104 protein-coding genes and 9 pseudogenes (2 of these 113 running past the window's edge) are annotated in these 115,343 nt (G+C 60.2%); 55 read left to right on the top strand and 58 right to left on the bottom strand.

The features are described 5' to 3' along the window. Nucleotides 1-623 carry the 5' portion of a metallophosphoesterase family protein gene (locus V1277_RS28225; RefSeq protein WP_334419116.1) on the bottom strand. It extends 508 nt beyond the left edge of the window, so the window shows 623 of its 1,131 coding nt (coding positions 1-623); its start codon is at nt 621-623; its stop codon lies off the left edge, out of view. Nucleotides 624-753: 130 nt separating this feature from the next. Continuing rightward, entirely contained in the window at nt 754-1,509 is a 756-nt protein-coding gene (locus V1277_RS28220) for a carboxypeptidase regulatory-like domain-containing protein (protein WP_442894525.1), read from the bottom strand. 206 nt (nt 1,510-1,715) lie between these two features. On the opposite strand from V1277_RS28220, the gene V1277_RS28215 reads away from it, so the two are divergent. After that, nucleotides 1,716-2,354 (top strand): SCO family protein, encoded by a 639-nt coding sequence (locus tag V1277_RS28215; protein ID WP_334419115.1) that lies wholly within the window; start codon nt 1,716-1,718, stop codon nt 2,352-2,354. A gap of 64 nt (nt 2,355-2,418) precedes the next feature. After that, nucleotides 2,419-3,654 carry a 5-aminolevulinate synthase gene (gene hemA / locus V1277_RS28210; RefSeq protein WP_334419114.1) on the top strand — a complete coding sequence of 412 codons (1,236 nt, stop codon included), beginning with the start codon at nt 2,419-2,421 and terminating at the stop codon, nt 3,652-3,654. A gap of 1,777 nt (nt 3,655-5,431) precedes the next feature. Here the strand turns inward: hemA and V1277_RS28205 are convergent. Beyond that, on the bottom strand, nt 5,432-5,839 hold the full coding sequence (locus tag V1277_RS28205) for a response regulator (RefSeq protein ID WP_334419113.1): 408 nt from the start codon (nt 5,837-5,839) through the stop codon (nt 5,432-5,434). Between the two features lies 1 nt (nt 5,840). After that, on the bottom strand, nt 5,841-6,239 hold the full coding sequence (locus V1277_RS28200; protein ID WP_334419112.1) for a response regulator: 399 nt from the start codon (nt 6,237-6,239) through the stop codon (nt 5,841-5,843). Nucleotides 6,240-6,323: 84 nt separating this feature from the next. On the opposite strand from V1277_RS28200, the gene V1277_RS28195 reads away from it, so the two are divergent. The 6 genes and pseudogenes from V1277_RS28195 to V1277_RS28170 all read left to right on the top strand — a co-directional run bounded on the left by V1277_RS28195 (nt 6,324) and on the right by V1277_RS28170 (nt 10,190). After that, entirely contained in the window at nt 6,324-6,776 is a 453-nt protein-coding gene (locus tag V1277_RS28195; RefSeq protein WP_334419111.1) for a DUF7947 five-stranded beta-barrel domain-containing protein, read from the top strand. 352 nt (nt 6,777-7,128) lie between these two features. After that, nucleotides 7,129-7,626, top strand: coding sequence for a hypothetical protein (locus tag V1277_RS28190; protein ID WP_334419110.1), 498 nt, complete (start codon nt 7,129-7,131; stop codon nt 7,624-7,626). Nucleotides 7,627-7,908: 282 nt separating this feature from the next. After that, entirely contained in the window at nt 7,909-8,115 is a 207-nt protein-coding gene (locus V1277_RS28185; protein ID WP_057849544.1) for a hypothetical protein, read from the top strand. Between the two features lie 360 nt (nt 8,116-8,475). Continuing rightward, nucleotides 8,476-9,403, top strand: a pseudogene (ligD, locus tag V1277_RS28180) (non-homologous end-joining DNA ligase). Next, nucleotides 9,396-9,521 (top strand): hypothetical protein, encoded by a 126-nt coding sequence (locus tag V1277_RS28175; RefSeq protein ID WP_334419109.1) that lies wholly within the window; start codon nt 9,396-9,398, stop codon nt 9,519-9,521. Before ligD ends, V1277_RS28175 begins: the two are co-directional and overlap by 8 nt. Before the next feature lie 288 nt (nt 9,522-9,809). Beyond that, the gene (locus V1277_RS28170) at nt 9,810-10,190 is read left to right on the top strand and encodes a hypothetical protein (protein ID WP_108522363.1); all 381 of its coding nucleotides are present in this window, start codon (nt 9,810-9,812) and stop codon (nt 10,188-10,190) included. A gap of 941 nt (nt 10,191-11,131) precedes the next feature. Here V1277_RS28170 and V1277_RS28165 read toward each other — a convergent pair. Together V1277_RS28165 and V1277_RS28160 are read right to left on the bottom strand one after the other, a co-directional pair. Further along, entirely contained in the window at nt 11,132-11,914 is a 783-nt protein-coding gene (locus V1277_RS28165) for a transglutaminase-like domain-containing protein (RefSeq protein ID WP_334419108.1), read from the bottom strand. A 777-nt stretch (nt 11,915-12,691) separates the two neighbouring features. After that, nucleotides 12,692-15,094, bottom strand: a complete 2,403-nt coding sequence (locus tag V1277_RS28160; protein ID WP_334419107.1) for an AI-2E family transporter — start codon at nt 15,092-15,094, stop codon at nt 12,692-12,694. A 906-nt stretch (nt 15,095-16,000) separates the two neighbouring features. Here V1277_RS28160 and V1277_RS28155 point away from each other — a divergent pair. Next, on the top strand, nt 16,001-16,507 hold the full coding sequence (locus V1277_RS28155; protein WP_108522332.1) for a YciE/YciF ferroxidase family protein: 507 nt from the start codon (nt 16,001-16,003) through the stop codon (nt 16,505-16,507). Nucleotides 16,508-16,621: 114 nt separating this feature from the next. Here V1277_RS28155 and V1277_RS28150 read toward each other — a convergent pair whose 3' ends face one another. The 5 genes from V1277_RS28150 to V1277_RS28130 all read right to left on the bottom strand — a co-directional run bounded on the left by V1277_RS28150 (nt 16,622) and on the right by V1277_RS28130 (nt 20,286). Next, a complete protein-coding gene (locus tag V1277_RS28150) occupies nt 16,622-17,359 on the bottom strand; it encodes a hypothetical protein (protein WP_334419106.1) in 738 nt (245 codons plus the stop codon). Beyond that, nucleotides 17,356-17,751, bottom strand: coding sequence for a phage holin family protein (locus V1277_RS28145; RefSeq protein WP_334374819.1), 396 nt, complete (start codon nt 17,749-17,751; stop codon nt 17,356-17,358). Before V1277_RS28145 ends, V1277_RS28150 begins: the two co-directional genes overlap by 4 nt. Beyond that, nucleotides 17,748-18,353: a hypothetical protein gene (locus V1277_RS28140; protein ID WP_244608609.1), complete on the bottom strand. Its 606-nt coding sequence runs from the start codon at nt 18,351-18,353 to the stop codon at nt 17,748-17,750. Before V1277_RS28140 ends, V1277_RS28145 begins: the two co-directional genes overlap by 4 nt. Nucleotides 18,354-18,361: 8 nt before the next feature. Next, nucleotides 18,362-19,390 carry a DUF3618 domain-containing protein gene (locus V1277_RS28135; protein ID WP_334419105.1) on the bottom strand — a complete coding sequence of 343 codons (1,029 nt, stop codon included), beginning with the start codon at nt 19,388-19,390 and terminating at the stop codon, nt 18,362-18,364. A 62-nt stretch (nt 19,391-19,452) separates the two neighbouring features. Further along, on the bottom strand, nt 19,453-20,286 hold the full coding sequence (locus V1277_RS28130; protein ID WP_334419104.1) for a YihY/virulence factor BrkB family protein: 834 nt from the start codon (nt 20,284-20,286) through the stop codon (nt 19,453-19,455). A gap of 748 nt (nt 20,287-21,034) precedes the next feature. Here V1277_RS28130 and V1277_RS28125 point away from each other — a divergent pair. Further along, the gene (locus V1277_RS28125; protein ID WP_108522338.1) at nt 21,035-21,238 is read left to right on the top strand and encodes a CsbD family protein; all 204 of its coding nucleotides are present in this window, start codon (nt 21,035-21,037) and stop codon (nt 21,236-21,238) included. A 1,035-nt stretch (nt 21,239-22,273) separates the two neighbouring features. Here V1277_RS28125 and V1277_RS28115 read toward each other — a convergent pair. Further along, on the bottom strand, nt 22,274-23,005 hold the full coding sequence (locus tag V1277_RS28115) for a Crp/Fnr family transcriptional regulator (protein ID WP_334374816.1): 732 nt from the start codon (nt 23,003-23,005) through the stop codon (nt 22,274-22,276). A 124-nt stretch (nt 23,006-23,129) separates the two neighbouring features. Here V1277_RS28115 and V1277_RS28110 point away from each other — a divergent pair, with 124 nt between their 5' ends. Continuing rightward, nucleotides 23,130-23,333, top strand: a complete 204-nt coding sequence (locus V1277_RS28110; RefSeq protein ID WP_108522340.1) for a hypothetical protein — start codon at nt 23,130-23,132, stop codon at nt 23,331-23,333. A gap of 106 nt (nt 23,334-23,439) precedes the next feature. Here V1277_RS28110 and V1277_RS28105 read toward each other — a convergent pair whose 3' ends face one another. Together V1277_RS28105 and V1277_RS28100 are read right to left on the bottom strand one after the other, a co-directional pair. Continuing rightward, the gene (locus V1277_RS28105) at nt 23,440-23,607 is read right to left on the bottom strand and encodes a hypothetical protein (RefSeq protein WP_334374814.1); all 168 of its coding nucleotides are present in this window, start codon (nt 23,605-23,607) and stop codon (nt 23,440-23,442) included. Between the two features lie 361 nt (nt 23,608-23,968). Then, nucleotides 23,969-24,490, bottom strand: coding sequence for a DUF4142 domain-containing protein (locus V1277_RS28100; protein WP_442894524.1), 522 nt, complete (start codon nt 24,488-24,490; stop codon nt 23,969-23,971). Between the two features lie 171 nt (nt 24,491-24,661). On the opposite strand from V1277_RS28100, the gene V1277_RS28095 reads away from it, so the two are divergent. Beyond that, a complete protein-coding gene (locus tag V1277_RS28095; RefSeq protein WP_334374812.1) occupies nt 24,662-25,519 on the top strand; it encodes an SDR family oxidoreductase in 858 nt (285 codons plus the stop codon). Nucleotides 25,520-25,592: 73 nt separating this feature from the next. Here the strand turns inward: V1277_RS28095 and V1277_RS28090 are convergent, their stop codons facing one another. Then, a complete protein-coding gene (locus tag V1277_RS28090) occupies nt 25,593-26,108 on the bottom strand; it encodes a YciE/YciF ferroxidase family protein (RefSeq protein WP_334374811.1) in 516 nt (171 codons plus the stop codon). Nucleotides 26,109-26,317: 209 nt separating this feature from the next. Between V1277_RS28090 and V1277_RS28085 the strand changes: the two are divergent. The 3 genes and pseudogenes from V1277_RS28085 to V1277_RS28075 all read left to right on the top strand — a co-directional run bounded on the left by V1277_RS28085 (nt 26,318) and on the right by V1277_RS28075 (nt 29,241). Then, a pseudogene (locus V1277_RS28085) lies at nt 26,318-27,026 on the top strand (DUF72 domain-containing protein). Between the two features lie 104 nt (nt 27,027-27,130). Then, nucleotides 27,131-27,748: an NAD(P)/FAD-dependent oxidoreductase gene (locus V1277_RS28080; protein WP_334419102.1), complete on the top strand. Its 618-nt coding sequence runs from the start codon at nt 27,131-27,133 to the stop codon at nt 27,746-27,748. A gap of 32 nt (nt 27,749-27,780) precedes the next feature. After that, nucleotides 27,781-29,241 (top strand): PAS domain S-box protein, encoded by a 1,461-nt coding sequence (locus tag V1277_RS28075; protein ID WP_334419101.1) that lies wholly within the window; start codon nt 27,781-27,783, stop codon nt 29,239-29,241. 281 nt (nt 29,242-29,522) lie between these two features. On the opposite strand, the gene V1277_RS28070 is transcribed toward V1277_RS28075, so the two are convergent. Continuing rightward, nucleotides 29,523-29,759 carry a hypothetical protein gene (locus tag V1277_RS28070; RefSeq protein WP_334374808.1) on the bottom strand — a complete coding sequence of 79 codons (237 nt, stop codon included), beginning with the start codon at nt 29,757-29,759 and terminating at the stop codon, nt 29,523-29,525. Between V1277_RS28070 and V1277_RS28065 the strand changes: the two genes are divergently transcribed. Continuing rightward, entirely contained in the window at nt 29,758-30,039 is a 282-nt protein-coding gene (locus V1277_RS28065; protein ID WP_334419100.1) for a hypothetical protein, read from the top strand. The two genes, V1277_RS28070 and V1277_RS28065, sit on opposite strands and share 2 nt — an antisense overlap. An 88-nt stretch (nt 30,040-30,127) precedes the next feature. Continuing rightward, a complete protein-coding gene (locus tag V1277_RS28060; RefSeq protein ID WP_247834207.1) occupies nt 30,128-30,325 on the top strand; it encodes a hypothetical protein in 198 nt (65 codons plus the stop codon). 194 nt (nt 30,326-30,519) lie between these two features. On the opposite strand, the pseudogene V1277_RS28055 reads toward V1277_RS28060, so the two are convergent. The 5 genes and pseudogenes from V1277_RS28055 to V1277_RS28035 all read right to left on the bottom strand — a co-directional run bounded on the left by V1277_RS28055 (nt 30,520) and on the right by V1277_RS28035 (nt 35,362). Next, a pseudogene (locus V1277_RS28055) lies at nt 30,520-31,306 on the bottom strand (ABC transporter permease). Then, nucleotides 31,303-32,172 (bottom strand): ABC transporter permease, encoded by an 870-nt coding sequence (locus V1277_RS28050; protein WP_334419099.1) that lies wholly within the window; start codon nt 32,170-32,172, stop codon nt 31,303-31,305. Before V1277_RS28050 ends, V1277_RS28055 begins: the two are co-directional and overlap by 4 nt. A 117-nt stretch (nt 32,173-32,289) precedes the next feature. Continuing rightward, complete coding sequence (locus V1277_RS28045) at nt 32,290-33,300, bottom strand: ABC transporter substrate-binding protein (RefSeq protein ID WP_334419098.1); 1,011 nt, start codon at nt 33,298-33,300, stop codon at nt 32,290-32,292. A gap of 36 nt (nt 33,301-33,336) precedes the next feature. Then, nucleotides 33,337-34,644, bottom strand: a complete 1,308-nt coding sequence (locus tag V1277_RS28040) for an NAD(P)/FAD-dependent oxidoreductase (protein ID WP_334419097.1) — start codon at nt 34,642-34,644, stop codon at nt 33,337-33,339. A 19-nt stretch (nt 34,645-34,663) separates the two neighbouring features. Then, a complete protein-coding gene (locus tag V1277_RS28035) occupies nt 34,664-35,362 on the bottom strand; it encodes an HAD family hydrolase (RefSeq protein ID WP_334419096.1) in 699 nt (232 codons plus the stop codon). 404 nt (nt 35,363-35,766) lie between these two features. Here V1277_RS28035 and V1277_RS28030 point away from each other — a divergent pair, with 404 nt between their 5' ends. Beyond that, complete coding sequence (locus V1277_RS28030; protein ID WP_334419095.1) at nt 35,767-36,714, top strand: LysR family transcriptional regulator; 948 nt, start codon at nt 35,767-35,769, stop codon at nt 36,712-36,714. Nucleotides 36,715-37,035: 321 nt separating this feature from the next. Here the strand turns inward: V1277_RS28030 and V1277_RS28025 are convergent, their stop codons facing one another. Both V1277_RS28025 and V1277_RS28020 read right to left on the bottom strand, forming a co-directional pair. After that, on the bottom strand, nt 37,036-37,482 hold the full coding sequence (locus tag V1277_RS28025) for a hypothetical protein (RefSeq protein WP_334419094.1): 447 nt from the start codon (nt 37,480-37,482) through the stop codon (nt 37,036-37,038). Nucleotides 37,483-37,603: 121 nt separating this feature from the next. Next, nucleotides 37,604-38,545, bottom strand: coding sequence for a gamma-glutamyltransferase (locus V1277_RS28020; RefSeq protein ID WP_442894603.1), 942 nt, complete (start codon nt 38,543-38,545; stop codon nt 37,604-37,606). Nucleotides 38,546-38,550: 5 nt separating this feature from the next. Between V1277_RS28020 and V1277_RS28015 the strand changes: the two are divergent. The 8 genes and pseudogenes from V1277_RS28015 to V1277_RS27980 all read left to right on the top strand — a co-directional run. Then, nucleotides 38,551-38,736, top strand: a pseudogene (locus tag V1277_RS28015) (SOS response-associated peptidase); the annotation flags it as partial. Nucleotides 38,737-38,998: 262 nt separating this feature from the next. Beyond that, nucleotides 38,999-40,390 carry an ABC transporter substrate-binding protein gene (locus V1277_RS28010; protein WP_334419092.1) on the top strand — a complete coding sequence of 464 codons (1,392 nt, stop codon included), beginning with the start codon at nt 38,999-39,001 and terminating at the stop codon, nt 40,388-40,390. A gap of 3 nt (nt 40,391-40,393) precedes the next feature. Next, entirely contained in the window at nt 40,394-41,329 is a 936-nt protein-coding gene (locus tag V1277_RS28005; protein WP_334419091.1) for a carbohydrate ABC transporter permease, read from the top strand. Further along, nucleotides 41,326-42,165, top strand: coding sequence for a carbohydrate ABC transporter permease (locus tag V1277_RS28000; RefSeq protein ID WP_334419090.1), 840 nt, complete (start codon nt 41,326-41,328; stop codon nt 42,163-42,165). Before V1277_RS28005 ends, V1277_RS28000 begins: the two co-directional genes overlap by 4 nt. Beyond that, nucleotides 42,162-43,214: an ABC transporter ATP-binding protein gene (locus V1277_RS27995; RefSeq protein WP_334419089.1), complete on the top strand. Its 1,053-nt coding sequence runs from the start codon at nt 42,162-42,164 to the stop codon at nt 43,212-43,214. The genes V1277_RS28000 and V1277_RS27995 overlap by 4 nt, the downstream gene beginning before the upstream one ends. Nucleotides 43,215-43,218: 4 nt before the next feature. Beyond that, nucleotides 43,219-43,998, top strand: a complete 780-nt coding sequence (locus V1277_RS27990; protein WP_334419088.1) for a GntR family transcriptional regulator — start codon at nt 43,219-43,221, stop codon at nt 43,996-43,998. 28 nt (nt 43,999-44,026) lie between these two features. Then, entirely contained in the window at nt 44,027-45,670 is a 1,644-nt protein-coding gene (locus tag V1277_RS27985; RefSeq protein ID WP_334419087.1) for an arylsulfatase, read from the top strand. A 21-nt stretch (nt 45,671-45,691) separates the two neighbouring features. Continuing rightward, entirely contained in the window at nt 45,692-46,645 is a 954-nt protein-coding gene (locus V1277_RS27980; RefSeq protein WP_334419086.1) for a formylglycine-generating enzyme family protein, read from the top strand. Between the two features lie 1,021 nt (nt 46,646-47,666). On the opposite strand, the gene V1277_RS35075 is transcribed toward V1277_RS27980, so the two are convergent. The 11 genes and pseudogenes from V1277_RS35075 to V1277_RS27930 form a co-directional block, all read right to left on the bottom strand. Then, nucleotides 47,667-48,047 carry a hypothetical protein gene (locus tag V1277_RS35075; RefSeq protein ID WP_442894523.1) on the bottom strand — a complete coding sequence of 127 codons (381 nt, stop codon included), beginning with the start codon at nt 48,045-48,047 and terminating at the stop codon, nt 47,667-47,669. A 905-nt stretch (nt 48,048-48,952) separates the two neighbouring features. Then, nucleotides 48,953-50,560, bottom strand: coding sequence for a Spy/CpxP family protein refolding chaperone (locus tag V1277_RS27975; RefSeq protein ID WP_334419085.1), 1,608 nt, complete (start codon nt 50,558-50,560; stop codon nt 48,953-48,955). A 504-nt stretch (nt 50,561-51,064) separates the two neighbouring features. Then, nucleotides 51,065-51,619 carry a hypothetical protein gene (locus V1277_RS27970; RefSeq protein ID WP_334419084.1) on the bottom strand — a complete coding sequence of 185 codons (555 nt, stop codon included), beginning with the start codon at nt 51,617-51,619 and terminating at the stop codon, nt 51,065-51,067. 246 nt (nt 51,620-51,865) lie between these two features. After that, a complete protein-coding gene (locus V1277_RS27965; RefSeq protein ID WP_334419083.1) occupies nt 51,866-52,006 on the bottom strand; it encodes a hypothetical protein in 141 nt (46 codons plus the stop codon). Continuing rightward, complete coding sequence (locus V1277_RS27960) at nt 52,003-54,021, bottom strand: sodium:solute symporter family protein (protein WP_334419082.1); 2,019 nt, start codon at nt 54,019-54,021, stop codon at nt 52,003-52,005. The genes V1277_RS27965 and V1277_RS27960 overlap by 4 nt, the downstream gene beginning before the upstream one ends. An 831-nt stretch (nt 54,022-54,852) precedes the next feature. Then, nucleotides 54,853-56,271, bottom strand: coding sequence for a TRAP transporter large permease (locus tag V1277_RS27955; protein ID WP_334419081.1), 1,419 nt, complete (start codon nt 56,269-56,271; stop codon nt 54,853-54,855). Further along, on the bottom strand, nt 56,268-56,825 hold the full coding sequence (locus V1277_RS27950) for a TRAP transporter small permease subunit (RefSeq protein ID WP_334419080.1): 558 nt from the start codon (nt 56,823-56,825) through the stop codon (nt 56,268-56,270). Before V1277_RS27950 ends, V1277_RS27955 begins: the two co-directional genes overlap by 4 nt. A 2-nt stretch (nt 56,826-56,827) precedes the next feature. Beyond that, the gene (locus tag V1277_RS27945; protein ID WP_334419079.1) at nt 56,828-58,015 is read right to left on the bottom strand and encodes a TRAP transporter substrate-binding protein; all 1,188 of its coding nucleotides are present in this window, start codon (nt 58,013-58,015) and stop codon (nt 56,828-56,830) included. A 410-nt stretch (nt 58,016-58,425) separates the two neighbouring features. Then, nucleotides 58,426-58,884 (bottom strand): annotated as a pseudogene (locus V1277_RS27940) (DUF808 family protein); the annotation flags it as partial. 193 nt (nt 58,885-59,077) lie between these two features. After that, nucleotides 59,078-59,950 (bottom strand): SDR family oxidoreductase, encoded by an 873-nt coding sequence (locus V1277_RS27935; RefSeq protein ID WP_334419078.1) that lies wholly within the window; start codon nt 59,948-59,950, stop codon nt 59,078-59,080. Beyond that, nucleotides 59,943-61,838 (bottom strand): glycoside hydrolase family 15 protein, encoded by a 1,896-nt coding sequence (locus V1277_RS27930; RefSeq protein WP_334420475.1) that lies wholly within the window; start codon nt 61,836-61,838, stop codon nt 59,943-59,945. Before V1277_RS27930 ends, V1277_RS27935 begins: the two co-directional genes overlap by 8 nt. A gap of 479 nt (nt 61,839-62,317) precedes the next feature. On the opposite strand from V1277_RS27930, the gene V1277_RS27925 reads away from it, so the two are divergent. From V1277_RS27925 to V1277_RS27900, 6 genes are all read left to right on the top strand, one after another. Further along, nucleotides 62,318-62,527 carry a PRC-barrel domain containing protein gene (locus V1277_RS27925; RefSeq protein ID WP_334420474.1) on the top strand — a complete coding sequence of 70 codons (210 nt, stop codon included), beginning with the start codon at nt 62,318-62,320 and terminating at the stop codon, nt 62,525-62,527. A gap of 997 nt (nt 62,528-63,524) precedes the next feature. Further along, the gene (locus V1277_RS27920; RefSeq protein ID WP_334419077.1) at nt 63,525-64,868 is read left to right on the top strand and encodes an extracellular solute-binding protein; all 1,344 of its coding nucleotides are present in this window, start codon (nt 63,525-63,527) and stop codon (nt 64,866-64,868) included. A 73-nt stretch (nt 64,869-64,941) separates the two neighbouring features. Next, complete coding sequence (locus tag V1277_RS27915; protein WP_334419076.1) at nt 64,942-65,970, top strand: ABC transporter ATP-binding protein; 1,029 nt, start codon at nt 64,942-64,944, stop codon at nt 65,968-65,970. Then, on the top strand, nt 65,967-66,902 hold the full coding sequence (locus tag V1277_RS27910; RefSeq protein ID WP_334419075.1) for a carbohydrate ABC transporter permease: 936 nt from the start codon (nt 65,967-65,969) through the stop codon (nt 66,900-66,902). The genes V1277_RS27915 and V1277_RS27910 overlap by 4 nt, the downstream gene beginning before the upstream one ends. After that, nucleotides 66,902-67,756: a carbohydrate ABC transporter permease gene (locus V1277_RS27905; RefSeq protein WP_334419074.1), complete on the top strand. Its 855-nt coding sequence runs from the start codon at nt 66,902-66,904 to the stop codon at nt 67,754-67,756. The genes V1277_RS27910 and V1277_RS27905 overlap by 1 nt, the downstream gene beginning before the upstream one ends. A gap of 1,058 nt (nt 67,757-68,814) precedes the next feature. Beyond that, entirely contained in the window at nt 68,815-69,258 is a 444-nt protein-coding gene (locus V1277_RS27900; protein ID WP_334419073.1) for an MgtC/SapB family protein, read from the top strand. A gap of 375 nt (nt 69,259-69,633) precedes the next feature. Here V1277_RS27900 and V1277_RS27895 read toward each other — a convergent pair whose 3' ends face one another. Together V1277_RS27895 and V1277_RS27890 are read right to left on the bottom strand one after the other, a co-directional pair. Further along, nucleotides 69,634-70,029, bottom strand: a complete 396-nt coding sequence (locus V1277_RS27895; RefSeq protein ID WP_334419072.1) for a hypothetical protein — start codon at nt 70,027-70,029, stop codon at nt 69,634-69,636. A gap of 127 nt (nt 70,030-70,156) precedes the next feature. Then, a complete protein-coding gene (locus V1277_RS27890) occupies nt 70,157-70,942 on the bottom strand; it encodes a Crp/Fnr family transcriptional regulator (protein WP_334419071.1) in 786 nt (261 codons plus the stop codon). Between the two features lie 222 nt (nt 70,943-71,164). On the opposite strand from V1277_RS27890, the gene V1277_RS27885 reads away from it, so the two are divergent. Next, nucleotides 71,165-73,201: a sensor histidine kinase gene (locus V1277_RS27885; RefSeq protein WP_334419070.1), complete on the top strand. Its 2,037-nt coding sequence runs from the start codon at nt 71,165-71,167 to the stop codon at nt 73,199-73,201. 1 nt (nt 73,202) lies between these two features. Beyond that, entirely contained in the window at nt 73,203-73,850 is a 648-nt protein-coding gene (locus V1277_RS27880) for a response regulator transcription factor (RefSeq protein ID WP_334419069.1), read from the top strand. A gap of 73 nt (nt 73,851-73,923) precedes the next feature. On the opposite strand, the gene V1277_RS27875 is transcribed toward V1277_RS27880, so the two are convergent. Together V1277_RS27875 and V1277_RS27870 are read right to left on the bottom strand one after the other, a co-directional pair. After that, nucleotides 73,924-74,478 carry an SPW repeat domain-containing protein gene (locus V1277_RS27875; protein ID WP_334419068.1) on the bottom strand — a complete coding sequence of 185 codons (555 nt, stop codon included), beginning with the start codon at nt 74,476-74,478 and terminating at the stop codon, nt 73,924-73,926. Nucleotides 74,479-74,487: 9 nt separating this feature from the next. Further along, nucleotides 74,488-75,687 (bottom strand): ABC transporter substrate-binding protein, encoded by a 1,200-nt coding sequence (locus tag V1277_RS27870; RefSeq protein ID WP_334420473.1) that lies wholly within the window; start codon nt 75,685-75,687, stop codon nt 74,488-74,490. Nucleotides 75,688-76,088: 401 nt separating this feature from the next. On the opposite strand from V1277_RS27870, the gene V1277_RS27865 reads away from it, so the two are divergent. The 7 genes and pseudogenes from V1277_RS27865 (at nt 76,089) to V1277_RS27835 (ending at nt 84,363) form a co-directional block, all read left to right on the top strand. Further along, nucleotides 76,089-76,646 (top strand): BA14K family protein, encoded by a 558-nt coding sequence (locus tag V1277_RS27865; protein WP_334420472.1) that lies wholly within the window; start codon nt 76,089-76,091, stop codon nt 76,644-76,646. A gap of 352 nt (nt 76,647-76,998) precedes the next feature. Next, nucleotides 76,999-77,490, top strand: a complete 492-nt coding sequence (locus V1277_RS27860; RefSeq protein ID WP_334419067.1) for a PRC-barrel domain-containing protein — start codon at nt 76,999-77,001, stop codon at nt 77,488-77,490. Between the two features lie 98 nt (nt 77,491-77,588). Then, nucleotides 77,589-78,233, top strand: a complete 645-nt coding sequence (locus tag V1277_RS27855) for a hypothetical protein (RefSeq protein ID WP_334419066.1) — start codon at nt 77,589-77,591, stop codon at nt 78,231-78,233. Between the two features lie 67 nt (nt 78,234-78,300). Beyond that, nucleotides 78,301-78,546 (top strand): annotated as a pseudogene (locus V1277_RS27850) (NYN domain-containing protein); the annotation flags it as partial. 721 nt (nt 78,547-79,267) lie between these two features. Then, complete coding sequence (locus V1277_RS27845) at nt 79,268-79,483, top strand: hypothetical protein (protein ID WP_334419065.1); 216 nt, start codon at nt 79,268-79,270, stop codon at nt 79,481-79,483. Nucleotides 79,484-80,241: 758 nt separating this feature from the next. Then, a complete protein-coding gene (locus V1277_RS27840; protein WP_334419064.1) occupies nt 80,242-81,285 on the top strand; it encodes an efflux RND transporter periplasmic adaptor subunit in 1,044 nt (347 codons plus the stop codon). 6 nt (nt 81,286-81,291) lie between these two features. Then, a complete protein-coding gene (locus tag V1277_RS27835; protein WP_334419063.1) occupies nt 81,292-84,363 on the top strand; it encodes an efflux RND transporter permease subunit in 3,072 nt (1,023 codons plus the stop codon). Between the two features lie 110 nt (nt 84,364-84,473). Here V1277_RS27835 and V1277_RS27830 read toward each other — a convergent pair whose 3' ends face one another. The 3 genes and pseudogenes from V1277_RS27830 to V1277_RS27820 form a co-directional block, all read right to left on the bottom strand. Further along, nucleotides 84,474-84,599, bottom strand: coding sequence for a hypothetical protein (locus tag V1277_RS27830; RefSeq protein WP_334419062.1), 126 nt, complete (start codon nt 84,597-84,599; stop codon nt 84,474-84,476). 475 nt (nt 84,600-85,074) lie between these two features. Beyond that, the gene (locus V1277_RS27825; RefSeq protein ID WP_334420552.1) at nt 85,075-85,320 is read right to left on the bottom strand and encodes a hypothetical protein; all 246 of its coding nucleotides are present in this window, start codon (nt 85,318-85,320) and stop codon (nt 85,075-85,077) included. After that, nucleotides 85,202-85,473 (bottom strand): annotated as a pseudogene (locus V1277_RS27820) (TFIIB-type zinc ribbon-containing protein). Before V1277_RS27820 ends, V1277_RS27825 begins: the two are co-directional and overlap by 119 nt. Before the next feature lie 415 nt (nt 85,474-85,888). On the opposite strand from V1277_RS27820, the gene V1277_RS27815 reads away from it, so the two are divergent. Both V1277_RS27815 and V1277_RS27810 read left to right on the top strand, forming a co-directional pair. Then, nucleotides 85,889-86,341, top strand: coding sequence for a PRC-barrel domain-containing protein (locus tag V1277_RS27815; protein ID WP_334419061.1), 453 nt, complete (start codon nt 85,889-85,891; stop codon nt 86,339-86,341). A 464-nt stretch (nt 86,342-86,805) separates the two neighbouring features. Further along, on the top strand, nt 86,806-87,243 hold the full coding sequence (locus tag V1277_RS27810) for a PDZ domain-containing protein (protein WP_334419060.1): 438 nt from the start codon (nt 86,806-86,808) through the stop codon (nt 87,241-87,243). 546 nt (nt 87,244-87,789) lie between these two features. Here V1277_RS27810 and V1277_RS27805 read toward each other — a convergent pair. From V1277_RS27805 to hflK, 3 genes are all read right to left on the bottom strand, one after another. Then, on the bottom strand, nt 87,790-88,467 hold the full coding sequence (locus V1277_RS27805; RefSeq protein WP_334419059.1) for a DUF502 domain-containing protein: 678 nt from the start codon (nt 88,465-88,467) through the stop codon (nt 87,790-87,792). A 122-nt stretch (nt 88,468-88,589) separates the two neighbouring features. Next, on the bottom strand, nt 88,590-89,474 hold the full coding sequence (gene hflC, locus V1277_RS27800) for a protease modulator HflC (RefSeq protein WP_334419058.1): 885 nt from the start codon (nt 89,472-89,474) through the stop codon (nt 88,590-88,592). Continuing rightward, nucleotides 89,471-90,589, bottom strand: a complete 1,119-nt coding sequence (gene hflK, locus V1277_RS27795) for an FtsH protease activity modulator HflK (RefSeq protein ID WP_334419057.1) — start codon at nt 90,587-90,589, stop codon at nt 89,471-89,473. The genes hflC and hflK overlap by 4 nt, the downstream gene beginning before the upstream one ends. Before the next feature lie 924 nt (nt 90,590-91,513). On the opposite strand from hflK, the gene V1277_RS27790 reads away from it, so the two are divergent. Next, nucleotides 91,514-92,110 carry a c-type cytochrome gene (locus tag V1277_RS27790; protein WP_334419056.1) on the top strand — a complete coding sequence of 199 codons (597 nt, stop codon included), beginning with the start codon at nt 91,514-91,516 and terminating at the stop codon, nt 92,108-92,110. Nucleotides 92,111-92,614: 504 nt separating this feature from the next. Here V1277_RS27790 and V1277_RS27785 read toward each other — a convergent pair. Next, nucleotides 92,615-92,986 (bottom strand): hypothetical protein, encoded by a 372-nt coding sequence (locus V1277_RS27785; RefSeq protein ID WP_334419055.1) that lies wholly within the window; start codon nt 92,984-92,986, stop codon nt 92,615-92,617. 561 nt (nt 92,987-93,547) lie between these two features. Here V1277_RS27785 and V1277_RS27780 point away from each other — a divergent pair. The 5 genes from V1277_RS27780 to V1277_RS27760 all read left to right on the top strand — a co-directional run bounded on the left by V1277_RS27780 (nt 93,548) and on the right by V1277_RS27760 (nt 98,600). Next, nucleotides 93,548-94,762, top strand: coding sequence for an amino acid ABC transporter substrate-binding protein (locus V1277_RS27780; protein ID WP_334419054.1), 1,215 nt, complete (start codon nt 93,548-93,550; stop codon nt 94,760-94,762). Between the two features lie 243 nt (nt 94,763-95,005). Continuing rightward, entirely contained in the window at nt 95,006-95,908 is a 903-nt protein-coding gene (locus V1277_RS27775) for a branched-chain amino acid ABC transporter permease (protein ID WP_334419053.1), read from the top strand. Further along, entirely contained in the window at nt 95,905-96,972 is a 1,068-nt protein-coding gene (locus V1277_RS27770) for a branched-chain amino acid ABC transporter permease (protein ID WP_334419052.1), read from the top strand. Before V1277_RS27775 ends, V1277_RS27770 begins: the two co-directional genes overlap by 4 nt. Next, the gene (locus tag V1277_RS27765; protein ID WP_334419051.1) at nt 96,969-97,712 is read left to right on the top strand and encodes an ABC transporter ATP-binding protein; all 744 of its coding nucleotides are present in this window, start codon (nt 96,969-96,971) and stop codon (nt 97,710-97,712) included. The genes V1277_RS27770 and V1277_RS27765 overlap by 4 nt, the downstream gene beginning before the upstream one ends. Next, nucleotides 97,713-98,600, top strand: a complete 888-nt coding sequence (locus tag V1277_RS27760) for an ABC transporter ATP-binding protein (protein WP_334419050.1) — start codon at nt 97,713-97,715, stop codon at nt 98,598-98,600. Nucleotides 98,601-99,361: 761 nt separating this feature from the next. Here the strand turns inward: V1277_RS27760 and V1277_RS27755 are convergent. The 11 genes and pseudogenes from V1277_RS27755 to ku all read right to left on the bottom strand — a co-directional run bounded on the left by V1277_RS27755 (nt 99,362) and on the right by ku (nt 109,734). Further along, entirely contained in the window at nt 99,362-99,889 is a 528-nt protein-coding gene (locus V1277_RS27755) for a superoxide dismutase family protein (protein WP_334419049.1), read from the bottom strand. Between the two features lie 912 nt (nt 99,890-100,801). Next, on the bottom strand, nt 100,802-101,293 hold the full coding sequence (locus tag V1277_RS27750; protein ID WP_334420470.1) for a TrbI/VirB10 family protein: 492 nt from the start codon (nt 101,291-101,293) through the stop codon (nt 100,802-100,804). Nucleotides 101,294-101,338: 45 nt separating this feature from the next. After that, nucleotides 101,339-102,061 (bottom strand): annotated as a pseudogene (locus tag V1277_RS27745) (ParB/RepB/Spo0J family partition protein); the annotation flags it as partial. Nucleotides 102,062-102,193: 132 nt separating this feature from the next. Beyond that, nucleotides 102,194-103,144 carry an ArdC family protein gene (locus tag V1277_RS27740; protein ID WP_334419048.1) on the bottom strand — a complete coding sequence of 317 codons (951 nt, stop codon included), beginning with the start codon at nt 103,142-103,144 and terminating at the stop codon, nt 102,194-102,196. A gap of 985 nt (nt 103,145-104,129) precedes the next feature. Beyond that, nucleotides 104,130-104,312 (bottom strand): hypothetical protein, encoded by a 183-nt coding sequence (locus tag V1277_RS27735; RefSeq protein WP_334419047.1) that lies wholly within the window; start codon nt 104,310-104,312, stop codon nt 104,130-104,132. Between the two features lie 139 nt (nt 104,313-104,451). Further along, nucleotides 104,452-104,664 carry a thermonuclease family protein gene (locus V1277_RS27730; protein WP_334420469.1) on the bottom strand — a complete coding sequence of 71 codons (213 nt, stop codon included), beginning with the start codon at nt 104,662-104,664 and terminating at the stop codon, nt 104,452-104,454. 40 nt (nt 104,665-104,704) lie between these two features. Continuing rightward, nucleotides 104,705-104,971, bottom strand: a complete 267-nt coding sequence (locus V1277_RS27725; RefSeq protein ID WP_334419046.1) for a hypothetical protein — start codon at nt 104,969-104,971, stop codon at nt 104,705-104,707. 335 nt (nt 104,972-105,306) lie between these two features. Continuing rightward, complete coding sequence (locus V1277_RS27720; protein ID WP_334419045.1) at nt 105,307-106,971, bottom strand: recombinase family protein; 1,665 nt, start codon at nt 106,969-106,971, stop codon at nt 105,307-105,309. Between the two features lie 225 nt (nt 106,972-107,196). Further along, nucleotides 107,197-107,808 carry a cell envelope biogenesis protein TolA gene (locus V1277_RS27715; protein ID WP_334419044.1) on the bottom strand — a complete coding sequence of 204 codons (612 nt, stop codon included), beginning with the start codon at nt 107,806-107,808 and terminating at the stop codon, nt 107,197-107,199. 22 nt (nt 107,809-107,830) lie between these two features. Further along, nucleotides 107,831-108,736 (bottom strand): ribonuclease Z, encoded by a 906-nt coding sequence (locus V1277_RS27710; protein ID WP_334419043.1) that lies wholly within the window; start codon nt 108,734-108,736, stop codon nt 107,831-107,833. Between the two features lie 83 nt (nt 108,737-108,819). Further along, nucleotides 108,820-109,734, bottom strand: coding sequence for a non-homologous end joining protein Ku (ku, locus tag V1277_RS27705; protein ID WP_334419042.1), 915 nt, complete (start codon nt 109,732-109,734; stop codon nt 108,820-108,822). Nucleotides 109,735-109,960: 226 nt separating this feature from the next. On the opposite strand from ku, the gene V1277_RS27700 reads away from it, so the two are divergent. The 6 genes and pseudogenes from V1277_RS27700 (at nt 109,961) to V1277_RS27675 (ending at nt 114,487) form a co-directional block, all read left to right on the top strand. Beyond that, on the top strand, nt 109,961-110,320 hold the full coding sequence (locus V1277_RS27700) for a hypothetical protein (RefSeq protein WP_334419041.1): 360 nt from the start codon (nt 109,961-109,963) through the stop codon (nt 110,318-110,320). 22 nt (nt 110,321-110,342) lie between these two features. Further along, nucleotides 110,343-110,792: a hypothetical protein gene (locus V1277_RS27695; protein ID WP_334419040.1), complete on the top strand. Its 450-nt coding sequence runs from the start codon at nt 110,343-110,345 to the stop codon at nt 110,790-110,792. Nucleotides 110,793-110,794: 2 nt separating this feature from the next. Beyond that, nucleotides 110,795-111,508: pseudogene (locus V1277_RS27690) on the top strand (SOS response-associated peptidase); the annotation flags it as partial. Between the two features lie 144 nt (nt 111,509-111,652). Then, entirely contained in the window at nt 111,653-111,919 is a 267-nt protein-coding gene (locus V1277_RS27685; RefSeq protein ID WP_334419039.1) for a hypothetical protein, read from the top strand. A 48-nt stretch (nt 111,920-111,967) separates the two neighbouring features. Then, nucleotides 111,968-113,071 carry a DNA polymerase IV gene (dinB, locus tag V1277_RS27680; RefSeq protein WP_334419038.1) on the top strand — a complete coding sequence of 368 codons (1,104 nt, stop codon included), beginning with the start codon at nt 111,968-111,970 and terminating at the stop codon, nt 113,069-113,071. Between the two features lie 309 nt (nt 113,072-113,380). Continuing rightward, nucleotides 113,381-114,487 (top strand): NAD(P)/FAD-dependent oxidoreductase, encoded by a 1,107-nt coding sequence (locus V1277_RS27675; RefSeq protein WP_334419037.1) that lies wholly within the window; start codon nt 113,381-113,383, stop codon nt 114,485-114,487. A 39-nt stretch (nt 114,488-114,526) separates the two neighbouring features. On the opposite strand, the gene V1277_RS27670 is transcribed toward V1277_RS27675, so the two are convergent. Continuing rightward, entirely contained in the window at nt 114,527-114,814 is a 288-nt protein-coding gene (locus V1277_RS27670; RefSeq protein WP_334419036.1) for an amidase family protein, read from the bottom strand. A 323-nt stretch (nt 114,815-115,137) separates the two neighbouring features. After that, a protein-coding gene (locus V1277_RS27665; RefSeq protein WP_334420468.1) for a DEAD/DEAH box helicase crosses the window boundary here: on the bottom strand, nt 115,138-115,343 show its 3' end. The gene runs 1,117 nt beyond the window's last position; 206 of the gene's 1,323 nt are visible here — the last part of the coding sequence; its start codon lies beyond the right edge, outside the window; it ends in the stop codon at nt 115,138-115,140.

The raw sequence follows: 115,343 nt of genomic DNA, 5'->3' as shown, positions 1-115,343 counted from the left end.
CCAGCGACCGTGCCGTCGAGCGTGGCCATGTGACCCATGCGCTCCTCGGGACTCATCTTCCTCGCCGTCCAATAGTCCGGGCCGCGACTGACGGTGTCGAGCCCGACGAAGCGCACGCCCTTGTGGTCGAAGGTCCAGTGGGGCTGACCGAACAGTTCGCCCCATTTCTTGCCCATGTCGAGATACCAATCGTGCTCGCCCGGGATGAAGACCTTGCGAATGTTGATTTCTTTCAGGATCTCCACGCCGAGTTCGAGTTCCTCGACCTTGCCAAGCTGGGCCAGGTCGCCGCCAAAGATCAGGAAGTCGGCCGGCGGACTCATGGCCTGCACCTCCTTGGCGGCACGCACCGTCTTCTCGACGAAGCGCGTATTGAGGGACTTCGGATAGAGATGGGTGTCGGAGATCCAGGCAAACTTGAATGGCGCTTCAGCCGCATAAGCGATGTCGAGGGTGTTGAGCAGCGGCCACCAAGCGAAGGTCTCGGCTACGGTCGCGGCTCCGACGAGACATGATTTGTGAACAAAGGTGCGCCGGGTAATCCGCAGCGAGGGGTCGGGATGCACCCCGGGCTGTTGGAGCACCGCGGCCATTTCACGCCGATCGCGCTCAAGCTCGGACATGGGTTTCCTCCCTTGCGATGGGTCGTTACAAGACGTCACTCCTTTGCCGCACGGCGAATCTGACTCTTCGCGACCTCGCTACGTTCTTGTTCCTTCGGCTCGATTGTCGCGTGTCGAGCCGCGGACGTCGTTACTTGCCGGAGCCACCTTGCATCGAAGCGGCGCCCTTCTTCAGTTCGATGTTCAGATCGCTCGGCTTCCCCGCCGCAACGGTCACCGCTTGCTCGTTCGGACCGGTGAAGGGGTGGTACACGAGCAGCTTGTAGTTTCCGGCCGGAACGTCGGAGATGGTGAATTTGCCGTCGGCACCGGTAATGGCGTAGTAGGGATTGTCGGCGACATAGATAAACGCTTCCATCCAGCCATGTGCGTCACAATCGATGCGCACCTCGCCCGGCCGCGGCAATTCGACGGGAATTCGCTGACCCTGGTTGGGGAGCGCGAGGTTGAACACGGTGCGCTTGCCGTAATAACCGTGCGTGTTGTGGAGCATTGGATCGCTGTTGACGACGTCCAGGCCGCCCACACGTATCACCTGGATGTTGGGTTCGAACTTGCACTTCTTGTTGTCGATCTCCGGCTTCTTGGCATCCGCCGGCCAGGCTTTTCCCTTCGCGATATCGGCCAGATACACGACGGCGTTCTGCACCGCCTTGTCCGGCCCGACCTGGATGAGCGTCTCCTCGTAGGGGCCGCCGCAGACCTCGATGTCCTTTGTCGGAATTACCTTTCGGGTGCCGGGGGGTCCGTTGAATACGACCTTACCGGTGATCGATCCGCCGCCCGCGACCGTGCCCGCTTCGTAGGCTGGCGCCGGGAGCGGCGTTGCCACCGCCGCGACCATCGACGACGCCCCTATCAGCCACTTCATGGCTAAGCCAGTCATCACAGCACTCTCTTGATCTTTGATGTCCGCAGGAAATTTCGTCGAGAGCTAACCGCCATTTACAGGGACTAGGAAAATCAGAACTGCTTTGCGAGACCTTAAGCAAAGCTTATGAAGCTTGAGGGCAAAAATCGTCTAAGAAACACCTGCTGAAACGAGATGGAGATTTGTGGCGGATAAGCACCGTCGCCAGGGGGAGGCATTTGATGCGTCGCCGTCCCATATTTTCGCACCTCGGGCGGGCAATGCCTTTCGGGATTGCTGTCGCGACCGTCTTGGTGTTGAGCCAACCGCTCGTACGCGGAGCCAACTCGCCGGTAACAATCGGCGGTCCGTTCACCCTCACCTCACCTGACGGTACGACGGTCACGGATCAGACCTACCGTGGGAAATGGCTTCTGGTCTATTTCGGCTTCACTTCGTGCCCCGATAGCTGCCCGACGGCACTCCTTGAGATTGCCGCCGCGCTCGAGGAGCTCGGCCCCGACGCCGACAAGCTCCAACCGTTGTTCATCACAGTCGATCCGCAGCGCGATACGTCGGCCGTCATGGGGAACTACACCCACTCATTTGATCCGAGGATCGTCGGGCTCACGGGCACGCCGCAGCAGATCGCTGCCGTTGCCCAGGGGTATGGGGTCTACTACGCACCTCATAAGAGCGGGCCGGACGCTAAGAACGACCTCATGGACCACAGTACCTATCTCTACCTGATGGACCCTGAAGGCAAATTCGCGCGCGGGTTCGACGCCAACACGCCAGGCGACCGCATCGCCGAGGCGGTGCGCGGCGCGATGGCAAAGGCTCGCGAGAATGCAAGTCATCAGGGACGATCAACGCAATGAGAGCGTGTCTTGACCAAAGGGGTTGCGCGGGGCGCTCGAGACTGTCGCAGCCAGGGAGGCTGCCGTGAATTACGACGGCTATTTCCTTGATGCCCTCGCGCGGTTACGGGACGAACGGCGCTACCGCGTCTTTGCTGATCTTGAGCGCATCGCTGGGCGTTATCCCCGCGCCATCTGGAACTCGCCTGCGGGCCCGCGCAGCGTCGTGATCTGGTGCTCCAACGACTATCTTGCCATGGGGCAGCACCCGAAGGTGATCGGCGCTATGGTTGAAACCGCGACCCGCATGGGCACCGGAGCCGGCGGCACGCGTAACATCGCCGGCACCAGTCATCCGCTGGTCGAGCTTGAGCACGAGCTGGCGGACTTGCACGGCAAGGAGGCGGCGCTCGTATTTACATCCGGCTACATCTCGAACCAGACCGGTATTGCTACGATTGCCCGGCTGATGTCAGGCTGTGTGATCCTGTCCGACGAGCTCAACCACAACTCGATGATCGAGGGCGTGCGCCAGTCCGGGACGGAAAAGCATATCTGGCGCCACAACGATCTCGGACACCTCGAAGAGCTGCTCAAACGGGCCGATCCCCAACGGCCGAAGCTGGTTGTGTTCGAGAGCCTCTATTCCATGGATGGTGACGTCGCACCCATCAACGGCATTTGTGATCTTGCCCAGCGTTACGATGCAATGACCTATTGCGACGAGGTGCATGCGGTCGGCCTGTACGGCCCGCGAGGCGGCGGCATCACAGAACGCCAAGGCGCCGCGCAGCGCGTCGACGTCATTGAGGGAACGCTTGCCAAGGCCTTCGGCTGTCTTGGCGGATACGTTGCGGGCGATGCCGCGCTGATCGATGCGGTGCGCTCATACGCGCCTGGCTTCATTTTCACCACAGCTCTTCCGCCGGCGATTTGTGCCGCCGCAACCGCGGCGATCCGCCACCTCAAGAACTCCAACTGGGAGCGCGAGCAGCATCAGTACCGCGCGGCGCGCACGAAGGTAGTGCTTACGGCGGCCGGGCTCCCGGTCATGCCGAGCGAAACGCACATCATACCGGTCCTCGTCGGTGATCCGGAGAACTGCAAGGCGGCCAGCGACCTCCTGCTCACCGAACATGGAATCTACATCCAGCCGATCAACTACCCGACCGTGCCGCGTGGTACGGAGCGGCTGCGCATCACGCCTTCGCCACATCACGACGACGGCATGACCGACGCGCTCGCCAAGGCGCTGATCGATGTCTGGGAGCGGCTCGACCTTCCGCGCGAGGACCGGGCGCTCGTGCAGATGAGCGCGTAGATCTGGACGGCATCCTGAAGGCGCGAGTTGCCGCGAAGGATCGATCGCGAGTGGGCACAGGAGGAGTTGGCTTGTCACCTTCAAGGACTGTGATTTCGGGCATTTTCGACGATGAGGCATGTAGGCTTGCACTCCTCAGAACGTCGAAGAAAAATATGCAACATCGTAGAACTGAGTAGCGGGAGAGCGACTCGAGCTCCCGTCATTAGAATTCGTCGCTCTAACGCTGAACCAGCCACCCCCCTGCCCGCCGGGAAAGACGAAGGTCGGTCCCGTTCTCCATTTCAGATGAGTGAGTTCAGCTTCTCGATCGAAAGCGGAGCATTCTGCTCCAATCAATCCGATCCGTCCGCGTCGCACGCACCCCGACGTCTACAACACGCCTCGGAGAGAGCTGCTCAGATTTGCCATTAATAGACTTCTCTTGATCTCCCAGTGCACACCTCGTGCACACGCCGCCTTCTAACTGATTGAAGAATTTGAACTCTCGCTCCAATCCATCATTGGGCATATTGGTCATCAGGTCACGCGCATCCGCTTGGACGTCCGTTCCTTCGCAGCGGCAAGAAGGCTGACCTCGACATTCGGTCCGCTCTTTCCCTTTTGGATTGAGACGCCGCCTTGGCTGTCATAGAGCGACACCGGCATGAGGCAGTGGGTTGCTCAAAGACTAATCGGCAGGGTGCTGCCCGGGTGTCGTCTGACGGAAACGCAGCTCGGGAGGCCGCGCAGTCGCGCACGGATGAGAGCACGAGCCCGCCGATTTCTACGCTGGGCTACGCCACTGCCCCTCGTGAGCAGATGGTGGCTTTCCTTCGCGGGGCGTTGGTCAAATAAAGATGTAACGACCACAAGAGCAAGCACTGGATCAAGACGCGCGAGATCAAACAGGGAAGATTTGGACGAAACAAAGCACCACTGCGAGTAACAACGTGGGAGTAAAAATAGCGAAAATACTTTTCGCAACAATGGGTTATTGCCTTTGGTGCGCTCGGAGGGCGCTCGCATTTGTTGCGATATCAACGGGTTGCAAGGATCTGTCAAGGCATAAGGTGCATTTCGACCCCGAAAGTGCCTTTGAAAAGGTGACGCTTTGAGGTCATCCCAAAGCCCGCACCCGCGCATGCGAACCTGCCGCGAGGCTCCCTGGCTTTGACCGAGCGTCCGACCGCCGGTGGCTGATACCAACGTCCTCTGGCTGTTCCAGACCATATCTTCAATCGAGAGCATGCGATCAGCTCCTGCGTCTGGCACGTTGATGGTCCAAACAAGAGTCATGCTGCGAATCTTTTGGACACCAACGACCGTTCGATCCCACCGTCAAACCGATGATTTGATCCATCGATACTGAAAATAACGCAATGGTCTTGGGCTCGCCTAGAGCTGTGAAGAGCCATCGAGGAATCAGCGGCGTTAGCATAAGAAAACGCGCTGCGGCGAGGCCACCGGAATCAAAGCTCCTTGATCGGCTTACATTTCTGAGGGGGCGCATCACTTTCGATGAGCCCTGCCCTCCGAAGGCAAAGGTCACACGTTCGAATCGTGTCGGGTGCGCCAGTTTTTTGTTATACAGCGCGATATCCACTCTTGGGACTGAGACTCCCGCTGTGCCGCATTCGAGCGAGCAAATCTGGTGGGAAAATCGTGGCCGACCGCAGATAGCTTGGCAACTGACGATGTCGGTCAGAAGCTCGCCAGTCTAAGAACAGTAAGTTAAGTGGTCGGGTTGGACTCGTAGGCCGCCGCTCGAACGATTGTGTAGACGCTTTGCAGGGCGCTAAATTGTGTCCGGCTCGTCCTTTGCAATCGTAGCTTTTCTGTTCGCCAGCAACCGCCGGATGTGATCCAGGACCGGTTTGTAGTCTGCAGGTTTGCCGGCAGCCGGGCTCTCGTCGCACAGGTTGCCGGCACTCTGCAAGGCTTTCGCCACAGTGCCGGCCAACATCAATTCCACGTCTGGGAAATGCGATCTGATCCAGGCTGAGAGCGCAAATCCGCTCTCGGTTGGCGAGTGTACGTCGATCAAGGCTACGTCGATCCGCAGCTTGCCATTCGAGAATGCCTGTCGAGCTTCTTCACCGCTGGCCGTCTCAATAACGCTGTACCCGCAGTCTCGAAGGTATTGGGCGAGCGGTTGGCGAACGAGGATCTCGCTCTCCACCACCAGAATTGTGTTTGCAGTCATGTTACTTCAGTGGCTCGCCCGCAATATTTGCGAGCAGTTGCACGATGCACTGGATGTCATACGGCTTGGAGACAAATTTGCCGATCCGAGTCGCTTCCTTCTCGTTTGTGATGTCGGCGGAAGCTATAATGATTGGCAAGTTCGGAAGCCTGCTGCGGACCCGCTCTGCCAGAGTGAGCCCATTGAGGTCGCCGGGTGTGCGAACATCGGTCAAAAGCAGGTCCGGCAACTCTCCCGCTTCAAGGAAGGCCCACGCTTCGTCTGCGGTCACTGCCTCGACCACATGAAATCCTGATCCCCGAAGCGCAACTGCTATGTCGACCCGAACGAAAAACTCGTCCTCGACGAGCAGTATCCGAGTCGGTCTTCGGTCCAGCTCCTCCATTGGAGCAAATTCCATGGGGTCCTCCCTCACGGCTTGGACCTAACTTGTCGGGACGGCTAGGGTTCCAAGTCCAAGTTGTCCATCGGACGGGGTCGAAAAATGCCGCAAATCCGGCGACCGACGCTCGATGCGCTCGCGGAGGACTGCCGCCGGCCTGAACCAAGGACTGAGGACGAGGGCGAGAGCGCGGTGGGCCTCGGCTCCTACGTCGGAGCTTCCTTGAGGAGGCCGTTCGACGAGCCGGCGGCGGAGGTGTTGCGGTCACCCGATCAGTTGACGCTAGGAGAGCCGGTCACCTATGACGTAAGAATCCACGGCGTGTTCAAGACGAACGGCGCATGCCGCATTGAGATTTTGGATCAGAGGAAAATCGTCTCGGGCAAGATTGCCGACGCTACGCTCGAAGCGCCTCACAACGTCTACACGAAGGCTCTCGATGAAGGGGCCATCCTCCGTGTTGTTGCCCAACCGACAATGAAAGACGGTAAGCTGCATCGGCTGTTCATTACGGGCGCGAGGCTCGCGCCGAAGCGACGCGCCGCGAAAACCTAAGCCGCTGGGCGCGGCATGCCTGCGAAGCAGGTCGCGTGTCGCGGCATGATAGGTAGCGGCGCGCTTGGCCCGAATTTAACGATGTCCGCGAGTAAAGGCCCCCTTTTTGACGGCCCATTTCAATAAGCGTGCTTTGGTGCGCTAATTTTTTCCTCCCCCAGGGAGGAGTGAAGAATGCTTCGATTGCCAGAAAACGTTCGCTCTACTCTTCGCACTCTAAGCGCGTTCAAGGACGTTGCTGATAGACTTCGCGTGCCACTGCCCGCCGGCGCCGTCGCGACGACTCCCGGCATACAACCGTTAACCATCCGTTAACCATAGCTATTCATGATGCTACTCGTGTGTGTTCGCGATGAGCTTGAACTACATGGCGCAGCGTAATTCCAGAGCGTCAGTTGGAGGGGAGGAGGACGTCCTGACCTTTCCCTCACCGCTAGCACCAGACAAGGGAGCAACAGCCCTCGATCTGGTATGTCAAGCGGCCGATGTCTTCCGCGGTATGGAGAAGCACGCACGCGATGCCGAAGCCCGTGCCCAGTCGCTTTGCACAAGCGCCTTAGAAAGATTGCGGCTTGCCGAAATGCGAGCGGAGGCCGCCGAGCGGGCACAACGTGAACTCATCGTCACCGCTGAACGTAAGCTGCAACATGCGTGCCGAGCGCTGGAACAAGCCCAGTCCTTTATTGAAGCTCAGGAGGATAAGTTGACGGCCGTAGAGCTTCGTGCCGAAGTTGCTGAAGCTGAAGCGCGACAAGCCAAGGAGGTGCTCGCGCTCGTTGAAGAGGCCATTCGCAAGCGTCTGCTTTGCGCAAACCCGGATGCTGATAGCAGGTTGACAGCGGTAGCCTGATCCATTGCGACTGCCATGGCTCACTGAGTGCTACCGTGGCAGGTGCGGCACGAGCGAACACCCCTGCTGTGAGCTTGACGGCAGCCGCCTCCTTTAGGCCAACCATTTGAAATCGGGCGACGCATGGGTCGAGGTTCAAGTACGCATGTACCGCGCGCGCCAATTCAAAATGACAGAGCCGAACGATAACTGGTTATTAACCAAGTTGGATTATCTGGAGAGTTGGGCATTCGGGGCGCGTGTGCTGGCTTGCGGGCCAGCCGGTAGCGTAGGCGTGGACCCATGGCCCTTGACCCGGAAGAGTTCGTCACCCTCACAGATCACGGCTCGATGAAACTGCGCGCGGCAGTTTCGCGCGCGATGACATTGCTACCCAAGGAACGCAAGCGGACAACAATCGTCCGCGAGGGTGAACCGGCGATCCTGAATTTCGACCAGATCAAGAACCTAGCGGCGCAGTGGAACGAACGGCTCGTGCCAATCGACTAGTTTCGCCGTGCTAGGTTCAATCGGGCCGCGCCCCAGCCGAAGCGGTAGTTGATCCGCAGGGTGACCATATCGACGAAATTTTTCCCTCCCCGGAGCCAGGACGGATGAAGCATGCTTGCCGGTTCCCTCAACAAAAAAGCATTCTTCACGTCGAAGTTTTTCCCCCTGCGGCGGTGTCTGGCGTTGTCGCCTACCGGTTTATTGATTGCCGCGCTCGTCCTCCCGTTGCTTTACATCTGATGACGAAGGGAGAATCCTTGTTTCTTCCGAATGTTCCCGGGCGCTGGAGCAGCAGCAATTCAGGAATGAATACGACCCGTAGTATTGAAGATCTAATTTGTTGAGTCGGAGCCTTTGGGCGTGGCGTTTCAGCGCAAAAAAGCGGCGGTGATCGGCGCGAAGGCGCCCTTCCCCGGTTTCGTCGAGCCCGCGCTGGCGACGTCGATCGAGAAGGTGCCGTCCGGCGACCGCTGGATCCATGAGATCAAGTTCGATGGCTATCGCGTCCAGCTCCATATCCACAATGATGCGATCAAGGTTTTCACCCGACGCGGCAATGATTGGACCAGAAGCTTTAGCAAAGTCGCGGCCGACGCCTATCTGATCAACGCCGGCAGCGCGATCATCGACGGCGAGCTGGTGGCGCCGGCCGTCGATGGCACCACGGATTTCTCGGTGCTGCAGAACGAGCTGCGCGGCAAAGTCAACACGGATCATCATGGTTGCTTTCGACCTGATCTATCTCAACGGCCAGGACATACGAAAGCTGCCGCTGATCGAGCGCAAAGCGCATCTTAAAAAGTTAATCGAGAAGACGGCGATCCAGTTCAGCGAAAGTTTCGAGGTCGACAGCAAAGAGATGTTCGCGCACGCCTGCAAGGTCGGCCTCGAAGGCGTCGTCTCCAAAGTCCGCGACAGCCGCTACCCATCGGGGCGCGGCAGGGACTGGGTCAAGAAAACCTGCGCCCAGCGCGAGACGCTGACCATCGCGGGCTTTGCCCTCGATGGCAACGACCGGGACGGCATCTACGTCGGCCGCCGCAAGGGCGATGACCTGATCTATGCCGGCAAGGTCGATCACGGCTTCGACAAGCAATCATCCGCCGAGCTGCGCAAGCGCCTGACGCCACTGATCCGAAAAACCTAGCCCTATGCCAAGCGGATCGCGCACAAGGGCATCTGGGTTGAGCCGGAATTGCTTGCCGAAATCGAGTACCGAGCCAAATCGGGTGAGGGCAAGGTGCGCCATCCCTTCTTCAGAGGCCCACGGGAGGACCTTGATGGATGATTTCGATCGGTTCTGGGAATGGGCAAACAAGCCGCTCGACAGTCTGACGATCCTGGCCGACATTCATCGTCATGTCGCTACCGCCGGAAGCGCGGCGCGACCGCGCCAAGGTCAATGAGGCCCTGGTACAAGAGACCGGCCGTAACTCAGACAGACGAGTACGCCTGAGCCTGACGTCGGGCCACTGGGGACGAGTGGTGAAACGATCGCAAAAAATCACCTTCAGCGAAATGCACGAATCGGGTTCGTCGCGCGTCTTGGTCTATTGTTCCGATTACAAATGCGGCCGCTCAATAGAGGTGGACGCTGCTATGTGGCCGGTGGTCGCAACATTGGCGCGGAACATCAGCGAGCGCCGGCCATTGTCCTGTTCGCTTAGCCGGGGCGCTACCGGAGGAACGAATTCATGGCATACCAACCCAATCCGAACGATCTCCATCGTGCGGGCCGTAGTAAAGAGGAAATGCGGCGTCGCGATAATGAGCTGCAAGCCGATCCCCAGCTCGCCGAAGGTCCCGCCAGCGGCACCAAGGTCGCAATGTACGCCATCGCCATCGCAGTTGTGCTGGGTGTCGTGTTCTACGGCCTGAACAACAACAGCGTGGACCAGGCGGGCACCACGCCGCCCAGCGAGACCGCGCAGCAGACCCAGCCGGCCAACCCTGCGGGGCCTTCGGGCAAGACCAACACCGAGCCCGGCACGACCACGGGCGCGGCGACGACCAACCGTCCGACGCCGCCGTCTCCGAACCCCACAGGTACGCAAGTCGATCGCAGCAAACAGTAAAGGTCGACCGTCCGAATTGACGTGCAGCGGGCCTATCGGCCCGCTGCTTTTGTGGCTAGCTGTAAGGCCCACGCAACGCAGCGCTGACTTATTCGCCTAGGCTTGGTAGGTCGATCACGAAATTGCTAGGGTCCAGTTGGCGCTAGCCAACGACTCGGCCTGGCGGGCTTTTTTTGCAACTCCCTGGTCGCGCCCCGGCGTGATTAGAAGCGCGGAGGAGCCGGCCGGCTCGGTAGCAAGCGCTCCAGAGATGCTTTCGTGCTCGTACGTACGATTTAACCCTGGGTTGAGTCAGCGAAGAAGACGAAGATCCGATGAGAAAGCACCCTAGCCAAAATCACGGCGTCCGTAGCCGCTGCTAAAGGGATGGCTCAAAAGGCGCTGGCGAGCACCCCAACCGCCCCCCAAAGACAATACCACGCGGGCGTTACACCGCATGGCCTGATGCCGGGACTGTCCCGCTCCTCGCAAGATTCCGTCGCCGCTAACACAACCGCGGACCGGCGGAGACGTCCGGCCGACGCTGGCAAAAAGTAACCCGTCGGGATGAGCCCGGGGGGATTACTTAGAAGCCGGCGAGCCACTGACCGAGCATGGCGAGCCACGTACTCACACGGAAAGAAACAGGCCCGCGCCAGGGGCGGTCGCCCGCGCACGCCGGAACGTTTTAGCCCGTAGCGAGTCCTAGAGGCGATTGATCTCGGTTTGCTGTTGGATCGAACATGGAAGACGCGGCCGCCTATACGATCTCGGCCTTCATCGTCTGCTTCGGTCTTTGGATCCTTATTGCCGGCCTAAGCTCTAGTGCGCGCCCGCTTTATGGATTTGCGCTGCTCTCATCCCCACAGCGATCGGCTACTGAGCGCTTTCGGCCGCACTTAAAATCCATCCCCTTCGGGGGTCCCGATAGTATGCCGACGTGGGAATACGGCAGCAATGGCTCAGCCAGTAACCGATGGGGTTTTCGAAACCTCAATCGTCTGTCTCAAGACCTGGCACTGCTTGTCCGAGGTCAGAAATGCGATATCCGACGCATCCCGGCCACTGCCGATGCGGATAATCCCTTCAATCGGCGCAAGCTGCGTCGCGTCAATCAGCCACCAACTATTTTCGAGATAAACTTCGAAGACTGCGTGGGAGTCAGGCGGGTCCAGTTGAAGCGCATACGCGCTGACGGCGCGGGCCGGAATGCCGAGTGCGCGAGCCAGCGTGATGCCCAAATGCGCGAAATCGCGGCAGACGCCCGCGCGGTCTATAAACGTCCGCTCCGTGGTCGTCTCAGCGTTGCTGACGCCCGACACATAGTCAACGTTGCGATGAATCCAATCCAAGATCGACATAACTCGCGCCACGCCGTCGCCGGCTCCGCCGAACTCGCGTTGCGCAAATCGCATGAACTTGTCCGACGGGCAAAAGCGGCTGGGCAGGAGAAACGGGAGCACGTCGGTGGGAAGGTCCGACCATAGATGCTGGTGACCGGCCGGCGGCAGGAGCTGCCGAAGATTGTTTTCCACCACGGCCTGATAACGGATCGCCACTTCGCCAGAGAACGAGGCGCGTATGCTCCGGTCACCGTATGATGTCTTGTCGAAGAGCAATAGCGCCGGTGGCTGAATGTCGAGCGATTCCGAAAGGATTTTTTGATCGCTCGTATGTGAAGCCTCAATGATAGCGATAACCTGCGTTGCTTGCGCGAAAGCATAGACGAGTTCGGCCTTGATCAAGAGTTTAATGCGGCCCTCAAGCCAAACCAACCAGGGCACCCTGGCGTGAATTATGATCAGGTGTTCCAAGTGCGAACGCGGTGACGAGCAGTAAAACACTCGCGAGGCTCGTTCCGGTTTCGCTACGCAGAACGCGCTTGGCCTGATCCGACGTATAGCCATTGACCCGAGTTGGCGCTAGATTTTAGTGCTGCTGTACGCCTACTGAGGAGAACCGAAGTTCAAGACCGGTGCTGCGCACCCGTTTGCCCTCTTCGGCCGTTCGTAAATCGGCTATCGCGGCCGCCTACGCGACGAAGCATGCCCCCGAACATCGTTCAAAGCTGCTGAAAATCGGGCCTTGAGGGCACGGCACATGGCCCATTTCGCTGACTGTTGCCACGCGCGGCGCAGATGCCGGAGATAGGCAACTTGTTGACGGGCCGCGACGTCGAGCTATGGCAATTGGATGGACAGATCCGGACGTTCAAGGCACACATCTTGGGGTTAGCGCGATAGCTTCACACTTGCCGTTCGGCCGTATTTCAGACTCGGCTTGAAGCCAGAACTCCAGGTCGCGGTTGCTGGCCGTCCGTTCTGTCCCAAAGTTCGTGGGCGCGCTCTAATCTCTTCCCTGGTCCGCTGGGCGGGCCAGACGTTGTCCAAGCCTCTGTCTAAGTTCCTCGACCCACGCCCTAAGCCGCTCATAGGTCATCTGGTCAGTGATGCGCGAAGAAATGCGACTCGCTTGTGCAACCTTGCGGTGGCCGGCGTCCGCCTGAACCCCGGAGTTGGCGCTTACTGAGGCACCTCCTGCCCGACCGCTGCCGATGAGGTAGCAGGTGCAGATTTCTCTGGCGCTTCTTCATCCGCATCACTCGTGGTAATGGTGGCTACAACATCAGCGGCCATCGTTTCAAGCAATGCGACTTCGTCTCCGTCCAGGGTGCGGGGTTCGGAGTCGAGAATGCATAGCGCTCCGATTATCAGACCGTCAGCTGCGCGTAGCGGCGCCCCAGCGTAGAAGCGCACGTTCCATTGCTCGATCGTCTCGTTATCGGCGAAGCGCGGGTCGCGCTCGATATCCGAGACCACTAGCGTCTCGTCGTTGGCTACTACGTAGTTGCAGATCGCATGTTCGCGGTCCATCGGCAGCAGCGTACCTGTATCGTCGGTGATGGCATCCGGCAATTTTCCACTTTGTCCGACGAAGTATTCGCGGTCCTTATCGATAGTGGTGATCACGGCAACGCTGACGTTGAATACGTCCGCCGCACGCTTGGCGAGAGCATCCAGCGCTTCACGTTTGTCACCCTCTAAGACCCCAGTCGCTTTCAGCGCGTCGACACGCTCTGCGTCGTTGTCAGGCACGGGGGCTTGTTGGACCACCTTGGCTTCTTCAGGGTCGACGACGCGGTGAATACGACGGACCGCCTCCTCGACCGAAGTCACGACAGCATCGGCTTTGAGCGCTGCGAGGGATTCGTCGGTCAACAGTTCCGGGGGCGCCCTCCATAGCGCTAGAACGATGCGCAGATCCGGCCATCGTCTTCGCAGACGCCGGCAGACGTGGCGGGCGGGGATGGCTGGGTTCGGCGTAAAGTAGCTGAGGCAGACAATGTCCGCGCCCTTCAGGTCGAGTTTAGCCAGATAGTCGGCATTGACGCTTGCAGCGGGTTGGGAAGCTGCGGCGATCCGTTCGAAACCAAGCGCGTGGGCTAGCATCTCGCCGGCGAGGGCATCGATCTCCCATTTTCCTCCGATGCACAGGACCGTTGGCTTTGCCTCCGGACTCAGGGAGGCTGGGTATTGATCCCTGAGATCGTCGAGCAGTGTGTCCATTCCGCTTGCCAGACGCAGGCGGTGCTCAGCGCTTGCGTTCTGGAGATACTCCTCGCTTGCCAGACGAAGGACCTCAATGCCGATTGCATCGTAGAATGATATAATCGAAGACTCTTCGATTTCGGCGCTTGCGATCTCGACAGCTTCGTCGGCATCATCTGCAATCAGTCGCTGATAGATGCGGGCGGGTACATCCAGTGCAGGCGTCGAACCGAGCATAGTGTCGAGGAAGCGCAGCTGCGGCAGATTACGCCCGAGGACTAGTAGACAAACCGTGAGAGGGGTGGAGAGGATCAGCCCCACGGGACCCCAAAGCGCTGTCCACAATATCGCCGCGGCGATCAGCGATATGGCCGACAGGCCGGTGCTCGAACCATATAGCAGGGGCTCGACAATGTTGTTGCTTATCAACTCGAGGATGACGATCACCGCAACGGTCCATAGCAACATGCTCCAGCCATCGTCGACGGCAAAAGCGATCGAGACTGGAAAGATCGCAGCAATCAGTGGGCCGACATAGGGGATGAAGCGCATGACCACGCCCACGGCGCCCCACAGAAGCGCGCCTGGTACGCCGATGATCCAGAGGCCGGCAGCGAGCGGCACGCCGTAACTGACGTTTACGAGTAGCTGCATCAGAAGATACCTGCTGATACGCGCACCAGCCTCCTGGATCGCATCGGTCGAACGATGGAAGTTGCCACCCAATAGTCGTAGAAACCGGTCGCGAAGGTCGCCGATATCAAGCAGCGCCAGAAAGACGAAGATCAAGACGATGCCGGCCGTAGCCAGCGGCTCCGCTGACCGCACAAGCCAGGCAAATGCCTGCTCGAACGGCGTTTGCGGCATGGGAACGATTTCGACACGCTGTGGCACCGGGCCTTCCGCGGGTTTGTCGTCCTTTGACTCGACCTCCTTCTGTACGCGTTCGACTGTCTTCAGCACGCCGTCGAACAATCCGGGTGCCTTAAGATTCTGGCGTAGATCCGCCAACTTCGTCAGTATCGTCGATTGATAGGCCGGCAATTCGACAGCGATCGAACGGACCTGTGCGCCGAGAATAACGCCTAGTCCAACCAGGGCGCATCCGACGGTTACCATGACAAGGCTCGTCGCGAGCAGTCTGGGCAGGCCGAGCCGGGCAAGCCATGTGACGGGCGGGTTCAGCGCGAATGTGATCAGGAACGCGATCGCGAGTGGTATGAGTATTTCACGGCCGAAATACAGGCCAGCAAGGATGACCGCGCCCGACACCAGGGCGGCCGCAACTCTTACAATATCCAGTTCGCGAGACGTGACCGCGTCCGCGCGGACCTGGTTTGATGATGGACGCCCTGAGGCTGTAGGCAAATTATGCATTGTGCTGCGCCTCACACGAAAACGCGAACGGACCCAGCAAGTTCCCATCATGCAATTCGTGTCGCGAGCTTGCACGGGCAATAAATCGTCGGCTTCACAGACGACGGGACATGCACACGTTCCGCGAGGAAGCGATCGAGATGATCCGCGCCTAGGTAACGGCAGGCTGATCAGCGGTCACTCAGGCGGTGTCAATTTCGAGGTCCCAGCGGTCTTGATCCACCATCGGTGCCCTCGGCAGCGTCATGGCACCTTTGAGTTGCCGACACGGTAACGATGTCTGTTTATAGGGTAGTTCATTCCGAAACGGCCAGCCTCCAGTCGCGCTTGCTTGGCAAACTCACCTGTAAGAAGCTCGCCGGCTGCAGGTGCCTGCTCCGCTCGCAGCCTTGACGTTCATAAGGAGCATCCCCGATTATCCTGAGATCCCCAGCTTTCCAAGCGCTAGCCCGACTAATCGTGGATCCGGCTAGCCATGTTCGACGTCGTCCCCGCATGCCATGGCATCATTGACGTTCAGTAGCGAGCGGAGCGCAAGTTTGCCCGCCGCCTCCCTTAGTGTCTCGACACGTCCCGCAAACCGGTGAATGCCCTAACGCTTCCCAGATATTTGGTTTCGTACATTGCTCTTTGGGCTTCCAGTACCTCCTGCCGCTCCCGCGCGTGCAGATCTGGGGCTACGAGCTGAAGGGTTTCGCCGTCCAGAGCGGGAATAGACCGGTTGGGTTGTCTCGGATCGCTCATGCTCCCGGCCCTGATCACGATCGCTCTACTTTTCATGTTCGGAAATGCTGCGCTTCTGACCCAGGCGACTTAGTGTCTGATCTGCGCAAGGGAAAGTGGTTTCGGCTAGGAACAAGTCAACGGCAATCTTGTTTGGTACCAGCAATTAACCTGGAGGGTTCTATGGCTAGAGAGAAAGAACTGAAAGATCTGTTTCTTGATACACTGAAGGATATCTACTTCGCCGAGAAGAAGATCCTGTCCGCCCTGCCGAAAATGGCCAAAGCCGCGCAGTCGCCGAAGCTTAAGGCTGCGTTTGAAAAGCACATGGCCGAAACCGACGGCCAGGTCGAGCGGTTGGAGCAGGTATTCGCGTCGATCGACGAAACGCCGAAGGGCAAGACCTGCGATGCCATCGTGGGAATCATCGAAGAAGGCAAGGAAGTTATGGACGAGTACAAGGGTATGCCGGCCCTTGACGCTGGTCTGCTCGCTGCCGCACAGGCCGTCGAGCATTACGAGATTTCGCGTTATGGCACCCTCAAGACCTGGGCAAACGAATTGGGTTACGCCGATGCAGTGAAGTTGCTCGATGCAACCCTTAAGGAAGAGAAGGCAACGGACAGTGCCCTGAGTCAGCTCGCGGAATCCGAGGTCAACCAGCACGCCGAGACCGCGAAAGCCGCATAACCAAGCGACCCGATACCACCTACAAACGGCCCCAGCGCTACTGCGCTGGGGCCATTCTACCGAATACCGGACCGGGCTGAACATCCTCCGAAAGGCGGCGACAACAGAGTGTTCTTACGATCCTACTTTCTCTCGGGCCGCCTCCATCGCATCCTGGCCCGCCTGTTTGACGCGATCGACGTATTGGGCGCCGGCATCTTCGAATTCGGGTTTGAGCGTATCGGCCCCCTCTCGGACGCTTTGCGACACGGCCCCGGCACGCACCTTCAGATCTGCCTTGAGGCTGTCACTCAAGTCCCCCACCCACTCTTTTTCGAGACCCGACTTGGCCAGGGCGCCCGCCACCGTGGCGCCGATCACAAGGCCTACGGCACCAAGCACCAGCGGTTGCCTTTCCAGGAGATCGGACAGCGAGGACTGCGCCTGCCTCAGAGTTTCCTTCCTCGGCAAGGCCCGGCCCACCCGGTCAAACATTTCCCGGGCGCCGGCCACGCCTTCGTCGAATTGCTCGCTCATCGTTTCCGCCGCGCCGGACATCGCATCGGAAGTGGCCATTCTGGCGTTGCGGACCGTTTCATTGATATCGCGCGAGGCTTCGTCCTGCATTCGGGAGGCGCGATTCCGCATGGAACCGTAAGTATCGTCCCAGCTGGAGGCGGCCGACCTTTGGGCACGCGCGCCGAGATCGGCGAGCGGCGCGGCCGCTGACGTGACCGAACCGGCGGCGTTCTTCAGCTTGTCGCTGCCGATAAGCAGCCACAGCGCGCCACCTCCGATCAGGGCTGCGGCGAGCGGGTTTTCCCGGGCAGCCGCGGCCAGACCATCCATGAAACTCCCTTGTGAACCGATCATCGCACCATTCCCTTCACGGTGTCCTTGTCCTTTTCGAGCTGACGCAACGTTTCTCGCGGCGCCAGATGACGTGTGTCGAGCCGATTCATACCGACCGCAAGCAAGATGCCTGCGAGCACCGCGGCAACAATCGCGGAGATCAGATAAGAGACCGGCTGCGACCAGCCGCCCGCGATCAAGGCCGCGGAAAGCGCAAACAGCGCCATGACGATCGCGGGAATAACCAGGACGGCACCGGCCGCAATGAGGCCGACGGCGCCACCGATTTGCTGAACCTTCTCGCCGAGTTCGGCCTTGGCGAGATCAAACTCGTTCTGGAACAGTTTTGCGAATTGCGAAAGCGCGTCGCCGAAAAGGTGCGAGATCGTCCGAAGATCGGCTTTCGTGCTCATGACGCCTCACCTTTGTAGGATCCCGAGCTGTAGGATGATGACGGCTCGTAGGACGATGACGATGAGGAAGAGCCCTGGCGTGAAGAGCTCTCGCTTCCCGATGCCCTCAGGAAGCGGACAGCGGCGAAACCGGTCAGCACCGACAGACCCAAGAAGGCCGCAGGCTGCCGCTTGGCAAAATCCGTCGCGCCATCGACCAGATCGCGGAAGCTTCCGTTGCGGATTTTGTCGGCGGCTTCGTCGACATATTCGGCCGCCGAATTGATGCCGCGGGCTGCGAACGGCACGTCGTTTTCGAATGCGCGCGCCGCATCCCTGATGTTGCCGGCGAAGCGGCCGACAAAATCGGCACCCGAGCGCTGTTGTTCACGCGCCTGATCCTGGAAACGATCCGCAGTTCCGGCTGCAGCCTCCTTGGCGGCATCGGCCGCCTCCTTGAATTTGTCGCGTGCGGTGTCCGTCGACGCCCTCAGCACATCACCGGCGCGCTGTTTGATCTCAGCGCCGGCATCCGCCACCTGGTCCTTCGGGTTCTGGGACGAGCCCGTATTCTGGTTCTGGGAAGAATTCTTATCGCGGGTGTTAAGATCCGTATCGCTCATGGCGGCCTCTATTTGGCTGGCGGGTTTCGGGAAGGATCGAAGGCCGTTGTCACGACGTCGTCGGCCACCTCTTTGAGTCTCTCGGTCACGCCTTCGGTGATGCGGCTGGCGTGTCCGCCGAGGTCGGCTTCGGACAGGCTTCTTGCCGCGGCATCCGCCGCCGACAGCACCGTGTCCTTGGCCGCCTCAAATCCGGATTGAGCCGCCGTGCCGGCGGCGCGCTTGACGCGGTCGCTCGCTTCACCGGCCACGCTCGCCTCGACCCTGGTGCTCGGAAGGGAAGCAGCAAGGATCGCGCCGATCGCCACGCCGAGGCCGCCAATCAATGCGACGTTGTCCCGGATCACCTTGCTTGCAGTCGCGGGAGCAGCCGTCGCCGCGTTCGTCGCAGTCGAGCGAACGCGCTCCATCTTCTCCTTGGCTATCTCCGAAGCGGCATCCATGCCGGACCTGACCTCGGCGACGGCATCGGCGGCCTGCGCCGCGCGATCCCTCAGGTCACCAGCCATTCCGCTCGCCGCATCTGCCATTCCGCCTGCGGTTTCACGAGCTTCACCGGCCATGCCGGCTGCCTGACGCTCAGCGTGGGACATCGCTTTCCGCATACCGTCACCCAGATACTGGGCGCGTTCCGCGGTCTCGTCGATAACCTCCCTCGCCTTGTCAATTCCTGGCGCTGCCGCTTCCGCGGCGCGATCGCGAACAGTCTTCGAACTTAGGGCAAGGCCGGCACCGATCATCAAGAGCGGTAGTGGGAAGCCGCGGGCCAGGCGCATCGCGGGCACGGCGATCGCGGTGCCCGCGGCGATTGCCTGCATCGGATTATCCATGGCTTGTTGCTTCAGCGCATCCATCCAGCCGTGGGTCTTGTGACTGATGAAGCCGCTCACCTCAGCCTTGAGGTTTTCCGGCGAGACCTTGTAGCGGATGTCTTCTGCGGTGTCGGCGATCTGCTCCCTCAGCCGGTCGACGGTTGCCGCAAGCTGCGCGCGGCTTTGCTCGGAGTCCCGTCGTAGCTCCTCCACGGATCGTGTCATGTCGTCACCGCCTGTGCGTTCGTGTTGTTTTGAGAACGAACTCAGGCACTATTGAATCGTTCCTAACGCTCGTTGCGCGCCGCTGGATCGCGCGCGTCATCGATCGCCTTCGTTAATTCCGCGCCGAACAGGAATATCTGCGCGGAGTAGTAGACCCAGAACATCAGGACGATCAGCGCGCCCGCGGCGCCATAGGTCGAGTTCGGGGCTGCCTGACCGAGGTACCATCCGATCAGCGATTTCCCGACGGTGAACAGCAGGGCTGTGACAAAAGCGCCCAGCAGAAGATGGCGCCAGTAGATCGTCGTGCCCGGCAGTACCCTGTAGATCGCTGTGAACAATAGCGTGAAGATGCCAAGTGACACGACCGCGTTGAGCGCGCTGAGCACGGCCTTGCCGGTCGACCAGTGCCCCAGGGCGGATAGCCCGGCACTCGCGGCCAGCGAGACGATCAGCATGAAGCCCAGTGCGGCGACAAGGCCAAGGCTGGCTGCCCGGCTCCGGATCAAGGAGAAAATTGGCTCGTCCGTCGGCTCGGCCTTGAACGTTGCGTTCAGTGCCGTGCGCATCTCGCCGAACACACCGGATGCCGTTACCAGCACCGTGACGACGCCCACGACGGTTGCGGTCGCGCCTGACGTCGGATCGCTTGATCGGGCCAGGATGGATTTAATGAAGTCGCCGCCGGTTGGTCCCAACAACCGGCCGAGCTCATCACTGATCGCGGCGCGAGCGGCATCCTGCCCGAACGCCAAGCCGGCGATAGCCACGACGATAAGGAGTACGGGCGCCAGGGACGTGGCGGCATAGAAGGCGATGGAAGCTCCGCGGCTTAGGGCATCATTAGCGATAAAGCCGGATGCCGCCGCCTTCAGGACCCGCCACAAAAGTCCCATTGGTTTTCCCTCGCCTCCCTCGAACGCGCCACCAAACGATTAGCAGGGCGCTGAGCTCGTAGTGAACATCTCCGGGTTGCTGGCAACAAACTCCTTCCAAAGTTCTCCCATAATTCTCAGAACGTCTTCCGCGCGGTATCCCCGCCCGTTGGCCCGCTGGTTGACTAGCTGACCTAGCCGCATCGTTCCTGAAAGTGGGTCGCCACGACTGGGGATGAAAGCAGCCTCCGCCGGCTTATGCACCACCCTTGCGGAGTGACATTGAATTGGTTGCGCGTGACTAGAGTCGCCATGGCGGTTGCACACTCGTGTGATCGGACGGACACTCTCAACGTTGGAATACTAGGCAATGTTCCTAATGCGCTCGGGATCGCGCGGCCTTGCGACCGCTCCGAAATCGAATGACAACGCCGCGTTGCGGTCTCGCGGTTTATCGCTCCTCCGGATTCACCCCATTTGTGGGGCGTGATCTCGCGCGGTCAGCTTGATCACGGGCACCGGCCAGGAAAACCGGCATTTCAGCGACGCCTCCAGCTCCCAGAGCGTGTCGCGCGGTCACGGAGGGCGTCAGGCGGCAGGCTCGCCCGCCTTGCAGCGGTTGCATTCGACCAGCGAGCCCAACCGGCGTGACGCCGCATCGTTGAATTCCGGTCTCTGCGTCTGGAGTAACGCAGTCAGTAAGGATGTCTCTGTTAGGAACTATGCAAGCAGCGACACGTTTCGTCACGGGCACTAAATGGAGGACCGCATGGATTGGAGCCGCGTTGAAGGTAATTGGAAGGAGATGAAGGGCAAGGTCAAAGAACAGTGGGGGAAGCTTACCGATGATGACCTCAATGTCATAGACGGCAAGCAAGACCAACTCGAGGGCCGTCTGCAGCAGCGGTATGGCTATGCCAAAGACCAGGCCAAGAAAGAGATCGACGCCTGGTACGGAAGCCAGGGGTGGTAACAAAAGGCCCCGCTTTAGCGGGGCTTTTTATTTGGGCGAGGACAATTCTCTGCCGCGCTTATGCCGTTGCAGCGCGGGCGATCTACGCAACTCTTGCCCTACGGCACCATCGCCTCATGCCGTCGGCCGATCGCACCTGATCGAGCCATCCATTCCGGCACGAGAGCACCGTCGCGATGCCGTCCGCCGGCGCACGCGACCGCCCATGCAGCCACGGCGCCAAGCAAGACGGCGGTCGCGACCGAGAAGGCAAGGATGACTGTGCTGCGTAACAGCGGTCTCGGCGTTTACAATGACGCTGTCCACCCTTCGCTCTGCATCGGCCGCAGAGAGTCCCGTAAGCGCGCCAACCTGCTGAATGAGATAGGCGCGATCGTCCGTACTCAGGCCGCTATGACTTGAGGTGGTGAGAAGGATGCGCCCGGTCTCAGCGCGCTCGGCGCAGAGATCAACATTGGGCGCACGACGGCTGGCACGAAACAGCCGGTCAAGCTCATAGCTCAGGAACGGCTTGGCCGCGCTGGCCTGCGCAGGGCTTCGCATCGAAGGCGTTCGATTGAGACTGGCCGCGCCGATCAACGAGGCGAGCGCCGCTCCCATAATGACGGCCAGCGCCCGGACGCCCAAGCCGTGGACGCCGTCAGGGTCCTCAGTTTTTGGCAAACGGCACGTTTCTCCGGCGCGCTGCCGGTAGGCAGTCCGTTTTTTTGGCGTCGCGTATGTCCCATATCGGACAAACCGAGCATTCCCGATGGTCTGTGGGCTTCCCTATTCCGCGACGGCAGCCTGCTCTCTTGCGTGTCGGTTGGATCGCAAGGAAAGCCCCAGTTGATAGGCTTTGAATACGACGCCCCCGACGGTCCGCTTGGTCAGTTCGGCAATCTGCGGTGCGGAATAGTACTGGCCATGCGCTTTAGATCGTCGATATCTTGATCCGTCCAGCGTCTGCCGATCGCTCCCGGGGAGCTGCGCATGGAAAAGCGCTGCTATTTCGGCTACACGACTTCCTTAGAAAAAGGATTCGTTGCGTCCCCCTCATAAGGACGGACTTTGGTGAAGATAGCGGTCGTCGAATTGCGCCAGTTCCGCAAGCCTAGTTTCGTTGAGCACCCTCACCCGGCCCCTGTTGATATCGAGGATGTTCTCATCGCGCAGTTGTTTGATGATTCGGTTGGCGTGCACTGGCGTTATGCCCAGCGTCTCGCCAATCTGCTCCTGCGTGAGAGGCATCTCGAACGCGCCTGATTCCGTGTAGCCCGTGATGGCGAGACGTCTGCGCAACTCAACGACGATGTGAGCAAGCCGGCTCGCGGCCGGCCGTTGCCCAACATTGACAATCCATTCCCGGAACATCGCGGCATCGATCAGTGTGTCGCGCCAGAGCACCTCGGTGATGTTCGGATTCCCGCGCGTCATAGCCCGCAGCGCGGCGTGACTGATAAAGCCCAACCTGGAGGGGACCAAGCTGATGAGATCGTGGTCCATGCGGTGCAGATATAGGCTCTGAAGGTCGGGGATGTCCCCGGAGATATGAATGGAAAGAATTTGCCGCTGGCCGTTCATTATCGTTTTGGAGCGCACGCAGAATCCCTCGATCACCAGACAGCATTCCGTCGGGCGGTCGCCGTCGGAAACGATGGCTCGTCCGGCCTCCCACGGACGAACGACAATCGGAAGCGCGCGGATGGCGGCGATGTCCGCCTCATCGAGCCCCGTGACCGCATCAAGCCGCCGTAATAGGGTCGCGACGATCGATTCTTTATCCAAACCAGATTCTCCTTCGCGGTCCACTTTCTCTGGAAAAACGGGCGCGGAAGGGCGCGGTTCCCAACAAAGGTTAAGGATGAGGCCGCTGCGATGTGGAAAGTTCAGATCTCGCAGGAGATCTAACATGAAGAAAAAGCGCAACCGCAGCCGCCCGGTCCTTTCGCTTCAGGAACGCTTGAAACAAGTCGCGTCTCTCGCGCGCGCAAAAGCCGACGGCTTACCGCCGGGCCAGGAACGCGACCGTCTGATACAGACAGCGGTCTCCAGTGATGCTGCAGCCGCGATAGACCGGTGGCTGGCATCCCCGGAATTGCGCAGCCCGAAATAGCCGGCCGTTCAGCCTTCAGCATTCGCCCAAGCCATCACTTTGGTTTTTCGGCGTAGAGGTGGATGACGTACAGCCGGTTCGCGAATTCGTCGGTCACTTCCAGTCGCTAATCCTTGCCGGGACGCAACCTCCCATCGAGGTCCTGAATGATCTGCCCCACCGTCACCGTTGCCTCGCGCCACGCGGCTTGCGCATCCGGCCAGTTCTTCTCCCTCCTCGTCCGGCTCAGGTCGGTCGTGGTCCACACGGAAAAGGTATCTTGGCATGCTGGCATTTCTAGCGCCTACCTTCTTCTCGGCCCGCACGCCCTTGGACTTTCTTGGGCGCCATCTTTGCGGCCGGCTTTTCACCGCCATAAATTCGCTGGAGGCCCGGTCTCTCTTCGTCCATGCGCTCGCGCAAGCCTTGTAGCGACCAGAGCCCACGCCCGCCGCCATCAGCGGCCGCACCTGCTATATCGATGAGTGACCTGCGAGGATGCGTCCGACAGCAGCCAGACGATTGCCTGCGCAACCTCCTCCCGCGTTTGGCGGCCAAGCAGATGTGCCCTATCGCGAATTCCTGGCATGAATTTCGGTCTCGGAGCCGGACCCCCGTTTATACCGGAGCCTTGGGACCGGCCTCCCTCGCAAGTCCTATGATCGGCATCTAGTGCTTTCAACAGGCTTTCCGGCCGCCATCTCCTGGGCCATTTCGAGATGATGCCACAGGGTCGGCAGCGTCTTTTCTGCCCATTCCTTGAGGTTCGGGTCGTCGCCGCCTTTCGCGTACCGTTCAAACAGCGAAACGGCATCTTTGTGGCCGCTGACCTGGTCAAGATTGTATCGGGAGCTGAACTCGGTGCCATGAAGAGATTTTAGCTTGTCGATCTTGCTTTGGTGGAGGCTGTGCAGCTTGGTCGGCAGTGCCGTTTTCCACTCGCCGGCATGATCCATCAGATCAGCCGAAGTCACTTGATGATCCTTGATCATGGTCCCGGCAAACGCCTTCTGGTCGGCGTTGCCCCGTTCCTGCGCGATCCTGCTGGACTGAATTTCGAACATGTCACTGATGGCAACTTGCCTCTCGAAATCTTCCGTCTTCGGAGCGATGCCGAGGGTGGAGTTGATGCCGGTCTTTTGCAGGCGCGCCGAGGAGCATGAGCGCAAGGCATGCAAGATATGTCGTTTTGTAATCCTTAAGACGGGACCTTCCATATCAATCGGCGATGCCTCACTTCGTTCCTCGCATTCCCCGCGCCCCTCGCCTGCCCGGCTCGCCAACGCAGGAGCGAACCTGCCAAGCGGATGTTAAGGAGAATTGAGATAAAAGAGAGCACAGGCTGAGCCATGCTGCATTATCCCCGCCCTCCCTTTCCGAACCAACACCAGCCGATGCCCGGCAAGACTGCCGCGATGAATCCGGTGCCCGACCATGGCGAAACGACATACAAGGGCAGCGGCCGCCTCAACGGCAAGAAGGTCGTCATCACCGGTGGCGATAGCGGGATCGGCCGCGCGGTTGCCATCGCCTACGCCCGAGAAGGAGCTGACGTTCTGATCTCCTATCTCGACGAGCATGACGATGCCCGGGAGACCGAGCGGATGGTGACGGAAGCCGGCAGAACGGCCGTTTTGCTTCCCGGCGACATCCAGGACCCCGGTCAATGCCGCGCCGTCATCGCGAAGGCCGTATCGGAACTGGGCGGTGTAGATATCCTCGTCAACAACGCGGCCCATCAGGCCAGCTTCAAATCGATCGACGACATCAGCGACGAGGAATGGAAACTGACGTTCAAGGTAAACATCCACGCGATGTTTTATCTTACCATGGCAGCGGTAAGCCACATGAAGGCGGGTAGCTGCATCATCAACACGGCGTCGATCAATTCGGATGTACCGAACCCGACGCTGTTTGCCTACGCAACGACCAAGAGTGCTATCCACAATTTCACGGCGGGACTGGCGCAGATGCTGGCCGAGAAGGGCATTCGTGCCAATGCGGTTGCTCCAGGGCCGATCTGGACGCCACTCATCCCGTCCACCTTGCCTGAGGACTCCGTGAAGAACTTCGGCAAACAGGCCCCGATCAAGCGCCCCGGTCAGCCGGCTGAGTTGGCCACGGCCTATGTCGTGCTGGCCGATCCGCTTTCGAGCTACGTATCCGGCGCGACGATCGCCGTCACTGGCGGAAAGCCGTTCCTGTAAAAGGTATCCCCACTGGCCCATAGGCATTGCCAAGGCCCCGTTTCTCGCCGGAGCCTTGGCGGCCAGTTCCGGGTCAGGCAGCGTTCGATGCCTTGGTGTTGACGTCCTTCCGAAGCGCGATGGTATTGAGCTTCGTGTTCGCAGCCTTTTCCTCGTTGAGGTTGGTGGTCAGGAAGCGAACCACCTCGTCATGACCGAGCTTTTCGGCCCAGGCAATCAGCGTGCCGTAGCGGCAGATCTCGTAGTGTTCGACGGCCTGCGCGCCGGCGACGATCGCCGCATCGAGCACGGCCTTGTCGGCTACCTCGCCGGTCAATTCATCGGCTTCCGTAATCAGACCATCGATGGCCGGGCATTGGGTGCCGCGCGGCTGCTGCTCGAGCTTCAGAAACACCTTGTCCAGCCGCTCGATCTGCTTGTTGGTCTCTTTCAGATGCGCCTTGAGGCCCGCGACGAGATCGCGGTTGGCCGCCTTATCGATCATCTTCGGCAACGCCTTCGTGATCTGTTGCTCTGCATAATAAATATCCTGCAGGCCGTGCAGGAACAGGTCGTCCATTGTCTTGATGTCTTCTGTGAATAGTCCCATGGCATCCTCCTTGATTGGATGCGCGCTTAACTTTATTGCCGGGACCGTTGTTCCTAAGCGGCGCCGCTTCCTCGTCGTTTGCCCGAGCGATAGGAACAACTCGTGCTTCCAGGTCTTTCTCATCAACGACGCGGAGGATCCGGACGATGAAAGCACTGGCATGGCACGGTAGGGCGGCTGTATCGAGGTCGTCTTGAAGCCGTGACCTCATGGCGCGGGTTCTGATCGGTACATCGGGCTGGCACTACGATTCCTGGCGCGGGCCGTTCTTCCCGAATGGACTGCCCCTCAAGGAGCAGTTGCCTTATTACAGCAGCCAGTTTTCGACGACTGAGCTCAACGGCGTGTTTTACAGAATACCCACTCCGAAGGCGGTGGTGAGCTGGCGTGATCAGACCGGGCGCGATTTGGTTTTTGCCTGGAAGGCATCCAAATTCATCACGCATTGGAAGCGGCTTTCCGACAATTCGGTCAACAGCCTTGAACTGCTGGAAGACCGCCTGTCCCTACTCGGCAAGAAAGTCGGGCCGATCTTGTTTCAGCTTCCGCCCAACTTTAGGGCTGACGCCGACCGACTCACTTCCTTCTTCAAGCTTCTTTCGAAGAAAACGCCGCTACAGTTTCGAGTTCCGCCATCCAAGCTGGTATTCACCAGAGATATCGCGATTGCTCCGGCAGCAAGCCATCTCGCTATGCATTTCCGACCATCATGACGCGCCGGCGCCTTGGACGCGCACGGCGGACTTCGTCTATGTGACGCTGGTACGGCCCCACGGTCCGTTACAAGGGCCACTATAGTCCGCGAACCCTTTCGGAATGGGCTCGCCGCATCAGGTCCTGGAAGCGGCAAGGCTGCGACGTGTTCGTCTATTTCGACAAGACCAGAAAAGCGCGGCGCCGGCCGATGCAGACGCCTGACTGAGTCGACGGCGCCGGCCGACGACAGCGGACTGATTAGGAACCACTCCCTTGATCGGCCGTTTGACCTCCAGAAATCATTTGTCGACTTATCGGGCTTTCGGATGGATCCTTTCATCGATCGGCGCAGCAAGTCGCTTTGGATGGACGTTGCGGTCGCCCCAAACGCGACACCGCTGCAGGGCGGCAAGGAATGCAATGTTGTAATCATTGGCGCGGGTATTGCCGGGATTTCTACGGCCTATGAACTCGCCCTCGGAGGTTCGCGCGTCATCGTGCTCGATCGTGGGAAGATCGCGGGCGGCATAACGGCGCGCACCACTGCGCATCTGGCGCCGCTCTGCGATGATCTGACGTCCGCGATGATCGGCCTGCGCGGGGAGGACACATCCCGCCTGTTCTACGAGAGTCAGGCCGCAGCGGTGGATCGCATCGAGGAAATCCAGCAGCGGGAATCCATCGACTGCGATTTCCGGCACCTGGACGGTTTTCTGTTTCAGGCGCGCGACACCGATGCGAAGATCATTGAGGATGAATTGGATGCGGTCCGCAAGGTCGGCGCGCCTGTCCGTCGACTGGTCGGCGTTCCCCTCGCCCATTGCGCCCAGCGGCACGTATTATGCTATCCGCGCCAAGGCACCTTTCATCCTCTGAAATATCTCAGGGGTCTTGTCGCGGCCATCGAGACAAAGGGTGGCAGCTTCCACTGTGACACAGCTTAGGCAAGTTAGGTTTTTCCAGCCGTGAGGGTGTGATGAGTATCGCCGAACAAGACGACATCGAATCGCTGGTCTCCCTGCAGAAGCCGAACGTAGATCAAGGGGCGTGGGGATCCGACGAACTCTTGCAGGCACTGCCGGTAGCGCTCTATATGACGGACGCCGCCGGCCGTATCACCTTCTACAATGAAGCGGCGGCGCAATTGTGGGGATGCCGACCGACGCTAGGGACCGCCGAGTTTTGCGGATCATGGAAGCTCTATTGGCCGGACGGCACTTCCCTCCCGCACGCCGAATGTCCGATGGCGCTGGCGCTCAAGGAGCGGCGTCCTATCCGAGGCATGGAAGCGGTCGCCGAACGGCCGGACGGCACGCGCGTACCGTTCATTCCGTATCCAACGCCCCTGTTCGATGCTTCACGGGCTTTGATTGGCGCTGTCAACATGCTGGTCGACATCACCGAGCGCCGGGAGGCTGAACAGCGGCTTCGAGAGAGTGAGGCGCGCTATCGAGCCATCGCCGCGATCATCGAATCATCCGACGACGCGGTCGTTTCGAAGGACCTCAATAGCATCATCACAAGCTGGAATCAGGGCGCGGAGCGGCTGTTTGGCTATAGCGCTAAAGAGGCGATTGGGAAGTCGGTCATGATGCTAATCCCTCCCGACCGTCACGACGAGGAGCCGACCATTCTTGCCCGCATCCGGCGCGGTGAGCGCGTCGAGCACTACGAAAGCGTTCGCCAACGCAAGGATGGCCGCACCATCGACATTTCGCTGACGATCTCCCCGATCAGAGACAAGGACGGCAAGATCGTCGGCGCTTCGAAAATAGCCCGCGATATTTCATTTCGAAAGCGAGCAGAGGAGCAGCAGCGGCTGATCTTCCGAGAGATGGACCATCGCATCAAGAACCTCTTTGCTGTCGCTGGCGGCGTGGTCACGATGAGTGCCCGATCGGCGAAAACAGCGGAAGAACTCGCTACTGTGGTGCGAGACCGCTTGTTGTCCCTCGCGAAAGCCAACGACCTAACGTTGAAGCTGACTGCCGATGGCACTCATCGAATGCAACACTCAACGCTGCTGCATACGTTGATTGGGACGATTCTCTCGCCTTATGATGGCAGCACCGACAAAGGCCGGGCGCGTGTCACGATCAGCGGACCCGACATTCCAATCGCGGGCGACGTGGTGACCGGTTTTGCGTTGCTATTGCACGAGTTTGCAACCAATGCCACAAAGTACGGGGCACTTTCGAGCCAAAGTGGCTCCATCAATATCGCGTGCTCCGAAAACACTGACCAATTCGTGCTAACGTGGACGGAACGCGGAGGACCACCGGTTGGTCGTCAAGCAGAGGTAGAGGGCTTTGGTACGCTACTCTCCCGTGCAACGGTGCAGAGCCAATTTGGAGGCGGGATCGCGTGGGATTGGAACCCCGCAGGCCTGACAATAGACCTTTCTTTTCCAAAGGACCGCATAGTGGCGCATCCCTAGCGCTCAAGTCATTCTGGCGAAATCAAGTTGTGGACGATATACAAGAAATCACCGGACGGCTCAAAAGCCTAGCAAGATCAATCTCGCACGGCGGTGGTGATCCTATCCTTTCCTGGGCACCAAATCTCAACATCTGAGGAAGGCACCCGTTGGTCAGTCTCGCGCGCAGCGGACATACGGATTCCTGTCCGCGTTGTACCACTACCGCCCGCATGCTGGAGGTCGCCTTCTGGACCCAACGCGGACATAGACATGGCACAACGAACCCTCACTGGGACGCGCTACTCGCCGGTGGCGTCGCTATCCAGATGACCGGTAGGTCCGCGACTGAACACGCCATAGTTGCTGGATTTCATGCCATTGCCAGCGGTCGCAGTCGACGCGAGGCCCAGTTTAAGCAACTCGCGAACAGCCGCGGCTCGGGTCGGCATACGATGCTGAAATCTGAAGTCGTCAATCACCGATAGTTCTTCCGGCGAAAGCATGATCTGCAATCGCTCACCACGGAGATCGTTCATGGCCTCCTCCACGCAGAGCATTTTCAGTGTTCAACGCGAAATTAGTAAATTGCTCAATTCACTCAATCAAACCAAGTTCCTTCAACAACCGAAAAATCCAAAAATTAGTAAAAATACTAATAATATCAATAACTTAGATGTTTACAGTCCCCATGTCGAGGAATACACTTTCCAATACGGTTGCCAAAAATGTCCGGTGCACCTGTGCGATGAATGCCTCAAAGCCCCCAATCTGCCCGAAATGCCACAAGTCCATCGGGCTCACGCTCGTGAAGGTTAAGCGGATCGATTGTGGACCTCTTCGCTCGCGGGACAGCAAGTGGTGATGAGAACGCCGGTCCCGCCTTCCATGGAAATGGAGCAGCGCCATGCAGCGACGCCGTTTTAAACAAATCCTGTCGTTCCCTGATCGACTTGCGCAGGAAGCCGAACGCCTACGCGAAGAAGCCAAGAAAATGCCGCACGGAAAGGAGCGAGAAGAGCTCTTGAGAAAAGCCCGGCAGGCCGACACCGCATTGCGTATAAACGATTGGCTATCGTCTCCGGGGCTAAAGCAACCGGAATAAGCAGCGCAGCACCATGCCAGAATATCGCGGCGTGAGTGGATTCCGATGAGCAAAGCCGTCGAAGAGATTTTTGAGTTCTATCCTTGAAGATTTTAAAGCCTGCAGACATGCCAAGGAAGAACTCGAAGCCAAGGCGCTGTTTAGGCTTTTGAACCGCGCATTCAAGGTAAAAAATCAGGCCGCTGGCTTCCCGCTCACGCGCTCTTCTTTGACCGGCTGGTCGCAATCAGAACCAGCATGAACGAAACCGCGGTCATCAGCGTGCTGATGGCCGCAATCGTCGGGTCGATCTCGTCGCGGAGTGCGGTGAACATCCGCTTGGTCAGCGGTTGATATTGACCGCCGGAAATGAACAAAGCGACGATGGTCTCGTCCATCGCGGAGATGAAGGCGAAGATGCCGCCGGCGATCACGCTGGGCTTGATCTGCGGCAGCGTCACCACAAAGAAGCTGCGCAACCTATTCATGCCGAGGCTGCGCGCCACCATCTCCTGCGTGGCGTCGAAGCTCTGCAGGCCCGCCGCGACCGAGATGACGACATAGGGCAGACCCAGCATGACATTGGCGAGCACGAGGCCGGTCATGGTCGCGGCGAGGCCAACCTTGGCGAAGACGAAGAAGATGCCGACTGCGGTGATGATGATCGGCACCACCAGCGGCAGCAGCAGGGTCATGTGGATCAGCCGCATGATCCGCCATTTTGACTGGCTGATCGCATAGGCTGCGGCTACTCCAAGCGGAGTTGCGATTATGACGGTGAGAACCCGCAACCGTCAGCGTCACGCGGGTTGCCTGCATCCAGGCGGGATTGCCGACATATTCCTGATACCAGCGCAGCGACAGCGCCGGCGGCGGGAAGTTCAGGTAGCGCGCGGCCGAGAACGACATCGGCGCGATGATCAGGATCGGCAGGATGAGATAGAGCAGCACCAGCGCGCAGGTCACGACCAGGGCAATGCGGAATGGGCGGGACATCGTCATTTTTGCCCCAACACGCGATCGAGCGGAATGAAGCGGCTGACAGCAAAGAAGATTAGGCCGACCGCGACCAGCAGCACCACGCCGACGGCGCTGGCTGCGCCCCACTGGTCGTAGAGTTCGACATTGCGGCTCACCAGCATCGAGATCATGATGGTGCGGCCGCCGCCGAGCAATTCAGGCGTGATGTAGAAGCCGAGGGTGAGCACGAAGACCAGCGTGCTGCCCGCGAGCACCCCGGGCAGCGACAGCGGCAGGAATATCCGCCAGAAGGTGAGCATCGGACCGGCGCCGAGACTGGCGCCGGCCTGCATCAGATCGCGCGGGATCTGCTGCATGGTGGCGTAGAGCGGCAGCACCATGAACGGCAGCAGGATGTGCAGGGTGGCAACGATGGTGCCGAATGTGTTGTGGACCAGCGCCAGCGGCTCGTCGATCACGCCGAGCTGGCGCAAAAGCTGGTTGATGACGCCGGTCCGTTGCAGCAGTGCTAGCCAGGCATAGGCGCGGACCAGCACGCTGGTCCAGAACGGCAGCACCACCAGCGCTAGGATGATGATGCCCCACTTTTTTGGCGCGACGCTCGCCGCATAGGCGATGGGATAGCCGAGCAGCAGCGCCAGCAGCGTCACCAGCAGGCTGATCTGGAACGTCAGGGCAAAGCTGCGCCAGTAGATGTCCTCGCTCCAGATCCGGCGGTAATTCTCGAGCGTAAAACCGTTGTGATAAACCGACTGCCAGGCGAGCCAGCCGACCGGCAGCACGATCAGCAGCAGGATCACGAGCAGCGCAGGCAGCGCCAGCGTCAGCATCACGCGCTGCTCGCGACGTTGGTGGAGTACCGAGAGGTCCTGTACGGGGCGGCTCATTGTGATCCTGCGATGGCGCGGCGTGCTGACGAACGCCGCGCCGGGTTGCCGACAAAGCTACTTCTGCATGAAGCCGACCCAGCGCTTCTCCGCCGCCTCGCCCGCCGGCGACGACCACTAGGCGTAGGACATCAGCGCCTGCTTGGCCGCGTTCTCCGGCGCGCTCGGTAGTTGCGCAACCCGCTCTGGCTTGATGACGCCGGTGTCGAAGGCCTTCGGGTTGGCTGGACCGTAATCGATATGTAGCGGCAGATTGGCCTGGTGGACGGGATCGACCGCCTCGTTGAGGAAGCGGACCGCGGTCGCCAGATTGGGCGCATCCTTGAGGATGCAGAGCGAGGTGCTCTGCAGGATGCCCTGATTGTAGGTGAAAGCGACCTTGGCGCCTTCCTTGGTTAGCGCGCTGACGCGGCCGTTCCAGGCCATCACCATGTCGACCTCCCCATCGTTGAGGAGCTGCGCCGATTGCGCGCCCGAGGTCCACCACACCGTGATATTGGGCTTGATCTCCTCGAGCTTCTTGAAGGCGCGGTCGACGTCCAGCGGATAGAGCTTATCGGGCGCGACACCGTCGGCCATCAGGGCGGCCTCCAGCGTCGCGATCGGATGATTGCGCAGCGCGCGGCGGCCCGGGAACTTCTTCACATCCCAGAAATCGGCCCAGCTATTGGGCGCGGCCTCGGCCGTGTATTTCTTCTGACTGTAGGCGAGGACGCTCGAATAGAACTCATAGGCGACGGAATAGGGGGAACGATAGGCCTCGGGCATCGCCGCGGCGTTCGGCAGTTTCGAGAAATCGAGTTTTTCGAGCAGGCCCTGCTCGCCGCCGCGCAGGCAATAGCCGGTCGGCACGTCGACCACATCCCAGGTCGGCTTGCCGCTAGCGACCTGCGATTTGATCGCAGGCCAGGCGTCGGGGATGCTGTCCTGGTTGATGGTGATGCCAAGTTTCTTGGCCGATGGATCGAGAATCGCGATCGTCTGCGCTTTCTGATAGGCGCCGCCCTGGGACACGAAGGTGATCTGGTCCGCATTGGCGGGAAGCGCCGAGAGCGTCGCGAGGACACTAAAGGAAACACCAACCGAAACGCCGAGCAGTGCGCGCCGGGAGCAAGATGCAGTCATCATGTTCAACCCCTTTTGTTATGATTGGGCCCAGTACTCCTAACGCCCGATCGCATCCAGAAATTGGTACCAGCCGGCGACCAAGCGGACCGCCGGTTCACGCAGCGGGTAAAATGGAATGGTCCTGACGCGGCGTGCGTCGAGCAAGCCAAGATCGACGGCCTCCCCACGCACAAGCGACGCGAGATAGCGGCCCATCAAGCTCGACATTGCGACGCCGGCGCCATTGTAGCCGACTGAATAAAGAGTGCGGTCATCGATGCGGCCGACATGTGGCACGGAATCGAGCGTCATGCCGACAAGTCCGGACCAGCGAAACTCCAACGGAACATCCGCGAGCTCGGGGAAGATACCGGCCATGGCACGGCGTAGCGCCTCGAACGCGCTTTCCGAATCCTGCTTGCCGAAGGCGCCGCGGCCACCGAAGATGACACGGTCGTCGACCTTGCGGAACCAACGCATCATCCGCTTGGTCTCTGTGTAGGTTCGCCCCGTCGGCATCAAGCTGCCAGCGAGGTTCGGTGACAGCTTTTCGGTAGCGATGAGAGCGCTGCGGAACGGCACTAATGTGAGCTGCAGCCGCACGGTCGCCGATGTCAAGTCGGAATAAGAGTTGGTAGCGATGATCGCCTGACGCGCGCGCACGCTGCCGCCGGGCGTCTCGGCGATAACGCCATCGCCGTCACGACGGAGTGCGAGCACAGGGCTTTCCTGGAATATCGGCACACCGCGCTGCGCAACACCTTTAGCGAGCCCGCGCAGGTAATTCAGCGGATGGATGCCGCCGGAGCCGGGATTGAGCACCCCGCCGACAAAGCCCCGCGATCCCGTCTCTTCGCGCGCCTGATGGGCATCGAGGATACGAACTCCGGTGTCGCCCATCTCCCGCTTCATCCATTCGGCTTCGTCGATCGCGGCCTTCAGCGTTGCCTGATTGTGCGCGGCCTTGACCTGCCCGTTGCGCGTCAGCCGCGCACTCTCGATACCGAATTCGGACACCAGCTCATCGACCATGTCGACCGATTCATGCGCGATCTCGTACATGCGCCGGGCCATGGCGCGGCCATGGGCGGCGTCGATATCGCGGAACGAGAGGCGGAATTTCGCAGTGATGACGCCACCATTGCGGCCGCTCGCGCCCCAGCCGGGATGATTGGCTTCGAGCACGACCGGCGAAAGGCCGCCCTTCGCGATATGATGCGCCGCGGACAGCCCGGTATAGCCCGCGCCGATGATGACGACATCGGCCTTTACCTCGCCGGCAAGCTTCGGAAAGGCAGGCAATGACTCCGCCGTATCCGCCCAGAGCGAGGCGGCCGGTACCATTGGGGTCCAGACCTCTGCCATATCAGCCGCCCTGCCCTTTTCAGCTTCCAACCGCGGCGTCGGCGAATGCCTTCATCGTGGCGAAATGGAAATCGGGTTTTGTGAGCTCTGGCACCTCAGGCGTGCCGCCAAAGCCCTTCATGCCCTGGCGCCGCTCGATCCAGCAGACCTTGTAGCCAAGCTGGCGGGCGATACCGATGTCGTGATGTTGGCTCTGCGCCACGTGCAGGATTTCGGACTGCTTGTAGCCGAACGCCGACTGCCGGCCCTTGTTGTAGGCGAAGAATTCCGGATTGGGTTTCGCAACCCCGGTGTCGTCGGCGCAGATGGTGTCGTGGAAGGGATTGTCGAGCGCGTGGGAATAGCATGACAGCGCGACGCGATCCGCATTGGTCATAGCGACCAGGCGGAACTTGGCGCGCAAGCGCTTCAGCGCCTCAACCGAATCCGAAAACGGCTGCCAGCGCAGCACGGCGAGCTGGAAGGCGTCGCAGGCGGCATCGTCGGCCGGCAGTCCCAGCTCCTTGGCAAGGTAGCGGTAGACATGGAACATCACTTCGCTCGACCGCTCCGGATGCGCGTCGCGGCCGCGCTTGTAGGAGGCGAAGATCTGATCGTCGCTGAGCTCGGCCGCCTTTCGGTCGGAGATCCGGCGGACGGCATCGAGCACGCCGGCTTCGAAATCGATCAGGGTACCGACGACGTCGAAGGTGAGAACCTTGAAGCTATCATAGGACATTTTCATCTCTTGTTTCGGTTGGTCTATAGTTGCACTCGGACTTGATGATCGACGCTCATTCCCGCGCGTTCTCCTGCGCTTTGGGCACAATGATGGTGTCTTCGGGGTGAAGCGTTACGGTGAGTTCGCCGCCAACCGGAGGTAACAGGCGTGAAGCCTGGTAATGGCTGGGCTGACGCAGGCTCAGGCAGGTGCCGTCAGCCAGCTGCAGGAACACGCGCAAGCGACGGTTGGAACCGGCATGATCTCGTCTTATAGACTGGGCACTTCAGGGCAGCTCCAAGGCCGTCCCCGCCGCGCCAGATTTTCGATCTTGCCCGTGCTGGCGGGCTATCGCGCAAGCCAACCAGAGTTGGCTGAAAGGGGCAATTGCCAAATAATCACCGGCGACATAACATCAGGTTATGCCCGACCTCCGCCGGATGCTGCCCTCCAGCCACGCGCTGTTCGTCTTTGACGCCGCGGCGCGCAACGGCAGCTTCACCGCGGCGGCCGCCGAACTGAACGTCACCCAGCCTGCGGTAAGCCGAATGCTCGGACAGTTCGAGGATTATCTCGGCGTTCGTCTGTTCGACCGCACCAATGGCCGCGCGGTCCTGACGGAAGAAGGCGAAATCCTCTATCGCCGCGTATCGGATGGATTCCGCAGCATCGAAGGCGGCCTGATCGAAATCGATCGCCGCCGCAAGGGCACCGAGACGGTCACGCTCTCGGTCTCCTCGGCGTTCACCACGCATTGGCTGATGCCCCGCATCGACAAGCTGCAGCGCCAGTTTCCGACCGTCGATCTACGGTTTCAGCTTATCTCCGGTCCGCTGCGCGGGCCGGTCGACAATGTCGATCTCGGCATGCGGTTTCGCGATCGATACGATCCCCCGCGGAACGGCGCGCTGGTCATGAAGGAAGTTATGTTGCCGATCTGCAGCCCGGCCTATCGCGACGCGGACAGCGCGGATGGGCCGATCGAGCCCAACACCATCATCCGCCTCGCCGATACACCCGGCGACTGGGCGGCAGAATATCCGACCTTTCTCACCAAAAGATCAGGGCCTGCCAAGTCGCTGAGTTTTTCCGACTATGCGGTGGTGGTGCAGGCGGCGTTGCTCGGTCAAGGCATTGCGCTCGGCTGGCTTACGGTCGTATCGCATTGGCTGCTGACCGGCGCTTTGGTCCCGGCCTCAGAAACGCTCACCACGACACGGCGGCTTTGCGAACTGGTGCACCCGCATGACCGATCGATCCGGCCTGTCGTCAGCGAGATCCGCGACTGCATCATCGAGCAGATGCGCAGCGACATGGCCGCCATCGACCGGCTCTACCCGCGTTTACGGCTGATGGCTTTGAGCTATTAGGCGGTAGCCGCATTCCGCAGGGGTGAAGCCATGGCCTATGGTCGATCGCCGATGCATAGCGTCGTCCGAGGACGCGCGGCTTTGCCGCGCTCCTCACCAATGAGGGTTTAAGAAATCATCCTGAGAGTCTGTGCTCGGGTAGCCGCCCCAGCGCGTCATCAGCATTCTTCACCTTTACGCTGAACAGGAGCCCTTCTCTTTCCCACCGGCGACGAAGGCAGGTCCGTTCGCCATGCCGATCCTACCCTCGTTACTTGGATCGCGTTGAGCCCGACGTCGGCATGCCTCGAACCGACTGCTCAGATTTTTCCGTCAATAGATTTATCCGGATCTCCCGGTGCACACGTCGTGCACACGCAGCCCGCTACTAACTGAAACACTTGAACTCTCGTTCCAATACGCGCGCAGGTTCGCATATCCGGTCCTGAGGTCCAGCGGCTTCGAACGTCGGCCGATCGCCTCGCCGGCGATGTTGCCGGACAGATAGAATGTCAGAAGGAAACGCGAACCGGGCTGAAGGTGGACGAGCGCTGGCCGATCGAGTTTGAACCTGCCAAACACCGCAGAGATTTCATGATCGATGCTCGTGCGCAGAAAGATGTTCTGCCGGTCTGCCGAGCGGTAGATGAACTCGTCCGTCACGGCAGGCAAAGTCGGGGTGTGCGCCGTCGGCCGACCGGACAAGCGGTGAATGAACATCGCCTCGCCGACTGCTTGCTTCGACAACTGCATCACGGCCTCCTGAACGAAATAGTGCGTCCGCGGCATCCAAACGGGATTCCGCGCGCATGCAACTTACCAGTTTCCTGCTATTTCCGGTACCGATGCAGGCCGAGCAGCGAACGTTCACCGCTTGGCGCGGGACGCAAACAGGCCGACGCCCGGCGATTTACCTCGATTTGGGTCGCCGCGGATCCGGCCAGAACGACGTGTTGGCGCGCGCCAACCCGCCACCGATCCCGGCGGGAACGCCATCAGCGCGCCAACACCCCGCACCTGTCATCGTTCCGTCAGGCGCGAAGGCGACGGCGCACATGCCGCCGCCGACATGATCGACGGGAACGACATCGTGCCCTCGCGCGGCGAGTTCGCCACGCACGCTTTCCGGAAACCCGCGCTCGACTTCGGCTTCGAGCCCCCAACTGAAGACGCGCGGCGCCTCGACCACTTCCTGCACGCTCATGCCGCGATCGACAATGTTGAGCACCGCCTGCAGCACGCATGATGGAATCCGGTGTGCGCCCGGGAGCCCAAGCGCGAAGAGTGGCTTGCCGTCCTTCTTGCCGATCAGCGCGGAAATGCCGCTGGTAATGCGCTTGCCGGGCATCAACGATAGCGCCTGGCCGGGATGCAGATCGAACAGGAACATGTAGTTGTTAGGAATGATGCCGGTCCCCGGAATGACCAGACGCGCCCCAAACAGGCTGTTGATCGTCTGCGTCGACGTGACGATGTTACCCTCACTGTCCGCTATGGTGACATGCGTCGTGTTCGCGGATTCGTTCGATAGCACCTTCGAAGTGTAGGTACCCGCGCGTTGCGGATCGATTTCCGCGCTGCGTTGGCTGGCATATTCCTTGGAGATCAGCTTCGCAATCGGGACGTCGACGAATGCCGGGTCGGCGGTGGCTGCGCGGCGATCGGCGGCGGCGATCTTCAGCGCCTCGAGCACCAGATGCAGCGTTTGCGGCGTGCCTAAGCCGAGTGCCGCGATATCGAAGGCTTCGAGTATGTTGAGAATCTGAATGGTATGCACACCACCCAAGCACGGCGGCGGTGGACCGATGATCTCGACGCCGCGATAAGTGCCGCGTACCGGCCGGCGCTCAATAGTGGCCACCGCCGCGGACAGACGGGGCTGCCAGTGACAAACATCCGCAATATCTCTCGCCGCACTGACGCGCTTGGCTTAAGCCGGAAAGCCGATGCCTAGTGCCGTTCAACAGCTTCGCTGAGTATGCGACGGAGCCGAACCCGGAGACCAAGAAAAAAGACGTGGTCTGGTTCGCGCTCACTGAGGATCCAGACAAATGTCCTGAAGATCGTTCTGCGCCGAGCCGACAAGGAAGATCGGGCAGCGGCGGCATGACCGCCTGAAAGTAAGCGCCAATTAAACACGCGCTCTTGGATGCGGGCATCCTCGGCCCCTCCAGCACCGACCGCCAGGACGACATGCCACTGAGTCCGAGACAAGCGGATGGTTTGACTTGTTATAACATTTGACCCATTGTCCTAACTTAACCGGCAAAAGCCGGGTCAAGGAACAGCCAAGGGAGGACAGGAAATGCGGTCATTCAGGCCAACCAGGAGGACGTTCCTCAAGACCGGTACGGCAGCCGCCGCCCTGATCGGAATGGGTTCGGCCCTGCGGGAGGCTTTGGCGCAGGATGCGGATCTTACGCCGTACAAGTCGGCCAAGATCGATTGGCAGCAGGCTTCCGGCGAGACCATCACGGTCGCCGTGATCCCCGCGAGCTATTTCGAGAATCTGATCACGCTGGCACCGCAGTTCAAGGCGCTGACCGGCATCGACGTCCGCTTCGAAAAGATTCCGCCGGCGCAGATCCGCCAGAAGTGCGTCATCGACCTCACGTCAAAGACCGGCACCTACGCCACGCACGCTGCCGACCCGATGTATTACTCCCTCTATGCCGCCAACAAATGGGTCGAGCCGCTCGACACTTATCTCAAAGACAAATCGCTGACCGATGAAGCCTGGTTCAAGTTCGACGATATCATTCCGGCCTGGCGTAGCGCCGACAGCGTCGACGGCAAGCTCTACGGCGTTCCCTATGACGGCGAGGTTACCATCCAGGTCTATCGCAAGGATCTCTACGACGCGAAAGGCTTGAAGCCGGCCGACACGCTTGAGGCCTATGTGGCCAACGCCGCCGCGCTCAATAATCCGAACGACCGCATCTGGGGATGCGCACTGCGCGGCGTCGCCGGCGCCGGGCAGAACATGTACATCTATCCCTCGATCTTCCGCGAGTTCGGCGGCGAGTGGATGAAGGGCGGCAAGCTCACCGTCAACGGCCCCGAGGCAGAGGCCGCGCTTGCCTGGTACGTCGACGTGATGCGCAAATATGCGCCAGCGGCGGCAGCGAACTGGAACTGGCCGGACATTGCCGACGCGTTCTCGCAAGGGACAGTGGCGAACTACATCGACGCGCATTCCTCGGCGTCGGTGGTCAACAATCCGGAAAAATCGAAGGTGATCGGCAAGGTCGGCTATGCCCGCTGGCCCAAGGGCCCGTCCGGCAAGCGCGTCACCTCGATCTGGAACTGGGGCTTCCCGATCAACGCCGCACAATCGGACAAGAGGAGGAAGGCGACCTGGCTGTTCATCCAGTGGGCGACGAGTGCCGAGACGCAGGCGCGCACCGCGCATCGCTTTGCAGGTCCGACCAAGCGCTCCGGCGTCAACCGCACCTCGATCTGGCGCGATCCTGAGTACGTCAAGCTGATGAATGGCTTTGGCGCCAACTTCGTCGAAGCCACCATGCAGGCGCTGGAAAGCGATACCGACGTCGATTGGCGGCCGCGCGTGCCGCAATGGCCGGCGATCGGCGACACCATGGCGACCGCCATCCAGTCCGCCCTCTCCGGCCAGGCGACCGTGAAGGCGGCACTCGACGACGCGCAGCGCCGCATCGAGCCGATGATGCGCGGCTGATCGATGGCGCCGGCGGCAACCGCAACGAAGGGCAACGCGACCGCAATAGCGACAAGCGATTTCGGCCGCGTTCTGGCGCAGCGTGAGTGCCGGTTTGCCGCTGCGCTGCTGGCGCCGGCATTTCTCGCGCTGCTGGCGACGACCACCTTCCCGCTGCTGTTCCTGGTCGGGACGAGCGCCTTCCGCATGGATCTGGCAATGCCGTTCACCAACGGCTACGTCGGCCTGGAAAATTACAAGGTATTGCTCACCGACGAGCGGTTCTGGTCGTCGCTGTTGATCAGCCTCGTGTACACCGGATCGACCGTCATCCTGCAGGTGGTCATCGGCCTGGCGTTGGCGCTGCTCGTGATGGACATGAAGCGCGGCCAGGGCTGGTTTCGCGTCATCGCGATCCTGCCGGTGGTGCTGTCGCCAGCCGTGGTCGGCATGATCTGGCGCACCTTCATGCTCGCGCCGGAATTCGGCATCGTCGATTTCCTGGCGATCAATGCCGGCCTCGGCAGCAAGAATTGGCTCGGCGATCCCTTCCTCGCCATGATCTCGGTGATCGTGATCCATACCTGGCAGTGGACGCCGTTTGCGTTCATGGTGTTGCTGGCTTCCCTCGCGGCCCTGCCGGAGGATATCTACGAGGCGGCGCGGCTCGATCGCGCCACCGCCTGGCAGCGCTTCCGCCGCATTACCCTGCCTCTGCTGCGCCCGGCCATTGTCATGGTGATCATCATGCGGACCATGGTGGCACTGACCGCGTTCGCTGCGATCTTCACCGTGACCGCGGGTGGCCCGGGCACCGCGACGGAAATCCTCAATCTCTACGCCTATCGCAAATCCTTCACGGAGCTCTCGATCGGCTACGGCTCGGCACTGGCGGTGGCGCTGTTGATCGTCACCATCCTCATTTCGGCAGTTCTGTTCGCGATGCGGAGGGCAAAATGAGCGCCAACCGCATCCGCTTCCTTGCGCTGCTGGCGATCTCGCTGGTGTTCCTGCTGGCCTGGGCGTTCCCGGTGGTCTGGAGCGTGCTGAATTCGCTGAAGACCGACCGCGATGCGCTGGCCTATCCGCCCAAGCTGATCTTTCCGCCAACGCTGGAAGCCTACCGCGACGTGCTGTTCGGTTCCGGATCGATCCTGCCGAACCTGATCTCCAGCATGGTGATTTCGGTCGGAACCACGATCGTCACCATGCTGATGGCGGTGCCCGCGGCCTATGCGCTGGCGCGCCTGCGCTTCCGCGGCAAGAAGTTTGCCGGCTTCTATGTACTGGCGACTCAGATGCTGCCGCCGGTCGGTATCATCATTCCCTACTTCCTGGTGCTGCGGAACATCGGCTGGATCGACACCTACCAGGGCATCATCCTGATCTATCTGTCGTTCTCGCTGCCCTTCGCGATCTGGCTGCTGGTATCCTATTTCGAGGACATTCCATTCGAGATGGAGGAAGCCGCCTATCTCGACGGCGCGAGCCGGCTGCGCACGCTGTGGCGCATCATTATCCCGCAGGTAAGAGGCGGCATCGCCGTGACAGTCGTTTTCGTATTTCTCAATGCGTGGAACGAATTTCTGTTCGCCGTCGTCTTGAGCGGCAACACCGTGCGGCCAGTGACAGTGGCGATGTTCAACTTCGTCTCCGTGGAGCAGACGCTGTGGGCGAAGCTTGCTGCCGTCTCCGTTCTGGCAATGCTGCCCGTCGTCGTGCTCGGCGTGGTGGCGCAGAAACATATCGTCAAAGGACTGACGGTCGGCGCCGTCAAGGGCGGAGGACGCCGATGAACGGTCGCGGAAAGGTACGTTTCCAGGATATCGTCAAGATGCACGGCGACTTCGCCGCGCTGAAGAACGTCAATTTCGAGATCGCGCCCGGCGAGTTCTTTGCCCTGCTCGGCCCTTCCGGCTCCGGCAAGAGTACTACTTTACGGATTCTCGCCGGACTGGATGCGCCGACAGCCGGCCACGTCTTCATCGACGGCAAGGACGTCACCTCGGTGGACGCGAGGGACCGCGACATCGCCATGGTATTCCAGAGCTACGCGCTCTATCCACACATGACCGTCGCCGAAAACATCGCCTTCCCGCTCGAGATGAGCGATCTGCCGAAAAAGGAGATCGAGCCCGCGGTGCGGGAAGCCGCGCGCAGGGTGAAGATCGATCACTTGCTCGACCGTAAGCCTGGTCAATTGTCGGGTGGCCAGCAGCAGCGTTGCGCGCTGGCGCGCGCCATCGTGCGCAAGGCGCGGCTGTTTCTGCTCGACGAACCGCTCTCCAATCTCGACGCAAAGCTCCGGCTGGAGACTCGCGCGGAACTGAAGAAGCTACAGCGTTCGCTCGGCGTCACCGCAGTTTACGTCACCCATGACCAGGAAGAAGCGATGACGCTCGCCGACCGCATGGCGGTGTTCATGGCCGGCGAAATCCAGCAGGTTGGCACACCTGCGGAGGTGTTCGCGCGGCCGAACTCGATCGATATCGCCGGCTTCATCGGCAATCCGCCGATGAACCTGATACCGGCCCGTTATGTGAACGGCAGCGTCGTATTTGCCGGCCATACGTTGAAGACCAATATGCAGAACCAGGGCGAGCGCGACGTTATTGCCGGTATCCGGCCCGGCGCACTGCGCATGGCGCCGGACGGACTAAAGGCAAAAGTCGATCTCGTCGAGGATCTCGGCGACACCGCCGTGCTCGATCTCGACTGCGCTGGCACCGCAATGCGCGTGCGCATCAGCCATGAGGATGTGCCGCGCGAAGGCGATGTGATTTCGGTGACGGCCCGGCCGCAGGACATTCACTTATTCGACCCCAAGACACGAAAGCGGCTTTAAGATCATGCCCGCCCGCATCCGCAAGAAGCCTGTGCCGCTCTCTGCCGCCGCGCCGCCCGCCGCGGCGGGATCGGTGCCCCTGCACATCCAGATCCGCGAGTCGATCCGCCGTCAGGTTCGGGAAGGCGAATTAATCGACAAGACCGGACGCCTGATGACGGAAGCCCAGCTTGGCCGGCATTTCGGCGTCAGCCGCGTCACCATCCGCAACGCCATCTCGCCGCTGGTCCATGAGGGCATGTTCGCCCGCACGCGTGGCCGCGGCACGTTCCTGCGCTCCAATCAGCCTGAGAACTGGGTTGGCCGGCTGATGGGTTTTTCGGAAACCATCCGCGACGCCGGCTACCAGGCCGGCGCAAAGGTACTGCAGCAGGGCATGACCAACCGGCATGATGCCGATGTGCGCGAACAGCTGCGCGAACGCGCGGTGTGGCAACTCAAGCGGCTTCGTTTCGCCGACGACACGCCGATCGCGATCGAACACGCCTTCTATCCGCCCGACATCGGCCTGGAGCTCGAGAAGCGCGACCTCACCTCCATCATCATGTACAGCGTGTTCGAAGATGAACTCGGTCATCCCATTAAGGAAGCAAAGCAGACCATCAGCGCGTCGCTTGCCGACTCAACCAGCGCCAAACTGCTCGGCGTGAAAGCCGGTAGTCCCCTGCTCGCGATCGAACGTCTGACACTTGGTACCGAGGGACGCCCGCTTGAATTGCTGCGCTCTGTGTACCTGCCGGACTATTTCCGCCTCAGCATCAGCCTGACGCGGCGGCACCCGTGACTATCCCTACTCAGAAGGACCGAAAACCATGGCAAATGGCGGCAAGACTACCGACAGCCCCAACATCCTCCTCATCCTCAACGACGACATGGGGTTCTCCGATATCGGCTGTTACGGCGGCGAGATCGAAACGCCGAACCTGGATCGTCTCGCGGCCAACGGGCTGCGCTACTCGCAATTCTACAACACCGCCCGCTGCAGTCCGTCCCGTGCTTCGCTATTGACCGGGCTGCACCCCCATCAAACCGGCATCGGCATTCTCACCTACAGCAACGGGCCGGAGGGCTATGCCGGCAATCTGAACCGGAGCTGCGTGACGATTGCTGAAGTGCTGAAGCAGAAGAAATACAAGACCTATCTTAGCGGCAAGTGGCATATCGCCAGCAATTTGACCGAGCCGACCGACGCATGGCCGCTACAACGCGGATTTGACCACTTCTACGGCACCATCATCGGCGCCGGCAGTTTCTACAATCCGAATACGCTGACGCGCGGCAACGACAATATCGAGCACGAAGCCGAGAACGATCCGTCGTTCTTCTATACCGACGCGATTAGCGACCAGGCCGCTTCCTATATCCGCCAGCACAAGGCGGAAAATCCGGACAAGCCGTTCTTCCAGTATGTCGCCTACACGGCGCCACACTGGCCGCTGCACGCCCATGACGAGGATATCGCCAAGTACAAGGGACGCTTCGACGCCGGCTGGGATCGCCTACGCGAACAGCGGCTGCAGCGGCTGGTCGATGACGGCATCATTCACCCGAACTGGCAACTCACCGATCGCGACCCGACCCGGCCGCCGTGGACCGAAGCGCAGCACCGCGAATGGACGCTGCGCTGCATGGAGGTCTACGCGGCGCAGATCGACCGCATGGACCAGGGCATCGGCCGCATCCTCGCGGCCCTCGAAGAGACCGGACAGATCGATAACACGCTGATCATCTTTCTCTCCGACAACGGCGCCTGCGCCGAGGACATTCCGCAAGGCGTGACCGCGCGCGAGCTGGTCGATCAACTCATGATCGCCAAGGCCAAAACGCGCAAGGGTGAGCCCGTGCAATTCGGCAACGATCCCAACCTGATGCCCGGCGGCGAACACACCTATCAGAGCTACGGCACGGCGTGGGCCAACCTGTCGAACACGCCGTTCCGGCTCTACAAGCACTGGATCCATGAGGGCGGGATCGCGACGCCGTTCATCGTGCACTGGCCGAACGGGATCAAGGAACGTGGTGGCCTCCGGCACAATCCGAGCCAGCTCCCGGACGTGATGGCGACCATCCTCGATGTGACCGGCGCAACCTATCCGAAGGAATACAATGGCAATACCATCCTGCCTTGCGAAGGCGAGAGCCTGGTGCCGTCGTTTTCCGCGGCCTATGGTGGCCGCGGCCCGTTGTTCTGGGAGCATGAGGGCAACGCCGCCGTTCGTGTCGGAAAATGGAAGCTGGTGCGGAAATATCCTGATGCATGGGAACTCTATGACATGGAGCTCGACCGTACCGAGATGCACGATCTTGCCGCCCAACACCCGGAGCGCGTTCGCGACATGGCCGAGCAGTACGAGCACTGGGCCAACCGCTGCGGCGTGATCCCGCGCGAGAAAATCCTTGCCCTGATGGAAGCGCAAGGCGAGACCGCCTTCTGGGAAGAGGAAAAGCAGAACTAGCGCGACAGACGATGACTGCCCATGACTGACGGAAGTCCCCGTTGCTGTATGCAGCGTCAGGCCGGCGAGCCGGCAGCAACGACCGCCGCCTCGGCGATGGCGATCGCGCCCAGTCCGAAGCCGATCGCGCGGCGCTGGAGTCCGCCGATCGGCGGCTCCTTCCTGATGGGCTCCGACCACAAGCGATTTCCCGATGACGGCGAAGGACCGGTGCGGAGCGTCACCGTCGGCGCGTTCGCGATCGCCTGCTACGCCGTCAGCAATCTGCAGTTCGCCGAGTTCGTTCGAAGTACGGGCTATACCACCGACGCCGAGCGTCATGGCTGGAGCTTCGTGTTCGAAGGGCTGTTGTCGGATGAGGCGAAACGCGCACCCGTAAATCGCGCGGCCGAGACGCCGTGGTGGGTGGCGGTGCCGCACGCCTATTGGGCCCAGCCCGAGGGACCACGCTCAACGATTTTCGAGCGATCAGACCATCCGGTCGTGCACATATCCTGGAATGACGCCAGGGCCTATTGCCAGTGGTCGCGAACGCGGCTGCCGACCGAAGCCGAGTGGGAAATAGCCGCCCGCGGCGGGCTGGAGCAGGCCGCCTACCCCTGGGGCGATGAGCTGACGCCCGCAGGCGAGCATCGCTGCAACATCTGGCAAGGGAAATTCCCTGACCTCAATACCACGGATGACGGCTATCTCGGCACCGCGCCGGTTCATGCCTTCGAGGCAAACAGCTATGGCTTGTTTAACGTTGCCGGCAATGTCTGGGAATGGTGCGAGGACACGTTCTCGCCGCGCTACCATAAGGTCACGGCGAGTGAAAATCCCCTCCACGGCGCGCCAGCGCCCAACCGATCGCTGCGCGGCGGCTCATTCCTCTGCCACGACTCCTACTGCAATCGCTATCGCGTAGCCGCGCGCAGCTCGAACACACCGGATAGCTCTGCGAGCAACATCGGATTTCGAGTTGTTCGTATTTGAGCTCGATCGCCGTACGAGGCGGTCCGCGAACACACCTGGCAAGGGCTCAAGCGAGACGACGAATATGGACACCCTCCTAGGCGCTCTGCCATAGAGCTTGTCGCTTAGACGTTGACGCATCCGTACGCGAGAATATGTTGATCTCGCAAAGGGATCATCAACGAACCGCGAGCCCGCGTCAGGAAAAACCTGTCGGATGCGCAATATGCAAATACACCAGTTGTGCTTGTTCAGGCGCTCTTACCGAGTCGCTAGTTGGCATTCGCACATAAGCCGACGGTCTTTGTGGGCCATTTTGCTTATTTTGGCGTTCCCCGCCTATTGCCTAGCCGGCGAAGGGAAACCCATCAGCATCACCGTGGCGGCCGACCAAACGAAGGCCAACGGAGAACCCTGGGATGGCATTCCAGGCCTTGGCGGGGGGCGCGGTCCGACGGCCATTCCCATCCCCCACAAAAATGCGCCGGATCTGGCGGTCTGCGTCGTTCGTTTGGAAGCGCCTCCAGAATGCAGGATGCGGTATGTGAACTTAAAGCAATATTCGCTTTGCCAGAACAGCTATGATTGCATTTTTAAGCGGGTGAGCATCCCCGATGGTCCCTTCGGGCTCATCATTCTGGATTTGGACTTACGGCGGCATGACCTAGTTGGTTTCCTTTTAATGACTGCTGGGAAGGCTCTTACTCCTGACGAGCGAGCCGCTTTGGAAAGTGAGATTCGGAGAAGAGCGGACCAGTTAGCGCCCCCTTTTTCCCAAGGAGAGAAGCAACGCAGGTTGAGGGAGATGCTTGTTGTTCCGATGGACCGCTGCGCCGAAGCTAAGGGATGCAGGCTCGTCCAATCCGAAATCCGCGTGAACTCGGCCGAGTGATCCTTGCCGGGGCAGCACCGTCCCGTCGCCACGTCAAAGGTGATACGAGCGGCAAGCCGCCTTTGACGTGCCGCCGTGACGGCGCAATGGACCGGCCGTCGCCAATGCCCAGGTCTGGGCAATTGCCCGTGGCTTGACCCGGAAACCGCGCTAGGAGGCGTTTTTAGACGCTTTCGGCTTGAGCCTGGATATCATCGTCGAGCTGACCTTGAAACAGGCGCTATTGACTTCAGGTGCTCTCCGGATTGGCGTCGGCGAAGCGCCCGACTTTGTTGGTCCGGCGAGAGCTTGGGCTGCGCCAAACTTCACACCGCGCAGCCGGGCTCGCTCGCGACCGGCGGCGGTCCGCCTGTCCTCTCGTGTCTTTCGCGCGAGTACCCGACCAGTGCCGCCAGCACTTCGCCCAATTCGTGGCGTGTCCGCCCACGGCTCCGCCAGCGATTTATAAGCCGCACCACGCGATGGGATCTCGGCGAGGACGCTCAGCATCTTGACGGGGCCGCCCCGCGTGAGACGATCGAGAGCCGACACAATCACGATATCGCCTGGCCGCAGTCTGCGGAGAAGTTGGTGTGAGAAACGCGGCGATTATCCTTAGTGCCGCTTTCCTTTTCACAAATGAGCACCGAGCCGCGACCAGACGCGACCACGGCTGTCGCACAAGGGGCTAAGCGACGAACCATGGCCGGTCCGGCCGGAGGAGAGAAATCGATCCTCCAAGCTTCTTCACGGCGGCGCGGAGCCTTTCGCAGCATACTTCACTTGCCGGTATCGCAAGCCTTTCTTGGCGATTTCGTCTGAACTCAACTCCCGCTCTGCTTTCACCCTCCGAAGATCGATTTGCGAACTCAGGCTGCGGCGCACTGCGTCCACTGCCGATTGCCTGGTCGGATGTCCCACATAGAAAAAGCAGTACTCTAAGAATACACCACCTCTTTGGCGACGCCGGCCGATGCTTACGACCCACGCCTTTCTCGCGCATTCTTCCATTCGATCGCCCTGTCCCGAGATCCCACCAATCGAATCGTTCCGTGTTGTACCTAACCTTGGCCTCCGCGTGTGTCAGGATATCCCCGACAAACAAGGGTGTGCGCCCCTGTAAGGCTTCCAGCGGTGTAGATGCGTGACAGACCGTCCCCGTCCCTACCGATCGTGGCACATTTTTTTGCCGACCAAACAATTCACCCGCAGCCCCTCAACTACCGGCACCGTCTTCCACTCTGGTGTGGCCGTGGGTAACCGGTCCGAGCCTCCTCCCAGAAACTCTTTGATTGTCGTTACCTGTCCGAACATTGGATAGGCCAATGCGCTGGTGGTCTTGTGCGCCTCCTCCGCAAACTCTGCGACTGCGTGATCAGGAATGTCCCGTGAGCCGCTCCTGTGCGGTGAAATAGTTTCGATCCGGCCCGCGAGAGTTTCCCCTGTTGCTGTTTGCCTCACCGTTGCCGGTTTCGTGATTCGCTGCCAAGGGTGTTGAAGCGCGCTTTCTGCTCGCTGCTTAGCGAGGCATAGAATGTCTCAAGCGCCGGCTGTATGTGCTCCGCTGCCGAGACCATCGCCTCAACCCGCCTCTCCATCTCCGCCAGCCGACCGACCGGCGTCTGCGGAATGACGTCGGGACACTCGGATTGGAGAATGTCGACCGCGCCTACGGTCGCCTCTCTCAGTTCGTCGAGCGCCTTCTGCTGCGACTCGCGCGGCCGGACAACCTCTTCGATCCTTCCGATCGGCAGGCCGACGAGACCGGGCTTGGGTTCGCCACAAGCCGAGCCCGCGCCTTGCGCCCGGGCCTGATCGCCTGTGCGGGCGAGGCCCACATCCGGTCCGAGCAGATTGAAACGCGCCTTCTGCTCGTCACTCAGCGAATTGTAGAACGCGTCAAGCGGCGGTCGCACAATACGGATGGCTTCAAGTGTTGCCTCAAGCCGCTCAACCATGGCCTGCAAACGTCCGGTCGGCGTCATTGGAACGTCAGTGGGGCAAGCGGCCTTGAATGCCTCGGCCGCCTTCGCCGCTGCTGCCTTGAGGTCGTCCAGAAGCTTCTCTTGCGCCTCGTCCGGCCGAACGGCACTCTCGATGCGCTCGAACGGCCACGCCGTGACACCTTCGGCCGGCTCGCAGAACTGCGCGACCGCGCGCGCAGTGGGACGGCCGCGGGGCGCCGCACGCGGCAGCGCAGCCCTCATGCGCTCCGGATACGGAGCCGCGTAAGCATGTTGGGAATAGGGACTGCCGTACGGCCAGAAGATCCCTTCGAATATGTCGTCGTAGGCGTATGCCCAATAGCCATTGAAATAGGCATAGGGCCAGAACGTGTAGTGAAAGATGTCGAAGTACACGTACGGCCAGAAGACCGGTCCCACCCACGCCACGAAGTGCGCGTGACGTCCGCGCCGCCAGGCATGCCGTGCAGCGATACGGGCCGCGCGGCGCGGCTCCCAGGCCTGCCGCCGAGCCTCCCTGGCCTGCCGCCGAGCTTCCCTGGCCTCTCGCCGATCGGCGCGGAATTGCGCAGCGAAGCGTCCGCGAGCGGCCACTTCAGGTGTCACGCGGTCCGGGCGACCCTGGCGCGCCTCGAGCCGCTCCTTCCGCCGCGGTTCGCGCTGCTGTGCGCGTTCCCGAAGCAACCGCTCCCGCCGCTGCGCGCGCTCCTGTCGCCTTAACTCGCGCTGCTCCAACCGCTCCTTTCGTTCGGCGGCACGCTCCTGCCGAGGTCGCTCGCGCTGCTCCAACTGCTCCTTCCGCTCGGCGGCACGTTCCGGCCGACGTTGCTCGCGCTGCTCCAACTGCTTCTTCCGCTCGACGGCACGCTCTTGGCGACGTTGCTCCCTCTGCCGTGCGCGCTCACGCCGTCCCCGCAGCTGCTCGTCGGCGCGTTCCGGTTGTCGCTGCAGTCGCTCCCGCGCCTGCTCACGTCGCTGCTCCAACCGCTCTCGACGCTGGATTCGCTGCTGGACGTTCTCCCGTCGTTGCCGCCGGATCCATTCCTGCTGGCGCTGTGGGCGGGCGCGTCGTTCGATCCGCTGCCGAGGATCTGCCCGCATCTGCCGCTGAATTCGACCCGGTCGCTGCACCCCACGACGAATCTGAGGTGGCGCGGCCCTTCGGATACGGGGCCCGCCACGCTGAACTCTCGGTTGGGGCATTACGGCCCTCGGTGCCGCGCGAGAAGGCATCTGGCGCGGAGCAGCACGCTGAACCGGAGCAGCGCTTCTTGGACCGGCCTGTCGTTGTGCTACCTGTATTGGCATTGGCGCGCGAGGCTCAGAAGCAGCAGCAGCTGTGCGTTGCTCGCTCGGCTGCGTGTCCGAGGTCGCTGGCATCGCTGTGAGAATCAAAAGTGCGGTCGCGAGGCACGCGACGAGCTTGGTCATCATCCGTCCATCCGAGTCGCCCTCGGATGGGAAACTCGTGCCGACCTTTGCAGTTTCCTCGCACAACCCGCTGCGGCCTCTCAAGACAGTACGCTATCGTACCGGATCAACGGCGCCGGTGACGAAAGGCGGTGTACTATCACTGCAAACCTATCTCGACCGACATAGACCAGACTATTTCGGATGCAGGGTGATCCGCCGAGCGGGAATCCTCGCCATCAGGAATTGGTAGAATGCATCGACCTGCTCCCGATTCCCTGGAATACGGTATCGCTTCCGGGACCGAAGCATGAGCCAGAACGGCAGAAAAGCCACGATATACCAGAACGACGGCGGAGATTCCGGTCGATCGATCTTCAGTTCGACCCAGTCGTCGCGCCTGTAGAACCCAAGGAACAGGAATGCAGCGCCGATCAGGAAGAGTGCCAGGCTGACGATCGTCGACGGCATCGTTTCGACCCCCGTCAAGGCACCGGCCGCTGCGAATGCGATTCCGAGAACGATCCGGGTGATGCCGCTCCATGTCCGCCAATCAGCCGTCCGACGCCTTGCCTCCGAGACCTCCGTGTATTGGATGCCGATCAGGCGATCTCCCCGTCTCCCGAAAAAGCGCTGACCAGTGGCATATACGTCTAGTCCCGCATCCATGTTGAAGACCGCCACTACCGATTCCTCGGGCTCGAGCGCCGACGCAATTTCGTCCGGGACGTTTTTCACCGTCGCGTGCAAAGGATGCCCTCTCTTCACTCTCCCTTGCTGTCCATGGAAACCCTTTGAACAATTCATGCGAACGCTTCGCGTACCGGCCTGTTCCCGCGCCTCGGCTTAGCTCATCCGAGCGCTGTGCCGTACAGTTGGCCGGCGAGCGCCCCCAAGCCTGTCTCTTTCTTTGGCGTGATCGGTGGCGGCACGCCCAAATCGGCCCGCAGATTCGCGATTGCGCCGCAGCGCGGTTTGGCCGCGCTCGGGTCGGCCTTAGTCCGGCTGCAACTCGTCCGACTTCGCCAGTTCCGCTGCTGTCGGCGAACGGTAGCACATGCTCATGAGTATCAGGCCGATCACGATCGGGGTGGCCCATGCCGCCAGGACGATGAAGGTGCTCATTCCTGCGCTCATGCTGCTCTGCTCCGCATGTAATCGATCGTTTCTTTGGCGGCAGCATCTCTGGGCGGCGGGGTATAACGCGGCGCGGTGGCCATCTCGGCCGGCCAACACATGCTCCACAGGAGAAACACGCCGGTTAAACCACCGAGGATCAGCCAAGCCCAGAGCCCTGGCATGCCGAAGAAGACGCCGTCGAGATAGTTGCCGAATTCGATGCCCGGTCCGACGAACATGATCCACCAGAACGGAATATAGAACCACAGGAAGCTGTGCCACTTCCTTGCCTTGAGCTCGTAGAATCCGGGATCGTGCTTCCTGTAGAACTGGTCGAGCTCATCCATCCATTCAGAGAACTTCTGGCTCGGCGTGGTGATCGAAGAAACCAACCAGATGGTGAGAAGATTGAAGATGATTCCCCAACCGGCAGAGTGGATGCTCAGCGTGTAGCGGTACGCTGGCCAGAAGTAAGTCGCGGTGACAGCTAGGATCCCGACCATCAAACCGGCGGTGATGCCTTGCGGTGTCCACCGGATGGGCCAGCCGCGGAAGTTGTAGCAAATCACGATGAGCGCCGGGTAGAGCTGGAATCCGTACGAGACCGCGAGACCTCCCAGCATCACCATGAGGTCGTGCTGGGCAAAAGCGACGTAGAGCGAAGCGAGAAGCAGTATCACGCAGAAGATGCGCGACCAGTGCACCTGCCAGCGCTCAGAAAACACATCCGAGATCCTCAGCGCTTCCACCCGCGGCTGCGGACTGCCCGGATTGTGCCCGGGGTTGCCGCCGCCATGGGCCGCCGCGGGCTCTAGGCGCTTCGCCCGGTACAGCAGCGTCTCGCCGATGATGTTCCGGGTCGCGATCGCGGCGAACGAGGAGATGTAGGGTCCTGCCGTGGACTGGGCCGCGGCGAGCAGGCCGATGGCAGCCAGCGGAATCAGCCACAACGGCATGTATTCGAGCATCAGCCTCGGCACCACGCCGTCTGATCCCGCACCTGCCGCGCCCGCAGCCCGGATGAACTCGACCAACGCAGCGTTGCTGAACATGGCCGGATCTTGGTGGGCGAGGACCTGAGCCCCCATCCCTTGAACAACCGACCACAGCACCAGCGTCGCCGTCACTACCGTGCCGATGCCGAGGGTTATCTGCCAGGCGAGCGTTCGCGTATGGCGCATGCTGTACGCCCACATGGTGAAGGCGGGGGATGCCTGAATCCCGGCGAGGGCCAACATGTAGGTGAGCATCATGATGCCTGTCCACTGCGGCTTCGGTCCCAGGCCCTCTACATTCGCGATCCAGTTCCAGTTCCAGAGGATCGAACCATGCGAGTGGGTGTAGTAAGTGTGCGTGGTGAAGATCTTCTCCGTGAATGGGCCCCACCCACCGAAACCGTACAGCACAGACGCCCCGATCAGCGTGATACCGCCGAACGTTAGGAAATACTGGGCTACGTCCACCCACGCGATGGTCCTGAGTCCACCGGCACCGACATAGATGAGCATGATCAGCGCGAGCGCGACGCTCCCCACGAAGAACGGGAAGAACCCACCGGTCACCACGGTGAACAGCAAGCCGGACCCGATGAGCTGGACCGCCACGTAAAAGCAGCTGTACAGAAACGACACGATAATGATCAGAATTCCCAGGAAATACGAATCGAAGATTGTGCGGTACTGTTCGGGCGAAGTGATGAATCCGTATCGGCGCCCGAGCATCCACTGCCGCTTGATAAACAGCGCGCCGGTGAATGGAATCGTGATCGCATAGAGACCGGCATAGGCGTAGGCCATCCCGCCGGCATAGACCGTCCCGGGATGTCCCATATAGGTCCACGCGCTGAACGACGTGACGGATGCGGAGAGCATAAACAGCCACGCCGGAAGCGTCCGCCCTGAGATGCCCCAGCCGGAAAGGGTGCGGGCCTGCTTGTAACCAATGACACTCCAATAGATGCAGTACGCCCAGTAAAGCCCGACTGCGATGAGCACTCCGGCAATCAGTGGCCAGTTGTATTCGGGTGCTGGCATGATCAATCTCCTCCCAAAGGCCGATGCCTGAGTCTCCACCCGCTTAAAGAAACGGGTGAGGAGACGACGCCGAGGTCACGCTAATCTTGTTATGTTCTTGAACAGCGTTCCGCGGTCAGCTCCTCGACAACCGGGCGTCCTTCTGACGCCACATGCCATCACGTTCCGTAGGCGCGGCTGGATCGCAGGCACGCGCCGAGCTTGAGTGATGATCCGTCCATCCGCGTCGCCTGCCAACGAAACGCCCGCCGACTCTTGACAGTTCCTTGCGCCACCCGATGCGACATTTAGGACCGTACGCTACGGTACCGGATCAATGGCGCGATGCGCGAACTCCCGAGTGGGAGACGACACAAACGAAATCCAAACAGCGTTCAGCCAGTTCGCGACTGTCAGAGTGCGGGGTACGGTTCTAGCATTGCTGCCCGAGCTGGTGCAGGTTGCGGCGCGGCTGATCGTCGAGGAGGCGCTTGAGGGCGAAGCCGCCGATGCCCTGGCACGCGGCTATTACGCGCACGGCCCAGCAGCGGGGGCGGGAAATCGCAATGGCTACTGCACCGGTCGGCTGAAGACGGTGGAGTGCACCAAGGTGACCCCCGCATGCCTTCGGCGAACGCGCCGTGCTCAAGCTGATGCATGCCGCCCTCATCCGCGCTGCCGAGCACTGACGCGGGCTCGGGATGAGCGCGTTCGAGCAGCGTCAGCTAAAGGTGATCCGCGACGAACTTGATCGGGACCACGCTGAGCGGCACCGCGCCCGCCGTGAGCGCAAATGTCACCGCATCCCCAACTTGTTATCCAGCAAGAACGAACTTGACCTTCTGCCACGCCCTATTGTTGCATCAACGGGTCCATTTCCAGGGAGGGCGCCTGCCGACGTTGCTGTTGGATGATCCTTTGATATTGCTCAGGGATCTTCTCAGCGCGTGAGGCAGCGGCTAACCGTTCTGGTAGCCACGTCGCGATCTGCGGGAAACTGATCAGCAGCCCGACCGCCAGCAACTGCAGAAACATGAATTGGAACATGCCCTTGTAGATGTCGAGCAGGCTCCACTTGTCGACCACTTGCTTCAAGTAGTAGGCGGACATGGCAATCGGTGGCGACAGGAAGGCCGTCTGCAGAACAACGGCGACCAGCGCCCCGAACCAGACCAGATCTATCTGCAGGGCGGCCACCACCGGATAGAAGATCGGCAAGAACACGAGAATGACTGCTGGCCACTCGAAGGGCCAGCCGAGCACGAACACCAGAGTCAATACCAGGATCAGCATGCTAGTCTTGGAGAGTTCCAGCGCGAGCAGGCCCTCGGTGATCCAGTTGGCAGTGCCAAGCCGGGCAAATACCGCGCCGAAGATGTTCGACGTGCCGGCGAGCAGAAGCACCATGCTCGAGGTCACCATGGTCGCGATCAAGGCTTTGCGGAATGCGGTCCAAGTCAATTTCCGGTAGCCAGCAGCGAGGACCAGCGACCCTGCGGCGCCGACGCCCGCTGCTTCTGTCGGTGTCGCCAGTCCGGCGAGGATCGAGCCAAGTGTTGCGGTGATGAGCGCCAGCAGCGGCACGACCCCAACCGCCACTTCTCCCAGTATGGCGGGAAGGGAGCGGACGCGCTCCTCCATGGGCATTGCGGGACCGAGTCCGGGATCGATCATGCTCCGGGCGAGAAGGTAGACGAGATAGATGCTGGCAAGCATGAATCCCGGCACAATAGCTGCCGCGTAGAGATCGGCCACCGAGACGCCAAGTACAGGGCCCATCACGATCAGCATCACCGAGGGTGGAATAAGGATGCCCAGAGTGCCTCCTGCGGCGATGGCGCCGGCCGAGAGCTGCGCGCTGTAGCCGGAGCGGGTCATGATGGGCGAAGCCATGATGCCAAGGACGGTCACAGCGGCTCCGACGATGCCTGTGGCCATGGCGAAGACCGCCGCAGTTATTACCACGACCACGTATAGGGAGCCCCGCACCGGCGCCATGAGGTGTCGGAAGGCAATGAAGAGTCGCTCCATCAGGCCCGCCTCCTGGGTGACGAAGCCCATCAGGATGAAGAGCGGCACGGCGGCGAGCACCTCCTCCTTCATCAGCCCGATGGTCTGAAAATAGGCGAGATTGAACACAGTTTCGCCCAACCCGAGCCAGCCGAAGCTCAAAGCGAGGAACAGCAGCGTGAATGAGATCGGGATGCCGATGAAAATTGCCCCGAGCAGAACGAGCAGCATCACGAGACCGATGAGGGTCTCGGGTGTCATACCTGAACCTTCAGTTTGCGTTCTATCTCCTCACCGGTACGCGCTGCATGCAGGCTCTTCAGGAGTTCCGAGACGCCCTGCAGCAGGAGCAACAGGCAAGTGATCGGGACGACCGACTTGAACGGCCACAGAGGCGGGCGCCAGGGCGTGAGATCAGCGAGCTCGTGGATGCGCCAGGACGTGAGCGCCTCCTGCAGCCCGACTACCATGAGGAGCGCAAAGCCAGGGAAAAAGAACACAATGTACGAGATCGAGTCGATGGTACCCCGGGTGCGGATGGAGAACGATTCCCAAAAAAAGTCCGTGCGGATGTGGGCGCCTCTGTAGAGAGTATACGCCGCTCCCAGCATGAACAGGGTTCCGTACAGCATATAGCTGGTATCGTACGCCCAGACCGTTGGCGCATTGAAAACGTATCGCGAGACCACCTCATAGCAGACGGCTGCCACCAGCGGCACCGAAAGAAATGCCACCACAGTGCCTGTGAAATCGGTGATCCGGTCGATCGACCGGATCACCGCAAGCATGCGTGGCGATGGACGAGAATCGCCCATAGCTAGCCCCGACCTGTGCCAGTCGAGGCGGGGTCAGCCCCGAAGCCCTCAGGCCAGTAGATGCTGGCAATGAACGAGTACGGCGGGAAATAGAATCGCTTGGCCGGCACAACGACCCTCGCGTACTCCCGTTGGGAATCCCACACCTTCTTGAAGAAGGGATTCTGTGCCGCCTCGCGTGCGGCGATCTCGTCCCACTTTTCTAGGAATGCGCGCAAGACATCGCCTGGCGTGCGCAACAATTGCACGCCGTACTTTTCACGCATCTCGAACAAGGCTTCGGCGTTCTGCTTCTGCCACTTCGGCCACCAGACAATGAAGGCATCACGGGCGGCTGATTTGATGATCTCCTGATGCTGAGGCGCAAGGGCGCGCCACACCTCACCGTTGATGAGCAGTTCGCCAATGGTGACGTTCTCGTGCACGCCTGGCGAGTAATGGAATTTCCAAACATTCTGGAATCCGAGGCGGATGTCCTCAACGCCGCCTACCCATTCGGCACAGTCGATGACGCCGCGCTGGGCAGCGGGAATGATCTCGCCGCCCGGCATATTGACGACCGTCATGCCAAGCTCCTTCCAGACCTCTGCGGCAAGACCAGTTTGGCGGCATTTCAGCCCCTTCAGGTCGTTGAGATTGGTAATGGGGCGATTGAACCAGCCGAAGGCTTGCGGGCCGGAGGGAAGAATGGGAATGGGGACGACATCGAGTTTGAGCACCTTAGTGTAGAACTCCTGATACAGTTCGAGGCCGCCGCCATGATGGAGCCAGCCCATCACGTCGATGAAATCCATGCCGAATGTGCCACCAGGGCCGCCGGTGAAGAGGATGGCTGTGCGGTCCTTGCCGGTCCAGTAGCCGGCCCACGAATGGGAGCCGTCAACGACCCGCCGGGAAACAGCATCGAGGAGCTCAAACGGTGGCACCACCTGACCGGCTGGCATGGTGTTGATGGTGAGCATCCCCGCCGACAGCTTGCCTACGCGATCTGCGAAGTAGGTGAAATTCTCGTAGAGCGTCAGGCTCGCCGGCCATGCGGCCTGCATTCTGAGGACGGTATTGGAAGACGGGCGGCCGGCCGGGGCTTGCTGGGCCCGTCCTGTTCCAGGCCCGAGAGTGGCCATTGCGCCCGCCGCAGCCATGCTGCCGATTAGAGTACCGATTGTTCGTCTGTCGATCGCCTTCCACATGGGGAGCCTCCCTAGTGAGGCTGGTCGCAGGAGCTCGTGACTCCCGTACCATACCAGGCCCGTTCTCCAACTTTTACAGCTCTTCGTCTGCGCATCGGCCAGAAGAGTAGGACGCGATCGCCTTGAGCCTGAATGGCTGCGGTATGAGCTTTACGCGCATCGCGCCAACACCTAGCCAGCCGCCTATCTCTGTGTGCAACGCAAGAACTGAACTGAGATGCAACGTGGCAATGTAACTGCAGTTCCTAGCTGGCTCTACCAATGGTACGCGGATGTACCGACTCGATCCGGAATCGTAGAGACCTGTCACAATGGACGATTAGAGAGAGCGACCAACAAAAACTGCTGACGTAGAGCATCAGAGCAAGCGCCGCGAGAATGACGATACCTCGAGAATAATCTTCATCCGGGATGAAGTCGGTCTTGATGGCGCTCGCGACCTTCTCATCCTCGATCGACTGCGCGTTCAATGCTACCGTGCCGAGCTGAGCTTCATGTGCGTGTGCACGATGTGGCACGATCGCTTCGAACACTTTTTCCACCCCTTCATAGCAGAGGTAGGCGCCGCCAAACATTAGAAGTGGCGTGATCATCGCAGGAAGGAAGTATCCAAGGGCCAGAGCGATGGGAAGCAGAATCAGCAGCTTGTTGCGCAGTGATCCCGCTGCGATTTTGCCGACAATCGGCAGTTTGCGCTTGGCCTCGAATCCGATCACGTAACTTGGAGTGACTGCTGTATCGTCGATGACAACACCTGCCGCCCTTGCGCCCGCTCGCGCGGCCTGGCTAGCCACATCATCAAGGGAAGCTGCTGCTACCTTTGCAATTGCCGCGATATCGTCGAGAAGGCCGATCAGCCCGATACCCATCAATTCCTCTTCGTCATCCGCAGGTTCCTCGCCGACGAAACCGCAACCACATCCATCGATGTGCGATCTGATCGTGGTGAGGAAATCAATCGCGGTCATGATCGTCGTTTCAATGCTGAGCTCACGGTGAATACCGACAGAGACAGCGAGCGCATTGGGTTCGAGCAGCTCCCAGCGCAAATGTGGCTTAAAATTAGCCGCCCGTCGCGAAGCCCGGATAAAGCGTCATGCCACCATCAACAAACAAGGTCGCTCCGGTGACGTAGTCAGCAGCGTCCGAAACAAGCCAGGCAACAGCCTGGGCAATGTCGTCCGGTTCGCCGATGCGCTTGTAAGGCACCAGGGTCATCAGATCGCGGTAAGCCTCAGGGGTCTCCCAGGCAGGACGGTTGATCGGGGTCTGGATGGCTCCCGGCGCTACCCCATTGGCGCGAATGGCAAGGGGCGCCACTTCCTGCGCAATGCTACGCATCAGCTGCATCACTCCGCCCTTCGACGCGGCATAGTTAGCGTGACCTGCCCAGGGAATTTCCTGATGGACCGAACTCATGAAGACCAGTTTGCCGGTGGCGGCGGAAACATCGCGCGCCAGGCCACGCCGTTTGAACTCCCGCACGGCTTCCCGCGCGCACAAGAACTGGCCAGTCAGGTTGACGCCAATAACTTTGTTCCACTGCTCCATCGTCATTTCGAACAGGGGCGCGTCGCGCTGCAGCCCAGCGTTGTTGACGGCGATGTGGAGCGTCCCGAAATGATTGATGGCCGTCGCAAACATAGCCTTGACGTCTTTTTCATTGCTGACGTCGGCTTTGATGGTCAGGGCTCGGTGCCCGCCGGCTTCGATTTGGTGCGCCACTTCGTCAGCGGCGGCGGGGTTGACCACATAGTTAACAACTACGTCGGCCCCCGACGCGGCAAGACCAAGTGCGACAGCCTTGCCGATGCCGGAATTTGCGCCGGTAACCAACGCGGGTTGTCCCTCGAGGACAACGGGGAAGCGAGTCGAAGGGCGCTGCCGTGCCCCGGGCGCCGCGGAGCCGGCTGGGTCGTTTGTCACTTCAGGCATTCTGGTCTCCTTCCGGTACAGTCGTCTTTTGTGTGCCCTCGCTTGGCATCGCTTTCTTGCCACCGCGCTTTTCCGACGGCTTGTCGCGACGAGTGAGATTGTGGGCGGTGTTCACCAGCGCGATGTGGGAAAAAGCCTGCGGAAAGTTGCCCACCAGCCTGCGGCGAGAGACGTCGTACTCCTCGGATAGTAAGCCGACGCCATTGCACAAGGACAGAAGCCGCTCGAACAGAGACTTGGCGTCCGCATTTCGGCCGATGAGGTGATAGGCATCGGCGAGCCAAAAGCTGCAGGCCAGGAACATGCCCTCGCCCGGCGGCAAGCCATCGTTGGTTGCCGCCGTGTCGTAGCGCCGGACAAAGCCGTCCGCGACCAGCTCTCGTTCAACAGCGTTCACCGTTGAGATCACGCGGGGATCTTCCGGCGGGAGGAAGCCCACCGCCGGAATCAGCAGCAAGCTGGCATCGAGCTGAGGCTCGCCATAGACCTGCACAAAGGCCTTGCGACCCTCGTCATATCCCCGACGACAGACATCAGCATGGATGGCGTCTCGGACCGCTTCCCACTCCTTGACTGGGCCGTCCATACCGAATTCTGTGGCCGACTTGATAGCTCGATCAAACGCCATCCAGGCCATGATTTTCGAGTATGTGAATTGCTTGCGGCCACTGCGGACCTCCCAGATACCTTCGTCCGGTTCAGTCCAGATGGCTCTTAGATGATCGAGCAGCGCGCATTGGATGGCCCATGCCCGTTTGTTCTCGCTGAGCCCGCCGCGGCGAGATTGGTACAGTGCGTCCATCAGTTCGCCATAAACGTCCAACTGCAGCTGGGTGTGCGCGGCATTGCCGATACGGACTGGCTTCGAATCTTCGTAGCCAGAGAGCCATGGTACCTCCCATTCGGTTAGTCGGCGTTCGCCTGTGACGGCATACATGATCTGAAGCTGGTTTGGACTGCCGGCGACCGCACGAATAAGCCAATCGCGCCAGGCACGTGCCTCCTCGTAATATCCCGCCCCCATCAGCGCGAGCAGCGTCAGTGTGGCGTCGCGAACCCAGCAGAACCGGTAGTCCCAATTTCTGGGTCCGCCGAGCTGCTCCGGGAGCGAAGTCGTCGCGGCAGCGACGATGCCGCCGCTCGGCCGGAACGTCAGAGCCTTTAGGGTAATGAGCGAGCGCAGAACCCGCTCCGAATACGGACCGGCCGCGGTGCATCGGCCCGACCAGTCCCGCCAAAACCGCTCGGTGTGCTCCAGGAGTTGAAGGGGATCTGCGGCCGGCATCTCATCCTGGTAGGAGAGCTGGTGGGTGAGCACAAAGGTTCTGCGTTCGTTATGGGAGATGACGAAAGAGCCCACGGTCCTCATCTCTTGCCCGTGTTGCGACACGTCGGACCGCAGCACCAGCATGGACGCTCCGGCAACTAAGGATACGGCCCCATCATCGAGACGGCTGACCCACGGCACGGAGATGCCATAGTCGAAGCGTGCCACCAGTTCGCTGCGCATCTCGACCTGGCCCTCGATCCCTTCGACGATCCGGACAATCTCGGAATTGTTAGACTTCGGCGGCATGAAATCGGTGACGCGAACGCGCCCTTCGTCAGCCATGAAGGTCGTTTCAAGAATCAACGTGTCCGATCGGTACCGCCGCTCGACCGATCGCGAGACCACCGGCGCAAGGCGCCAGTATCCGTTGTTTTCCGACCCAAGCAATTTCGCAAAACAACTGTCGGAGTCAAACCTTGGCAGACAAAGCCAGTCGATGGAGCCATCAAGCCCCACTAAGGCTGCGGTCTCGCAGTCGCCTATCAGCGCGTAGTCTTCGATCTGAGCCATAGAGAACCCCGCTTCGAATAGCTTCCGTGGCCGAACAGAACCAGCGATCGCCGTATCTCGCTTCCATCTTGATGCGTTTTGTCAGCGGCCCTAGCTGTGAAAAATGAACCTTTTCTTCGGAGTTGACGCTGCCCCCTTTGATCGCGCAGGCCTGAGATGGGGTATTGCTCCCGAGAGCTGACGAGATGCACGCTGCCCCGCCGGCCTTTTGCCCAGCGATTTGGCTTCAGGCGCCGCGGGCGCAGAGAGCGGTGCAAGGCCAACGGCACCTGTGCAAAGGAATTGCTGCAGGATTCAGGTACGTTATCGCACCAAATCGAATAAGACGTTTGACTCCCTCCGACTTGAGAACTTGAAAGGCGACCATCGGACGCCTGGAGCTATTCTCCTACGTTCGATTCCTCTGGTTAGAGGGATTCAAGTGGTTGCTTCGCACGACCTCCCGGGTCCAAACAGTTAGCTCTCCTGTCATTCGAGTTCTGAAGGTTTTTGATGCTCGTCTGCGTCATACCTTTGTTGAGATGAAAATGCCTCGCATCAAAGAACGCGCCTACAAGATCCTAGTGCAGTATGAACAGGCTCAGACCGAACTAATCGGAAAAGCGGTTGTGCTTAGCGATGGAAAGGCAGGAACGGTCGACGGACTCTTCTTGGACGAATTGCATGGCTTGCGCATTTCGGTCAGCGGACACGCTGGAAAGTGGCCCGTCTCGACGATTAAGCTTATGCAGAGTTAACTCAGAGGACGCAGCACTTATGAGCAAGCTACGACTACCAACCTATCACTGGGCGACAGGTTGAGGCTTCATCGCGCTGACTGCCCTCTCGAAAGCCCTGGATTGACTGACAGCTGCGCCCCTTGCGCTGAGATGGTCGCTGCTTTGAAGCGGCTTCAAACCGAAAGGCCCCAACTCGAGGGCCGAGTTGAAGCCTTTTGCGGCTATCGGGGCTAACGTCGGAAAACGGAATTTATCCGGACGCTCCCGAAAAACTGCCTGCTTACGATCCTTCTCGCAATCCCTTTTGGTACGGTTCCGGACCAATTTTCGTATATCAGTTTTGGGCGAACGATCCCGTAGCAGGCACCATTTACCTGCCGCGTGTTGCTGGCGATTCTTAGCGATGGGATGACGCTGCAAACTGCGATGGCAATTCTGGATCGACTGGACCAGCGGGACCTCGGGGCTGTTCGAATGCTGGCAGCTCCAATGCCGGCGGAAGCTCAACAATTCATTGATGGGCTCTGAATCGCCCAGGCGATCGAGGCGAACGCAGCCCGAGCCAAGTGCCGTGCGTGGATTCCCCTTGCCCACGTTCACGTGCGAAGCGGACGAGTTCCGGACTTAAGCTCTCGTCTCCGGCGGGGGAATGATTTCCCGCATGACCCGGCCAAAACCGGCAACGGCCGGTGGATCGACAGTGATCGTCGATCGTCGAGGCGGGCGCTTGACACAGTGGAGGGCAGCCCGGGGCAGCCCACATCGGAGACAATAGACGTGTCTTGAGACGTGTCTTGCGGCGCCGAAACAGGTGTGTCTGCGGTCGGCTGTTGCTTGTCAGCAACCGGCGAAAGGAGCATCCTCGACACGCAACTATTTGAGCAAGTCCGGAATTATCGGTCGGCAATGCCTGAAGGCCCGTCCCGTTTGAAGGACGCGCCGGAATGAAAATGACCCCGCAGCCAAGGGGGGCTCGAGCGGCAAGTCCGCTACGTACCCGATAGGGAGGACATCCATGGAAAGCCAGAAGCCTCATCGTGGGCTATCGCGCCGCGATGCGATCAAGACGGCGACTGCCGCGGGCGTCGCCGCAAGTATCGGCCCGTTCTTCCATGTCACGCCTGCGCGGGCCGCCAAGACACTGAAAATCCTGCAATGGAGCCACTTCGTCCCCGGCTACGACCGGTGGTTCAACAACACCTACACCAAGGAATGGGGCAAGAAGAATGACACCGAAGTGATCGTCGACAACATCAATCTTGCTCTTCTCGAGTCGCGCGCGGCAGCAGAGGTGTCGGCCCAGAAGGGCCATGACCTCTTCATGTTCCTCATGCCGCCTTCGGTGTTCGAGGATCAGGTTGTACCCATGAACGAGGTCTATGCCGAATGCGAAAAGGTGAACGGCAAGGCGATCGATCTCGGCATCAAAAGCACCTACAACCCGAAGACCAAGAGATACTTCGCCTTCTCCGACAGCTACGTGCCAGACCCGGTGAACTACCGCACCGATCTCTGGGGTGACATTGGCATGAAGCCGGACACCTGGGACGACATCCGTGTCGGCGGCAAGATGATCAAGGACAAGACCCGTATTCCGGTCGGCATCGGTCTCTCTGCCGAGATCGACACCGGCGTGGCCATGCGCGCGATCATGTATTCGTTCGGCGCGCATGAGCAGGACGAGGCCGGCAACCTCGCCATCAATTCCAAGAACACGCTGGAGGCGCTGCACTTCGTCAAGGGGCTGTTTGAGGACTGCATGACGTCGGAAGTTCTGGCTTGGGATGCCTCCTCCAACAACAGGCAGATGCTCGCCGGCCGCTCCTCGCTCGTGCTCAACGCCATTTCGGTGACACGCACCGGAGAGAACCAGAAGATGGCGATTCACGAGAAGATCGCCGTGGCCAGGGCCGCCAAGGGTCCGGTGCGGCGCATGGGCCTCGAGCACGTGATGGACTGCTACGTGGTCTGGAAGTTCGCGGAGAATATCCCGGGCGCGCAGAAATTCCTGGTCGACTACATTGCCAACTTCAAGGAAGCCTTCCTGGCCAGCGAGTTCTACAACTTCCCGTGCTTCCCTCAGACCGTGCCAGACCTCAAGCAGCTTATCTCCAACGACAAGAAGGCGGTGCCGCCGGACAAGTACGCGGTGCTCGAGGACGTGCTCGATTGGGCGACCAACATCGGCTACCCCGGCTACTCCACTGCGCCCATTTCCGACACGTACCAGACATGGCTGCTCAACACTGCCTTCGCCGAGGCGGCGACTGGTGCAGAGACGCCCGAAGACGCCTTGAAGAAACTCGATACCAAGATGAAGGCGATATGGGCAAAGTGGAAAGATCGCGGGATGCTCTGATACCGCGTATCGGCGGGGGTCCGGCGGCGGGCCTGGCCCCGTTTGACGCCGACGCGAGCGCCGAGAGGCATGCATGGCGACGGTCGAAGCACGGCACATATCAAAGCATTTCGACGAGGTGCGCGCGGTCGACGGCATCGATCTCGTTGCGCGCGAAGGCGAATTCCTCGTCCTGCTCGGCCCCTCCGGCTGCGGCAAGACCACGTTGATGCGGCTGATCGCCGGACTCGAGCAGCCGACTGCGGGCGACATCGTCATCGACGGCCGCGTCGTCACCGACCTGCCGCCGCGCGCGCGCAATGTCGCGATGGTGTTTCAAAGCTACGCGCTGTATCCGCATCTCACGGTCGCGAAGAACATCTCGTTTCCGCTGCGCGCGGTCGGCATGCAAAGGGACGCGATCCGCAAGAAGGTGGAATGGGCCGCGCGCATGTTCGGGATCGAGCGCTTCCTCGATCGCAAGCCGCGCCAGCTCTCCGGCGGCGAACGTCAGCGCGTGGCGCTCGCACGCGCGGTGGTGCGTGAACCGGTGGTGTTCCTGCTCGACGAGCCTCTGTCCAATCTCGACGCCAAGTTGCGGAATTCCGCCCGCGACGAGCTCAAGCAGTTCCAGCGCGACCTCGGCACCACCACCATTTACGTCACCCATGATCAGGCCGAAGCCATGGGGCTCGGCGATCGCATTGCAGTGCTGAACCAGGGCAAGGTGATCCAGATCGGCACGCCGCAGGAGATTTACGGCAAGCCGATGGACACCTTCGTCGCCACCTTCATCGGCTCGCCGCCGATGAATCTGGTGGAGGAAGGGCCCTCTTATGTCGGCTTCCGGCCGGAGGCCTTTTTGCCGCGCGAAGTCGGCAACACGAAAGACAGCGTCGCCTTTCCCTTCCGCGTCACCCGTGTCGAATATCTCGGCGCCGATCGGCTCGTCTATGGCGTGCTCGACGGCCGCACGCCGGAGGCGCATGTGATCTCGAAACTGCCGAACAACATCCGCGCCGACGTGGTCGCGGGCGAGCACTACGATTTCGTGGTGCGCAACCGCGAGATCCATCGCTTCGACCGGAACAGCGGCCGGCACATCGACGGGAGCGGGCGATGACGACCGCAACCGCTGGCGCCTTCACCGCGAAAGCGGGCTGGCGCACGCGGCTTGCCGACGACGAGCGCCTGTTGTGGCCGCTGATGCTCGCGCCCGCGATCCTCTACATCGTATTGCTGGTTGGCTTTCCGTTTTTTCTCTCGCTGTTCTACAGCGTTTCCGATGTCACCGTCGGCAGCCGCAGCATGAACTTCGTGGGCCTGGAGAACTTCTACCGCGTGGTGGCATCCAACACGTTCTGGACCGCGCTCAAGAACACTCTCATCTTCACGATCGTCTCACAACTCTTCGTGCTTGTTTTCGCTAATATCCTTGCGATGGCGCTGTCGGCCGATTTCCGCGGCAAGTGGCTGGTGCGCCTGCTTATCCTGTTGCCTTGGGTCGCTCCGATTTCGCTTGGTGCAATCGGCTGGCTGTGGATCTACGATTCGATCTATTCGGTGATCAACTGGACGGGGCAGGCCTTGCGCATTCTCGGACCGAACGATTGGCCGATCTGGCTTGGCCAGCCCAATCTCGCCATGGCCTCGATCATCGTTGTGCAGATCTGGCGCATCGTGCCGCTCGCCACCGTGATCCTGCTTGCAGGGCTCACGTCGATTCCGCAGGACATCCACGACGCCGCCGCTGTCGACGGCGCCGGTTTCTGGCGCCGCACCTTGCAGATCACATTCCCGCTGCTGCTGCCGATCACGCTGGTCGCCGTGCTGTTTGGGATCATCTTCACCTTCACCGACATGATCGTGGTGTTCTTGCTCACCCGCGGCGGCCCCTATGACCAGACCCAGGTGCTCGCGACCTGGGCCTTCTTCACAGGCATTCAGGGCGGCGATCTTGCAGGAGGTGCGGCGGTGTCGCTGTTCCTGCTCCCGGTACTGGTGGCGGTGGCGATCGTGTTCCTGTTGCTTGCGCGGCGTTCGGAGGTGACGTGATGACGCGCCGCCTGTCCAAGCTGGTGCGCATCGCCAGGGCCGGCGGACATGCCGGCATCCTGGTCTTCTTTATCACCTTCCTCGCATTTCCGTTCTACTGGATGCTGATGACGACGTTCAAGACCACGATCGATCTGCACGACGTCAGCAAGAACCCGTTCCTGTTCAACGAGCCGCCGACGTTTGAACATCTCGCCGTGCTGTTTCAGGACACCCGGTATCTGCAATGGCTGATCAATACCGGCGCCGTGGGGATCGCGGTCGTCCTCATCACGCTGGTCCTAGCGGTGCCGGCGGGCTACGCGCTGGCGCGCATGACCGGTCCCTGGGCGCAGACGCTCGGCATTGCCATCTTTCTCACCTATCTCGTGCCGCCGACCATTTTGTTCATTCCGTTCGCGCGCATCATCGCGACGCTCGGGCTGCAGGATTCGCTGTGGTCTTTGGTGCTCGTCTATCCGAGCTTCACGGTGCCGTTCTGTACCTGGCTGCTTATGGGATTCTTCAAGGCGATCCCGCGCGATCTTGAGGATGCAGCGATGATCGACGGCCTTTCGCGGTTCGGCGCGTTTGTCAAGGTGGTGATGCCGATCTCGCTCGCCGGCGTGTTGACCGCGATTATCTTCGCTTTCACGCTAGTGACGCAGGAATTTGTCTACGGTGTCACCTTCATCACTTCCGCCTCGAGCTACACCGTCAGCGTCGGCGTGCCGACCTTCCTGGTGCGCGGCGACGTCTATTTCTGGGGCTCGATGATGGGTGCCTGCCTGATCGCAAGCGTTCCCGTCGCGATCATCTATAATCTCTTCGTCGACCGCTTCGTGGCCGGCTTTACGGTGGGGGCGGTGAAATAGGGCGATGGAGCATGTCGGGCGCGAGCATGTCGGATCAGGAACGCGAACTGCATGAAGTGAACAGTTCGAGTAACGCGCGTCCCTTCATCGGATCGTAGTGCATGGTCACCGCTCATCTTTCGTCAGCACTCTGAACGGACAGACCGATTGTGGCGCAATCAGTGCTGCCGCGAGCGCCTTCCCCTGCCCCGCATATCGGCTCTAGAAAACTCCGAAGCCGAACGGGCCAAAGCCGAAGGACACGTAGGTCCGCGGGCCATAGTACCGATCATAGTAGGGCCAGCCGTAGCCGAACGGGCGATAGTACGTATATGCAGGTCGATAGTGGGCCCCGTAGTACGGACGGTACCACGGCCGGTAGAAGCCGAACGTACGGTAGGGCCGGTAGTATGGTCGATAGTACGCCCGATAGTGCGGCCGGTAATAGGCACGATAGTGGTACGGACGATACAGTGCATAGGCTCGTCGGTGATGGCGGACGTGACCAAAACGCCGATGATGCCGGCGCTGTGAACTGAATTCGCTCGACTTTAGCGCCGAACTTGCCTTGCTTGATCCTTCTACAGCAGTCTTAGGACTTTCGGCCGATGCGGGAGCAACCGTGCTCACGCTCCACAGCATCGCTGTGGCAGCCAGTATAGCTGGTCCAGTCAAACTCTTCATCTCAGGCTCCTTTCTATTCAAATCGCCCTCAACTCGCAACGCTCGACTATCTCCGATGTTTCTCACGCCGACCTCCACTTTGGTCGATCCGTTCTCATGAAGTCCGCTCGCCGCAGTCTCTGGCTGCGTAACTTCCCCAGATCGCTGATCAGTTCTCGCGCACCACGCGAGCGCAGAGAGAAGCGTACGATACAGTACAGAGAAAATCGCTCGCGTGGACGCACGTTCCAAAGCTGGATTGCAAGTGTTGGGAGGTTGGATGACGATCATAGATGTCACAGTGCCGTCCTGTCCTGGCGGTGTTATTCCTGTTCGCCCTGATTTCGATCGCACAGCCATCAATGAGATCTAGTTCAGGCTGGCCTAGATGCTGACCCGCTTCATGAAAGGCCACCATGGATGGATTGGACGATGTACTGCGTCTTCTCGTAGCCGCCGGCACTGGCCTGCTAATTGGGATCGATCGCGACGCTAGCGGAAAGCCGGTCGGAATGCGCACGCTCGCCTTGGTGGCACTAGGTGCCGCGCTGGTCTCTATTGCGGCGATAGAATTTCAAAACCTTCGATCCCATCCGGATGCAATCTCCCGCGTACTCCAAGGCGTCGTCGCAGGCGTCCTTACCGGAGTGGGTTTCATTGGCGCAGGGGTGATCCTGCGCGACCGAGAAGCCAACACTGTTCAGGGATTAACAACCGCGGCTACCGTATGGATAGCGGCCGGACTTGGCATTGCGTGCGCCCTCGGAGCGTGGCTGCTTGTTGGTACTGCCATTGCCATTACGTTGTTCGTGCTATTCGTATTTGGCTGGATCGAAAAAGCATTGGGTCTAAACGGCTAGGCGTCCTTCACAGTTCCGCGTCTTCCATCGCTGGGGAGCGCAGCATGGGAACGATTGCAACTGGTCCTCCGCAACTAGACCTTCTTCGAGAAGATGTCGCTTCCGAGAAGCTGGGAACTGCGCCATCCTGAATACAGCGCTTGCTCCAACGGCAGCTGCTGCTCCGATTCTGATCGGTATCTGCTCTCGCCGTGGAGCAAAGTCCTAGGGCGACTGCAGTGACGAACAGCCAGCATGCAAACAACCGGTGTCCTGTCATCTCCTCGTTCCTTCACGCCTGACGTATTCAGGGAAACAGCTTGCAGCGCGCGCAGCGCCTGCATGTCTACTGCGTGCTATGGCCCCGGTGGCACGGGCAACGCTGTTGGCCTCGCCCTACGCATTCGGAGCTAGCTGCTTATCCAGTCCTTCTTCATCCTGCAATAACAGTGCCTCACAGGCCTCAGCCAGCCGGTAGTCGGCTTTCTTCGCGCCGGGCCGCGTCACGAGTTCAACCGGAACGACATCATGGGTCCGGCGCGCATCGCGGCTGGCCATGAGTGCGACCATTCGTTTCCCGGTGTCGGGCAACGAGCGAAACTCTTCAGCGCATCTGCGGGCAAGTGAAGCCACAACAGCCGCTTCACTCGCGTCAGCGACCAGTCGTTGCACGCGCACCGGATCGACATATCCGAACTCCTTAACCAGCAGATATGCTCCAATGACCATGCCCGAAGCGCCGGTGCACAAGCTAAGTTTCACCGTCAACCAGTTGACGCCGAACCTTTCCATTTGACGCTCCTTGGCGTCCGCTTTGATGCGTACGAGGCTTTGATCTTCCGTGGTTTGTCACCGGTTCAGGCCGGAAGGCGCGGCATGCTGCATTCCGCAGCGAACGAACCTGCGCATCCATCGCAGCTCACCGAGTGACCGCATCGATCATTTGACCTGTTTGGCAAGCCTTCGCGGGAACACGCAGCAGGCGATAGCAGCTGCATGAAGCGCTAGCCAATCCCTCCCTGTCCAGTATCGAGATGCTTCCGCGCTCTCTGTGGATCAGCCCTGCTTCTTCCATTCTTCCTATTTCGGTCGTGACGCCGGCGCGGCGGACCGCGATAGCCCGGCTCAATACGTCGTGCGTCAAAGGGATGCGACTCATCTGCAGCAGGTCGCTCGTCACCAGCAGCCATCTTGCGAGTCGCTCGCGCAGCGAGTGCTTCGTGTTGCACGCAAGCAGCTGAGAGCTTCGAATGAATGCGGCGTTAACGTAGGCAAGCAAGGCGCGACGAAGCTCGGGCAAGGCTTCCTGAAGTGCGGCCAGCTCATCCGAATTGATGCGCAGAGCATGCCCGGGCACCTGAACAATGCAACGATACGGCGATATTCTGGCTCCCAGGATAATGGGAATTCCGATGAAATCGCCGACGCCCAAGGTACCTATTTCGACGTGAGCGCGATCGGCGCCGGCCCGTGCGAACAATGATACAGCCCCACCTTCTACAAAGTAGGCAAAGCGCGCTGGGACGTTCCGTTCCAGCAGGATCTGACGCTTGGCCAGCGGAACATTTTCGGACCGCGCTAGTATTTCGGCACGACACTCATCCGTTAGTTGCCGCAGGATGCCATTGGCCACGCACGATGAAGTGGCGGCAGCCTTGTATTCGATCGGCGCGACCGTACGATTTATCGAAATCGCTTCCGTCATTCCTCCAGAATGTAGCATAGCGTTCTCCGTGACCGCGCCTGCCCTCCGCGCGAGTCTGATCATGGTCAGCGAGAACCTGGAAGTCGGGGTCCAGACCCGCGCCGTCGGGAATTTCCCTACAGCCGAGCGGAACTTTCCGACAGCCAAACAGCCTTCCTTGATGAACCTTGGAGCGATATGAGTCGTAACGGGGGCTGCGTCACAGGCTCAGGAACAATCGCCATGGCTCCATCAGCCTCAAGCATGGCACGGCGGTCATTGATCCTGCTGATGATGGCGGCTGCAATTCCCGTACTTTTGTTTGGAGGCTGGGTTGCCTTCCTGAATGCGCGGCAAGATCGCAATGCCGCTCGGCTGGCCGCCTTCGAGGCGCTCGACCGTGTTGCCAGCCGCGTTACTGCAGAACTCGCCACTCAGGTCGAACTGGCGGAGGCACTGGCTGCCTCCGCTTCGCTGGATCAACCTGATCTGGAGATGTTCTACCGGGAAGCAAAGCGGCTCAAGGATGCGCATCCGCTTTGGGAAACAATCGTGCTCGTCGATACGGAGGGGCGGCAGGTTCTCAATCTCCTTCGGCCTATTGGGGCTCAACTAGGAACAACGGCTGACCGGGAGAATCTCAACAAGGTGTTGCAGACTCAAAAAGCTGCAATCGGCGGCATTGGCCCGCCGGGTCCCATTTCAGGAAAGCGACTTGTCGCCTTGCGGGCTCCCGTCACGCGAGATGAACGTATCAAGTTTGTCCTGACGATCGCTCTCGTTCCTGATGCCGTGAGTCAGATCCTCCGCAACGCTGGTGCGCCAAAGGGCTGGGTTGGCGTAGTCGCCGACGCGAAGGGAAATATCGTCGCGCGAACGATCAAGGAGGAATTCGAGCTTGGACGGCCAGCGAGTGAGTCGGTTCGGGCAGCCATTCAGCGCAGCTCCGAGGGAGCATACGTCGGCCACACACTAGAAGGAGTCGAAGTCGACGCAGTCTATCGCTCACTTCCGGGAACAGGGGGATGGTCTGTTCATCTCGGACTGCCGACAGAATCGCTCAATGCGCCAGTACGACGGTCAGCATATCTGCTGGCGGGTGGCGGCGCCGTCAGCGTTGCACTCGCACTCGCCCTAGCCTGGCTCACCGGCATCGATCTGGCGCAGCGGCGTCGTGCGCAGGAGGCACAAGCGGCTATCGCGCTAGGTCTAAGTGAGGAGCGTCGCAAGCTCGCCATCGAGGCTGCAGAACTGGGCGTCTTTAACTGGAACTTGAAAAGCGGAGAGGTACTTGTTTCGCATCGTGCGCAAGACCTTCTGAACCTTCCGGTCCGACCAGGCGAAACGTGGGACCGCGTCTATCGCCACGATCTATTCCTTAGCGGCATTCATCCGTCGGACCGGGACTTTGTCGCCCAGGCACTGAAGGGTAGCGTGCATGAGAAGCCCACGGTCGTCGAATTCCGAACGCGAGACGTCGACCATAATATCCGCTGGCGGCGAGTGACCGGGCGTCCCTCGCGGGTCAATCCCGATATGCACGACATCGTTTTTGGCGTCGCTATGGACATCGACGCGGCCAAGCAGGCCGAACTGGAGCGCATCAAGTTGCTGCGCCGGCTTTCGGTCGCCGAGGAGAACGAGCGACGCCGCGTTGCCCGTGAGCTTCATGATCAGATCGGACAGAGCGTGACGGGATTACTGCTAGGGCTCAAGAACCTGGAGCACAGTATTGGACCAAATGTGGATCGCGCCCGCGCAGATCGCATTCTCTGGCTCCAAACTCTGGCCAATGGTATCGGACGCGATCTCCATCGGGTCGCGACGGACCTGCGGCCCACGGCTCTCGACGACCTGGGACTGCACGATGCGGTAAAGGCGCTTTGCTCGGAATGGAGCAGCCGATACCATGTCAAGATAGATCTCCACATCCTCGGAACCCCCAATCGCGTCCCGCCGGACATCGAGATAGCGGTTTACCGCGCAATCCAGGAGGCCCTCACCAACATCCTCAAACACGCCAAGGCGAAGAACGTCAGCGTAGTAATCGATCAACGAAGCCGCGAGTTGCGCGCTGTCGTGGAGGATGATGGCGTCGGGTTTTCTGCCGAAGCAGGTGGGCCGTCCGAATACGAAAGAAACGCCTCTACCAAATTGGGCCTTTCCGGAATGCGCGAGCGATTGAGCTTGATTGGCGGTACTATCGTCATAGAATCAGAGTTGGGCGTCGGTACAACTCTGTTTATGTCGGTCCCACTGGGCTCGGGAGGGGAACTCTGACATGAGCTCCATCAGAGTCATACTTGCTGACGATCATCCTGTTGTACTTGCAGGAATGAAGGCGCTGCTAGATGGTACTGGAGACATCACGGTGGTCGGCGAGGCCACGACAGGTCCTGACGCCCTGAGAGTTCTTCGCGAAGCTGAACCTGACATCGCTGTGCTGGACATCTCGTTGCCCGAGATCAATGGCCTCGAGCTCGCCGAGATCGCTGCGATCGACTTTCCCAAGATCAAGGTTCTTGCGCTGACGGTTCACGAGGACCGCGCCTATGTGCAGCCGATGATGAGGGCAGGTGCCCGCGGATATCTGTTGAAGCGATCCGCGGCTGAGGAACTTGTCAGAGCGATCAGAGCGATCGCCAGCGGCGGGCTTTACTTGGACCCCACGATCGCAGAAATGCTCGTTCCACCACCGCCAGACAAAGCGACCGGGCCTCAATTGGCGGAACTCAGTCAACGTGAAACAGAGGTCTTGCAGCTGATCTCGCGCGGCCTGAGCAACAAGGAAATCAGCGGACGTCTCGATGTCAGCATAAAGACTGTAGAGACTCACAAAGCGAGAGCCCTCGAGAAGCTTGGGCTTCGCACGCGAGCCGAAATCGTTCGCTATGGCGTCGCTCACCGCTGGCTGGACGATACGCAATGAGGCTCTGAAGCCGCCGATTCTGGACAGCGCCCTTTCCTCGGAAATCCGGGAATGCCTCGTTGGCACGACGTGGTCAGCCAAGCTTGGAATCTCGGCTCAACATACGCGACCACAGCCCAAGCCTTGTCATCACCAGGAGAAGCGAAGCCGCTCCCGCGCAAAGGTGAGCGGCCATTGCTAAGCCACCGAAGTTGAGAATCCAGGGTGAAGCGAGCGCACCGACCGCAACGATCAGGATCAGCCACTCCTCCCAAACCTCGAAAGCATACAAAGCGGAGAATGAGAGGAGGACGATGAACGCGCCACTTACACCCGCACTTTGAGTTGGCAGGTTCGGCGTGGGTGCGCCAAATCCCAAGAGCCATGGCGACAAGAACAATCCGGCCCCGACGATCAGATTGGACGCATCGCAAACTTGGTCAACGAGATCATCCCTGCCTCTCGTGTCTCGCTTCGTCGCTTCCGCTTCCAGTGTGACCATTTCAAATAACTCCTTACCTGCACGTCGGCCCGCGATCCCGTTCGTCGCAGGGCGGTTCTCTTCAGTTCCTTTGCTGCTGCTGGTGCGGAGTTCCGCTACTTCCCCAGGAAGGCATGACCAGCGAACCTCCGCACAATCGATCGTCATGCGCGGTCCCTAGCCGCTGACTTCACCGCCGATCACGTCTCCGAACAGCTCCCAGCGCTCGCCTTCGAACCTCATGAGTTGCATCTTCTGAATGGGCGCAAAATCGTCAGGGGCCGTGGTGATAGTGATGCCCGGCAGCAACGTCCCGGATGAGAAATCCTTCAGGCTCGCGGCCTGCTTCATGATGTTCTCACGGGTGAGATTGTCGCCGCATTTTCGCAGCACCTCAGCCAGCGTTCTTGCCACGTTGTAGCCGTAGATCACCGAACCGTCGGCCCGGTTACCTTCGGGAAAGTCCTCCTCGAGGAAGTCATAAAAGGCTTTCATGCCCTTATCGTCCTTCCACTGAGGATCTATCGCGTCCTTCAGATAGGCAGCCGAGATAATACCCTGGCTGCGCTCGAAGCCCACCGGCTTTATCACGCTACCGATCGATGCGCTCACGTTGTTGAGAAAGTGAGTCGGCTTCCAACCAATCTCGAACGCCTTCTTGATTGCCTGAGCCGCGAACTTCGGAGTCGTGATGTTGAAGAAGACATCTGCCCCGCTCGAGCGAAGTCTTACGATGTGATTGTCGACGGTCGGCTCCGACGTCTCATAGCTCTCCTCTGCCACGATCATCGATGCAGCCTTCGCGCCAAGGCCGTCCTTCAATCCCTTTAGGTAGTCCTTACCGTAATCATCGTTCTGATAGAGCACTGCGATCTTGGCATCGGGCTTCTCGCGCAGAATGTACTTAGCGTAGATTCTTGCTTCGCTCTGGTAGTTTGGCTGCCAGCCCATAGTCCACGGAAAGTTCTTGGGATCGTCCCATTTCGTCGCACCTGTCGCCACGAAGAGCTGTGGCACCCTCTTGGAGTTCATGTATTCATGAATGGCGGAGTTCGGCGGCGTACCGAGCGAGTTGAAGATCAAGAGGACCTCGTCGCTCTCCACGAGCCTTCGCGCTTGCTCAACTGTTTTTGGTGGACTGTAAGCGTCGTCATAGGAGATGAAGTTGATCTTGCGGCCGTTGATGCCGCCTTCAGCATTCATCTTGTCAAAGTAGGCCTGCTCCGTCTTGCCGATAACGCCATAGGCCGACGCCGGCCCACTGTAGGGCATGATGTTGCCGATCTTGATCTCTGTATCGGTCGCACCGGGGTCGTACTTCTTCTGGGCTACTGCACCGGTACTCGTCGTTGATAGCAAGGCCGCTACCGCCGCCATCGCAATGGCTTTAATTAAGGATCTATGCATTGGCTTGTCTCCCTCGCGCCGTACCTGCCCTGCATCTGCTCTCTCTGAACAGGATTCAACGAATATGCGCCTGCTACAGCAGTCGTTTCAGTCAGGTCAATGCTGGCGCAGGTCGGGAAATTCCTGACGCTGGGCAAAGACTGATCACACGCCGTTGCGCCATCAATCGCGTTGCGATGCCTGCCCGCCGCTGGTGAGTGAGCACAACGCGAATCCGACAACTGGAGTGCGCGTACACTTTCGCACCGTCCCCATTCGCAACCTCTCTCGTGTCGGGGACCGGTAGGGTCTCAGGACCCAATGGGAGACTTACATGGGATTGAAGTGCACCTTGATCGCACTAGGCGTCGTCGTTCTTGCGTCTGCACCGTATGCGAGACCGGCGACTGCAGCTCCAGTCGCAACCAGCAAGCCGACCGCAAGTGCTTCACCCATCATCAACGTTGGATGGCGCGGTCATGGCTGGCACCACGGCTTGTATCATCACGGTCGGCGACATGGCCATCGCGGTCCGGCTATCGAAGGTTTCGCCGCCGGCGCTGCTATCGGCAGCGCGATTGCCAACAGCCGCGCTGGAGTACGACGCCCATTGTTCGCAGCGGTTCAAATCGTACGATCCCGGGTCCGGAACCCATCTCGGTTACGACGGGACGGCGTCATCCCTGTCCCTGATGAAGCGGGGTGCGCTAGATAGTGCAATGGCGGCGCTGTCCGTTTGCAACGGTCTGAATGGCGACGGTCACGTTGTAAAGAGTCCCCTCGTGGCAACGACCCGCCGCGTGCGGATTCGATCTCTAACTTCTCCTTTCATCCGGATTCGGATTTGGGCTGGGCTGCGGCGGCGGTTGCGTGGGGTCTTGCTGTCCGGGTTTCTCAGGCTTTTGACCTTGGTCCTTGCCCTGCATCGTTCAACTCCCCTTCGCAGTTGACCATAACTTGCTTGACGATAATTCTTGAGAGCGAGCCTGGATCCGCTCTGGCCACCTGTTCCGCGCTGCCTGCCTGAACTGCTCGGAGTCGCTCTAGCAAGACCCCGCGTCGCATCGATTGCAGGATATACATCGCGTAGTTTCGTTTCCAGCGCGATAACCGCCCGAAAACTGTACGGCGTTGTACCACGCAATCTAGCAACTCAACTATTTTGCGCGCATTTTTGGTGCATCGGCATGCCAGCGCCTCACCAACTGCAGCGTGACCGAAAGATGCGCGGGTGACTGCGCTGACAAAGCCGAAGGTTCGCTTCGACTGCATCAGTCGAGAAATAAGAGCTGAGGTACACCGATGACTATGAACAGAAACATCATTATTGCCGCGGCCGTCCTTGCTGCCGCTTCCTCAACAGCTTTTGCGCAGACCAACAGCACCCCAGAAGAGCCGCCGACAAATCAGACCCATGGAAACCTGGCAGATCAGGGGACAGTTGGGAAAAATCAGCTCAATCCTAACAACGACGCGAGTAGCGCAGTCGGCGCATTCACGGCGATACCAGCAAAAGACCGCTTGAGCTCGAGGGTTGTGGGACTCGAAGTGCGAAACAACGCGAACGAAGCCGTCGCCACCATCGAAGATATTGCGTTCAACGAGAGCGGAATCGACGGCTTTATCCTTTCGGTCGGCGGGTTCTTGGGCGTCGCCGACCGCTACGTCGCAGTACGTTCTTCCTCGATCGATCTAACCTACGATCGAGCCAACAATAAATGGCGCGCTACGATGGATGCGAGCGCCGAGCAGCTGAAGGCAGCGCCGGAATTCAAGTATCCAGGCAACACCTAACATGATCGTGAGCCACCGGCCACGGTCACACGTGTGCGCTGGGTGTCTCGGCATTCCGACAGCGGCGTTGTGCAAGGCCGACTCGCAAAGGTTCGCACGTGCTTCAGATCAGACCAACTGCTGATTGGATCGCACTCGTCCTCGGGATCGTGATGATTTTGGCCGGCGCGATCTACTGCGTTGCCGGCGCGTGGAACATGCCGCTCAACTATCTCCCCTCCGGCCTCGGATTGAGCGTCTCGGGTCTACTCATATGCAGACGGCGAGTTGAGGGCGCTTGGATATATTTGCTCACGTTCCTCCTCATCACAGTCGGAGCGTGGTGGCAAGTCGGCTCAAATGGGCCGGCCTTCATTCTTCGTATCGCCGTCCCTGCCACGATACTGATCCTTGTTCTCACGATTACTCCAAAGCTGATAGAGTATCGGCACGACTTCGAAATACCAGCGACCATTTCGGCGGGCCTGCTATTGTTAGTGGGGGTGGCGCTCATCGTGTTCGGCCCGTCAAGCCCGACCTCGGTCACTTCCCAGCAAACACCGCCGTCCGCGACGAGGATGGACGATCGTCCGCTTGGAACGATATCCTTTGGCCTGCCTACGACTGATCACGGCGCGCAGGCTAATTCTTCAACCGAGGGCGAACGCCGGATTCAAGGAACTGAAGTGACCGATCGAATTGCGCTCTTCATCGATGGCGCCAATCTGCAATATGCGGCAAAAAAATCTTGGCTTCGAGATTGATTAAAAAAGGCTTCTTCATGAGTTTTCAAGATCGGATACCCTCGTACGCGCGTACTTCTATACGACGTTCAGGGAAGGAAAATCCGCCGCCGTTCGGCCACTAACTGATTGGCTTGATTACAACGGCTTCACGGTCAGGATGAAATCCATCAAAGAGTGCCGCAATCATGCAGGCCGCAGGCGAACGACGCGCAATATCGGCATCGAGCTCGCGATCGATGCATTGGAGATTGGCCCTCGCGAGGACCACATATTCCTTTTTTCCGGCGATGGGGCCTTTCCGCGTGCTGCCTCGCCTCGCCTTGCGTGGTAACGCAACCCGCGCGGCCGACGCTGGTTGCCATGCCGCTGATTGCCCTTGTGTGAGAAATCCGGACAGCGGTTTGTCGGTCCGCTGGCGTACTGACGGTGCGTGACCATGCGTTCGGATTGCAATAACGTGAACAGGTGACGCCCGCTGGAGAAGCAACTTGAAATCGGGGAGCATCGAGTTCAGCGGGCACATAACGCCTGCCTTATTCGTAGCCAATCCGAGACTGGAGCGGCGCTGGAGGTGGCCAGCCAACTGGGCATCCCAACGCAATTTACCCTCGAGATCGCGGTCGATGGCTTGAGCTGCGGATGCAGGGTGATATGGCGAATGGACCACTTGATCGGCGTGGAATTGGCTGGGCCCCGGGGAATATGGTGCAAGCCCTGAGCTGGCGATCAAGCGTGGCTAACTTACGATGCGCGAATTCATGCTGGACCTGGACGACGAGATCGCTGCGGCTGCGTCATGTGAACAGAAGGCCGCAACATCGTGGAGCGGCGAAGGAAACGTATGGGCGGAGGCGTAGCCAATCTTTATTCAGTACAGCTGCTTGGGACCTTTGAGCAGTTGCTGTCGATATTGAGGCCGATCTGCAGCGCCCTCTGCCACAGCGCGACCGCGCGCGAGCAATTTTCTCGAGCTCGAGAAGCGCTCATGATCTGAGTCAATGTCGAACGCGCAATAATTCTGCTGACTGCAAGTTGTGTGGAGGAGCGTAACAGTGAACCCCGTTCGTGATCCTGTTTTCTGGCGCAAGCGCGCCGCACAGACCCGCGCCAAGATGGGCAGTCGCTATGATCGCGATTCGAGGGTGGACCTTCTCAGGATCGCTGAGGAGTATGATCGGATAGCGGAGAGCGCCGAACGCTGGCAAAAGATTGAAGAAGAAGCCAAGGAAGGTTTGCTCCCGGACGGGCGCGATCACGATAGCACGTAGGCCTGTTAGGGTCGCGCGAGATAACAGTATGGCAGTTTTCCAGCTTCATGGGCGCCTCCCGCGAAGTGCCGCAGCTTTGATCGTGTATCCTTGCGATACGGCCAGACTTTCTTCTGCAACAGATCGCGCGCTGACTATGCCGCGCAATGAGCACCTGGAACGAATGAAGCTGATGCGGGCACATATCAAACTGATCGACGCGGCGCGGTCTCGAAAGCGCGACCGGCCCCTTCCCGAAGTCGACCGTGAGAGCGGCGAGAACCGGTCGCGACCAGAGCGTTCCTGATTATTTTGTACCCATCCGTACCGGCGAACGCCGAATGGAATAACCGATCAACGCACGGGACCGCCGCTTTCCTCAACCATCCTTCTATCCTCTCCCAACGAGGCGAGAAATGTGATCGCTCCCGTGGATCGGCACGGCTACGGCGGCGTTTCCGTCCAGTAAGAAGTAGGACGGCTCATGTCCGCATCCCGCAGCGAGGCGCGACTGAAAATATCTTGTCGCCACGGCGTATTTACCGAGGGCTGTACGATCACGCAGGCCGGTTCATCGTCAGAGACCCCGTGTCCTGCAGCCTTCCGGTGCGCCGACATCATCTCGTGGAGGACGGGATCAGATCCGAGAGAATCCACTTCGATATCGTCTGGATCTTCAAGTCGGTCGTGCAGAGATGATTAAACGAATGTTGATTATGCTCGCGGCCGTGGGCATCGTTTTCAGCGCGGTGTTCGGCTTTCAGGCCTTCAAGCAGCGAATGATCGCGAAAGCCATTGCAGCATTGCAAAATCCGCCGCAGACGGTTTCAACCACCGTTGCCCGCTCCGAAGATTGGCGAAGCACCCTGAACGCCGTCGGCAGCATCCGCGCAATCAACGGCACCGATCTGAGCCCCCAGGCTTCCGGGACAGTGTCGGCTCTGCACTTTCGCTCCGGGACCGAGGTCAAGAAGGGTGACCTTCTCGTCGGACTTACCGCGGACGCTGACATTGCCCGCCTCAATGCATTGAAAGCGACGGCCTGGCTGGCACGGCTGACGTATGATCGTCACTCTTCGCTGAGTGCTAACGCGGTCACGCAGCAGACTTTGGATTCGGATTTGGCGACGTTGAAGAACGCCGAGGCCCAGGTTGCCGAACAGCAGGCCTTGGTCGACTACAAATCCGTCCGCGCGCCATTCTCGGGGCGCCTCGGCATTCGTCAGGTTGATCTCGGGCAGTATGTTGCGGCCGGCACGCCGATCGTGACGTTGCAGCAGCTCGATCCGATCTATGTAGACTTCCACCTTCCCCAGCAATCGCTTGCGAATATCAGCGTGGGCCAGACAGTCAATGTCACGACCGATACCTATCCGGACGCCTTCTTTGACGGAAAGATATCCTCGATCAACTCGGAGGTAGACACCGAAACACGCACCGTGCTGGTTCGAGCCACCGTCGGAAACGCCTCCGAGAGGCTGCTGCCCGGCATGTTTGTCAACGTCACCATCGAAACGGGAGCAACCAAGCGCTACGTCACCTTGCCCAGGACTGCGATCTCCTACAACTCGTACGGAGACATCGTCTATCTGGTTGAGAAGCACGAGCAGGGAAAGGCAGGCGAGGTTGACGGCGTTGCCAGGCAGACCTTCGTCAAGACCGGACCCAGCCGCGGCAATGAGGTCGCAGTCCTCGACGGCGTCGAAGGCGGCGATACGGTCGTCACCGCCGGACAGATGAAGCTTCGTAATGGCTCGCCGGTCAAGATCAACAACCAGGTGCAGCTACCTGACGAACGGAACCCGAAACTGACCGAGGAATAGCCGGTCATGAAATTCACCGACCTCTTCGTCCGCAAGCCGGTTCTTGCGATCGTCATCAACCTGATGATCCTCGCGCTGGGTCTGCGCGCGATGGGCGCACTGCCGATCCTGCAGTATCCAAGAACTGAGAACGCCGTCATCACGGTAACAACGACCTACTACGGCGCCGATCCCGACGTGGTGGCCGGCTTCATCACGACTCCCCTCGAGAACGCGATCGCGCAGGCGAACGGCATCGACTACATGAGTTCCAGGAGCACAACCGGCGTCAGTACCATCACGGTCACGCTCCGCCTGAACTACGACCCCAACAAGGCGCTCACGGAGATCAATACCAAGGTCAGCTCGGTGCTCAACCAGCTGCCGGAGCAATCGCAGCGGCCGGTTCTTACCGTCGAGATCGGGCAGACGATCGACGCCATGTATCTGGGCTTCGACAGCGAGGTACTGGAACGCAACCAGATCACCGACTACCTGACACGGGTTGTTCAGCCCAGGCTTCAGGCCGTGTCCGGCGTACAAACCGCCGAGATTCTTGGAGGCCAGAATTTCGCCCTGCGCGCGTGGCTCGATCCGGCAAAGCTTTCCGCTTACGGCCTGACACCGGCGGACGTCAGAAATGCGCTGGCGCAGAACAATTTTATCTCGGGTCTCGGCACTACCAAAGGCGAGATGGTGCAGGTGAGTCTTTCGGCGACCACCGGACTTCATTCGCGCGAAGAATTCGCCAATCTGGTGTTGAAGCATTCCGGCGGCGCCATCGTTCGCCTGAAAGACGTCGCTCATGTCGTTCTGGGTGCGGACAGTTACGACACCCGGGTTGCGTTCGACGGCAAACCGGCCGTCTACATCGGTATCAAGGTGGCGCCCAACGCCAATCTGCTGGAGGTCATTTCCGGCGTGCACAGGGTGTTTCCGGATATCGTCGCCCAGCTTCCCACCGGACTTCGCGGCCAGATCGTTTATGACTCAACCGACTTCGTCAACAGCGCGATTGATGACGTGCTCCACACGCTGGTCGAGGCGCTGATCATCGTCAACTGTGTCGTATTTCTCTTCCTCGGCTCGCTTCGCTCGGTGTTCATCGCCGCCGTCGCCATACCGCTCTCGCTGATCGGAACTTTCACGATGATGCTGGCGCTGGGCTACTCCATCAATCTGCTGACGCTGCTCGCGCTGGTTATGGCGATCGGCCTCGTGGTCGACGACGCAATCATCGTCGTCGAGAACGTGAACAGGCACCTGGAACGTGGAGAGCGGCCGATGCAGGCGGCAATTCTTGCCGCTCGCGAACTTGGCACGCCAATCATTGCCATGACGGTCGTGCTTATCTCGGTCTATGTTCCCATCGCCTTCCAGGGCGGCCTGACCGGCGCTCTGTTCACGGAGTTCGCTTTCACGCTTGCGGGCGCAGTGACGATTTCCGCCGTCGTCGCGCTGACGCTATCCCCCATGATGGGTTCGAGGCTGTTGCGGTCCCCGGAGGCTACTGCGCGGCGTGGATTCCGGTTCACCGAATTGATCGACCGAGTCTTCGATTCTATTCGTCGCCGATACCGACGGCTGCTTCATGGGAGCCTCAACTACTTGCCGGTTACGCTGACCTTTGCCGGGCTAGTATTGTCCAGCATCTATTTCCTTTACGCCGGCGCGAAGAGCGAGCTGGCGCCCCAGGAAGACCAGGGCGTGATCATCGCCTCCTCGACGCTGGCGCCGAACGCCACACTGGCGCAGAAGCTCCTGTATGCCGAACGGGTTTACGACATCTTCAAGGAGTTCCCGGAGACCGCACACGTCTTTCAAATCGATGCTCCCGGCAACACGATTGCCGGAATGGTGCTGAAGGCGTGGGACGAGCGGGAAAGGACCAGCAACGAGTTGCAACCGCTTGTGCAGGACAAGCTCAATGACGTAGCCGGTGCGCGGATCGCTGCCTTTCAGCTCCCTCCACTGCCGGGCAGCCAAGGGTTGCCCGTTCAGTTCGTCCTTACGACCACGGATTCATTCGATCGCTTGAACGAAATTTCCCGGGAATTCCTTCAGCGCGCACGGGAGAGTGGCCTGTTCATCTTCCTCGACACGACGCTCAAGATCGACAACCCGCAGGCGGTCGTCGAGATCGACCGGGACAAGGCCGCGCAACTCGGACTGAGGATGGCTGACATCGGCAGCTCGATGGCCACCATGCTGAGCGGCGGCTACATCAACTACTTCTCGCTCGATCGCCGCGCCTACAAGGTCATACCGCAGGTCAAGCAGAGTCTCCGGCAGGATCCCGGCCAGGTGCTCGACTACAATGTGGTCAACACGAATGGGATTCCCGTCCCCCTTTCGTCGGTCGCGCGTATTGTCACGAAAACGGTCCCGGAGTCTCTGGACCATTTCCAGCAGCTCAACAGTGCGACGATCCAGGGTGTCGCAATTCCAAACGTCGCGCAAGCCGATGCACTGCAGTACCTGACTAACCTCGCGAAGGAGACTTTGCCGCAGGGCTATCGTGCGGACTATAGCGGTCTCTCCCGGCAGTACATTCAGGAATCCAGCGGCTTTCTCCTGACCTTCTCGTTTGCCCTGCTGACCATCTACCTCTCGCTGGCGGCCCTGTTCGAGAGCTTCCGTGATCCTCTCACCATCCTCGTGTCGGTGCCGATGTCGATTGCTGGCGCACTGCTCTTCATCTTCATCGGGCTCGGCGGCGCCTCGATCAATATCTACACGCAGGTTGGTCTGGTCACGCTGATGGGGCTTGTCAGCAAGCATGCGATCCTGATCGTCAAGTTCGCCAACGACCTGCGGCTTGCGGGCAGGTCCAAGCGCGAGGCCATTGAGGAGGCCGCCTCAGTCCGCCTGCGTCCGATCCTCATGACGACTGCGGCGATGGTTCTCGGGGTTGTCCCGCTCATTCTTGCCAGCGGTGCCGGAGCAGTCTCGCGCTTCAACATCGGCCTTGTGATCGGCAGCGGCCTGCTGATTGGAACCGCGTTTACGCTATTCGCCGTTCCCGCAACCTACATGCTGCTTGCCGCAAGGCATGTTGAAGCACCCGAAGGACGGCGCACGGCCGAGTTGACCGGCTGATCAAAGGTGTCGGCGCGAGCCGCAGGCCCCCAGTTCGGGGGCAGAGCTGGGGCTGTCCGGAGCTTTACGGCGCCGGTCCGCCCTGCCCTCCTGATCCAACCATGGCGACACTAGGCCCAGCCAACGGCGGTTGTCATTCGCACTTCAAAATGCATGCCGCCGTTGGCGCGGAACGGTTGCCATTTGTTGGTGACTTCCCGTTCGAAAGCGGTTCGCGCTGCCTCGTCGACCTTCATGCAAGCTCCGCGACCAAGGCTACACCAACGTGCAGGTCGCGCCGGGCTCGTTCCTAGTGAGTGCAAAGACAAACAAGGCGATCCGGTAACGATGATCGTCGGGCCGAACTCGATGACAGCGTTCACGATGTCATCGAGCGATCCGTCGACCGTCGGCAGCTTCGATCAGGGCAACAAGTCCGGAAGCAAGTGACTCTCAGCGACGCACAAGCCAATCTTGAGCACAAGGAAGAGGGTGGAACTCCACACTCTTCAAGCAAACCGACTTCTGGCTTAGCGCCCTCGTTCGGCGCCGGTCGTGACGCAGCAAGCCACGATCGAGGTCGTGCTCACTCCACCGAGAATTTGTTACCGATGCGATCAATCGCGAGGTGCTCTCGGAATTCGCGCCGGCACCTTCCCTGTGATTCGTAGGAACGGTTCACCCGATGGCAGACGAGTTGATGCGCGAAATCGTGCGGCGAACGAAGGAACATCATTGACGGACATCTACGCCGCGATCCACGGCAACCTCCGGGCCCGCAATCGCGACCGATTCTCGGCCAAACCCACCTTGTGCCATTAGCGTGCCGCTTTCCGAAGCCAACTCGATGCTGTGAGAATCAGCCAAAGTCGAACATGTCGCCAAGCCACCCACCTCGCCGACGGCCCTGTCGATCATCGTCGTCTTCATCGCGATACCGACGATCGTCCTCGCTTCGCCCAGAAAGATCTCGCTCACGCTGAGGCGATACTTGCTCGCTTGCGTTTCGTTCTATGATCTTGTCTAACTCGCCGCGGTCGAGCCAAATGCCCCGACAGTTCGGGCAATAGTCAATTTCCGCCCCTGCCGATCACTCATCGTCAGGTCAGCATGACAGACTGGACACTTCATTCCTTGATGCCATGGTTGCTCTCCCGTTTTCGACACAACGAGGCGTTCAGTAATGCATTCCTGATCAAAGTGTCGCACAAGCACAATATGACGCGTTGTCATCACGGTGAGACCAGCAGGCTGTCGCTACTGCTCCGCAGCTTTGCGCTCGGGCGAAGCGATAGCGGCGCCGGATTGGATAGCTAGCAGTCGTCCAACGGCACCGGATATTGCGAATTGTCCTGTAGCGTACAGAAATGACATCCCTGTCAGACGACAGCGTCGATCGATCACATCGTTTCTGCGGTGTTCGCGATAATGCGTACGGCATGGAACGGACGGAATTGCAATGAACAATTGTTAATGGCGCAGGACGTGAACCCTGAACGAATCCAATTGTTCTCCTGGTATCATCCACATACAGGAGTAAGATCGCATGGCTTCAAGACATCTCATTCCGGTTCTTGTCGCAGCTCTGCTCACGAGCGGCGTGGCCGTCGCGCAAACATCCGGTCAAAGCACGACGACTACGACGACCACAACGGGCAAGATCGACGCCGCCAGTTCCTGGCGGACTTCGAAGCTGATGGGGCTCGACGTCTACAACAGCGCCAAGCAAAAAATCGGCGACATCAACGAAGTGCTTATCGACAAGACAGGAAAAATCAATTCGGTCGTCATTGGCGTGGGCGGCTTTCTCGGCATGGGCGAACATGACGTCGCCGTCCCGCTGGAGAAGCTCACGTTCTCTGAGTCGCCGGTCGACTCGTCGACGACCGGGTCGTCAACGAAAGATGACACGAAGGATTGGGTCCCTGATCACGCCACGATGAGCGTAACTAAGGACCAGCTGAAATCAATGCCGCAGTTCAAGTACACGGCAAGCTGACCGTCTCTTCGGAACGACACCAGCGGCAGCCTGCAGCCCCGGCCTCGCAATGCGAAGGCTCCTCCAGGAGAGGCCGGGGCATTTATTAAACATATTGAAGAACGCTGATGCATCCGTACGCTGTCAGATTGGGCTATGCTTTGGGGCAGTCCTCTCGGATCGCTGTTGCGCCGGACGGCGCGCGTCAGCAAGGTTACAGGGCGTGTTGATCAGTCCGATGTGCGAAACGCCTTGCGGGTTTTGCCAACGAGCCGATTGCTTGCGGGGCAGTATTCCTCCGCAAGCAATCCGAGATCATTCCGTATGGCAAGCAGCTTTTCGAACAGCTCGACGGCATCACGGCTCTTCGGACCATGGCATGCGCATCTGCGAGCCATAAGCTGCAGGCGAGGAATACGCCTTCGTCGCTGCCGACGCCATCGTCAACTTCACGCGTGGAGTATCGCATCACGAACCCATCGCGCATGAGATCGCATTTCACCGCTTCAATGGTGCCGAACACCAGCTCGATCAAATTGGATGTGATCCGTAAGGTCGGCTCCAAGACGCTGGACGTGACACTAGGGACAATGCCGAGCCAGAAGCAGGCCAGCATCAGCGAAGATCAGTCTACGCTGACGCATGGTGTCCCCCGTTTGGGCCTGTCGGTCGCGCCCGCAAGCGAGGTAGCCGGCTCAGGCAATAAGGGTATGGTTGTGACCGATGTCGATCCTGAAGGCCCGGCCGCGGATCATGGCTTGCGAACCGGCGATGTCATCCTGGACGTCGGCGGCGAGGCCGTAAACAGCGCAGGCGACATCCGCAACGCACTTTCCGACGCGAAGGCCGATGCTAAGCACCACGTGCTCATGAAGATAAAGACCTCGGGGGTCACCAAGTTCGTCGCGATCCCGATCAGCTGACACCACGAGCTGCCGCCTGCGCGCGTCTCGCGTATCCGGGCCCGCCAGGCGGCAAACCTCAAAGGGATGGGATTTTCAATCCCGCCTCCCGCCTTTAAGCACTCAAGTTCAACCCATCCTCACGGATGCTGATGACGCGACGATCGAGACCTCGCGCGACGCCCGGACGCCCCGTGTACATCTTCCTCCACATGTTCTGACGTGGTGGGGAGGCAGCTTCGCTCCGAGCGCGATGGCTTCAGCGGCTATGAGCTTGGTGACTGGCTTACGTTCGAACGTTTGTTCAACTATCCGCTCTATCCTGGACTGACGTACTGACAAGGTACAGCTTAAGCAAGCTGCGCATGCGACAACCTTGTCGCCAGCGATCGGGGACATCCGCTACTACGTTGCCGCTCGATGATTGCGTAGCGACTGCCAGCTGTTGGTTGGGCGCTGGAGCCTTCAGCGCAAGCGCTCCACTTTGCCGCATCCGCATCGTGTTGATCCGTAACCGAGCGCATCGGCACTGCCTGGCACCGAACCAAAATCCCGTCTGTCTTCCATTCATCGGGAGCGCGCGACTGTCGGGATAACCTCACGGCCGAGCACGCCGAAGGAAAAGTAGAGTTTTATCAGCGCGTCCGCGTCCATGCTGGGAACGCGTATCACTGCGGTTTCCGGTACCAAAACCAGGCCACCCCAGGCGGGAAGCGGCGAAGTTGGCAGATAGACCAACAACCGTCGGTCGCCGCCAACATCGAAAATCTCGTCAGCCGCGAGCAAGGCTGGAACGTCCGCTCCTTGATCTCCTCCGAGGCGGCACATCACAACCGGCAGGCCGGTCAAGTCTGCTTTGCTGCCGACAAAAAGACGAACGACTTGGGAAACGGGACGATAGACGGATCGAAATAAGGGCACCGCTGCCAGCACGTCATCTAGGGTCCGATCGAGCGCGCGCCGTGCCTCGATTCGCACGATAACACCAAGGAGCCAAAGGCTTGCAAGGGCGATGCAAGCACCGATGAGAAAGGCTATCAGCCCTTGTTTCTGCCCGACGATTGCCGCGCCGCCACTCGTCAGCAGATCGCCGATCCAAGTACCCGGACCGATAATCGCTCCAACGGTGCTAATGATCCAACCGATGATTAGCACGGTAAGCACAAAGGGCAGCAGAACAAACAAGCCAGTCAGCAGATTTCCAATGATACCTATCCGCCAAAACTTTCCTAAGATCGAGCGCATTTTGGAAACCTCACGCTAGGACCTGGACCAGGACGCTGTTAGTTTAGCAGTCGAACTGCGATAATCATCACGGCCTTATACGCGGGCTTCTCACGCAATGCGGGGCTGCTGACGTTTCCCGATCAGTTCGCAGCCTGGGTCGTGCCTGACGAGCTGTCAAAATACTGGAAGAACTCCGAGTTCGGCGTCAGCAGCATGCGCGTGTCGTCGGAAGCAAGTCCCCGCTTGTATGCCTGCATGCTGCGGTAAAACGCAAAAAAGTCTGGATCGCGACCGTAGGCCGAAGCGAAGATGGCGTTGCGTGCAGCATCCCCCTCACCGCGAATCTTCTCGGATCTGGAATTCGCCTCCGCGACGATAATGGTTGCCTTCCGCTCGGCACGCGCGCGAATTTCTTGGGCATGCTGGTCGCCGAGCGCACGGATGCCTGCTGCCTCGCGCTGCCGCTCGGTCTGCATACGCTTATAGACGGCCTGGCTGTTCTGTTCCGGCAGGTCAACCCGCCGGATGCGCAGGTCCACAACCGCGATGCCCATGTCCGCCGCCGCGCGATTGACCTGCTCGCGCATCCGGCCCATCAGCTGAGGACGCTCGTCGCGCACGGCGCTGATGAAGCTCGCCTCGCCGAGTACGCGGCGCAGCGATGAAACCATCAACGTCGACAGACGTGAATTCGCCCCTTCGATCGAACCGACGGCTTGATAGAATCTCAGGGGATCATGAATGCGGTAGCGCGCGAAGGCGTCGACGATCAGGCGCTTCTGATCGGACGCGATCACCTCCTGGACTGGTGCTTCGAGATCGAGAATCCGCTTTTCGATGTAAACGACGCGATCGATCAGCGGCCACTTCACCTTGAGCCCCGACTCCGTTACCACGCGCACCGGCTCACCGAACCGTATCACGAGCGCCTGTTGGGTTGGATGCACGCTGAACAACGCGCCGGCCAAAAGGACGATGCCGGCAACAGCCGCAACGGCGCTGGCACCAATAAACGCGACTCTCATGGCACATCTCCTTTCGCCTTACCCTTCTCTGCGTCGGACGGCCGCGGCTGGCGCTTGAGCTCGTTGAGCGGCAGATACGGAACCACGCCCGAGCCGCTCGCGTCGGCATCGACAATGATCTTGTCGGTGTCTTGGAACAGATGCTCCATCGTCTCGATATGCAACCGGCGCCGGGTGACCTCTGGAGCCTTTGCGTACTCGTCAAGCACCTTCGTGAAGCGCGCGGCTTGCCCCCTCGCCTCAACCACCATCTGCTCCCGATAGGCCTCGGCGGCCTGCACGATCTGTGCGGCCTTGCCGCGCGCCTCGGGAATGACACGGTTGGCGAAGGTCTGCGCCTGGTTTTCTGCCCGCTCTGCATCGGCGCGCGCGGCCTGGACATCGCGGAAGGCATCGATGACCTGCTGCGGCGGATCGACTCTCAGCAACTGGACTTGGGTCACCAGGATGCCAGCGCCGTAGTGGTCCAGAGTCGCCTGCATCAGCTCGTGCACCTCGGTCTCCGCAGTTTGCCGTCCTTCTGTCAGGATCGGTTGCAACATCGAGCGGCCAATCACCTCCCGCATCGCGCTTTCGGCCACCACTTTGACAGTGCCTTCCGGATTGCGAACGTTGAACAGGTAATCCGTCGTGCCACCCGGCTTCGGACTGACGCGCCAGAAGACGGAAAAATCCACGTCAACGATATTCTCGTCGCCGGTGAGCATCATCCCCTCCTCCGGAACATTCTGCTCCACGGCGACGCGGCGCTTGTCGCCTCCAAGCCGCATGCCCACATCGATCCGATTGATGCGCATAACCTTGGGCGTCAGCGCCTGCTCAATCGGATATGGCAAGTGATAGTTCAGTCCAGGCTGAACTTCGCGTTGAATCTTTCCGAACCGGAGGACGACGCCATGCTCGTCGGGTTGGACGCGAAAGAAACCGGAGAAACCCCACAGCATGACGGCCACGAGAGCCAACATGACAATGCCCCTTCCCCCGTAGCCGCCACCGGGAAACCAAGTGTTCAGCTTGTCCCGCGCGCGTCGGATCCGCTCCGCGAGATCCCGCTCACGCGGGTCCCATGACGGGGGCCGAGTGCCCCACGGCCCCCCGGGCGTGTTCGTGGGCATTTGCTTCCTCCAACATCGGATCTTCGGCGGCCAGCGGCACCGTCACCTAACTTCTGAACGCGGTGAGGAAGGTGAGCCTGCAAAGCTTGACGGTGCCATTTGACGCCACACGTGGGGCGCAGTGTTCTCGTGGCCACAGCCTTCGATGGAAGCAAACTGGCGTGCTATCTCACTGAGGCCGCTGTTCTTAGGTCCGAACGCGCGTGCATTGAAGCGGTTCTGCCTTCCTCGATCTCATGTACGATAAGTTGGTGCGCTGATGTACAAAGCGCCATTTCAGCGGCGTGCACCAGCAGCGACAGCGCGGATTCGAACCTGTCAGCTCGCAAGGCTGTTCGCCCGGCTCTGGGTTGACATCACCGGCGCCTGGCGCCAGGCGCTTTTGTTCTGCGCAATCCATCGAGCGGCCCCCGGTACGCTGGAGAGCTCGCAGCTGCTTCTCCGAACACCACTATCGAATCGATGGCAGGAAGTGTGCATCCAGCGATGGCGAGAGCATCCGCTCATCCCAGGTTGATCAGCGGATGCGCCATCGATGTCCGCACTGGGCACTGAAGCTGTTCACTATTCGAAAATGGTGATCCAGCGGCGGCGGGCAAGCCTCGACAATCACTAACGTGGTGCGATGGCATACCAACCCCCCATCCACACATCGAAGACGACTTCAATCTCGGGCATAGACCAATCGCGTTGTCCGGGACGCACGTTTCAGAAGTGACATTCACACTCTCATTGGGACCGTGGCCGAGGAAGATGGCCAATGCCAAAACCTTCGTACGCCGCCATACATTGACGCGAACTTCTGGGTGGTCCGCATGGTTGACGTTGTGCCCTTGGGTCATACGGACGGATGACGGTCTAGTGAACTGCCAGAGCCATCTGTGAGTTCGTGACCGGGGATAGGCACTTGCGTGGAGGTGCCCGATGAACAGCTTTGAACTTAACAAGATTCTCGGTGCGATCCTGGGTACTTGCACCATTCTGCTTGCGGTAAATATCGCCACAGACGCGATCTTTGCGCCCGAGAAGCCAGAAAAGCCCGGCTACGAGATTGCGGTCCAAGAACCGACGGCCAAAGCTAACGTCGAAGAGCCTGCTGAGCCGGAGCCAATCGAACAACGTCTGGCCAAAGCAAGTGTCGAACAAGGCAAGAGTGCAGCAAAGAAATGTGCTGCCTGCCACACATTCGACAAGGGCGGTCCGAACCGCGTCGGTCCCAATCTCTGGGGCATCGTCGGTCGGCCGCGCGCTTCGCAGGAGGGTTTCAACTACTCGACCGCGATGAAGGACAAGGGAGGAGCATGGACGTTTGATGAACTCGACAAATTTCTGGCCGATCCACGTGGCTATGTCCCCGGCACATCGATGACATTCGCCGGCATTTCGCGCGCGAGAGAGCGGGCGGACGTTATCGACTACCTGCGCACGCTGGCGGACAATCCAGTGGCCCGCCCCAAAACGGCAGAGTCTCCGCCAGAGACTCGGAGCAATGATAAAGACGTACCACCCAAACTGCATTGAATTCTGCAGAGGTTGGTTCGCTGTTTGCTGGTCACCTCCGAGGCGCCGATGAGCACATCCGATGCGATAGTGCGCATGCATCCCGACTATCCTGGCGGGTGAGATAAGATCAAAGACGTGAGAATTGCACTCGACAGGCATGCGCGATTTGCGCCTTGCCATGGAGGTCCTTCGGATGAAAGCGCGCCGCGCGCCAGTGGGACATTTGACACCGTCGTGGGTGTGTGGAGGCGATCAGTATCGCGGTGTGAAAATTCTTGCGCTGCGAGCTACTTCGCGGACGGTGCGCAGGCTTGGCGACGGCTGTTTCCAGCCGCAGCATCTTGAATAGCCACCTATCGCATCCTCGCCGAATCAACCGTCTTCTTTTTGTAATTCTTCTTATTTTAAATCCTTCTTTTGTAATGAAGTCGCGCTGCGCCGGAGAACACCCGATCGAATCGCCGATCCCAGGCAGCAAACGGCACTACCGTCGCACATGCGGCACGCCGACGGTGGCCAGCTTCACGATGTTTTCGTAAGCTTGAGGAGCTCCGACGCGCACGCCTCGGCAACTTCAGCATTCGGCTTTATGCCGCCAGGCATTGTTGCCCAGCCGTTCTTCTCGACATAGTCGCCACGTTCCCAGGAGCCTTCCTTCTGCAATGCGGCGATATGTGTCGTCTGTTCAGTTTGCGACGCGCTCTTGAATTGGGCGACGCATATCGGCGTCAGCGCAGAAATGACTGCCCTTTCCGCCTTGCGGTCCGCGGTTTGTTGGGCGGTCCCGGTTGTGACCACCCAGCCCGCGCTGAATGCGACGATCGCAATGAGAACCGCCCCCGCTGCTGCACCCCAGAGAGCTGGCTTGATCTGTTCGGGGATGTGCAAGCTCATCGTCACCTCCTATGTCATAGGAGGCCAACTGCAAAGTGCCATTCGCGATCCAGGGTGAGCACCGATTTGTACATTTCTGCACCAACTTTCCGAACACCGGCGCCGCTAAGCCCGTTTTACCAACGAACAGACCCGCATCGAGTAGAACACGTGCTGCGGCCGCTTCGGGTGCGGCGGCAGGCATGGATTTGGCGCATTGCCCGCTGAGCGCTGACTCCGCACAGGCAAGCCCGACCCGCCGATACGCTGCATCGGCCCGCCTAGACACCGAGGTGACCCAGTACGCAGCCGTACAATGCCGTGAACCTCGGGATTCCTGATCGCTTGATATGATACGTCCGGCTCGATGAGAGGCAGAGGAGTCAGGTGGTGGGCTCTCCGAAATTGGCGAAAAGCGTTGGTACGCGGAGCATGAAGAATATTTGCGGAGGACCCCGTATCGCCGTCGTGGAAACACGCCTGATGTTTCAATGCAAGGAACCTCGGCACGCTGCCCACGTTGGAGGGAAATAGTTCGCACAAGAGCAAAAGGAGGGGCAGACATCCAGGGAGGATTCAAGCATGCTGCATTATGCTACACTTGCCGGTGTGGTCGCCGCGAGTCTCGCGGTCACTCCTGCATACGCACAATCGCAGGATACGATCCTGCTCGGTGCCGCCGTGTCGCTGACCGGCAAGTACACCACGAACGGTGAACACACCCAGCGCGGCTACGATCTCGCCGTGAAGAAAATCAACGAGGCTGGCGGCGTCAAGGTTGGCGACAAGAGCTACAAGCTCCAAATCAAATATTATGACGACGAGTCGACTCCCGCGCGTGGCGCCGAGCTCGCCGAGCGCCTGATACAGCAGGACGGTGTCAAGTTCATGCTTGGTCCCTACTCCTCCGGAATGACCAAGGCGATCGCGCCGGTGACCGAAGAGCACAAGGTGCCCATGGTGGAAGCCAACGGCGCCTCGCGCTCGCTGTTCACCAATGGCTGGAAGTACATCTTCGCCACGCTTTCGACATCGGAGCAGTATCTCAACAGCGCCATCGCGCTGGTCGCAGAGAATGCGAAGCATCTCGGCAAGGAAGTGCGTGAGGTGAAGGTGGCGCTGGCCTTCGAAAACGACCCCTTCAGCCAGGATGTGCGCGCCGGCCTGCTCGAGGACATGAAGAAGTTCGGCATGAAGGTGGTTATCGACGACCAGCTGCCGCGCGAGCTCAACGACATGACCGCTACGTTGACCAAGGCAAAGGCGCTCAAGCCGGACATGCTGATCGTCTCCGGACACTCCAAGGGAGCGGCTACGGCGATCCGCCAAATCAGTGAATTGAAGGTCAAGGTGCCGGTGCTCGCCCTGACCCACTGCGACGCAGCCGACGTCATAGGCCAGTTCGGCGAGGCGGCGGAGTACACGCTCTGCGCCACCCAGTGGGCTCCAACCTTGGCGTACTCCGACGACCTGTTCGGCTCGGCGGCGGATTTCGCCAAACTGTTCGAGAAGACCTACGGCTACGGGCCGCCCTATCAGGCCGCGGAGTCGGCTGCTGCGGTCCAGGTCTATGCGGACGCATTCGAGCGCGCCGGATCGCTGGAATCGCAGGCGGTGCGTGACGCACTCGCCGCGACGGACATGAAGACGTTCTACGGGCCGATCAAGTTCGACGACACTGGCAAGAACGTCGCCAAGCCGATGGCGCTCTACCAGGTCCTCAACGGCGAGTACAAGGTCGTCGCGCCCTCCGAGTTCGCCGAGACCAAGGCGGTGATCCCTCGGCCCTCCATGTGACGGGCGCTAAAAGGTGAGGCCACCTTGGCGCCTGCCCGAGAGGTTCTACACTCGTCTGGGATATCTTCCCTCCTCTCCTGGACGCGAGCATGGTCCGCAGGAGGCAACGGCAAGGAGCGCACGGCCTCACGCTCACGCGCGGTCTCCAAGCGGGGTGACAGCCGGCCAAACCGTGCTCGCATGGCGCGCAACAGGAGGCAGACAGCATGAACGACAACCCCAACGGCGGCAGTCCCTAAAGTCATGATGGACAATATTACGATCCTTCTTGAGGCCCCGGTCATCACGCTGGATCTTGTGCTCAACGGGCTGCTGGTCGGCGCCCTCTTCGCGCTCGCTGCGTATGGCATGGCGCTCGTGTGGGGGGTGATGAACATCATCAACATCGCCCAAGGCGAGTTCGTCATGCTGGGTGGCTATGTGGCGATCGTCATGGGAGGCGCCGGCATCCATCCCCTCTTTGCCGTGCCGGTCGCCGCCGCGCTTATGTACGTCATCGGCTGGGCGCTCTTTCACATGGTGATCTTCCGGGTCGTCGACCGGGACATCTTCATCTCCATCCTCGCGACATTCGGCATCTCGATCGTACTCCAGCAACTCATGAACACCCTGTTCGGCGGTAATGTGCAGGTCGTCGACGCCGGTCTCGGTACGACGCTCCTGATGGGCGGCATGGTGACGCTCGCCCAGATCAAACTCCTCGCCTTCGCGCTTGCGGCGGTACTTGCGGTGGCGCTGGTCGTCTTCCTCAGGCGCTCGCGTCTCGGTCAGGCAATCCGGGCGACGGCACAGAACGCGCGCGCCGCGCGAGTCCTTGGCATCGACACCGACGGGGTCTATGCCGCGACCTACGGCCTCAATGCCGCTTTGTGCGGTGCCTGCGGCGCGCTGGTCGCCATGGCTTACACGATCCACCCCTATATTGGTCTGCCCTACACCATTCGTTCGTTCATGATCGTGGTGGTGGCGGGACTCGGCAATCTCGCTGGCGTCATCGCGGCGGGGCTCGGGCTCGGGGCGGCCGAGAACATCGCCGGCTTCGTGCTCGGTACGCAGTACCAGCTCGCCTTCGTGTTCCTGCTCCTGGTGGTGGTGCTGGTTTGGCGCAATTGGCGGCTGGCGAGAAGGAGGCAGTATCTGAAGTGAGCGTCGCGGCGTACAGACCCGTCGGCTATGTGGCTATCCTCGCCATAGGCATTGTCGCGCCCTTTCTGTTCCCTGCCTACCAGGCCCAGATGGCAGAGCTTTGGCTGTTCATTGTTTTCGCGCTGACTTGGGACCTGGTGGGCGGGCAGATGGGTTACAACTCCTTCGGCAATGTGGTGTTCCTCGGCGTTGGCATGTATGCCTGCGTGGTCGCCCAGGTTGGCCTGTTTTATCCCGTCTCCGCCTACAACGCTGCGCGGGGCGGCGGCGCGACCGTCTTCACCTTCGATATGATGCAATATCTCGAAGGGCTGGCCATCGGCCTGCCGGTGGGCGCTCTCCTTGCCACCCTAACTGCCCTCGCCCTGGGATCGATCGTGCTTGGGATGCGCGGGCACTACTTTGCCATCTGCACACTGGGTCTCGGCATCGCTGCCGGCGAAATCGCCAATGGCTGGGAGTGGATCGGCGCCGGTTCGGGCATGGTACCGCCCAATGCGCCTGACGCCGTGGGCGACCTCTCGCGCTTCTATTATTATTTCGCGCTGGCGCTTGCCGTCGTGACATTTCTCGTCCTGCGCTGGCTCTATATGACGCGCTTTGGGCTCGCCATCAACGCCATCCGCGACAATGAGGACAAGGCAGAGGCGATGGGGCTCAAGACCACGCAGATCAAGGTGACGGCGTGGATGATCTCGGCGTTCTTCCTCGGCATCGCCGGCGGACTCCTCGGCAATCTGAAGCGCTTCATCGACCCCATCGACACGGCTTTCGCCGGTCCAACATATGGGGTGTGGATGGTGCTCATGGCCATTCTCGGCGGCAAGGGTACGCTGTGGGGGCCGGTGATCGGTGCCGTCGTATTCCAGGTGCTCAAGGAGGCCAGCTGGACCTATCTCCTCGGCTGGCAGCGCGTCGTGCTTGGCCTGGTGATCGTTGTCATCGTGGTGTTCTTCCCGCAAGGCATCATGGGCTTCGTGCGCGAGCGCTTTCCGGACTGGTTCGGGCATCGCGTGGAAGGCGGCACGATCGCCGGCCCGGCGCGCAAGGAAACGTTGCGATGACTGCGATGCTCGAGGTCAAGAATGTCTCGAAGTCCTTCGGCGCCGTGCGGGCCAACGAGTCGATCAGCCTTGAGGTGCACGAGGGCCGCATCGTCGGCCTCATCGGGCCGAACGGATCGGGCAAGACGACGCTGTTCTCATCGATCGTCGGTGCCCATCCGGTCGACGAGGGCTCGATCCGCTTTCAGGGCCGCGAGATTTCCCGCCTGCGCGTCGCCGACATCGCCCGGCTCGGGCTCATCCGTACCTTCCAGCAGACGCGTATCTATGGCGGTATGACCTGCGTTGAGAACATGCTGATCTCCGCCTCCCAACGCGGCAGTAACCTCCTCGACCTGTTTCACATCAGAAGCGCCGCGCGGGGTCGCCAGGCGGAGGATCTCCTCGCATTCGTCGGGCTTCATGCCAAGCGCCATCTGAGGGCCGGCTCACTCTCGTTCGGCCAGCAGAAGCTCCTCGAATTTGCTATGGCGCTCATGAACGAGCCGAAGATGCTTATGCTGGACGAGCCAACCGCCGGCATCAACCCGACACTGATTGACGGCCTGATCGACCGGCTCAAGCAAGCCAACGCGGTGTTTGGCGTCACGCTGTTCGTCATCGAGCACAACATGCGCGTCATCATGAGCCTTGCCGAACACATTTACTGCCTGGCTCATGGCGAGCTGCTGGCCGAAGGGCGGCCAGAGGAGATCAGAAACGACCGGCGCGTCATCGACGCCTACCTGGGAGCGCACTGAATGGGATCGAGCAACAAGACCGAGCATAGGAAAGCGGCGGATATGGCCGGGTTCCCCGGCGACGGCGGCTCGGTCGGCCCGGCGATATCAGTCACCGACGTGGCACGCGAGGCAGAGCAGTTCGCTGCCGACGCGCCGCCCGTAGAGACGCTCGACGCGCTCGCCGGTGACACCCCCCTTCTGACTATCGACCGCTTGCGCGCCGGCTACGGGCCGATGGAGATTCTGCACGACTTTTCGCTGCGCGTGGGGCGCGCCCAGTCTCTGTGCCTTATCGGGCCAAACGGTGCCGGCAAGTCGACCGTGCTCCACACCGTCTTTGGCTTCACCAGCATCTATGCTGGAGCTGTGCGCCTTGCCGGGCATGACGTGACCCGGCTCAAGCCCAGCGACAAGCTCAGACGAGCCGGCATTGCCTATGTACTGCAGGACAACTCCGTCTTCGCCGACATGACAGTGGAAGAGAATCTATGGATGGGCGGCTATCTCATGAACACGCCCAGGGAGGCCAAGTCCGCCACCGAACGCATATTCGCCAAGTATCCCCGACTGGCCGAGCGGCGCCATATGCCTGCTCGTGTTCTATCTGGCGGCGAGCGTAGGCTGCTCGAGATCTCGCGGGCCCTAGTCATGGATCCGGAGTTGCTCCTGATCGACGAACCGTCTATCGGGCTTGAGCCGCGCTTTATCGAGATGGTCTTCGAGATTCTGGACGAGCTCCAGCACCGCGACGGCAAGACCATCCTGATGGTCGAGCAGAACGCCAAGAAAGGGCTGGAGTTCGCCGATATCGGCTATGTCCTCGTATCCGGGCAGCTCGCCCGTGCCGGCAAGGGCGCGGAGCTCGTTGCCGATCCCGATGTCGGGCGCCTGTTCCTGGGCGGATGATATGCGCTTTCACATCGGTCTTCGTTTCGTGATGCGCCAACTCGCGCAATCATAACCCGTTCGCCTCCCCTGATAGCGGCGGCCTCGCTTCGGCAGACGGCTGGATCGATGATGGCCGCAGCATCCTCATCAGCCAAACCAGTCAGCCGCGCACCTTGAGCAGTTTGGCGACGAGCCAGCAATACCAGAACATGTCTTTTCTTACGCTGTAGAAGTAGTCGGCGAGGACGATTTTTTAAAGTAGGTTCAGCCCACCGATGGCCGGGTGTTATGGGGCCTCTCGCTAAGTACGCAGCTGCGCGAGTTCATGTTCCGCATTCAGTGGCAGCGCGTTGGAGGCTTCTAAACTGCCCCGACCGGCTGATCGCTATTATCATCGGTGGGGCGACCCGGTGTACGGCATCTTTCGCAATGACACTCAACGATTCCAGAAGAATAGTCCAGCGCTACCTTTATGCAGCCATGAGATCCAACTCCTGCCATCAGCGTAATGAACGCGCGCAGCATTCCGCACGTCAGAGTCGCGAGCCGCTATGCGGTCGCCGGAGTCTGCCGACGTAGTAGAGGTTGGGCATTGCACTCGCGGCTTGGTCCTGCCCCGACGGAATGGCACTACGAAGGCTCCCCCCGAGGCTCCATCTCCGGACATGCCAGCCGCCCAGCCGCCTGATAGCTCGACTTGAACGGTCGCGAGTGTAGCTGTAACCGTCTGCGAACGTAGAATGCACGCCCCTACCGGCGCAGCAACCCGCTGTACTCGCCTATCGCTGAACGACGGCGCATGCGATCCGATTGCCCGCCTGGCCCGATGGGTGACTGCCATAGTCATCACCCTTCGCGTGAATGACGAGTGCTGACCCGTCATCATCGACCAGCGACGCTTCGCCGCTATCAAGGGTCACATAAGGATTGATAACATCGACCTTGAGGCGTCCGTCCCACTCAACATATTGGTTTGGCATATCCCCCGCGTGGGGACCATCTGCACTTCGAAACCCGTGTTTCTTGCCACGCGGCGCGAAATGATCGCCCGCAGACTTGAACTGAGTAGACGGATCGCATCGTCCCACTTCATGGATGTGAAACGCATGCTCACCCGGCGGCAAGCCACCCACGTCAGCCCGAACCAGGACGCCATTAGGCGTTTGCATCAGCGTCGCTGTCCCAATCTTGTCCCCTTTCCAGCCGACAAACGTTGCATTTGCCGTAGTTCCGGCGCTTACATTTTGGACCATCGCGAGCACCGCGCAGGCTGCGATTATACTCGTATCGGCTGGCCAATATGTCATGACTCATCCTTTCGAGTTAAGATTACCTGCACGTTTCTGACACGACTTGCAGCCTCCGGAGTTCGACCACTGCGGAGGCACTCACACTCTTACTCCGCGATCGTAGAAGCAAGATCGATCGCTCCCGTTCTGCACGCAACACCCAATCGATTGCCGCCGGGAGATGCGTGGCTAAACTCAACGGTTATCACACCGTTCCGCCGCGTATGACGGGATTTTGTGCGCTACCGAACGGAGGTTTGCTGGGACGACAATAGTGTTGAAGATCGGGATCACTTTTTCCTCCATCCCCTCGCTCCGCACTCCACAGAGTTGCGACGTACTCACACGCATGCGGCGCGCTCCAGTTCAATGTGATAGCGAAGACAGCTGCCAATGGGTCAAGCGCTTCCGCGCATGCCGCGTCACTTGATCGTTGGGACCCTCACTTGAGCTTTGCGATCGGCGACTAGTGCAGCGGCTTATACGACCAAGCAGTCAGCGCGAACCGCTGACTCGGTACTCCCAGTAAGATCGCAAGCCTGCCGTTGTGCTGTAGGTGAGCCATTCAGCTCTGACTTGAGGCAGTTTCAGTGGCATCAGTGGTTCGCAGCCAATGGCCTCGAAGCGCCTACCCGTCATGGCATGCGCATCGTGAACTTCGCCAACTGTTGAGCGAGCGCTATCTTTTGCTTGCCCTGCGCAGGCTGACCCTTGCGGCGCGCTTTCGCAAAGGCCTCGATCGGTTGCCATGAAGCGCACCAGCATTGGCGCGACGAGTTTTGACGGTTTCGAGATCGATTGCCCGGTTTCATGGGCGAGCACGTCGGCATGGGCGACGAGATCGCGATGGACGCGGCGGGCAACTCCACGGTGAGCTTCACCGGTTTGTCACCGGCGATCGGCGCCGAGCTTCAGCTTGGGCATTTTCTTTCACCCTCTGTATGGTTCAAGCACCAGGTCGCGATTGACCATCACCCGCACCGGAAACCCCGGCCGAATTGTCAGGGTTGGCTGGATGTTGAGGTTGCGCCGAACGATCTGTTGACCGGTTTGGTTCAGGGAATCCCCTGCCCCACGGCGAAGTGCCTGGATTATGGCGCTGTTGCCGTTGTCGGAGCCGGATCCGAGTTCGGCCCCGACATTAAGCAACGTCGAAAGCAGCGCCGCTTTGAACAGCTCACCCCAGTGATGGTCGACTTCGTCCTGAAGCCCGGCATTTCCCGTGGTATCGGCGCCGGGCTGCCGCTCCAGGACGATCGAACGGCCGTTGGGCATAATCAGGCGTGTCCAGACCAGGAGGACGCGTGACTGTCCAAACGCGACCTGGCTGTCGTAGATTCCGATCAATCGTGCCCCTTGGGGCACCAACAGCGAGCCGCCGGTCGGCGTATCATAGACGTTCTCCGTCACCTGCGCGGTGATCTGCCCAGGTAGATCGGAACGAATTCCGGTAATGAGAGCTGCAGGAACGCCGCCACCCGCCTGCTGATAGGCATCGAGGCCCACAAATTGCGCCCGGCGATCAGACGCGCGGACAGTGCTTTCCGTCAGCATGCGCCGGATTTGATACGGCTCATCGTAGCCAGAGCGGCTGACGTTCTCCCAGACCTGCTCCTGCCTGACCTGGTCGGCTGTAACAGAGAAGGCCATGAGCTGCTCAAGGGTCATGCCGTCTTCGGCATAGACGTCGTGCAGCTTTGGCGACACGGACGCAAGCCGCAGTCGTTGCTTCACGACGGCGGGCGTCACGAAGTGACGCGCGGCGATGTCTTCCTCGCTCAACCCGCCTTCGCGCAAGGTCTGGAAGGCTCGGAATTGATCGAGCGGATGCAGCCCGATCCGCTCATCATTCTCGGCAAGCGAGTCATCCTCGGCGATACCGCCCTCGCGAACGAGGCAGGGAACGGGCTGCGTCTTGGCCATGCGCTTTTGCTTTACGAGAAGTTCCAGCGCGCGATAGCGCCTGCCGCCCGCTGGGACCTCGAACATGCCGGTTTCGTTGCCTTCTGCATCGACGACGGCCCGGACATTCAGGCCCTGCAACAGGGTGCGTTGCGCAATGCTCTCGGCGAGTTGCTCGATCGAAACGCCGGCCTTGACGCGCCGGACGTTGGACTGGCTTAACACCAGCTTGTTGAAGGGAATATCCCGGGATGGACTGAGTTTGATCTTCTGGACGGCGCTTGCCATGTCGAATTCTCCATGACGGGCGGCCGAGACTCTCTCTCGGCCTCCAACCCGTCACAGACAAGCCGGCGCGCCTCTCACTCTCTGACGCGCAGCACCTATTGAGGACTGATACGGGCACGACGTGCGGATCCGTCATGCAGCTTCCTCGCTGCCCCCGACGACGGAATCGATCGCGGGCGGCAGAAAGCCGAGCAGGAAATCGGCGGCCTTCGATGCCGCGCTCGCCGCACGGACGACGGCGCGATTATCCTCGCGCAGCACCTCCAGCCAGGAACCGATGTAGTCAGCGTGGCGCACGGTCGGCACGATACCGAGCGAGGCACAAACGAAGGCACCTGCCATTTCGGCGACCAGCTCTTCGCGCGCGTATGATTTTGAGCCGAACGAACCGGAGTGGTCGCGATTGAGGCGGGATGCCTGGCCGGTCCAATGACCGAGCTCATGGAAGGCGGTTCGGTGCCAGTTGATCGGCTCGAAATAGGCAGCCGGCGGTGGCACCTGCACGAAATCGCCCGTCGTGTTGTAGTAGGCGCGCACACCGCCGATGCGGAAATCCGCGCCGGTCGCCGCGATCAACGCCTCGGCTCGCGGCTCGATCTGGCCTGGTGGCGGCGGCACCACCAAAGCAGCGACATCCTCGGGCAAGCCATCGCATTGATCCGTGTTAAAGACGGTAAAGCGCTTGAGAAACGGGATGGCACCCGGCTCCTCGCCGGCCTCCGCGGCGCGCCGACGTTCGTCGTCTGGGGTGAAGCGATCGGCATAGACGACGGTCGTTCCCCGCTCGCCCTTTCTGACATGGCCGCCGAGCCCGAGTGCCTGGCGGAAGGTGAGCCAGCTCTGTCCGGAAAAGCCGTGCTCGATAACGGCACCCCACAGGATCAGCACGTTAATCCCGGAATATCCGCGCTGCGTCGACGCGTTGCGCGGCATCGCGAGCGGCGCCTTGATCGCCGCCGTCCCCCATGGCTGAACCCACGGAATACGGCCGGCCTCCAGCTCGGCTATGATCTTGTCGGTGATTTCGGTGTAAAGGCTCGTTCGGTCGTTGCCGGCACGAACTCGGGCGCTATGTCCAGACATCGCGGTTCTCCGCGACGGGCGCCGGAGGCCTCTCCCCCGATCTTCAACCCGTCGCGGCGGACCTGGCCCGCACTCTCACTCTCAAAGGCGATGACGGGGAAACGGACTGCGCATTCGGACGGCTGTCTTTATCGTCGGTTTGACGTTGTTCTCCCCGTCGTCGCGAAACCGGTCACGCCTTGCGTTTCGATCTCGCTCGTAGCGATGGCCTGCTCTCTATACGGAGCCGATGCTCGGCGTTGGGCCGACACTGAGAGATGGAACGGTGGAGCTCAATTTGATCCCATAGCGTGGTGCCAGGGATTGGGTCGCCGAGTAGTCCGGTCCGACGCAAACGACGGAACTCCGCTAACGTTTTGGCACCGACGTAAGCAGCGGCTTCGGCTTCAGTGAGGGCGCCCTCACGCCGGAGAATTTTCTCTCGTATCGCTTTGGGTAAGCGGGACATAAGTGAATGGCCTAGATGAAGTTACTAATACTGCTCTCGATTTACGACGGCTTCAAGGCTCCAATGATAGTGCTCTACGTTTGGATACCGACGCGGTCGGACGGTGGTTGCGGCACGAACTCGGGTGGTATCTTTTGGACAAGGATGGACGCCCGAATGGAGTGACGCCCCGCGAGGCGGGCTTTGCTCGCAGCCGACAGAGTCTCGCCGCGAAGCGCCGGAGCGAAGCGCAGACAGCAAAAAGAGGCAGCCGACGAAGGGGCAGTGATAGCGACGCGGGCATGAAATGACCGCGGGCACCGAGGCGACTGCAGTCGCGAGACCGGTTAACAAGGCACCCGCGTTCGGGGCAGTGATAGCGGCGCCGGCATACAATGCCGGCGGCCCCTAACGCGAGTGCCTCCGGCGAGCGACACCGTATCGCGCAAGAGATCGAAGCCGGATGGCCGAGACGCGTCAGCGGCTCGGTTCACGAGAGCCCGGTCCGCGGCCAGCGGATGCGCACAAGCAGAATCCGCTTAGACTTGAGTCGGAGATCTAGATTTCCTCGCGCGCATGCGTCTGCGCGTCATAGATCCTGATCTGAAGCATGGGAAAACGCTTCTTCAGTTCTTCTCCACCTGCCCTGGCCCCGTCCTTGGTAGCAAATTCGGCTTTAAGTCGGCCGTCCACTTCAAGCGCGTAACCAAAGGCCGGCAGTTCACGGGTGGCTGCAACCATTTCATCCCTTTTGTGCAGTGAGGTGGTTGAGATTGATGGGTTAGCGTGAGTCGCCAAAGCCACGCTAGAGCCACCTGCGCGACGGTGGGGATAGGCCAACGTTCGTTCGTTGTGGATTGACGCCCGCTTTGGAGTTCCATCAATGATGCGCGTTTGCGTCGTCCGAACAGTCGGAGGGCTTTGCGCTTGCGCGGATGCAGGCGCGATAGAGCCACGGCTCGACGTAGCTGCCCTTCCAGATTCCGCGGCCGGCGTGTTCGGCGTCGCGCTGAGCGCCACCATATCGCCCTTTGGAGTATTGGGGCCAATCCAGCGCCAAGCCCTTCCGCACGAGCCATTCGCCGAGATCGATGCCGCCGACCGCACAGGTCGCAACTACCCGACCATATGGGTCAAGGCCGACGACGAGCAGCTAACCAGACGTCGGCCAATGAATGCGTCAAGTTTGGTTGCTGCCTTTCCGCCACAACGATATTGCGAACTATGCTCGCCGCGGCATAGCTGGCTGCTCTCCGGCGCATCGACACCCCAGAGCCGAATGCGCCATGAATTTCCAGTGTGTCGCCATCAACGACACTGGCTTGACCAGCAAAATCATCGGCCCGCGCGCCGCCTGACAGCAGAAGAAGCATCAATACCAATGTTCGGCGCTTGATCATGGCGTTTTGTAGCGGTGGTCATCGCAAGTCGCGCGGACTGGATTTCGGCCAGTTCTCGAGCGGCTTTAGTGATGGCAGATTCTCAGGTTCCTTGCGTCAGCTTGTTCGATGCCGTCAGCATCTAGCCGATCGGCAGCGGGCTTCCGCAACTTCGGAAAATCAGAAATTTCAATTGACTGGTCAGGCAAATCAGTGTTCTATGGGGCACCTGGGATGTTTCCACGAGAATGTAATGTCCGATCAGTATTCCGAGCTCGTCGAGATTTCGAAGCTCAATGGCGATTTCAGGAGAAACTACGGCAAAGTATTGGGCGCAATTCTTTATCTGCGCTCCATTAGCGCCGCGCGCGGACGTTCCTGGTTTTGGACCGGCTTAGTTTCTTTCGCTTGTTCGTTCGTCCTGGCCTGGTCGGCGCGGCACGGCTGGCCGATATAAATCTCGCTTTGATGTCCCGAATAAGTTCGCTTACGGTGTCGACGCGAACGGCCTGGTGGCGAGCTAAAAGGCCATCTGACAGCGTCAGGTAAGGCGTCGTAGTGTCCGCTGAGGCCAGCAATACATAGTCTTGAACCACCTCGTTGGAGTCGTTCAGTCGCAAGTAAACACACAGCTCGGATCGCTCCTTCCTCAGGTGGGCTCTCCATAGCGCAACGTGGTTTGGCGTCCTCTTCGCCATTTTCCGCACCACCTGAAATGAGATGATCTTTCTGCGTCCATTCCATGCCAGCCCTGTACCATCGCCGGTTGGATTCAAGCGAATCCCGAGGTCGGTCCTTAGCGCCTTCGCAACCTGTGTTGTGAGCTTTGACAAAACCTCGGTCCAGTGATCTCGCACGTCAAACCACCTACAGTCGCGCGAACTTTCATAGCCGATGAGCTTGTAGGCGTTTCTTATCGAGCCGAAATGCTTGACGTAACATGCGGGAGAGGGAAGTCCCGGCGCGTTTTTGATGATACTGGAGCTAAGCTTTCCCTTGCGACCGAGCGTGAGACGGAGCCTGCGCAGCATCTGGTCTTCCGGGATTGAGATATACCGCTCGGCCATGATTTTCTGGGCGCGCGCGAAGAGGTCTTGATCAACCACTGGAGCGACCACCGATGAGGTCCGAATCCACAGCTGATCAGGGTTGTTGACCTGCTTCTGTCCAAGGCGCCGCGACGTGCGGTTGTATACGAGGTTTCCGATATAGTTCTCGTTCTTGAGAATGTAGTGGACCATGAGGTAGGACCAAGGACGCCCATGGTGATTGGGGATATTCGCCCCATTGAGCTGCCGTGCGATTTCAACGTCGGTCTTTCGCTCTACGACGAACTGCTGGAATATCCATCTGACGACCGCGATCTCGTCGTCAGAACCGAGCCGAAGCCGCACACGGTCCGTTTTCAGGGCCTTGTACTCGCCCTTCCTGAGCCGACCTTTCGAGCGTTGCTCCTCATCGACCATCTCCCTGCCGAGCCCGAATGTCAGCGAGCCACCAACGCGATAGCCAAGGCCCGCTATTCGGCAGTGGCCGGCGTGCACCTTGACGCCAAGCTCCCGGCTGAACTCAGCCGCCATGACGCGCTTGATATTCTTTAAGATGCTCGACAGAAGGCTTCCGTCGTTTTCGAATTGTTCAGCGCAATAGGCGACCTTGACGCCGCTTCGCTTGCAGACAAACTCATAATGCGCGCTTTCATCGACATCCTGGAAGCGTCCCCATCGGCTGACGTCGTAGACCAGAACGTGCTCAAAGTCCGTGTTTCCTGATTGAACATCCTTGATGAGTTCGGCGAGGGCCGGCCGCCGGTTGATCCGCACTCCGCTGCGCCCTTCGTCGACATAAGTCCGAACGATAGTAAGGTTTCGTTGCTGCGCGTATGCCGCGATGGCGGCCGCCTGGTTCTGGGTCGAATAGCGCTGAAGATCGGTGGACATTCGAACATATTGCGCCGCGCGAAGCGCCTTCTGGGCTTTTGCCAGTTGGGTATTGCAGCGAATGACGAGCGCATTGACCATGGATCAACGCTCCGGGCGGAAAACGCAATGAGGAACGCCCGGTTCCTCTAGGGGCCAGGGACAGCTTTGCTCCGCCCGAGAGCGCTGGATGCGCTAATCGCTTTGTTGGAGAGCAATAGGCTGCGGCGCTCACCGTGCTTCACCAGGGTATCAATCGTATCGAGCAAGTGACGGGCCGCGGTGTCATGGTTATCCACGCACCGGTTGCTTCCAGGTGGTGGCTGCTTACCCTCGCGCCCGTCGCAACGCAGCTTCCAGTCGCATCCTCTCCTTCTCCCAACGCGCCTCCTCGGCTCGCGACTCGTCCTCGAGAGCCTCTAGCTCGGCTCGAATGCCTGCTGTTTTCTCTTCGTGCTTCCGACGGGCTGCATCCAAGGCACCTTGTGCCTTGTCGATGGCATGCTGCCGTCGCTCGCGCTCCTTCTCCCGGGCGGCTTCTTCCTTCGCGCGTTCGCGCTCGCGACGATTGTGCTCCTTCTCGAAAGCGAGGGCGGCCTTCCGGTCGGCCGCCTGATCGTTGCCTCCCTTCGGGGGCTTCTGTGCGCTGCGGCCCTGCGACTTGCGAGTCTTCGAGCCGCGGTCGCCGGCGAGATCGGTAGGCAGTTCGGCGTGCTCCTTGAAGGGCCCGCCGGACCCGACGGCGCGTTTCAGAACGACGCCCGGCGCCGCCATGGTCGCTGCGATAACGTCGGGATCCTCACTTTGCTTCGCGACACCCTGATGAAAAAGATTGCTGTCCGCACCCCAGGCTTCCAAAGCCGCCTTCATCGAAGGCGCTGCTATGGCTAAATCGAAAAAGCCCAATGATGTTTCGTAGGTCTTCAGCTTTTTCGCCATGCATGGACTCCGCAGCGGCCGCTTAGATCACGATATGATCGAAATCCATGGCAATCCGGCTGTTTGGAAACGTCTTCTTCGCCTCCGCCAATAGGTCCTCATCGGTATAACGGCCGGAAATGTGGGTTAGGACGAGCTGCTTGACGTCGCACATAGCCGCAAGCGCAGCCGCTTCACCCGCGGTGAGATGTCCGTAATCGCGCGCAATCGCCGCGTCGCGGTTCAGAAACGTGGCCTCGATCACCAGCACGTCCGCGCCACGAACCAGTTCGGCCAATCCCTCGGTGGTTTCGGCATCGCCCACGATAACGAGCTTCCTGCGCCGCTCTGGTGGACCGAGGACGCCTTCGGGATCAATTGTCCTACCGTCCGCGAGTGTCGCCGGTCTTCCTTCCGCCAGCTCCTTGCGCACCGGACCGTCGGGCACACCAAGGGCGGCGAGGCGGTCCGGCCGAAGGTGACGGCGAGCCCTACTTTCAAACGAGAAGCCGAAGCTGTCGGTATCGCGGTGGCGGACCGGGAAGCAAGCAATTGTGAACTCGCCTCCGTCAATGACCTGACCTGCCGTCAGTGGAACAAGTTCGAGTGGAATGGGTGCCCTTCCCTCGCCCCAGAGGCCGGCGAGCATCCTGACGACGATTTCGAGCGTGGCCGGGCTTGCATGAATCGTCATGACGTCAGCGCTCTGTCGCAGCCGCAGGGTCGAAAAGAGACCGGGAATGCCAAGCACGTGGTCGAAATGGCCGTGGGTCAACAAGAGCCGATCGAGCCTTCGAAAGCCCGCGCCGCTGCGCAGCAGCTGGCGCTGCGTCCCCTCTCCGCAATCCACCAGAATGCGGTGATTTCCGGCCTCGACGAGGAGACCAGGATGATTCCGTTCGGCCGACGGAACGCTTGCCGACGTCCCCAGGAATGTGAGCGCGAACATTGGAGGCCGGTTCCCCCTCTTACCGGTATTGGTAGCCGAGAACGCTCACGCCGTGGTTTTTCTCCGATCTCACGGAATCCCAATCAGGCGGACTTGCGCTGCGGCCTGGCTGCCGGCTTCTTCGCTGCCGTCTCCTTCGGCTTTTTGCCGGCAATCGGCATCAACATTTCCTTCTGTCCGGCTGCCGCCTTGCGCGGCTTTTTCACCGGCTTCTTCGTGGCCTTCGTTTCGGCGGCAGCCCCGCCGACGCTTCGTCGCAACGCCTCCATCAGATCGACCACGTTTTCGCCGCGCGGCCGCTCCTTTGGCGTGATCGGCTTGCCGGCACGCTTCTGGTTGATGAGGTCGATCAGAGCCGTTTCGTACTGATCCTCAAATTTATCCGGCTCGAAGCGTCCCGACTTCTGGTTCACGATATGCCTGGCGAGATCCAGCATGTCCTTCGTAATTTTAACGTTCTGGATATCGTCGAAATACTCCTGTTCGGAGCGCACTTCGTAGGGATACCGCAGGAGCGTCCCGACCAACCCTTTTTCCAGCGGCTCAAGCGCGATGATGTGCTCGCGATTGGTCAACACCACACGGCCGATCGCGACCTTGTTCATCTCGCGGATGACCGCGAAGGCGTCGTGACCGATCTTCCCGTCCGGACGCAGATAGTAGGGACGGATCAAGTAACGTGGATCGATCTCGGACTTCTCGACGAACTCGTCGATCTCAATGGTACGCGTGGACTCCAGCGCGATCTCTTCGAGCTCTTCCTTCGTCACCTCGATGAATTGGTCTTTCTCGAGCTGGTAGCCCTTGACGATGTCCTCATTCGGCACTTCATCGCCGGTGTCCGCGTCGACCTTGATGTATTTGATGCGGTGACCGGTCTGCCGATTGAGTTGGTTGAACGAGATTTTCTCGGACTCGGAGGTGGCCGGATACAGCGCGACCGGGCAGGTGACGAGGGACAGACGCAGAAAGCCTTTCCAGTTGGCGCGGGGGGCCATGTACGCAGTACTCCGTTTTCGGGGCGGCTCGGATTCAAGACGAACGAAAGGGGCTGGTTCCGACACTCCGTCCCTGTTTTGCGCTTCTCAATTTGGATACGCCCCCTCGCAACCAGAAAAATCATTCCCATCCGCCGTTGGTCGGACTCGACATTTGTTCTTGATATGTTCTAGTTGGACCATGAGCGATCGACCTGCGGGTTGGCGGATGCCTACCCCCAAACAAATGGAAAAGCTGGCCGCCTCGATCGGCAGAAAGACGGTGGCGACACCCCCTCTCGGTCCGCAGGACGAGATGCCGGAGGAATATTGGCATGCCGTGCTAAACGATGCCCAAGTCGACACCAGATCTTCGGAACGGCCGAACCCAGGGCAGCGCCTCTCCGAAATCCCGCAGCATGTCCTGGGGGTGTCCTGTCGCAGGTGCGCGCGCATTGTCGAAATCCAGAAGGCAGATGCCATCCGCCTGTATGGGCAGCAAGCCAGCTGGAGGGAGGTCGGGCAACGACTGCTAGACAACACTTGCCAGAACTGGACTGGCCGCCACGAGGAAGATGGCTGCTGGCCGGCCTTCGCGCCCATCTGATCAGGGCCCGGCGTCGTTCCGGATGGCCCCCAAGCATCATCCGACGCCTCTGTCCGGCGGAGTCCGCAAGGCCTTGAAGAAGGAGCTCGACAAGGCGCGGGCGATGACAGGCATTTTGGCCGCGCAGTCCGACCAGCTGCGCGCCAAGGGGGACGCACTGATACGCCAAGCCGATCGGCTCCTGGCTGAGAGCTGGAACGAGCGGATGTGGGCGGACGGAGAACCGATCGATCCCTCTCCCACCGTCGACCAGGCGATAAACGGCGGCTATCCTTGGCTTCAGATCGAGTGCTCGCGCTGCAAGGCGTCGAGCCAGGTCGATCTCGCTGCCCTGCCCCATCCACCGACAACCTTCGTTCACGATCTCGCCGGCAGGCTGCGCTGTCAGAAATGCGCCAAGGCGGGCCGGCGCCCCTCGGCGACGCTACTGCAACTAACTCAGCGGCCGCGCAATGTGCCTCCGGAGGACTGAACGTGTGCAATCTCTATTCGATGACCAAGAACGTTGACGCGATCCGCCGCCTGTTCAACGCACTCAACAGTCGCGTTGGCAACCTGCCTTCCATGCCAGGCATCTTTCCGGATTACCCAGCGCCGATCGTTCGTAACGCGCCCGACGGTCGTGAGATCGTCATGGCTCGATGGGGCATGCCGTCCTCCCAGCAGGCGCTCTTGGATGCCACCAAGAAGCGAGCCGAGAGGCTCGAGGCCAAGGGTAAGCCGGTCGATTTCAAGGAATTGCTTCGGATGGAGCCGGACGGTGGCACCACCAACATCCGAAATGTGGGCAGCGCGCATTGGAAGCAGTGGCCTGGGACCGAGCACCGTTGCCTGGTCCCCTTCACGTCGTTCAGCGAGTACGACACGATCGATGGCAAGAAGGTGCCGGTATGGTTCGCTCCGGACGAAAGCCGCCCACTGTTGGCATTCGCCGGCCTCTGGACGAACTGGACCAGCGTTCGGAAGACCAAGGAAGGAGAAGTCACGATCGACGTCTATGCCTTCCTGACCTGCAAGCCGAATGCCGAGGTGGAACGCGTCCATCCGAAGGCGATGCCGGTGATCCTGACCACGACCGAAGAGTACGACGTCTGGCTGCGCGCTCCCTGGGACGAGGCCAAGGCGCTCCAGCGGCCGTTGCCGGACGGGGCGCTGAAGATCGTTGCGACGGGCGAAAAGGAAGATCCCGCGCTGGCGCGCCTGACATTTTGCATAGGCGAACGGAACACGTGGAAAAGCAATAGGCCATGCAATTCGGAATCCCTGACCTGTGTTAGCAGCCCGGAACGGACGGCGGGGCGCGAGGATTCGGCCCCGTAGGAGCGATTTCGAATGCTGATGACGAAGGAGAGGCAACCAGCGATCCGGACGCTAGGCGGCTGGGCGATTTCGGTGCTCAGCGAGGCCGGTGCCATTCGCGAATGCGAGGAGCACGGGTGGATGCAGGATCGCGCCGACCCGCATGCCCGCGACCGCGCATTCCAGATCGCGCGGACGGATCCGCCGGCCGGCGTTTCATCGCAAGCGGCTGCGGTCGCAATCGCCGAGGTACTGGACTCGATCGGCGACATTTGCCCTGAATGCCCCTCGGCGGACTGAGGCTGACCTGGTCGCGACTTGGCTTGCGGTCCCCTGTACAATCCACCCATGGTCCCAACCGATCCGGAAATCAGCGTTTCGACCGCGCCTCACCGCAAGATCATCCATATCGACATGGATGCCTTCTACGCGTCGGTCGAACAGCGCGATAATCCGGAACTGCGCGGCAAGCCGGTGGCGGTGGGCGGTTCGGCCGAGCGCGGCGTCGTCGCTGCCGCGAGTTACGAAGCCCGCCAGTTCGGCGTGCGCTCGGCCATGCCGTCGGTCACCGCGAAACGGCAGTGTCCGGACCTGATCTTCGTCAAGCCACGCTTCGAAGTTTACACGGCGATCAGCCGACAGATTCGCGAGATCTTCGCCGAGCACACGCCAATTATCGAGCCGCTTTCGCTCGACGAGGCCTACCTCGACGTCACCGAAAACCTGCAGGGCATCCTGCTGGCTAGAGACATCGCGCTGCGGATCCGAGCGAAGATCAACGCTGAAACAGGCCTGAATGCCTCGGCGGGCATTTCCTATAACAAGTTCTTGGCGAAGCTCGCCTCCGATCACCGCAAACCCAACGGGCAGTATGTCATCTCGCCGGAGATGGGACCGACTTTCGTCGAGACGCTGCCGGTCGGGAAGTTTCACGGCATCGGGCCGGCGACCGCTGCCAAATTCAATGCCCTCGGGATTTGGACCGGCCTCGACATTCGCAAACAATCCCTCGCGTTCCTGCAGGAGAACTTCGGCAAGTCCGGTACCTATTACTACTGGATTTCGCGCGGCATCGACGACCGCCCTGTACGCGCCAATCGTATCCGCAAATCGGTCGGCGCCGAGAACACATTCTTCACCGATCTCACGGAATTCGACGCAATGCTCGCCGAGCTCCAGCCGTTGATCGACAAAGTCTGGCGGCACTGCGAGTCGACGGGCACCCGGGGGCGAACGGTGACGCTCAAAGTGAAGTTCGCCGACTTCGAGATCATCACGCGCAGCCGATCCGTGTCTGCGGTTGTCGCCAACCGCGACGATCTCGCGCGTCTGGCGATCGGCCTGCTGGAAGACGCCATGCCCCTTTCAAAAGCGGTGCGCCTTCTGGGAGTGTCGCTGTCTTCCCTGCAAGGCGAGAATGACACTGAGCCACAATTGGATTTCGGAATTTGAACCGGAATAGGCCAACGCGGTAAGCATCCAGCCAGTCTACGCGATGACATCGGTCAACCGGCGTGATTAGTCTCAAGATACAGCCACTCCTTTCGTTGAATCTTGGTTCCAAACCGTTGGAACTGCGCGCCAGAGGCCCGGGTTGTGCCGGCCCTTTCATCAGCGCCCACGTGCGCAAGCGTGGTCGTTCCGACAGCGGACACGCCTGTCTCTAAAGGTGCGTCGATAAACTCAAGGAGACAAAGGGACAGCCGACGCGTTAGCATCGCTGGACTTCTCGGTGTTTGATGGCTTGCAAGCGGAGAGACCATGCGGGTTGTGATTTGCGGCGGCGGCGTAGTGGGCGCCTGCACAGCCTACTTCCTCAGCCGACGCGGCGCCCAGGTGATCGTGGTTGAGAGCACTGAGGTTGCCGCCGCAGCATCTGGAAAGGCCGGCGGATTTCTGGCACTCGACTGGTGTGCCGGCACGCCGCTAGATGCGCTGGCCCGACGCAGTTTCCAGTTGCACGCTGCTTTGCCGCAGGAGATCGCCGACGATTGGGGCTATCGTCCCATGACCGCTTACAGTGGCTTCGTCGCTTCCGAGCGCGACCTGCGCCGCCAGAAACCTTCGGAGCTCGATTGGCTCTCCGACGGCGTTGTCATTGCGTCGCGGTTAAGCACCACTGAGACGACGGCAATTGTTCATCCCGGCAAGTTCACCTCCGCTATGATGCGCGCCGCCCAAGCGCGCGGCGCCGAATTGCGCCGCGGGCGCGCTACTGGCGTGGTGAGACATACCCACGCCACGACCGTGCGGAGCGTTGAAGTTGAGGGCGACGTCATTGAGGCCGACGCCGTGGTCGTCGCCATGGGACCGTGGTCATTGCTGGCGGCGGAATGGATGAGCTTGCCGGCCGTTTTCGGGCAGCGTAGTCCGAGCCTTGTCTACGACACCGGCGCAGACGTTCCCCCACACGCACTATTTCTAGACCATCACGATGAGACCGGTGACATGGTCAGTGTGGAGGTGTTTCCGCGCGCAGACGGCAGCACCCATATTACGGCTCTATCCGACGTGGTCCCGCTGCCGATCGACCCCGTCACGGTAAGGCCGGATCCAGAGGCCATCGGTCGCCTGCAGGCCATCGCCGAACGATTGTCGCCGGTCTTCCGCCCAGAAAGGATCCTAGCGCGGCAAGCCTGCTTCCGACCGGTCACACATGACGGCTTGCCGCTGATAGGCAAAGTTCCACGCAGCGAGGGGATCTATGTCGCTACCGGACACAATGTCTGGGGCATCCTCAACTCACCAGCGACAGGCGAAGCCATTGCCGAATTGATCGCTGACGGCGCAGCACAAAGCGTCGACCAGGCGCCGTTTGACCCGATGAGGCTCCCTGCGCTCGACCCTTCGCTGCTCCGTACGAGCTGAATTTCAGTCGGCACGATGATCCTAATTCGCGCCCGATGTTCACCTCTTTCTCTCAGTTTCGAAAGCACGAGCTATGGTCAGCAGATTCCAGTCCTCATCGCGCCCGCCGATCAACATCAAGCCGACCGGTGCGTTGCCCGGCTCATGTATCGGGATGTTTATCGTCGGTCGATCGAAATAGTTGGACGGCGACGTTTTTCTGATGATCTGCACACGGACGCGGCCTTCATCCCGCATGCAAGCCGCAATCGACGGAGCGATGATCGGGACAGTCGGCATAATCAGGGCATCGAAGCACGCAGCGAGCTGATCGAGCTCCCGCGTCAATGGTCCTCGACGCATCAGGCAATCGACTTATGCGGTCGCTGCGATCCGGATCGCTCGATTATCAGCTTGAACAGGGCCGCGTGATTCTGAGCCAGATCAGCCGTCGAGATATCACAGATCAACTTCGGGCCATGGCGGAACCGAACCAGGATACCGTCGGAGGAGGATCTCAAATCCTTTGATGATTTATGAAAGGTCCCAAAGGCGATCCCTTTGCAGATGCAAAGAACGGAGTATGGGAATGTTAAGCGCAAGGACTGAATGATGCGTTTCGGTACGGCCGGCGCATCCAGCGGCTCGAGAGTTTAAACACGGCATCAATTTCAGATCGAGCTCGCCATCTCAAGGTACCGGCAAAAGGCGTTCGCGAGCTGCATTTGACGAGGAGTCCGGCATTCCGCCTCGAACGATGTTGGCGAGGCCACAACGATGCACATGCACTTTGCGCGGGATACAGCCACGTTCAGTCGGTTGGCACTGTACAAGAATTCCATGCCGCGCGGCGCATCGGCATGACTTGAGGTCGTCA

This window comes from Bradyrhizobium sp. AZCC 1588 (assembly GCF_036924735.1).
Classification (GTDB): Bacteria; Pseudomonadota; Alphaproteobacteria; order Rhizobiales; family Xanthobacteraceae; genus Bradyrhizobium.
Note: the sequence above shows the minus strand (reverse complement) of the source record. Positions and strands in the feature narration are given on the sequence as shown.

Excerpts from the sequence above, each read along its gene's own strand:
- V1277_RS27925 (WP_334420474.1), top strand. The coding sequence starts at position 62,318 with ATGCCTCGCATCAAAGAACGCGCCTACAAGATCCTAGTGCAGTATGAA.
- V1277_RS27805 (WP_334419059.1), bottom strand. The coding sequence starts at position 88,467 with ATGCGCTCGATCTTAGGAAAGTTTTGGCGGATAGGTATCATTGGAAAT.
- V1277_RS28215 (WP_334419115.1), top strand. The coding sequence starts at position 1,716 with ATGCGTCGCCGTCCCATATTTTCGCACCTCGGGCGGGCAATGCCTTTC.
- V1277_RS28130 (WP_334419104.1), bottom strand. The coding sequence starts at position 20,286 with ATGGGACTTTTGTGGCGGGTCCTGAAGGCGGCGGCATCCGGCTTTATC.
- hflK (WP_334419057.1), bottom strand. The coding sequence starts at position 90,589 with ATGCCCACGAACACGCCCGGGGGGCCGTGGGGCACTCGGCCCCCGTCA.
- V1277_RS27890 (WP_334419071.1), bottom strand. The coding sequence starts at position 70,942 with ATGACGGAAGCGATTTCGATAAATCGTACGGTCGCGCCGATCGAATAC.
- V1277_RS27885 (WP_334419070.1), top strand. The coding sequence starts at position 71,165 with ATGGCTCCATCAGCCTCAAGCATGGCACGGCGGTCATTGATCCTGCTG.
- V1277_RS27725 (WP_334419046.1), bottom strand. The coding sequence starts at position 104,971 with ATGATCAAGCGCCGAACATTGGTATTGATGCTTCTTCTGCTGTCAGGC.
- V1277_RS27870 (WP_334420473.1), bottom strand. The coding sequence starts at position 75,687 with ATGGCGGCGGTAGCGGCCTTGCTATCAACGACGAGTACCGGTGCAGTA.
- V1277_RS27700 (WP_334419041.1), top strand. The coding sequence starts at position 109,961 with ATGGAAAAGCTGGCCGCCTCGATCGGCAGAAAGACGGTGGCGACACCC.
- V1277_RS27950 (WP_334419080.1), bottom strand. The coding sequence starts at position 56,825 with ATGGGCGATTCTCGTCCATCGCCACGCATGCTTGCGGTGATCCGGTCG.
- V1277_RS28200 (WP_334419112.1), bottom strand. The coding sequence starts at position 6,239 with ATGGAATTTGCTCCAATGGAGGAGCTGGACCGAAGACCGACTCGGATA.
- V1277_RS27895 (WP_334419072.1), bottom strand. The coding sequence starts at position 70,029 with ATGGAAAGGTTCGGCGTCAACTGGTTGACGGTGAAACTTAGCTTGTGC.
- V1277_RS27785 (WP_334419055.1), bottom strand. The coding sequence starts at position 92,986 with ATGAGCTTGCACATCCCCGAACAGATCAAGCCAGCTCTCTGGGGTGCA.
- V1277_RS28035 (WP_334419096.1), bottom strand. The coding sequence starts at position 35,362 with ATGTCCTATGATAGCTTCAAGGTTCTCACCTTCGACGTCGTCGGTACC.
- V1277_RS28145 (WP_334374819.1), bottom strand. The coding sequence starts at position 17,751 with ATGAGCACGAAAGCCGATCTTCGGACGATCTCGCACCTTTTCGGCGAC.
- V1277_RS27740 (WP_334419048.1), bottom strand. The coding sequence starts at position 103,144 with ATGTCTGGACATAGCGCCCGAGTTCGTGCCGGCAACGACCGAACGAGC.
- V1277_RS27685 (WP_334419039.1), top strand. The coding sequence starts at position 111,653 with ATGCTGATGACGAAGGAGAGGCAACCAGCGATCCGGACGCTAGGCGGC.
- V1277_RS27675 (WP_334419037.1), top strand. The coding sequence starts at position 113,381 with ATGCGGGTTGTGATTTGCGGCGGCGGCGTAGTGGGCGCCTGCACAGCC.
- V1277_RS27780 (WP_334419054.1), top strand. The coding sequence starts at position 93,548 with ATGCTGCATTATGCTACACTTGCCGGTGTGGTCGCCGCGAGTCTCGCG.
- hflC (WP_334419058.1), bottom strand. The coding sequence starts at position 89,474 with ATGAGAGTCGCGTTTATTGGTGCCAGCGCCGTTGCGGCTGTTGCCGGC.
- V1277_RS27980 (WP_334419086.1), top strand. The coding sequence starts at position 45,692 with ATGACTGACGGAAGTCCCCGTTGCTGTATGCAGCGTCAGGCCGGCGAG.
- V1277_RS28220 (WP_442894525.1), bottom strand. The coding sequence starts at position 1,509 with ATGACTGGCTTAGCCATGAAGTGGCTGATAGGGGCGTCGTCGATGGTC.
- V1277_RS28190 (WP_334419110.1), top strand. The coding sequence starts at position 7,129 with ATGAGCTTGAACTACATGGCGCAGCGTAATTCCAGAGCGTCAGTTGGA.
- V1277_RS27955 (WP_334419081.1), bottom strand. The coding sequence starts at position 56,271 with ATGACACCCGAGACCCTCATCGGTCTCGTGATGCTGCTCGTTCTGCTC.
- V1277_RS27835 (WP_334419063.1), top strand. The coding sequence starts at position 81,292 with ATGAAATTCACCGACCTCTTCGTCCGCAAGCCGGTTCTTGCGATCGTC.
- V1277_RS28185 (WP_057849544.1), top strand. The coding sequence starts at position 7,909 with ATGGCCCTTGACCCGGAAGAGTTCGTCACCCTCACAGATCACGGCTCG.
- V1277_RS27865 (WP_334420472.1), top strand. The coding sequence starts at position 76,089 with ATGCGAGACCGGCGACTGCAGCTCCAGTCGCAACCAGCAAGCCGACCG.
- V1277_RS28075 (WP_334419101.1), top strand. The coding sequence starts at position 27,781 with ATGAGTATCGCCGAACAAGACGACATCGAATCGCTGGTCTCCCTGCAG.
- V1277_RS28140 (WP_244608609.1), bottom strand. The coding sequence starts at position 18,353 with ATGAGCGATACGGATCTTAACACCCGCGATAAGAATTCTTCCCAGAAC.
- V1277_RS28195 (WP_334419111.1), top strand. The coding sequence starts at position 6,324 with ATGCCGCAAATCCGGCGACCGACGCTCGATGCGCTCGCGGAGGACTGC.
- V1277_RS28045 (WP_334419098.1), bottom strand. The coding sequence starts at position 33,300 with ATGATGACTGCATCTTGCTCCCGGCGCGCACTGCTCGGCGTTTCGGTT.
- V1277_RS27840 (WP_334419064.1), top strand. The coding sequence starts at position 80,242 with ATGATCGCGAAAGCCATTGCAGCATTGCAAAATCCGCCGCAGACGGTT.
- V1277_RS27710 (WP_334419043.1), bottom strand. The coding sequence starts at position 108,736 with ATGTTCGCGCTCACATTCCTGGGGACGTCGGCAAGCGTTCCGTCGGCC.
- V1277_RS27920 (WP_334419077.1), top strand. The coding sequence starts at position 63,525 with ATGGAAAGCCAGAAGCCTCATCGTGGGCTATCGCGCCGCGATGCGATC.
- V1277_RS28150 (WP_334419106.1), bottom strand. The coding sequence starts at position 17,359 with ATGATCGGTTCACAAGGGAGTTTCATGGATGGTCTGGCCGCGGCTGCC.
- V1277_RS28170 (WP_108522363.1), top strand. The coding sequence starts at position 9,810 with ATGGCATACCAACCCAATCCGAACGATCTCCATCGTGCGGGCCGTAGT.
- V1277_RS27945 (WP_334419079.1), bottom strand. The coding sequence starts at position 58,015 with ATGTGGAAGGCGATCGACAGACGAACAATCGGTACTCTAATCGGCAGC.
- V1277_RS27715 (WP_334419044.1), bottom strand. The coding sequence starts at position 107,808 with ATGGCGAAAAAGCTGAAGACCTACGAAACATCATTGGGCTTTTTCGAT.
- V1277_RS27720 (WP_334419045.1), bottom strand. The coding sequence starts at position 106,971 with ATGGTCAATGCGCTCGTCATTCGCTGCAATACCCAACTGGCAAAAGCC.
- V1277_RS28000 (WP_334419090.1), top strand. The coding sequence starts at position 41,326 with ATGAGCGCCAACCGCATCCGCTTCCTTGCGCTGCTGGCGATCTCGCTG.
- V1277_RS27875 (WP_334419068.1), bottom strand. The coding sequence starts at position 74,478 with ATGACGATCGATTGTGCGGAGGTTCGCTGGTCATGCCTTCCTGGGGAA.
- V1277_RS27860 (WP_334419067.1), top strand. The coding sequence starts at position 76,999 with ATGACTATGAACAGAAACATCATTATTGCCGCGGCCGTCCTTGCTGCC.
- V1277_RS27735 (WP_334419047.1), bottom strand. The coding sequence starts at position 104,312 with ATGGTTGCAGCCACCCGTGAACTGCCGGCCTTTGGTTACGCGCTTGAA.
- V1277_RS27905 (WP_334419074.1), top strand. The coding sequence starts at position 66,902 with ATGACGCGCCGCCTGTCCAAGCTGGTGCGCATCGCCAGGGCCGGCGGA.
- V1277_RS28060 (WP_247834207.1), top strand. The coding sequence starts at position 30,128 with ATGCAGCGACGCCGTTTTAAACAAATCCTGTCGTTCCCTGATCGACTT.
- V1277_RS28025 (WP_334419094.1), bottom strand. The coding sequence starts at position 37,482 with ATGCCGCGGACGCACTATTTCGTTCAGGAGGCCGTGATGCAGTTGTCG.
- V1277_RS27755 (WP_334419049.1), bottom strand. The coding sequence starts at position 99,889 with ATGACATATTGGCCAGCCGATACGAGTATAATCGCAGCCTGCGCGGTG.
- V1277_RS28155 (WP_108522332.1), top strand. The coding sequence starts at position 16,001 with ATGGCTAGAGAGAAAGAACTGAAAGATCTGTTTCTTGATACACTGAAG.
- V1277_RS27915 (WP_334419076.1), top strand. The coding sequence starts at position 64,942 with ATGGCGACGGTCGAAGCACGGCACATATCAAAGCATTTCGACGAGGTG.
- V1277_RS27900 (WP_334419073.1), top strand. The coding sequence starts at position 68,815 with ATGGATGGATTGGACGATGTACTGCGTCTTCTCGTAGCCGCCGGCACT.
- V1277_RS28205 (WP_334419113.1), bottom strand. The coding sequence starts at position 5,839 with ATGACTGCAAACACAATTCTGGTGGTGGAGAGCGAGATCCTCGTTCGC.
- V1277_RS28135 (WP_334419105.1), bottom strand. The coding sequence starts at position 19,390 with ATGACACGATCCGTGGAGGAGCTACGACGGGACTCCGAGCAAAGCCGC.
- V1277_RS28125 (WP_108522338.1), top strand. The coding sequence starts at position 21,035 with ATGGATTGGAGCCGCGTTGAAGGTAATTGGAAGGAGATGAAGGGCAAG.
- V1277_RS27960 (WP_334419082.1), bottom strand. The coding sequence starts at position 54,021 with ATGCCAGCACCCGAATACAACTGGCCACTGATTGCCGGAGTGCTCATC.
- V1277_RS28070 (WP_334374808.1), bottom strand. The coding sequence starts at position 29,759 with ATGAACGATCTCCGTGGTGAGCGATTGCAGATCATGCTTTCGCCGGAA.
- V1277_RS27830 (WP_334419062.1), bottom strand. The coding sequence starts at position 84,599 with ATGAAGGTCGACGAGGCAGCGCGAACCGCTTTCGAACGGGAAGTCACC.
- V1277_RS27790 (WP_334419056.1), top strand. The coding sequence starts at position 91,514 with ATGAACAGCTTTGAACTTAACAAGATTCTCGGTGCGATCCTGGGTACT.
- V1277_RS27775 (WP_334419053.1), top strand. The coding sequence starts at position 95,006 with ATGATGGACAATATTACGATCCTTCTTGAGGCCCCGGTCATCACGCTG.
- V1277_RS27995 (WP_334419089.1), top strand. The coding sequence starts at position 42,162 with ATGAACGGTCGCGGAAAGGTACGTTTCCAGGATATCGTCAAGATGCAC.
- V1277_RS28090 (WP_334374811.1), bottom strand. The coding sequence starts at position 26,108 with ATGGGACTATTCACAGAAGACATCAAGACAATGGACGACCTGTTCCTG.
- V1277_RS27965 (WP_334419083.1), bottom strand. The coding sequence starts at position 52,006 with ATGAGCGCAGGAATGAGCACCTTCATCGTCCTGGCGGCATGGGCCACC.
- V1277_RS28160 (WP_334419107.1), bottom strand. The coding sequence starts at position 15,094 with ATGCATAATTTGCCTACAGCCTCAGGGCGTCCATCATCAAACCAGGTC.
- V1277_RS27760 (WP_334419050.1), top strand. The coding sequence starts at position 97,713 with ATGGGATCGAGCAACAAGACCGAGCATAGGAAAGCGGCGGATATGGCC.
- V1277_RS28010 (WP_334419092.1), top strand. The coding sequence starts at position 38,999 with ATGCGGTCATTCAGGCCAACCAGGAGGACGTTCCTCAAGACCGGTACG.
- V1277_RS27910 (WP_334419075.1), top strand. The coding sequence starts at position 65,967 with ATGACGACCGCAACCGCTGGCGCCTTCACCGCGAAAGCGGGCTGGCGC.
- V1277_RS28005 (WP_334419091.1), top strand. The coding sequence starts at position 40,394 with ATGGCGCCGGCGGCAACCGCAACGAAGGGCAACGCGACCGCAATAGCG.
- V1277_RS28030 (WP_334419095.1), top strand. The coding sequence starts at position 35,767 with ATGCCCGACCTCCGCCGGATGCTGCCCTCCAGCCACGCGCTGTTCGTC.
- dinB (WP_334419038.1), top strand. The coding sequence starts at position 111,968 with ATGGTCCCAACCGATCCGGAAATCAGCGTTTCGACCGCGCCTCACCGC.
- V1277_RS28065 (WP_334419100.1), top strand. The coding sequence starts at position 29,758 with ATGGCCTCCTCCACGCAGAGCATTTTCAGTGTTCAACGCGAAATTAGT.
- V1277_RS27815 (WP_334419061.1), top strand. The coding sequence starts at position 85,889 with ATGGCTTCAAGACATCTCATTCCGGTTCTTGTCGCAGCTCTGCTCACG.
- V1277_RS27880 (WP_334419069.1), top strand. The coding sequence starts at position 73,203 with ATGAGCTCCATCAGAGTCATACTTGCTGACGATCATCCTGTTGTACTT.
- V1277_RS28105 (WP_334374814.1), bottom strand. The coding sequence starts at position 23,607 with ATGCCAGCATGCCAAGATACCTTTTCCGTGTGGACCACGACCGACCTG.
- V1277_RS28050 (WP_334419099.1), bottom strand. The coding sequence starts at position 32,172 with ATGAGCCGCCCCGTACAGGACCTCTCGGTACTCCACCAACGTCGCGAG.
- V1277_RS28080 (WP_334419102.1), top strand. The coding sequence starts at position 27,131 with ATGGATCCTTTCATCGATCGGCGCAGCAAGTCGCTTTGGATGGACGTT.
- V1277_RS27975 (WP_334419085.1), bottom strand. The coding sequence starts at position 50,560 with ATGCGGGCAGATCCTCGGCAGCGGATCGAACGACGCGCCCGCCCACAG.
- V1277_RS27695 (WP_334419040.1), top strand. The coding sequence starts at position 110,343 with ATGGCCCCCAAGCATCATCCGACGCCTCTGTCCGGCGGAGTCCGCAAG.
- V1277_RS27985 (WP_334419087.1), top strand. The coding sequence starts at position 44,027 with ATGGCAAATGGCGGCAAGACTACCGACAGCCCCAACATCCTCCTCATC.
- V1277_RS27765 (WP_334419051.1), top strand. The coding sequence starts at position 96,969 with ATGACTGCGATGCTCGAGGTCAAGAATGTCTCGAAGTCCTTCGGCGCC.
- V1277_RS27810 (WP_334419060.1), top strand. The coding sequence starts at position 86,806 with ATGAGATCGCATTTCACCGCTTCAATGGTGCCGAACACCAGCTCGATC.
- V1277_RS28040 (WP_334419097.1), bottom strand. The coding sequence starts at position 34,644 with ATGGCAGAGGTCTGGACCCCAATGGTACCGGCCGCCTCGCTCTGGGCG.
- V1277_RS28110 (WP_108522340.1), top strand. The coding sequence starts at position 23,130 with ATGAAGAAAAAGCGCAACCGCAGCCGCCCGGTCCTTTCGCTTCAGGAA.
- V1277_RS28095 (WP_334374812.1), top strand. The coding sequence starts at position 24,662 with ATGCTGCATTATCCCCGCCCTCCCTTTCCGAACCAACACCAGCCGATG.
- V1277_RS27990 (WP_334419088.1), top strand. The coding sequence starts at position 43,219 with ATGCCCGCCCGCATCCGCAAGAAGCCTGTGCCGCTCTCTGCCGCCGCG.
- ku (WP_334419042.1), bottom strand. The coding sequence starts at position 109,734 with ATGGCCCCCCGCGCCAACTGGAAAGGCTTTCTGCGTCTGTCCCTCGTC.
- V1277_RS28175 (WP_334419109.1), top strand. The coding sequence starts at position 9,396 with ATGGATGATTTCGATCGGTTCTGGGAATGGGCAAACAAGCCGCTCGAC.
- V1277_RS27935 (WP_334419078.1), bottom strand. The coding sequence starts at position 59,950 with ATGCCTGAAGTGACAAACGACCCAGCCGGCTCCGCGGCGCCCGGGGCA.